Raw genomic sequence first — 113119 nt, 5'->3', positions numbered from 1 at the left:
CCCATTCTGACGATCTGGCCGCGCGCTGTGACCGGATCGTGACCCTGACCGACGGGCGCATCGTATGAGCCTTTCACTTGCGACCCGCTTTGCCCGCCGCGAAATGCGTGGGGGGCTGCGGGGGTTCCGCCTGTTTTTGGCCTGCCTTGCACTGGGTGTCGCCGCAATCGCTGCTGTGGGATCTGTACGATCCGCGATCGAGGGCGGATTGCAGCGCGAAGGTGCTGCCCTGTTGGGCGGCACGGCAGAGCTTGATTTCACCTACCGGTTTGCCACCGAAGAAGAACGCGCCTGGATAGATGCGCAGGCCACGGATGTTTCCGAGATCGTTGAGTTTCGATCCATGGCTGTTGTCGGGGATGGTGCCGCCGCCGACCGCGCGCTAACGCAAATCAAAGGGGTCGATGACCTTTACCCCCTTGTTGGCACGATGGTGCTGGACCCCGAAATGCCTTTGGATCAGGCGCTTGCCGAAACCGATGGGTTGGCTGGCGCGGTGATGGAACGCGCGTTGTCAGACCGGCTGGGCCTGTCCCCCGATGATGTGTTTAAATTGGGCACCAAAGAATTCCGCCTGAACGCCCTGATCATGCGTGAACCCGACAGCGCCGCCAGCGGCTTTGCCCTTGGGCCGCGCACGTTGCTGCGCACCGACAGTCTGGAGGGTGCGGGCCTGCTGTCGGCTGGCACGTTGTTCAATTCGAAATACCGGATGCTTTTGCCGCCGGAAACCGAACTCGACCAATTAAAGGTCGCCGCGCAATCGCGGTTCGAGAACAGCGGTATGCGCTGGACGGACGCGCGCAATGGTGCCCCCGGTGTCTCACGCTTTGTCGAACGGCTGACGGCGTTTCTGGTGCTGGTTGGATTGTCCGGCCTTGCCGTGGGTGGCGTCGGCGTGTCGGCAGCCGTGCGGTCCTATCTGAACGGCAAGACCGAGGTGATCGCGACCCTGCGCGCCCTTGGTGCTGACCGCGCCACGATCTTTCAGACGTATTTTATCCAGATCGGATTGTTGTCCTTGCTGGGCGTCGCCATTGGCGTGATCCTTGGGGCCATCGCGCCACTGGTTTTCGCGCCGCTGATTTCGGCCCGATTGCCAATCCCTGCGGCCTTTTCAATCTATCCAGCCCCGCTGATTGAGGCTGGGATATACGGTCTGCTGACCGCCTTTGCCTTCACCCTTTGGCCGCTTGCCCGCAGCGAAAACATCCGCGCCGCCACGCTTTTCCGCGATGCTTGGGACGGGGCCGCGCGCTTCCCTGCGCCGCGCTATATCGTGGTCATCGCGCTGACCGTCGCGCTTTTGGTCGGGTTGGCAGGATGGTTCAACGGCAGTTGGATGCTGACGCTGTGGACGCTTGGCGGGATCGCCGGTGCCCTGCTCATCCTGGCCTTGGCCGCCGCGATTGTACGTTTTCTTGCGCAGCGCGCGGCCCATTTTGCGCGGGGGTATCCAAAGATACGTTGGGCACTGACCGCCATTGGCGGCAATGGCGAAGGGGCCAGCGCCGTGGTGCTGTCACTTGGTCTTGGCCTGTCGGTTCTGGCAGCGGTCGGGCAGATCGATGGCAACCTGCGGCAGGCCATCTCGGGCAACCTGCCGGACATCGCGCCATCTTATTTCTTTGTCGATATCCAGAAAGACCAGATTGACGGCTATACCAAACGGCTGACCGATGACCCCGCTGTCAGCCGCATCGACAGCGCGCCGATGCTGCGCGGCGTGGTGACACAAATCAACGGCCGCCCCGCCAAAGATGTGGCAGGCGATCACTGGGTTGTGCGCGGTGATCGCGGCGTGACCTACGCCGCCGAACCGGGCAAGGATGCCAATATCACTGCCGGTGAATGGTGGGCGCCCGATTACACCGGCCCGCCCCTGATCAGCTTTGCCGCCGAAGAGGCCGAGGAAATCGGCCTTAGCCTTGGCGATACCCTAACCATCAACGTGCTGGGGCGCGATGTCACCGGCACGATTTCCAGCTTTCAAGAGGTGGATTTTTCCACCGCAGGCATCGGCTTCATCCTGACCATGAACCCCTCCGCGCTCGAAGGGGCACCGCATACATTCATCTCGACCGTCTATGCCGAGCCCGAGGCCGAAGCCGCGATCCTGCGCGATATCGCAACGTCCTATCCCAACATCACCGCCATTCGCGTCCGTGATGCCATTGACCGTGTGGCCGCAGTGCTGGCGGGGCTGGCAGCCGCCACATCGTACGGCGCAGCAGCGACCCTTTTGACGGGGTTTCTGGTTTTGATCGGTGCGGCTGCGGCAGGCGCAGATGCACGACGCTATGAGGCTGCATTGCTGAAAACATTGGGCGCATCCCGCCGCGCCATCGCAACCAGCTTTTTGCTACGCGCCGCGCTTTTGGGTTTGTTTGCCGGGGCTGTTGCCCTGCTTGCCGGTATCTTGGGCGGTTGGGCCGTCAGCCGTTTTGTGATGGAAACGCAGTTCAGCGTCATCTGGCCCTCGGCCATACTGATCATCGTCGGCGGCGCATTGGCGTCCGTCCTTGCCTCGCTGGGGTTTGCCGTCAAAGCGTTGAATGCCCGCCCGGCACAGGTGCTACGCGCCCGAGAGTAGTCCCTGTTTCGTCAAACAGAGGTGCCCTGCGCATGGGATTTCGCCATGCGCAGGTGCGTACTTATTCTGCCGCTTCTGCGTAGTCTTCCATCGGCGGACAGGTGCAGATCAGGTTGCGGTCGCCATGCACGTTGTCCACGCGATTAACCGGCGGCCAGTATTTGTCGACGCGGAATGCGCCGGGGGGGAAACACCCCTGTTCGCGAGTGTAGGGCCGGTCCCAATCGCCCACCAAATCCTCGACCGTATGCGGCGCATTTTTCAGCGCGTTATTCTCGCGCGGCATATCACCGTTTTCAATCGCACGGATTTCTTCGCGGATCGCCAGCATCGCGTCGCAGAAACGGTCCAGCTCGGCTTTGGTCTCGGATTCCGTCGGCTCGACCATCAACGTGCCTGCAACCGGAAAGCTCATCGTGGGGGCGTGGAAACCCGCATCTATCAAACGCTTAGCGACGTCATCGACCGTCACGCCTGCGCTTTCCTCGAACGGGCGGACGTCAAAGATACATTCATGCGCGACCCGACCCGTCGGTCCTTTGTACAGCACGTCATAGGCCCCTTCGAGCCGTTTTGCGATGTAGTTGGCGTTCAGGATCGCAACCCGTGTGGCCTGCGTCAGCCCGTCACCGCCCATCATCAGGCAGTAGGACCACGAGATCGGCAGCAAAGATGGCGATCCGTAAGGTGCCGCTGATACCGCGCCCTCGCCGCCATTCGGATGGCCCGGCACATGCGGGATCAGGTGCGATTTGACGCCAATCGGTCCCATACCGGGACCACCCCCACCATGCGGAATGCAGAAAGTTTTATGCAGGTTCAGGTGGCTGACATCGCCCCCCACATCGCCCGGCCGGGCTAGCCCCACCATCGCGTTCATATTGGCCCCATCAATGTAAACCTGACCGCCATGGTCATGGGTGATGCGGGTGACCTCGGTCACGGTTTCTTCGAACACGCCGTGGGTCGACGGATAGGTGATCATGCAGCCCGCCAGATTTTCGCTGTGCTTCTCAGCCTTTTCGCGGAAGTCGTCCAAATCAATATCACCATTGGCGGCGGTTTTGATCACGACAACCTTCCAGCCCACCATATTGGCGCTGGCGGGGTTGGTGCCATGCGCCGACATCGGGATTAGGCAAATGTTGCGGTGCCCTTCGCCATTGGCGCGATGATAGGATGCGATGGCCAGCAGGCCCGCATACTCCCCCTGCGCGCCCGAGTTGGGCTGCATCGAAATCGCGTCATAGCCGGTGATATCGCACAGCTTGGCCGACAGATCGTCGATCATATGTTTATAGCCAAGCGCCTGATCTTGGGGCACAAACGGGTGAATCATCGAAAACTCGCGCCAGCTGACCGGCATCATTTCCGCAGCTGAATTCAGCTTCATCGTGCACGACCCCAGCGGGATCATCGCACGGTCCAACGCCAGATCGCGGTCCGCAAGACGACGCATATAGCGCATCATCTCGGTCTCGGCGCGGTTCATGTGGAAAATGGGATGCGTCAGATATTGGCTCTCGCGGATCATCTGATCGGGGAACCGGTACTGTGCTTCGAATTTCTCATCCGTGCGCAGGATGCCAAAGGCACGCCAAACCGCCTCGATCGTGGCAGACACGCTACGTTCGTCCAATGTAATCCCAACGCGGGTTTCGCCAACGCGGCGCAGGTTGATACCTTCATCCACGGCCGATTTCATCACTGCCGCCTGCAATGGGCCAACGTCCACGGTGATCGTGTCAAAGAACGCTTGTGGATCGACCTTGAATCCGGCTTCCTCTAGCCCGTTCGCCAGCCGCACCGCTTTACGGTGGATGCGCTGCGCAATGGCTTTCAGCCCCTCGGGCCCGTGGAATACCGCATACATCGACGCCATAACGGCCAGCAACGCCTGCGCGGTACATACGTTCGAGGTCGCCTTTTCGCGGCGGATATGTTGCTCGCGGGTTTGCAGCGACAAGCGGTAGGCGCGGTTGCCATGGGCATCAATCGACACGCCCACAATCCGCCCCGGCATCGCGCGCTTATAGGCGTCTTTGCACGCCATATAGGCCGCATGCGGTCCGCCATACCCTTCGGGCACACCAAACCGCTGGGTGGACCCCACAGCGATATCAGCGCCCATCGCGCCGGGTTCCTTCAACAAGGTCAACGCCATCGGATCAGCAGTGACAACACCCAACGCCCCCGCGTTATGCAACGCTGCAATATGCGATGTGAAATCCCTCACATGTCCATAGGTGCCCGGATACTGGAATAGCGCGCCAAATACCCCGCTTGCGTCCATCTTGTCAGGATCACCGATGATCACTTCGATATCCAACGGGGCCGCGCGGGTCTGGATCACGGCGATGTTCTGCGGATGGCAATCGCGGTCCACGAAAAACGCCTTGGCCTTGGATTTTGCGACCCGCAGCGCCATGGTCATCGCCTCGGCACAGGCCGTGGCCTCGTCCAGCAAGGACGCATTGGCAATCTCAAGCCCGGTCAAATCGCTGATCATAGTTTGGAAATTCAACAGCGCCTCAAGCCGGCCCTGGCTGATCTCGGGCTGATAAGGCGTATAGGCCGTGTACCAGGCGGGGTTCTCAAAGATATTGCGCTGGATCGCTGGGGGTGTGACCGTCCCGTGATAGCCCTGCCCGATCAACGAGGTCAGCACCTTGTTCTTACCCGCCACCACACGCATGTGCTCCAACACTTCGCGCTCTGACATGGGCTTGCCGAAATCCAACGGCTCTTTCTGCCTGATCTTCGCAGGCATTGTATCGTCAATCAGCGCAGCAAGGCTTTGCGCCCCCACGGTCTTGAGCATATCCGACATTTCCGCCGGAGACGGCCCGATATGTCTGCGGTTGGCAAAATCATACGGCAAATATTCGGTTGGCTTGAAAACCATGGCGCAACGCCCCTCATTCCAAATGGTCTAAAATCCCCGCCGGAGGCTCCGACGGGGGCAGATCGGCTTAGCCGATGAATTTTTGATAGGCGGCTTCATCCATGAATTCGTCCATCTGGCTGGGGTCAGACGCTTTCATCTTGAAAAACCATGCCTCGCCCTGCGGGTCATCGTTCACCATGCCCGGATTGTCGGTCAGGGCACCGTTCACTTCGATGATCTCGCCATCAATCGGGGCCAGAATGTCGGATGCCGCTTTGACGGATTCGATCACAACGACCTCGTCATCCTTGCTGACGGTCACCCCTTCGGAGGGCAGTTCCACAAACACCACATCGCCCAGCTGTTCTGCCGCGTGGATCGTGATGCCCACGGTGATTTCGTCGCCTTCAACGCGCAGCCATTCATGTTCTTCAGTAAATATCATCTGTTCGTCCCTTGTTGATTATCGCTTAAAATTCGCCGCCACAAAGGGCAGCTTGGCCACACGCACAGGCAAACGCTTACCGCGCACCTCGCCCCACAGCGCGGTATCCATGCTGGCATATTCACTACCGACATAGCCCATGGCAACAGGTCCACCTACGGTCGGTCCAAAACTACCTGACGTGACGCTGCCCACGAGACGTCCGCCGGTTTCGTCATCATAAAGCTGCGTGCCTTCCCGCATCGGCGCGCGGCCCTCGGGGGCCAGCCCGACGCGCTTGCGCGCCACACCGTCCTCGAAGGCCGCTTGCACCACGTCAGCGCCGGGATAGCCTCCTGCACGGTCGCCACCCGGGCGGCGCAGTTTCTGGATCGCCCAGTTCAGGCTTGCCTCAACCGGGTTGGTTTGCGCGTCGATGTCATTTCCATACAGGCACAACCCCGCCTCAAGCCGCAGTGAATCCCGCGCGCCCAATCCGATGGCCTCGACCCCGTCCAGTGCCAGCAACCGACGCGCAAGCGTTTCGGCATCCGCATCTGGCACCGAAATCTCGAACCCGTCTTCGCCGGTATAACCTGAGCGCGAGGCCCAAACCTCGATCCCGTCCAAGTTCAATGTGCCAAAATCCATAAACCGCATATCCGCCGCCGCAGCATCCAGCGTCGCCACTGCCGCCGCAGCCGTTGGCCCCTGCAGCGCGACCAAGGCGCGGTCGGTTATCGGCGTCACGGTGACCTCAGGCTCAAGCGCCGATTTCATCCGGGCAATATCCGTCGCTTTGCAGGCTGCGTTCACCACCACAAACAGGTCATCACCGCGCCGGGCAAACATCAGATCATCCTCGATCCCGCCCGCGTCATTGGTGAACAACCCATAGCGCTGCCGCCCGTCGGCAAGTCCCAGCACATCCATCGGCACAAGCCGCTCGAATGCGGTCGCCACTGCCTCCCATGATGCGCCGGACAGCATCACCTGCCCCATGTGGCTGACGTCGAACAAACCGGCATGGCTGCGGGTGTGCAGGTGCTCTTTCATCACGCCCATGGGATACTGCACGGGCATGGAATACCCGGCAAAGGGCACCATCTTGCCACCCAGTTCCAGATGCAGATCGTATAGTGGCGTTTGATGCAAATCGCTCATGGTCACAGGCCTTTTCTTTTCAAATCCAGAAGGCCTTTGACCAAACTGGCATTCAGCAGGCCGCACGATGCGACCCACAAAATGCCCCCTCTGTCCTTTCGCCTGAGATCGTTATCCCTTCGGCGGGTGCATGTGGCACCACTCTCCAGAGTGTTTCGGTCACGTAACGGTCCACTTGCCTGAGAGTTTCCGGGGCGGTTGCTCCTTCGGCACTGGGTTCTCCCAGTTCTCCCGTTACGATGGCTATTGCTATGCCGGATCACCGCGCAGCGTCAAGCAAAGTCGCGCCTTCCCATGCAAATGTTTTTCACAATGCCCGCAGTTTTGGCGCGGCACGCAGGGCAGTGGACATCTTTGCAATCATCGGCCAAAACACTGCCATGACACCATATTTCTTCGGCTATGGCAGCCTCGTAAACCGCAACACTCACAGCTATCCCGATGGACGCCCCGCGCAACTTCAGGGCTGGCGGCGGGTTTGGGTACGCACCGCGCAGCGCGACATGGTTTTCCTAAGCGTTGAGCCAGACCCCACAACCACCATCGACGGGCTGATTGCAGCGGTTCCCGGCGCGGATTGGAACGCCCTTGATGCCCGCGAAACCGGCTATGATCGCATCAGCTCAGGCGGCGCAGTGCTGCATGATATCCTGCCCTCCCCCGACATGGCGCATTATTCGATTGCGCCGAAAAACCAAAAGCAAAGTGGCGATAACGCCATCCTACTCAGCTATCTTGATGTGGTGGTTCAGGGGTTCCTGCGCGAATATGGCACTGCTGGCGTCACGCGGTTTTTTGACACCACACGAGGCTGGGATGCCCCTGTGCTGAACGACCGCGCGGCACCGCGCTACCCAAGGCATCAAACCCTGACGCGGCAGGAAATCGCATTGGTTGACGACAATCTGGATCGTCTATCGGCGCAGGTGAAGTAGCGCCATCAAACGCCCTTCGCGACCGAAAACATCGGCCCGTTGTTCTTTGGGGCGGCCACCGCTTGCAATCAACCGCAGCGCCAGCACCCAGGCCAAACCGCCAAACAGCACGCCCGCCGCGGCCTGCCCGATCAGCACCCCCGGTGCCCCGTACAAGACACTGCCAAGCCACACCAGCGGCACCATACCAACAGTGTTACGTCCCCAATTTGTGACCGTCGAATAATAGGGATGGCCCATGTTGTTGAACGCGGCGTTCGACACGAACAACACCCCGTTAAAGAAAAACGCCAGTGACAGCGGGCCACAGAACAAGAATATCAGCGTCATGGTGATACCATCGGCATCAAACAGCGCCGCCAACGGCCCGCGGGTTAAAAACAATCCCGCTGAAATCGTGACAATCACAATGCCTGCAAACAAGATACCCGCATTATAGGTCCGCTTGACCCGCCCCATGTCGCCCGCGCCAAAGTTCTGACCGATGATGGGCCCCACCGCCCCCGACAGGGCAAAAATCACCGCAAAGGCCACCGGCATCATACGGCTGACAATCGCCATCCCCGCGACCGCGTCTTCGCCATAAGCCGCCATGGCGCGTGTCACATAGGCTTGGCCAACCGGCGTTGCGACCTGTGTTAAAATCGCAGGCACCGCTATCGCCAACACCGGGAATAAATCGCGCCACATGCCCGCCAGTCTGGGGCGCGCGATCCCACCATAGTGGCGTACAATCGGCATCAACGCCGTATAGGCAATCACCACCCGCGCCACAAAAGACGCCAGCGCCGCACCGGTCAGATCAAGGTCAAAGCCAAAGATCAGAATCGGATCAAGGATTGCGTTCACAATCCCGCCCGCGATCGTCGCCATCATCGCGCGGCGGGCATCGCCATGGGCACGCAAAATCGCGCTGCCCATCATACCCAACATCAAGAACGGCACCGAAGGCACAACAATCTGCAGAAAATGTACGGCCAGATCCGCCGTCTCTCCCTTTGCACCGACCAGATGCACCAAAGGGTCCAACGCCAGAAACACCAAGATCGCAAACACCACCCCGAAAATCGCGCCGTAACACAGCGCATGGGTCGTCCGCTCGCGCGCCAATTCCATGTCGCCTTGCCCCAAGGCCCGCGCGACCAAGGCCCCCGCAGCAATTCCCAAACCAATCCCAAACGATGTGGTGAAAAACAAGATCGCCCCGGCATAGCCAACCGCCGCCGCCAGTTCAGCCTTGCCCAGCATTGAGATGAAAATCATGTCGACAAAATCGACCAGAAAAACCGCGACCAACCCGACCGACGCCAACAGCGACATCGACGCGACATGGCCAAACAGGTTGCCCGACAAAAACTTGGCGCGCCCGTCAGCCATGACAAGCGCGCCCTATATTCATTTTGCGAAATAAACTCTCGCCGAAGGCTCCCGAACTTTCGTCCAGATGCCCGGCCAAACTCATCCGCGCGCCTTCACAACTTGCATCAGTGGCAACATCGCGGCCATCTCGGGGCCGCGCGCTTGTCCGGTCAGCGCCAGACGCAGTGGCATGAACAGGGTTTTACCCTTGCGGCCCGTCTTCTCTTTGACGGCGGCGGTCCATGTGCTCCAGGTGGTCTCATCAAATGCACCCTCGGGCAACATCGCCATGGCCTCGGCGATGAACTCTTTGTCCTCGTCCGCGATCACGGGCTCGGCCCCTTGGCTGAACATCTCCCACCAGCCCTTGAGGTCGTGCAACGTGGTGATGTTTTCACGCGTGACTTTCCAGAACAGCGCCGCTTTGTCGTCGGGCACACCAATCGCCGCGATATCCTCGGCAACAGCCTCAAGCGGCAATGTCTGCAAATAGCGGGCGGTCATCGGGAACAGGTCCTCGACGTCGAACTTGGTCGGCGCAGAACTGAAATGCCCGATGTCGAACCCTTCGATCAACTCTTCCATGCTTGTGCGCAATTCCACTGGATCGGAAGACCCCAACCGCGCCAAGGTACTCAGCAGGGCAAAGGGTTGCACACCGCGTTCACGCAGATCGCGCAGCGCCAGCACGCCAAGACGTTTGGACAGCGCCTCGCCTTGCGGGCCGGTCAACAGCGAATGGTGCGCGAATGCGGGGACAGTCCCGCCAAGTGCCTGAATGATCTGAATTTGGGTTGCCGTGTTGGTCACGTGGTCCGACCCACGCACCACATTGGTCACACCCATTTCGGTATCATCCACAACCGACGCCAGCGTGTACAAAATCTGGCCATCGGCGCGGATCAAAACCGGGTCCGACACAGACGCGGCATCAATCGAAATATCGCCCAGAATGCCGTCGTTCCATTCGATCCGTTCTTGGTCCAGTTTGAACCGCCAAACACCGGGGCCACGCTCTTCGCGCAGCTTGTTCTTTTCAGCTTCGGTCAGGTTCAACGCGGCGCGGTCATAGACCGGCGGCTTGCCCATGTTCAGTTGTTTCTTACGCTTAAGGTCCAGTTCGGTGGGGGTCTCCCACGCCTCGTAAAAACGGCCCATTTCGCGCAGTTTATCCGCTGCGGCGTGGTATTTATCCAGCCGTTCAGACTGACGCTCAACCCGGTCCCACTCAAGGCCCAGCCATGTCAGGTCTTCTTTCAGCCCTTCAACATATTCTTCCTTGCTGCGCACCTGGTCAGTGTCATCAACCCGAAGGATGAACGTGCCGCCGTTCTTGCGCGCGATCATGTAATTCATCAACGCCGTGCGCAGGTTGCCGACGTGAATATAACCTGTGGGCGATGGGGCAAAACGTGTGATGGTCATTGGGTTCTCCTGTTGGCCGCTGGCTTGTCACAGCGCGGCCTGATTGTCCAGATTATGCGGCGGCGTTCAGCTTGGGTCACGCCACCGGTTCACAATGGGGTAACGGCGATCCAGCCAAAACGCGCCCTTGGTCAAACGCGGGCCGGGGGCGGACTGAAACCGTTTATATTCGCTAATATATATCAGCTGCTCGACCTTCTTTGCCAGATCACGATCAAACCCCGCCGCAACACAATCGGCGACCGATCCGTTCTGATCGACCAGAATTTCCAGCATTGCATCCAGATCGGGATAATCGGGCAGGCTGTCGCTGTCTTTTTGATCTTCGCGCAGTTCGGCTGTTGGCGGCTTGTCGATGATGCGCGGCGTGATCACCTCGCCCTTGGGGCCCATCATCCAGTCGCGGTGATTTTCATTGCGCCAGCGGCAGGTTTCAAAAACGCGGGTTTTATACATATCTTTGATCGGGTTATAGCCGCCCGCCATATCGCCATAGATTGTGGCATAGCCGACCGCGACCTCTGATTTATTGCCTGTGGTCAGCAGCATCTCGCCAAACTTGTTGCTCATCGCCATCAACAGCAGCCCGCGCAAACGCGACTGGATGTTTTCCTCGGTCAGATCAGGCTTTGTGCCCTCGAACAGCGGGGCCAGCGTATCAGTGATTGCCGCGCGGCCTTGCGTGATCGGCACATAGTCATAGCGGCAACCAAGTGCGTTTGCGACGGCCTCGGCATCGTCCAATGACGCTTGGGATGTGTATTCAGACGGCAGCATCACGCAGCGCACATTCTCCGCGCCCAGCGCGTCAACCGCGATTGCGGCCACAATCGCCGAATCGATCCCGCCCGACAGGCCCAGCAGAACTTTCTTGAAGCCTGTCTTGCGCATGTAGTCACGCAGGCCCAACACCATGACGTGATAGTCTTGCTCATACTCGGATGGCAATTGCACCTTGGGTCCATCCGCAATGCGCCACCCGTCGGCGTTCCGCTCAAGGTCTATATGCGCGATTTCAGCGTCAAAGGTCGGCATCTGGAATGCCAGCTTGCCGCTGGGGTTCAAGCCAAAGCTGGCACCGTCAAACACCTGATCGTCCTGACCGCCAACCATGTTGAGATAGATCAGCGGCAGTTCAGTTTCGATCACGCGGGCGACCATATTGTTCAGCCGTGTTTCAAACTTGCCGCGATAATACGGCGATCCGTTCGGCACCAGCAGGAACTCCGCACCGGTTTCGGCCAAGGTTTCGGCAACGTCGGGGTGCCATGCGTCTTCGCAGATCGGGCTGCCAATGCGGGTATTTCCCACAGAGTAAGGGCCACCCAGCGGTCCGCTGTCAAAGATACGGACCTCGTCGAACACAGTCTCGTTCGGCAGTTCGTGCTTTAGAACCCGGCTGGCGATCTTGCCACCCTTAAGGATCAGATAGGCGTTATACAGCTCCGCCCCCTCGACCCAAGGGGCACCGATGGCCAATGCGGGGCCATCGGCACAATCTGCCGCCAGCGCCTCAATATGGGTCATGACATCCAGTTGAAAGGCGCGCTTCATCACCAAATCTTGCGCGTTATAGCCGGTAATGAACATTTCCGGCAGCGCCACCATATCAGCACCCGCCGCTTTGCCCTGCTCCCATGCATCTCGGGCAAGTGCTGCGTTGCCTGCCAAATCCCCAACGGTTGGGTTTAATTGTCCCAGCGTGATGCGAAAACGCGATGTCATGTGGCAGTCCTTCGATAATCTACGCGAAGGATGTAGCAGATCACGCGCCAAGGGAAAGGCCAAGCACCGCCGCCGCCTGCAAAAGACGATTGCCCCCTTGATGGCCATTGCTTAGTCTCGACGCTAACAAAAGCACCGTTGATGATCTGGTGCTCCTTTAGCCGAAAGCTGTGCCATGTCCCGATTACCCCTTACGCCTCTCATCCTGTGTCTCAGCTTGCTGCCGTTTTCAGTGTCGGCTCAAGACGGGTCGGTGCTAAGCAAGCAATATGACGATGGCGGCGTCTATGAGGGAACATTTCGCGGCGGCGTTCAGCACGGCGCAGGGACTTATACGCTCCCCAATGGCTATGAATATTCCGGCGAATGGGTCGATGGCGAAATCAAAGGGGCTGGCACGGCGCGTTTTCCCAACGGGTCAATCTACGAGGGCAGCTTTTCCAAAGGCAAGCCCGACGGCATCGGCAAAATCACCTTTGCCGATGGCGGCACCTATGAGGGCGAATGGCAAGGCGGCGCGATCATGGGTCAGGGCATCGCGATATATGCCAATGGCGTGCGTTACGAGGGCGCGTTTCGCAATGCAAAACACCACGGCAAGGGCGTGATGCAATCCCCCGGCGGCTACGAGTATCAAGGCGACTGGGTCGACGGCGCCAAGCAAGGCATCGGCAAGATCACCTATCCTGATGGCGCGATATATGATGGCGAGATCAAAGACGGTGAACGCCATGGAACGGGCACTCTGACCATGCCCGACGGGCTGGTTTATGTCGGGCTTTGGAAGGACGGACAAATCGACGGTACCGGCACATTGACCCAGCCAAATGGTGACATTTACGAAGGTGATCTGGTCGCCGGGCAACGTCAGGGCATGGGCAAAGTAACCTATGCCAACGGCGACACCTACGAGGGGCAGTTCAAGGATGACCGCCGCGACGGGCAAGGTACGTTCACCGGCACCGACGGCTATGTCTATACCGGCGCATGGGTGGCCGGCCAGATCGAAGGGACAGGTCAGGTCACCTACCCCGACGGGTCTGTATATGCGGGTGATTTCCGTGATGACCTGGCCGATGGGCAGGGCAAGATCACCTATCCGGACGGGTCCAGCTATGACGGTTCGTGGGCCGCAGGCGTGATCGAAGGGCGCGGCACCGCGACATACCCCAACGGCATCGTCTATGAGGGCGATTTCAAGAATGCGCGCAATGACGGCACGGGTACGATGACCTATGCCGATGGCTACCGTTACGAGGGTGACTGGAAAGACGGCCAACGCCATGGCACCGGCAAAGCGACCTATCCCGATGGTACAGTCTACGAGGGTTCATTTGCCAACGGCAAACGCGATGGCACGGGCAAGATTACCATGACCGATGGCTTCACCTATGACGGCGAATGGTCAGACGGCATGATGTCAGGTCAAGGCGTGGCAACCTATGCAAATGGCGATGTCTATGAAGGTACGTTTGAGGACGGCAAACGCCAAGGGTCCGGCACCATGCGCTATGCCACAGGCGAGGAAGCCTCGGGCACTTGGGTTAACGGCGCGCTTTCAGAATGATTGCCGTTATATTCGAAGCGTTCCCCTATGCTGAAAAGCGCAGCGACTATCTTGATATGGCATCCAGAATGCGCGGCCTGGTGGATCAGATCGACGGGTTTATATCGGTCGAACGATTTCAATCGCTCGCCAATCCCGACAAAATACTATCGATATCCATTTTTCGGGACGAAGCTGCCTTAAACGAGTGGCGCGAGAAAACCACCCGGCAAGAAATCCCCAAAGCCGCGCGCGAAGATTACTTTCAGGATTTTCGCATTCGCGTCGCCCACGTGATGCGCGACTACGCCATGTTCTAGCACCGCTCCCCATCACCGGGATGCACAGCTTTCCACTAAACAGAACACCTTGTCCGCCTTCTCTGGCTCTTAAATATCCCCGCGCGGAGCGCATTCAGACTGCAGCCAAAGGCGGGCCGCTCTCTGCGTCACCACGGCACGGGCTTACCGGCCCAGTCAAAGAAGCGCCCGGTGTCTTTCGTTCCCAGCCCATCAAGAACACCCAGTATATTTTCTGCAGCTTCAGACGCCTCCACCGCTGGATGGCGGGCAAGGTATTTCTCGGTGAACGGCGTTTTGACCGTGCCGGGGTGCAGCGCCACGCAAATGCTGTGTTTGTGACTGCGGGCCAACTCTATTGCGCCGGTTCGGATGATTTGGTTCAGGGCGGCTTTGGCACTGCGATAGCTGATCCAGCCGCCGATCTTGTTATCGCCGATTGATCCGACCCGTGCGGACAATACCGCAAACACGCCGCGCCCGTCGCGGGGCAATAAATCATGCGCATAGCGCAACACCAATGCAGGGCCAACTGCATTCAGAGCAAACTGATCCATCATTGCCTTTTGACTGATGAACTTGATCGATTTCTCTGGCACGGCCCCGTCGATCTCAAGCGCGCCGGAAGCCACCAAAACAATGTCAAATGGGCCGTCCAAGCCGCCGATATGCTTCTGCACACTCGCTTCATCGGTCAGGTCCAAACCGTCCTGCGACCGCGATAACCCGGTCACCTGATCACCACGTGACGCATACGCTGCGGCCAGCGCTGATCCGACCCCGCCGGACGCACCTATTATCAAAATCCGTTTCATCAGCATGATGTAGCGGGGGTGCGTCTCTAATCAACAGCGACCCCTCGCACCCGGCTTGCACAGTCCCAAAAAATGCTTCCCATTTGTGTTTGCACCAGTATAACGTGCCCCATGACTTATGCTGATCATACACCGACCCTGCTGCACGTTCCTGCGCTGTCGCTGTGTGCAAACCTACTCCTGCTAATCCGCCTCTGAGCGTGCCATCCGGCGCGCCCGCTCAGAGGGATGTGCAGCGCGCCAAGGATTGAAAAGCAGAATGAAAGAACCCAACACATGACCGATACGACAAAACAAGACCGCGTCTTGATCTTTGACACGACGTTGCGCGATGGCGAACAATCGCCCGGTGCCACCATGACCCACGCCGAAAAGATCGAAATCGCGGGTCTGCTGGACGAAATGGGCGTCGATATCATCGAGGCAGGTTTCCCCATCGCCTCGGAAGGTGACTTTGCCGCCGTGAGCGAAATTGCCCGCCTGTCGAAGAATTCCGTGATCTGCGGGCTGGCGCGCGCGCAGTTCGGCGATATTGACCGCTGCTGGGAGGCCGTGAAACACGCAGCCCAACCGCGCATTCACACCTTTATCGGCACCTCGCCGCTGCACCGCGCCATTCCGAACCTGACCATGGATGAAATGGCCGACCGGATTCACGAAACGGTCACCCATGCGCGCAACCTGTGTGACAATGTGCAATGGTCGCCGATGGATGCCACCCGGACCGAGCTTGATTATCTGTACCGCACTGTCGAAATCGCGATCAAGGCCGGTGCTACCACGATCAACATTCCCGACACCGTCGGCTATACCGCCCCGCGTGAAAGTGCCGATTTGATCCGCAAGCTGCTGGAAAATGTGCCCGGCGCGGACGAGATCATCTTTGCCACCCATTGCCACAACGACCTTGGCATGGCGACCGCCAACAGCCTTGCCGCCGTCGAGGCAGGCGCGCGTCAGATCGAATGTACGATCAACGGTTTGGGCGAACGTGCAGGCAACACCGCGCTGGAAGAAGTCGTGATGGCCATGAAGGTGCGCAACGACATTATGCCGTTCCAAACGCAGGTGGACAGCACCAAGCTGATGAACATCTCGCGCCGCGTGGCGACCGTGTCGGGCTTTGCCGTGCAGTTTAACAAGGCCATCGTCGGCAAGAATGCTTTCGCCCACGAAAGCGGTATCCACCAAGACGGTATGCTGAAAAACGCCGAGACGTTTGAAATCATGCGCCCCGAAGATGTGGGCCTGACCGAAACCAATATTGTCATGGGCAAGCATTCGGGCCGCGCCGCGTTGCGGTCCAAGCTCGAGAACCTTGGCTATGAATTGGGCGACAACCAGCTCAAGGACGTGTTCGTTCGGTTCAAGGAACTGGCTGATCGCAAAAAGGAAATCTACGACGATGACCTGATCGCCTTGATGCGCACGGCAACGGACCCTGAAAGCGACCGGATCAAGCTGAAGTCGATGCATGTGGTTTGCGGCACCGATGGCCCGAACGTGGCCAAGATGACGCTGATCGTGGATGGTGAAGAACACAGCACCGAACAAACCGGCGACGGCCCCGTCGATGCGTCGTTCAAGTGCATCAAGGCGCTGGTGGACCATTCCGCCCGCCTGCAACTGTACCAAGTGCACGCCGTCACCGAAGGCACCGACGCGCAGGCAACCGTGTCCGTCCGGCTTGAGGAAGACGGCCGTATCGTGACCGGGCAAGCCGCCAACACAGATACGGTGGTCAGTTCGGCGCAGGCCTATATTCACGCGCTCAACCGTCTGTTGGTACGCCGCGAAAAAGGCGGCACCGACAAACGCGAGATCAGCTACAAAGACGCTGGTTGATGGGACAAGGCAGGGTTTCGACCCTGCCTTTTTCTTAGGCTACCTTCAGCCCCTTTCCCCCCACCCATGATCTATGGCGCGGGGGTGAGCGAGGCTCAGAAGGATTGCCTGAACCCGCCGCTACTTACGAGCCCTGCTCGCAAAACCGCAGGCGATTGCCGAACGGGTCATGGACTTGCATCTGTAGCCCCCAAGGCAGTTTCTCTAGCTTCGGACGATTGAAGACATAGTTTTTATCTGACAATTCACGATGCAATGCGCGCAGGTTCGTTGTCGGGATAAACGCATTCGATCCCGGGCTGGCATCCCCGTGATGCTCTGACAGATGAAGTTGCAAGCCTTCACGCTCTACCGCCATATAAAGAGGCAGGTCAGCGGTATGCCGATGCTCGAACGCGACCCCAAACCCCAAAAATTCGCAGTAGAATTCTCGGGCCTTTGCCTCGTCAAATATCCGCAGGATTGGACTGCATCCTGTGAATTCAATCTCTTTTGGTGCGGTCACCGATAGTGTCGCGGTCGCGGTGTTCCAATCGGGAAAGCCAAGGCTTTTGGCGATGAGTTCAAGGGCTGTTGCGTGTGAAATATCAGTGTTTTCCACGGCAAGGGCTGCACGCAGTTTTCTGGCCATTGATTTGACCTGATCTGAACTGAACATTGTGTTCTCCATACCAGCGTATCTACAGCGGCGCGCGCGTTACCGACCGTACGCTGGTCGGAAATTGGAGTTTAGACTAAAGCGACTTTCACCGTTCCCGAAGGATGCGCGCGGCAGGTAACACAAAACCACCCCCAACATCGCCAATTTCAGATCGTGGTCAAGATCGGTTGCTTGAATTTTCGCAGAATTGATGGGGCGTCCGCTAGTTCGACAGGGCGGCTTGCGGGCACCCCATTTTCAATCAGTACGGATTTTTAGGCGACCGATCGTCCGACAGGGACCTTTGGGACCGCTCGACGATCGTCACTGTCGCATCCGCTAGATGTTGGCGTTCAATATGGTGATCGCCCCGCGCGACGCGCAATTTATGGGCTTCCAGCATAACCTCGGCATGTGATGATCCGCGTGGCGGGATAAAGGTATAGCAGGCCAGTTCGATCAGAAAACCCAGCGGGTCCTTGAAATAAATCGAGTGCATAAAGCCGCGATCCTTGATGCCGGAATTCCCGATGCCGCGTTCTTTCAGACGCTCAAGCACTTGGTCGAACATGGCGCGGTCCACCTCGAACGCGAGATGATGCACGCAACCTGCATCCGTCGGGGTCCGGCTATGAACGGGTTTGCGGCTCTCGTTGGTGAAAATTGTGATCAAGCGGCCATCCCCGGGATCGAAATACAGATGCCCCTCGTTCGGGTCGTCCAGATTGGGTTGATCAAATATAAAGGGCATGCCCAACAGCCCCTCCCAAAAGTCGATGCTCGTCTGGCGGTCCGCGCCCATCAACGTGATATGGTGAACGCCTAAAACTTGAATCTTTTGCATTTTTTCTTTCCCGATATTGTCCCTTTGCGGAAAATATAGCGTAGTGGCGGCATCATGCCACCAAGAGAGTCAATCCCCCTTTCGTCTGGGGGCACATCATCCTATACAACCATACGGTCGGTCTCTGATCAGAGTTCAGAGGCGTTGGCCCAAAACGATTTTTTGCAAGGTTCTGCTGCTCATGTCGATATTTGATAAATTCCGTGGTTTGTTCTCGTCCGATATGGCCATCGACCTTGGGACGGCAAACACGCTGGTCTATGTCAAAGGTAAGGGCATCGTTTTGTCGGAACCGTCGGTTGTGGCCTATCACGTCAAGGACGGCGTTAAAAAAGTCCTGGCTGTGGGCGAAGACGCCAAGCTGATGCTGGGCCGGACGCCGGGCAGCATCGAAGCGATCCGCCCCATGCGCGAAGGCGTGATTGCCGACTTTGATACCGCTGAGGAAATGATCAAACATTTCATCCGCAAAGTGCATAAACGCTCGACCTTTTCAAAACCCAAGATCATTGTTTGCGTCCCCCATGGTGCGACCCCCGTTGAAAAACGTGCTATCCGTCAGTCGGTTCTGTCGGCTGGTGCGCGCCGCGCTGGTTTGATCGCAGAACCCATCGCCGCCGCCATTGGTGCGGGCATGCCGATCACCGATCCAACCGGCAACATGGTCGTTGATATCGGTGGTGGTACAACCGAAGTTGCGGTCCTGTCGCTAGGCGATATTGTTTACGCGCGCTCCGTGCGCGTCGGTGGTGACCGCATGGACGAAGCGATCATCAGCTATCTGCGGCGTCAGCAAAACCTGCTGGTGGGTGAAACAACGGCTGAACGGATCAAGACATCGATTGGTACCGCACGGATGCCCGATGACGGACGCGGCACATCGATGCAAATCCGCGGGCGCGACCTGTTAAACGGTGTCCCCAAGGAAATCGAAGTCACCCAAGCACAAATCGCCGAAGCCTTGGCCGAACCCGTGCAGCAAATCTGCGAAGCGGTGATGACCGCGCTAGAAACCACCCCGCCTGACCTTGCCGCCGATATCGTGGATCGCGGCGTCATGCTGACAGGTGGCGGCGCGTTGCTGGGCGATCTGGATCTGGCGCTGCGTGAACAGACGGGATTGGCCATTTCCGTGGCAGATGAGCCGCTGAATTGTGTGGCACTGGGCACAGGCAAGGCATTGGAATACGAAAAACAATTGCGCCACGCCATCGACTACGACAGCTAAATCAGGCACACTTTACCAAAGCCCGATCAGCGGCAGGACGGCCCTGCCCTAAAGGCAGGGAACACGTCACGTCATGGCTACAGACAAATCCTCATCCAACGACTTTGGCCGGCCTTTACGGCGGATCATGTTGGCTGTGCTGATGTTGTTGCTTTTGGGTGTGTTCCTTCTGTGGCGCATCGATAGCCCGCGCGTCGAACGGTTTCGCGCGCAAATCACGGATCGCCTCGTTCCCAATCTGGATTGGGCCATGGCCCCCGTGACCGGAACAATAAACCTGCTGCGCGACTATCAAAGCTATCAGCGGCTTACCGTGCAAAATCAGGAACTGCGGTCCGAGCTGCGCAAGATGCAGACATGGAAGGAAGCAGCGCTTCAGCTTGAGCAGGAAAACGCCCGGTTGCTGGACCTGAATAAGGTGCGGCTTGATCCGCGTCTGACCTATATCACCGGCGTTGTACTGGCGGATTCCGGATCGCCGTTTCGGCAATCCGTCTTGCTGAATGTCGGATCAAGAGACGGCATTGTGGAAGGTTGGGCCACCGTGGATGGGATCGGCCTTGTGGGCAGGATTTCCGGCGTCGGCAAAGACACGGCGCGGGTCATTTTGGTCACCGACACGTCCAGCCGCATCCCCGCGACCATCCAGCCCTCGGGCCAGCGCGCGATTATTGCGGGCGATAACTCCTCTGCGCCGCCGATTGATTTTCTGGAAAACCCCGATCTTGTCCGCCCCGGTGACCGTGTGATCAGCTCCGGCGATGGTGGGGTCTTTCCTGCTGGCCTGTTGATCGGTCAGGTCGCCGCAGACCCCGGCGGCCGTCTGCGTGTGCGGCTGGCTGCCGATTTTGAACGGCTGGAATTTCTGCGGGTATTGCGCGGTCACAGCGTCGAAACGGTGACCGAGGGCGCGTCGATCATATTGGACCAAACACCCGCCCCGGCACCAGCTATCCCCGAGGCGCTTGGCGAATAATGGACACGCACTCGCCCCTTCGCCTGTGGATGATGCGCGCGGTGTTTCTGATGCTGGCGATGACGTTGCTGTTTTTCCACCTCTTGCCGATTGAGACACAGCCCGTGGCCCTGTTTCAGGTCGATCTGCTGCCACCGCTGGCCACCATCGACCCTGCAGAGGCGCGATTGCGCAGCCTGCTGAACCAAGGCAATGCACGCTACATGGTCGCGCCTGATCTGCTGATTGCATTCGCCTTTGCATGGTCTGTGCGACGGCCCGAATATGTACCCGCGGTTCTGCTATGCGCGGTGTTTTTGCTAACTGATTTATTGCTTCAACGCCCACCGGGCCTTTGGGCCTTGCTGGCTTTGGTTGCCTGCGAAAACCTGAAGGTACGCGGGCGATCCTTGCGCGACAGCAGTTTCGGGCCTGAATGGTTCGCGGTGACATTATGGCTCGTGGCTATTTTGCTGCTGAACCGCCTTGTGCTAGTATTGGTATTGGTCCCCCGGCCTGATCTCAAGCTCAGCTTGATCGAATTAGGACTGACGATTTTGGTCTATCCCATCGTCGTTTTGATTACCCATCTGCTTATGGGGGTCCGCAAGGCCACACCGGGTGACTTTGACAGTGCCGGCAGCCGCGCATGAGGAGACGGGGATGAGACGCAGCAGGGCTGAAACAGACGCAAGCCAAACCAAGCTAAGCCGCCGTGCCGCCCTGTTGGGTGGCGTACAATTGCTGTTCATGGGCGGTCTTGCCGCGCGCATGAACTATCTGCAGGTGGATCAGGCCGATCAATACCTGCTGTTGGCCGAAGAAAACCGCATCAACATCCGCCTGATCCCCCCCACACGCGGCGAGATTTTTGACCGCAACGGCGTGCAGTTGGCACAAAACATCCCGTCCTACCGCATCGTCATGGTCCGCGAGGAAGCGGGTGATGTCGTAGAGGTCATGCACCGCCTGGCCAAAGTGATCGGCCTTGACCCCGAAGCCCGCGACCGCGCCATTGCCGAAGTAAAAGCCGCCGAACGGTTCTTGCCTGTTACCGTCGCTGACAACGTCACTTGGGATGAACTAAGCCGCGTTTCCGTGAATGCCCCCGCGCTGCCCGGCGTCAGCCCCGAGGTCGGCCTGACACGGGTCTATCCGCGTGGGTCCGACTTTGCCCATATTGTAGGGCGCGTGGGCCGCGTAAGTAAGGCAGATATCGACGCGCAGGAAACCCCGGATGCAGTGCTGCGCATCCCACGTTTCCAAATTGGTCGCATCAATGTCGAGGCCCGCGAGGAAGGGTTGTTGCGCGGTGTCGCTGGCACCAAACAGGTCGAGGTGAATGCAACAGGCCGCGTAATGCGCGAACTGTCCCGCCGCGAGGGGCAATCGGGTGCCGACATTCAACTAACCATCGATTCCAAACTGCAAAATTATGTTCAGGCCCGGCTGGGCACAGAAAGCGCCGCCGTGGTCATCATTGATTGCGAAAATGGTGATTTGATCGCGAACGCGTCCTCGCCCAGCTATGACCCGAACCTGTTCATCGGGGGGATTTCATCGGCGGATTACGATCCGATGTTGGAATCAAAATTCCGCCCCCTGGTCAACAAGACGGTCCAAGGCACCTACCCCCCCGGATCAACCTATAAAATGGTCGTGGCGATGGCCGCCTTGGAAGAAGGCATCGTGGGCCCCGACGACACCGTCTATTGCCCCGGTCATGTCGAGGTTGGCGGGCGCAAGTTCCACTGTTGGAAACGCGCGGGCCACGGCTGGATGGATCTGGAAAACTCGCTCAAGCAATCTTGCGATGTGTATTATTACGACCTTGCCCTCAAAGTCGGGATCGAGAAAATCTCGGCAATGGCAAAACGATTTGGTCTGGGCATCCGCCACGATTTGCCACTGTCGTCGGTCGCGTCCGGTCTGGCCCCGACCAAAGCATGGAAACGCGAAACCCGCGACGCGGAATGGGTGATTGGTGATACGGTCAATGCGTCGATTGGCCAAGGTTTCACGCTCAGCTCGCCGCTGCAATTGGCGGTGATGACGGCACGTTTGGCCACCAACCGCATGGTCACGCCGCGCCTCATCAAATCCATCGACGGGATCGAACAACCCTCGGGCGCGGGCGAACCGTTGGGGGTGAACGAAAACAACCTGCGCAAAATCCGCAAAGGAATGCATGTCGTCGTCAACGATCGACGGGGCACGGGATACCGGTCACGCATCATTGCAGAAGAAATGCGCATGGCAGGCAAAACCGGTACCAGCCAAGTGCGCAGCATCACCACCGCAGAACGCGCGCGTGGTGTCAGCCGCAACGAAGATTTGCCTTGGGAACGGCGCGACCACGCGCTGTTCGTGGCCTTTGCCCCGTCTGACAAGCCGCGCTATGCCGTGTCGGTTCTGGTGGAACATGGCGGCGGTGGCTCAACGGCCGCTGCGCCAATCGCGCGCGACGTGCTTTTGCAGGCGCTTTATGGCGGAGAGCCTCCCCTTGATGCCTATCCAACAGCCGACAGGGACCGCATTGCCGAGCAGCAAAAGCAACTTCGCGACGTCCAACCCCAGGCCACGATCAAAGGTAAAGATCAGGCATGAGTTATCTTGAATATAACGTCAAACACGTCCCCACCGGGTTCAAAAAAATCCTGCATCTGAACTGGCCGCTGACGGTGTTGCTGATTGCTGTATCAGGTGTCGGCTTCCTGATGCTGTATTCCGTCGCGGGGGGCAGTTTTATGCCTTGGGCCGAGCCGCAAATGAAACGCTTTGCCCTTGGGCTGGGGTTGATGATTGCCGTGGGGATGGTGCCGATCTGGCTATGGCGCAACCTTGCTGGTGTCGCCTATCTCGGGACGGTTGTATTGCTGATTGCGGTCGAACTTTTCGGGTCTGTCGGCATGGGCGCGCAGCGCTGGATTGAGCTGGGTTCTTTTCGTCTGCAACCTTCAGAACTTATGAAGATCACTTTGGTGATGATGCTGGCAGCCTATTATGACTGGCTACCCGCCAAGAAAACGTCACGGCCCATCTGGGTGTTGCTGCCCATAACCATGATCCTTGTCCCCACAGCGTTGGTGCTAAAGCAGCCCGACCTTGGCACCGCGCTGTTGCTGATGTGTGCGGGCGGGGGGCTGATGTTTCTGGCTGGCGTGCACTGGGCCTATTTCGCTGTTGTCCTCTCCGCTGGCATCGGGTTGATCACCGCCGTTTTCCAATCGCGCGGCACCCCTTGGCAATTGCTAAAAGACTATCAATTCCGGCGCATCGACACCTTTATTGATCCCAGCACTGATCCCTTGGGCGCTGGCTATCACATCACCCAATCCAAAATCGCCCTTGGATCAGGTGGCTGGACAGGGCGCGGATTTATGCAAGGGACGCAATCGCGCCTGAATTTCCTGCCGGAAAAACACACCGATTTCATCTTTACCACCCTGGCCGAGGAATTCGGTTTTATCGGCGGCGTCTCGCTTCTCGGCCTGTATGCATTGATTATTGTGTTCTGCATTACCGCAGCCGTGATCAACAAGGACCGCTTTTCGTCACTGCTTACGCTTGGCATTGCGCTGAATTTCTTTTTGTTCTTTGCGGTGAATATGTCGATGGTCATGGGCATGGCCCCGGTCGTGGGCGTGCCCTTACCACTTGTCAGCTATGGTGGATCGGCCATGCTGGTTCTTCTGCTGGCTTTCGGGCTGGTTCAATCTGCACATGTTCATCGCCCAAGGTAGGTCTCTATGCCCCTCAATATTCTATTTGCCGCCCGTACCGAACGCTGGGCCAGCTACGAACAACCCCTGCGCAAGGCCCTGCAGGATGCGGGGATTACCGCCAATCTCAGCACCGATATTGCGCCTTCCGAGGTCGATTATATCGTCTATGCCCCCAACAGCCACTTGCAGGATTTCACCCCCTATACCCGTGCCAAAGCCGTGCTGAACCTATGGGCCGGGGTGGAACAGATCACCGGCAACAAAACCCTGAGCATCCCGCTGGCACGTATGGTCGACCCCGGCTTGACCAAGGGAATGGTGGAATGGGTCACCGGACACGTGATGCGCTATCACCTTGGGCTGGACATCGACATTCTGAACACAAACACCGATTGGACACCGCGCACGCCCCCGCTGGCACAAGAGCGTAAGGTCGGTATGCTTGGCATGGGTGCTTTGGGCACCGAGGCGGCAAAAACGCTGGCCAGCCTCGGCTTTGATATGGGGGGCTGGTCGCGTAGTCCCAAAAACGAACCTGGGATAAAATGCTTCGACGGCGAAGACGGCTTGCAGGATATTCTGGCCCGCAGTGAAATACTGGTGCTCCTGCTACCCGACACCCCGGCAACCGAAAACACAATAGACCAAGCGGCACTGTCAAAAATGCCAAGGGGGGCGTATATCATCAACCCCGGCCGCGGGCCGCTGATTGACGATGACGCCCTGATCAGCGCACTTGATAGCGGCCAGATCGCGCATGCCACCCTAGACGTTTTCAGAACCGAACCCTTGCCCGCACAGCACCCCTATTGGGCACATCCCAAGGTCACCGTCACCCCCCACATCGCCGCGGAAACACGCGCTGTGACAGCATCACAAATGATCGTCCAGAACATCCAACGCGGCGAAACTGGCAAGCCCTTTTTGCATCTGGTCGATCGCACCTTAGGCTACTGAACCCACATGCCTTTAGGTCGGAATTTGAGTTTATTTGGCAAAATGAAATCAGCGCGGTTTGCCTGATATTTCATTTTGCCCTTAAACTCTCGCCGAAGGCAAAAAGTTCTTTTCAAGCCGCGATAAGCCCACGCCCTTTCAGCAATGCCTCAACACCGGGCAAGCGCCCTCTGAACGCCTTGTACAATTCCGCCGCGTCCTGACTGCCGCCAGTGGACAGGATATGCGCCTCAAGCGCCTTTGCCTTTTCGGGGTCAAAGGCACCACCTGCCTCTTCGAAGGCCTCAAACGCATCCGCGTCCATGACCTCTGACCACATATAGCTGTAGTATCCGCTGGAGTAGCCATCCCCCGAAAAGACATGGGCAAATTGCGGCGTCGCGTGGCGCATGGTGATCGCAGCGGGCATGCCCAGATCGGCCAGAACCTGCGCTTGTGTGGCCATCGGATCGCTGGGCGCGGGACCATCATGGAATTCCAGATCAACCAGCGCAGACGCCACATATTCGACCGTGGCAAACCCCATGCCAAAGTTGGCAGCGCCCAGGACCTTCTCCAACATCTCTTTCTGCATCGGCTCGCCCGTTTTGGCGTGGGTCGCAAATTCACCCAGCACTTCTGGCACGTCCAACCAATGCTCATATAGCTGGCTTGGCAACTCCACGAAGTCGCGGGCGACCGACGTGCCGCTCACCGATTCATATGTCACATTCGATAACATCTGATGCAAAGCATGGCCAAATTCGTGGAACAACGTCCGCGCATCATCATAGGACAACAAGGCAGGCGAGCCTTTGGCAAAGTTGCAGACATTGATCACAATGGGCGATTGCTCTGCCGGGAACTTGGCCTGCGCCCGCATGGCGGAGCACCACGCACCCGACCGCTTGGACCCACGTGCAAAATAGTCTCCGATGAACACGGCGACATGCTTGCCACCTCGTGTCACCTCCCACGCGCGGCAGTCCGGATGATAAAGCGGCACATCAAGGGGTGCGAATTCGAGAGAGAACAAACGCGTGGCGCAGCTAAAGGCCGCGTCAATCATACGGTCCAGCTGGAAATATGGTTTCAACGCGGCTTCGTCGAGATCATGCTCGGCCATGCGCTGCTTTTCCGCATAGTAGCGCCAATCCCACGGGGCCAGATCGCCGTTCACGCCATCTGCGTGCATCATGTCCGTCAATACCGCGCCGTCGGCCTCGGCCTGCGCTTTGGCGGGCTCCCACACATCCATCAACAGCTGACGAACGGCATCAGGCGTCTTTGCCATTTCAGTTTCCAGCTTGAAGGCTGCAAAATTCTTATACCCCAGAAGCTTAGCGCGTTCTTCACGCAAGGCCAGTGTTTCGGCAGCAATGGCACGGTTATCCGTTTCGCCCTCATTGGCACCGCGCGCCTGCCATCCCAGAAACGCCTTTTCGCGCAGATCGCGGCGGGGCGAGAATTGCAGGAACGGCACAATCAACGATCTGGACAGGGTAATAACCGGGCCGCCTGCGTCTTTTTCCACACCAGCGTTGCGGGCCGCATCAATAACAAACTCAGGCAGCCCCTCAAGGTCGGCTTCCTCAAGCTTCATAAACCATGACCGTTCATCCGCCAAAAGGTTCTGCGTGAATTGCGTGCCTAGAACAGCCAGCCGGCCCTTGATCTCCTTCATACGAGCGTCTTGCGCACCTTCCAAAGCAGCACCAGAACGCACGAACCCGCGATGCGTCAGCATCAGCACGCGGGCTTGCTCTGGCGTTAAATCAAAACTGTCACGTTTCTTCCAAACCTCAGCCACACGGGCGAACAATGCCTTGTTGCTAGATATCTCAGAAAAATGCGCCGCCAAAAGGGGGGAGAACTTGCGCTGTAACTCTTCCCGGGCCGGGTTACTGTCCGCGCCAGCCACCGTGAAAAACACCCCTAACACGCGATCAAGCTGCCGACCTGCCTGCTCCAGCGCCTCAATTGTGTTGCTGAATGTAGGCGCGGTATCGCTGTTGGCAATCGCATCAATCTCCTTGCGATGCGCGGCCAGCGCCTGATCCAGCGCTGGCTCGAAATCATCATCGGAAATTTTGTCGAACGGGGCCAGTTCGAACGGCGTGTTCCAGTCCTGAAGCAAGGGGTTTGTCATGGTGTTCTCCTTTGCCATTACAGGTAAGGTTCACGCCGCGCGGTTGCAATCACCTGTGGGGTATCCGCGTCAAATCAGCGGCTAAAGGCAAGGGTTTCGCCGCGACATCCGCCCCCCATTATCCCTCAAGGCCGGATGTAAGCGAACCCGTCTTCCTGCAATTCGATCAACCGGACAACACCCGATGGCACGACATTTGCCTCGGACAGCAACACCACATCATGGCCGGACTTTTTCTTCATACCGGCCATCGTATTGGCGCAGGCCGAAAAGCTGATGTTGTCCAGCTCGAGCGACATCGCGGAAACCCGCTGGGCCACTGGGCTTTTGTCGGCGATCAACATGTTCAGGCCGGGGCCATAGGTAACCATTTCGATGGTAACAGTATCGCCTTGGCTTTCATAATAGCGGGCAAGGTTGCTGGCATTATTCAGCGCCATATTCATCACCTGAGGGTCGTTTTCATCAACGTGAATGGCAACTTTATGCGCTACGCCTTCGGCGAAGGCCGCCAGCGGAGCCAATGCCAATGCGGCGGCAAGTACGAATCGTTTCATGGGTTTCTCCTCCTTCTAAATTGGGACCAGTCTAGCGCGTTTTTTGAACAACGCGGTATTTATGAGACGTCACCGCAAACCGGACAATCATCGCGCTTGCTGACGCCGATTACACGATTTTCTCCGTAAAGCGCATCATAGATCACCATCTGCCCGCGCAACGGCGCGCCTGCCCCCGTGATGACCTTGATCGCCTCGACCGCCATCATTGACCCAATGACACCGGGCAGCGGGCCGATCACCCCGGCCTGCGCGCAAGACGGGGCCAGATGTGCGGCGGGGGCTTGCGGGAACACACATTGATAACATGGCGCGCCTTTGGCCGGGTCAAAGACACTTAGCTGCCCCTCCCATTGGCTCAGCGCGCCCGAGATCAGCGGAACGCCCACAGCAACACAGGCGCGGTTAACCAAATAGCGCGTTTCGAAATTATCGGTCCCATCCAGAACGATGTCATATTCCGCGATAAGGGTCTCGGCGATCTCTTCGTCCAACCGACGATGATAGGGGCGGATTTTGACAAAGGGGTTCTGTGCCTCAAGCGCCATCTGCGCCGAAAAGACCTTGGCCATGCCAATGTTTTTGTCTGTGTGAATGACCTGGCGTTGCAGGTTTGCATTTTCGACAACGTCATCATCAATCACGCCGATTGTGCCCACCCCCGCCGCCGCTAGATACTGCAAAACAGGCGCGCCCAGACCGCCAGCGCCAACAACCAAAACCTTGGCACTCTTCAATGCTTTTTGGCCGCTGCCGCCCACCTCTCTCAGCACAATGTGGCGGGCGTACCGGTTCAGCTCCGTCTCGGAAAATGTGCCTGCGGGTTGGGATGTCGTCTCCCCAACCGGTGCCGCCCGGTTGCGTAAATATTTCAAACCCCAACCATAGGCAAAGGCCAACACAACAAACCCGGTTAACAACAACCAAGGTGCTGCACTGCCCCCTGTCGCCACCCGCAAGGGGTTCGTCTCTGGCAATAGCAGGTTTATCCCGATCACTGCCCCAAACAACGCGCCTAAAAGCTTCAACCGGGTCTCGCGGGCGCTGCCCATCGCCGCACCGGCACCCCAGATGACCGCCGCAAGGATAACAACCAGCAACATCTATTTCAGCCCTGTCGACCCGAATCCGCCAGCCCCGCGGGTGCTGTTCGACAATGTGTCGACCTCAACAGTGGCGTAACGTTTCACGTCGGCAATCACCGCCTGCGCAATCCTGTCACCATGCTGGATTTCGAAAGGCGCATCGCCAATATAATACAGCCCGACCATCACGACGCCGCGATAATCCTCGTCCACCGTGCCCGGCGCGTTGGGGATCAAAAAACCGTGCTTCAGCGCCAGTCCCGATCTTGGCCTGATCTGCATCTCTGTCTTGCGGGGAAGCTCAACATGAAAGCCGGTCGAAATCAGCTTAATCTCGCCCTTTGTGAAAACCATAGGGCCGTCAGGCAAGAACGCGCGCAAATCCATCCCGGCCGCACCGGCCGTGGCATAATCCGGCAAGGGTAAATCCGCATTCCCCGCCACCCGCTTAAACTTAATCTCAGACATCGTTATCCCTCAAAACATCTGCGCAGCAGCTATTTTCAAATGGTTTTAAATCCTCGCCGAAGGCATAGAAGCTTTTACGTCAACGCCTCGGCAATGCGCGCGGCCAGCTTTTTTGCCACCTGATCCTTGCCCATACGCGGCCAATCTTCTGCGCCAGCGTCACTGATCAAGGTGACAGCGTTTTCACCGCCCCCCATGATTCCGGTGCCCGGTGACACATCGTTCGCGACGATCCAGTCGCAGCCTTTGCGCAGACGTTTGGCGGTGGCGTTCTCGATCACATCATTGGTTTCTGCGGCAAATCCGACAACCAGCTGGGGCCGGCCCGATGCCATGTGGCTGACCGTCTTAAGGATGTCCGGGTTTTCCGCGAACTCAAGCATCGGCAAACCGTCTTTTGACTTTTTCAGCTTGCGGTCGCTTGCCGTGGTGACGCGCCAATCCGCCACGGCGGCGGCAAAAACACCAGCGTCAGCGGGCAACGCCGCATCGACGGCCTCTTGCATCTGCAGGGCGGTTTCGACGGGCACGACCTCTACCCCGCTTGGGGGCGGCACATCGGCAGGGCCCGTGATAAACACCACATCCGCCCCCAACGCAGCAAGGGCACTGGCGATGGCCGTCCCTTGCGCGCCAGAGGACCGGTTCGCGATATAGCGCACCGGATCAATCGGTTCATGGGTCGGGCCAGAGGTTACCAGAATGCGCCGGCCTTTTAGGGGTCCATCGTTCAGCTGCGCTTCAATCGCGGCCACGATTTCCAACGGTTCCGACATGCGCCCCGGTCCAAATTCCCCGCAGGCCATATCGCCGTCATTTGGCCCGACAACCGCGATACCGTCACCGCGCAACGTGGCAAGGTTGCGCTGCGTGGCCGCGTGTTCCCACATGCGCACGTTCATCGCAGGGGCGATCATCACCGGCGTGTCCGTGGCAAGCAATAGGGTCGAGGCAAGATCATTCGCCATGCCGCCCGCCATCTTGGCCATCAAATCAGCTGTCGCGGGCGCAACCACAACCAAATCGGCGACACGGCTAAGCTGGATATGACCCATCTCGGCCTCATCGCCCAAATCGAACAAATCGCGGTACAGCTTTTGCCCCGCCAAGGCCGACACAGACAGGGGCGTCACGAACTCTTCGCCAGCGCGGGTAAGAACCGGTGTCACCGTCGCGCCACGCTCGCGCAGGCGGCGGATCAGATCCAGCGATTTAAACGCCGCGATGCCACCACCGATAATCAGCAGAATATGTTTACCAGCCAGCATGTTCGGCCCTCTTTCACACAGTTAGGGTGAACCATAGGCCGCAAGGCCCCGTTCTGCCAGCCCCATCAGAGTTAGTTAAACGCCAAACAAGGGTCTTCACGCTCTGCCGGAGGAGACTGCAGAACCGCATCGAAACGCCCCTTGGGCACGATGCCATCCTCGCCCTGCCCCACCGTCATTACAGCGACATCGGGCCGAACCTGCGCGAGGGCAACAGGCGCGCCCCAATCAGCACGCGCATGGCCATTTCCGGTAATGACGACAACCGGCCCGCCCGTATCATCCAATGCTTCAATCGCGGCCTGCGCCAACCGCGCATCCCGAAGGCGTTGCACATCCACCATCGCAGGCAACAACTCCGCCGGCAGGGCGTCACAATGGGCCTTCATCTGCATCGCCTCGCGCTCTGCTTGCTGGTCGGGCTCCAACGGCGCGTCCAACCCAAACCCCGCTGCCTGCGCGCCAAATGCCGCGACAAGGCCCTCACCCATCGCCTTGCGCGCTGTCTCTCTCGGCACCGCAGCGCCATAGATTTGGGCATCAGCGCTTGCCGCGAATATCGGATAGTAAATTGCGAAATCAGGCCAGCCACTGTCATTCCAACCAAGCGCCTGCTCTAGCGCCGTTTCATCTTCGACAATCTCGCCATGAACCTGTGCCGCCTGCGCACCGGTGATCATCTCGTACACAACAGCTTTGGGCGCGACCTGTGCCACAATATCTGCTTGGATTTCATGATGGGCGGGATTGTCGTGCGTCTCCCCCAAAAAAATAATTTGCGCCGCATGTAACTGCGCGCGCAAATCATCGTTTAAAGGTTGAGCCGAAGCAAAAACTGGCAGTGCCAGAAAAACAGTAAGGTATCGAATCATATCAAGAAGTGATGGACTTCGGCTGACTGTGTTTCAAGCGTTTTGCGCATTTTTCCAAAGGCCGCTGCCTCGAGCTGGCGCACCCGTTCTTTCGACAAGCTCAGCTCTTCGCCCAAGCTTTCCAAGGTTCTCGGCTGCTCGCGCAGTTTGCGTTCGCGCACGATAAATTGCTCACGTTCATTCAACGCGTGCATCGCACCCAACAACCAATTGCGCAGCGTCGTGATATCGTGGCTTTCCTCGACTTTTTCCGCCGCCTGCGCACTGTCGTCCACCAGCGCGTCAATCCATTCGCGCCCTTCGTCTTCGGCGGATTGCGTGGCGTTCAGCGAATAATCAGAACCTGACAAGCGGCCCTCCATCATCTCGACATCATGCATCGGTACGCCAATTTCGGTCGAGATCATCTGGCGCAGCTGATGCCCGTCCAGCGTTTCACCGGCCACTTGGGCCTCACGCTCGATCCGGGCCTGAACACGGCGCATATTGAAAAACAGCGATTTTTGCGAAGATGTCGATCCGGTGCGCACCATCGACCAGTTACGCATAACGTGATCCTGAATGCTCGCCTTGATCCACCAAACCGCATAGGTCGAAAAACGTACGCCGCGATCGGGGTCAAATTTATCGGCGGCTTTCATCAGCCCCAGACTTGCCTCTTGAATAAGGTCATTCATCGGCGCGCCATAGCGTTTGAATTTACCCGCCATCGACACGGCCAGCCGCATATAGGCAGTGATCAACCGGTGCAGCGCCTCTTCGTCACGCTGGTCCCGCCAGGCATAGGCCAGCCTCAATTCAGTTTCCGCATCCAAAAGCTCTGCTTTCATTGCGGTACGGGTCAACGAAAATTCACGCGCTTGAGATTGTGCCACAGTAATCACCCCCTGATAGAAGAATTTTGGCTCTTTATTTTATGAACTCCAAAACTGGCCGCTTGGTTCAAATATTTTTAATATTTCTGCACCCGACCGCTTGAGGACCGGGTTAACTGCGCTAGTGTCCGCCGCATCATCAGGGGTTTTGGGGGCGGCAAAATGACAACGTGGCATTGGGTTCGACACGGGCCGACGCATGAAAAAGCCTTTGTTGGATGGCGCGATGTTCCGGCTGATTTGTCTGATCACGCCCAGATCGCGCGCCTAAATGCGCATTTGCCACGCGAAGCGATCCTTGTGTCATCCGACCTGATCCGCGCCGCTGCGACGGCAGATGTCTTAGCCCACCCTCAGCGCCAGCGCCTGCCCCATGACGAAAAACTACGAGAGATGGATTTCGGCCTCTGGGATGGCATGCACTTCCGCGACGTGTCTGAACAGCACCCCGAACTTAGTCGGGCCTATTGGACCACACCTGGCGATGTCGCCCCCCCGCAAGGCGAAAGCTGGAACGCTGCCGCCTCTCGCGTTAACGCCGCGGTGGACCGTCTGAATGCCCGTTACCCCGATGAACACATTATCGCAGTCGCCCATTTCGGGGTCATCCTGACGCAAATCCAGCGCGCCCTGAACATCACCGCGACAGAGGCATTTTCCCATAAGATCGACAACCTATCCGCCACGCAAATCACGGTGCGCCAAGCCCAGTGGGCCGTAACCCACATCAATCATTCCCCGTGATAGGGGACGTCACAAAATAGCATTTGCTCAGATCACGCGAGCGTGGCTAGAAATCGCCCATGACATATGATCTTTATATCGGCGACAAAACCTTCTCCAGCTGGTCCCTGCGCGGCTGCCTGATGCTTGAAAAATTCGACATCCCCTACCGAAGCCATATGGTCAGCCTATACGACGGCACCATGGCCCAAGACATGGCAAAGCTGGCACCGGCCAAGCTGGTCCCGACCCTCAAAACCCCACAAGGCGAAGTGATTGGCGAAACTCTTGCCATGGCCGAGACTTTGGCCGAACGGCACCCGGATAAAGCGCTTTGGCCAGCAGACCCTTCCGCACGGGCCCGCGCGCGCTGGCTATGTGCGGCGATGACGGCAGGGTTTTCCACGCTGCGCAGCGAATGTCCCATGGAGCTTCGACACGTGAACAAGGGCCTGCCGGTGTCAGACGCGCTGAAAACAGAGCTCGCGCGCTTGCAAGAGCTGTGGGATTACGCAAACAACGCATCCGACGGCAAAGGCCCGTGGCTTTTCGGCAGCTACAGCTTGGCCGATGTGTTTTACGCCCCCGTCTGCGCACGGATCATCGGGTATGACTTGCCAGTGTCCCAGTCCGCGCGGGACTACTGCCTAGTCACTCTGAACGATCCTGCCTTCAAAACATGGCGCGCAGAAGGCCTCAAGGTAAGCTATGACCCTGTCCCATACGACATCGATTGCGCCACGGCCCCTTGGCCCGTGGCTTGATCCAGCGCCTATTTCATTTTGCAAAATAAACTCAAATTCCGACGCATCCACCGGAGTTAACGCTTCTTAAACTCCCGAGACCTACGCATTAACCATCTTGGCCACCGAAAGGGCCCCTATGGTTTCGCGTGCATATACCGTTGCGTTTCAGGGCGTCGAGGCGCGCATTGTCGAAGTACAATGCGCCGTCTCTGCCGGTTTGCCCGCATTCTCGATTGTGGGGCTGCCCGACAAAGCGGTGTCAGAGGCCCGCGACCGGGTGCGTGCCGCACTTTCGTCGATGGCGATTGCACTGCCCAGCAAACGGATCACCATTAACCTAAGCCCTGCCGATCTGCCCAAAGAAGGCAGCCATTTTGATCTACCCATTGCTCTCGCGCTGCTGTCCGCCATCGACATTTTACCCCAGGATGTCACCCAATCGGTTGTCGCACTGGGCGAGCTGTCGTTGGACGGAGCGTTGATACCAGTGATCGGCGCATTGCCCGCTGCAATGACGGCAGCCGAACACAACCGCAGCCTTCTATGCCCTGAAGCCTCTGGCGCAGAAGCGGCTTGGGTCGGCAATACCCAAGTGATCGCGGCCGGTTCCTTGGGCGCTGTCGTACGTCATTATACCGGACAGGTGCCGATCGCACCCGCCGATCCGGGCGAAGTTTCCGCGCCGCACCAAACCAAAGACCTGCGCGACGTCAAAGGGCAGGAACGCGCGAAACGTGCCTTGGAAATTGCTGCCGCTGGGCGTCACCATCTGATGTTTGTCGGCACGCCGGGGTCGGGAAAATCCATGCTGGCCGCGCGACTTCCGTCGATCTTGCCCCCGCTCACGCCGCGCGAGGCATTGAGCACGTCAATGATCCATTCACTGGCCGGATTACTGGTCGAGGGCGGGATATCACGCACGCGGCCGTTTCGCGAACCGCACCACACTGCATCAATGGCCGCGATCATCGGCGGGGGGCGGCAGGCCAAACCCGGCGAGGTCAGCTTGGCGCATAACGGTGTCCTATTCATGGATGAATTCCCCGAGTTTCCCCGCATGGTGCTTGAGACGCTGCGCCAACCGGTTGAAACCGGCGAGGTCATGATCGCCCGCGCCAATGCGCATGTGCGATATCCGTGTGAATTCATACTTGTCGCCGCCGCAAACCCTTGCAAATGCGGATATCTTAGCGATCCGGCACGCGCTTGCAGCCGCGCCCCCGCCTGCGGCGAAGACTACATGGCCCGCATATCCGGCCCCTTGATGGACAGGTTTGACTTGCGGGTGGATGTGCCCCCTGTCGCTTTTACCGATCTGGATTTGCCCGGCGATAGCGAAGGGTCGGCCGAGGTCGCAGCCCGTGTCGCATCGGCGCGCCAGATCCAAGAGACCCGCTTTGCCGATGCCCCAGATGCGCATTTGAACGCAGATGCCGAGGGCGATTTATTGGAAAGCATTGCAACACCTAATGCCGAGGCCCGCGCGCTGTTGTTGCAGGCAGCGGAGCGGTTTCACCTGTCGGCGCGTGGCTATCATCGCGTGTTGCGTGTCGCGCGCACCATCGCTGATTTGGATCAAGCCGAGACCGTCCAAAAACACCATCTGGCCGAGGCGCTTAGCTTTCGGATACCGGCGTCGGCAGCGCTTTGATCCATCCGGCAAGGTTGCCCAAGGTCTGACGGGCCTCGGGCAAAATGTTGTGAAAAAGCGGCCAAACATGCGGCAGGTCGTGCTCCTCGTGAAAGGAGACGTCGACATCGCAGGACTTTAGATGTTGGTTCAGCGCGCGCGCATCATCGCGCAAGATTTCCGTATCGCCCACACATAACCACACGGGCGGCGCGCCACGAAAATTGGCGCTTAACGTGTTCAGTCGTACATCTGAGCGATCCGCATCGCCCAAATACATATTCAGCAACTCGCCCGCACGATCGGAGGGAAGGACGGCCTCTCGGTCGGCGTTTTCAACCACGCTGGCCCCTTGGCGTGTGTAATCCACAAAGGGCGAAAACCCGAAAACACCACGAGGCGCAGGCAGTTTTTTAGTCAAAATTTCGGACAGCAGACCAAAGGCCAGCCCACCCCCGGCACTGTCACCGCCCACCACGATATTTTGCGCGCTCACACCTGACGCAATCAATGCGCGATAGGCGGCTTCCACGTCATCTGCGGCTGTGGGAAACTTGAACTCAGGTGCCAACCGGTAGCGTGGCATCACAACCCGTGCGCCCACACGCGCCGCCAATTGGCCCAACATCGCCGCGTGGGTTTCGGGGCTGCCAAAGACAAAACCGCCACCGTGGATATAGAAAATAACGATGTCAGAGGTAACATGCTTTGGCGTCACCGTCAGCACATCGACGTCACCCGGTAAGGTCGTCTTCTCAATCGTCGTCCCGCGCGGTGCGTGAAACAGCAGTCGCGCACTAAGCTCAAGGTTCTTGCGCAGTTTCTGCGGCGTCTTGGCACGGCGCATCTTGCGCTTTTCAACCAGCCGCAAATAGGTGTTCAGCGCTGGACGTATCAGGCTCATGCGCGGCGCGCTTCAATCGCTTCCCAGATTTTGGCCGCAATGTTGGTGCCGTCAAAACGCTCAAGCTCTTGGATGCCGGTTGGCGAGGTGACGTTGATTTCGGTCAGGTAATCGCCGATCACATCGATGCCGACAAATATCTGACCTTTTTCCTTAAGCACGGGGCCGATGGCCGCGCAAATCTCAAGATCGCGGTCGGTCAGGCCGACCTTTTCAGGTCTGCCGCCAACATGCATGTTGGACCGTGTTTCGCCCGCTGCGGGGACGCGGTTGATGGCGCCCACGGCCTCCCCGTCCACCAAGATCACACGTTTGTCGCCTTTGGACACCGCTGGCAGGAATTTTTGCACGATCAACGGCTCGCGCGAGAAACCGGTAAACAGCTCGTACAGCGATCCAAGGTTGCGGTCGTTTTCGTCAAGCCGGAACACACCGGCCCCGCCATTGCCGTACAGCGGCTTCAGGATCACATCGCCATGCTTGGCCTTGAACGCCTTGATCGTATCAAGATCACGCGCGATTGTGGTCGGCGGGATCAGATCGGGGAAATCGAGGCACATCAGTTTTTCGGGGTAATTGCGCACCCAAAACGGATCATTCACAACCAGCGTTGTTTCTTTGATCCGGTCCAAAAGATGCGTTGATGTGATGTAATGCATGTCAAACGGCGGGTCTTGGCGCAGCCAGACTACATCGAAATCCGCCAAATCAACCTCGCGCAGCGGGCCAAGCGTCGCGTGATCGCCCTGCACGCGCTGAACCGTCAGATCATGCCCTTTTGCTGTGATCCGACCCTCTTGGAACGCAAGATTGTCAGGCAGGTAATAGAAAAGGGTATGCCCCCGCGCCTGCGCCTCTTCGGCGATGCGAAAGCTGCTGTCGGCGTTAATGTTGACGGCCCCGATCGGGTCCATTTGAAAGGCGATTTTCATACCAGATCTCCGTACTGTTCAACATTAGATGACGCAGCACGGCGCGGGGTGCAATGGGTCAGTCGTGGCCAAACGCGTTTTCGACGATGCGCAGCTGCCCCGTTTGGTCGACCAAGGCGACGTCAAATCGCACATTGGTCAGCGGGCCGTTTGGCTCCCCGGCAAGGAATTCTTCGGCTGATCCCATAATCCTGTCGATCTGGCGGCGTGACACCCGCAAGGCCGCGCGCTCAAAGCTTTGGCTTTTCTTGACCTCAACGAAAATCAAATCGGCATCGCTGCGCATGATCAGGTCAATCTCGCCGCGCTTGCCCCGCCATCTTTCACAAGCGAGGGTATATCCCCGCGAAACGTAATCCCGCGCGACAGCATTTTCAGCGGCCTGACCTGCGTAATAGCTGACCGACCCCTGAATTTGCTTTGCCGCAGACATGATTAACCGTTCCCTTTGCCCTGCTCCAACGCGGCCTGATACACCTGCCGGCGCGGCAGATTATGCGCCTGTGCCACCATATCGACCGCATCACGCATCGACATATTCTCTAACGCCGAAGCCAGATCAGAGGTTAGGTCACTCTGGCTAACAGATTGTGAACGCCCCCGGTCAATGAGAACCACAATCTCGCCCTTGGGGGTTTTGTCGGCATAATGGTCTTGCAGTTCTGCCAATGTGCCCCGGCGGACTTCCTCGAATTTTTTCGTCAATTCGCGGCAAACGGCAGCGGGGCGATCGTCGCCCAACGCATGTGCGGCATCCCGCAACATGGCACCAACACGTTTGGGCGATTCGTAGAATACCAACGTCCCTTGGACGTCTTTCAGCTTTTGAATTGCGGTCAGGCGGGCCGATTTCGCATTTGGCATAAATCCGGCAAAGAAAAATGCGTCGGTCGGCAACCCAGCCAAAGCCAGCGCCGTCAACACCGCAGACGGCCCCGGTGCGCAGGTCACCATCAGCCCGGCTTGCGACACGGCGCGCGACAGCTCGAACCCGGGATCGGCAATAAGCGGCATTCCCGCCTCGGACGCGTAAGCGACGGATTTTCCATCCCGAATAGCAGCTAATAGCTTGTCTTGTACACCTGCGCCCGAATGGTCATGCAGCGCAAGCACCTTGCGCCCGTCAAGCGGAACACCATGAATTTCCATCAACCGGCGCATGCTACGGGTGTCTTCGGCCGCCAGCACATCAGCCGAGGCCAACACATCAAGCGCACGCAAAGTAATGTCGCGGGCGGTTCCAATTGGCACGCCGACAAAGTAAAGCCCCGCTGAGAGCGGTACCTTCTGGTAATTCAAGCTGGACCCGCCTTTCGCACGCACTATGATTAAAGCATCTGTTCACGGGCTATTGCCGCCGACATGCCACCAATGGAGTGACCCCGCTATGTTCGCCGTTTTCGACACCCTTCGCAAGCCACTGCGGCTTTTGATCCTGCCCCTTGTGGCATTTGTTCTAGCGGCATGCGAGCCGGGCGGAATGACCGGTATCGGGTCAAACAATGGCCCCCGCATTGATGCAAGCAAGCCGGTTCCGGTTGCCCTGCTTATTCCGCGCGGCGGTTCTGACAGCGATAACGTGCTGGCGCAAGATCTTGAAAATGCAGCGCTGCTTGCGATCCGCGATCTTTCGGGGGTGCAGATTGATCTGCGCGTCTATGGCACCGGCGGCAACGCGGCCATGGCCGCCCAAGTTGCGGCACAGGCCGTCAACGAAGGGGCGCAAATCATTATCGGACCGCTTTATGGCGAAGCTGCGAACGCCGCGGGCAAGGCCGTTTCTGGCAAGGGTGTCAATGTTCTGGCCTTCTCAAACAACCCCAGCATTGCGGGGGGCAACGTCTTTGTAATGGGCCAAGGGTTCGGTGACACCGCAGACCGTCTGGTCGGCTATGCCAAGGCCAGGGGGAAAGACAAAATCCTGATCCTGCACGGCGATGACGTGGCAGGGCAACTGGGCCGCAACGCGATCCAGAAAGCCATCGCAGCAAACGGTGCTACATCTGCGGGCGTTGTCGATTACGCGCTAAGCCAGGAAGCCGTTATTGCAGCGGTCCCCCGCGTCAAGGCAGCGGTCACCGCAAATGGTGCCAACGCGATTTTCCTGACCACATCATCGGCCAGCGCGCTGCCACTGTTTACACAGCTGCTGCCCGAAGCAGGCCTACCCGTCGCGACAACCCAATACATCGGCCTGACCCGCTGGGATATTCCAGCCCAAACGCTGTCACTGCCGGGCGTTCAGGGCGGCTGGTTTGCACTGCCTGACCCATCGGCATCGACTGCATTCTCGCAACGCTACACCCAGGCCTATGGCGCGTTGCCAAACCCGATTGCGGGCCTGGCTTTTGATGGCATCGCCGCTGTCGGTGCATTGGTCAAATCCGGCCATTCGGATGCGTTGTCTGCTGCCCGCCTGACCCAAGGCGCAGGCTTTCGCGGGGCCAGCGGTGTGTTCCGTTTCAAAGCAGACGGCACAACCGAACACGGTCTGGCGGTTGCAACCGTGCGCAACAATTCCGTCGTGATCATTGACCCCGCCCCCAAGGCTTTCGGCGGGGCCGGTTTCTAAAGGACACTAAGTGGTAAAACCATTAGTTGCACAGGCTGAATCAGGTGAGGCAACAGCGCTTCACCTGATCAGCGCACCCGAATTGATATTCGACGAAGATGCGGTTTCAGACGCCCTGACGGCCGCATTCGAAGGCGTCACAGACAGCAGCGAGGTGCGCGCCGCCGCCGTGCGCATTCTGGGCGACGCACAAAAAGCAGGCCGGGCCGAGATCGCGCGCGCCTTTGCGGCGACCCCTTTCGATGCCCGTGCGATGACATCCGCCTATTGTTTTCTGACCGACCAACTGGTGCGCGCCACGTTGCAAATCGCTGTTCAACGCCTGCATCCCAAACCCAACCCCACATCCGGCGAACGGTTGGCCGTGATTGGCGTTGGCGGGTATGGCCGGGGTGAAATGGCCCCGTTTTCCGACGTCGATCTGCTGTTTTTGATCCCCTACAAGGCGACCGCCTGGACAGAAAGCGTCATTGAATCCATGCTTTATATGCTGTGGGATCTAAAGCTAAAGGTAGGCCATTCCACCCGCACCATACGCGACTGCATCCGTTTGGGCACCGAAGACTACACGATCCAGACCGCCCTGCTTGAACACCGCTTTATCGCCGGGAACCTTGATCTGACCGCCGACTTGGACGAAGCGCTGAAAACCGATCTTTTCTCGGGCTCGGGGCGCAGCTTTATTGAGGCCAAGCTGCAAGAACGCGGGTTGCGCCATCGCAAGCAAGGTCTGCGCTATCAGGTTGAGCCGAACGTTAAGGAAGCAAAGGGCGGCCTGCGCGATCTGCAATCGTTGTTCTGGATCGCCAAACGTATTTATAGCGTCGAAACAGCCGCTGATCTGGTGGATCGTGGCATCTTTCTAGAAGAAGAGTTCAAAACATTTGTCGCCGCCGAAAACTTTCTGTGGGCGGTGCGCGGCCATCTGCATTTGCTGTCAGGGCGCGCGACAGAGCAGTTGACCTTTGACATGCAAGTCGCCGTCGCCGAAGCGATGGGATATGCGGATACTGGTGGCAGGCGCGGCGTCGAAGTGTTCATGCAGAACTATTTCCGCCATGCCACCCAAGTGGGCGAGTTGACGCGCATTTTTCTGACCAAGTTGGAAAGTATCCACATCAAGGCCGAACCCCTGCTGGAGCGTATCTTTCGCCGTCGCCCCAGAATGCGCAACGGCTATCACGTCGTCGGCGGCCGGTTGGCCATTGTGGATGACGCCGCCTTTATCGCCGACAAGCTGAACCTGTTGCGCATCTTTGAAGAGGCGTTGCGGACCGGCATGCTGATCCATCCTGATGCCATGCGTCTGGTAAAGCTGAACCTGAACTTGATCGACGACGATATGCGCAACAATGCCGAAGCGCAGCGCATTTTCCTTGATCTGATGCTCAAGCATGGCAACCCCGAACGCGGGCTGCGCCGCATGAACGAATTGGGCGTTCTATCCGCCTTTATCCCCGAATTTGAGAACATCGTCGCGATGATGCAGTTCAATATGTATCACAGCTATACGGTGGACGAACATACGATCCAGTGCATCACCAACCTTGCGCTGATCGAAAAGGGCGAGCTGGAAGAAGACCTGCCTGTTGCCTCAAACATCCTAAAGCGCGGGGTGAACCGCAAAGTCATCTATGTGGCACTGCTGCTGCATGACATCGCAAAAGGCCGCCCCGAAGACCATTCGATCCTTGGCGCACAAATGGCCCGCAAGATCGCCCCACGGCTGGGCCTGAACAAGGCCGAAGTCGACACGGTTGAATGGCTGGTCCGTTATCACCTGTTGATGTCCGACATGGCGCAGAAACGTGACATTGCCGACCCCCGTACCGTGCGTGATTTCGCCAAGGCCGTGCAAACGGTCAAGCGGCTTGATCTGCTATGCGTCCTGACCGTTTGCGACATCCGCGGCGTGGGGCCGAACACGTGGAACAACTGGAAGGCCGTGCTGATCCGTGGCCTGTACCGCCAGACAAAACGCGCCCTTGAAACCGGGCTCGAAGACCTCAATCGCGCAAATCGCGGGAACGAGGCGAAAAAGACCCTGCGCGCCGCGCTTGCCGATTGGCCGCGCAAGGATTTGCAGATCGAAACCGCGCGTCACTATCCGCCCTATTGGCAGGGTCTGCACGTCACGGCCCATGTGGTGTTCGCCCAGCAGCTGCGCGACATTAAAGACGGCGAAATTCGGATCGACCTGCACCCTGACGACGACCGCGATGCCACGCGTGCGTGTTTTGTCATGGCCGATCATCCCGGCATTTTCGCACGGCTTGCCGGTGCCTTGGCGCTGGTTGGTGCAAATGTGGTTGATGCCCGCAGTTACACAACCAAAGACGGCTACGTGACCGATGCATTCTGGATTCAGGACGCGGATGGCAACCCCTATGACGCCGCCCGCCTGCCGCGCCTACGGCAGATGATCTCGAAAACGCTCAAGGGTGAAATCCTTGCCCGCGAGGAACTAAAATCCCGCGACAAGGTCAAGAAACGCGAGCGCGCGTTCAGGGTTCCGACGCATATCACCTTTGATAACGATGGTTCCGAAATCTATACCATCATCGAGGTCGACACCCGCGACCGCCCGGGGCTGCTCTATGATCTGACGCGCAGCTTGGCCGAGGCGAACGTATATATCGCAAACGCGGTTATCGCGACCTACGGCGAACAGGTGGTTGATACCTTCTATGTCAAAGACATGTTCGGCCTGAAATACCACTCGGAAAGCAAGCAAAAAGGCCTTGAGAAACGCCTGCGCCTCGCCATCGCAGAAGGGATCGAGCGCGCGCAGGACGAGTGATATTCAGCGTGCCTGAGGGATCAATCTGGGTCGGCGGTTTTCCGTTTGCGGCCTAGCGCGCCCTCATATCAACAATTGCGCAATGCGACGCTAAACGATACGCCATTTGCATCGCAGTCACAGGGCACGCATTCAAATGAAACCAATCCGACTGATGTCTGGCTTTTTCACAGTCGGTATCTGGACCTTTCTAAGCCGCATTATGGGTTTCATCCGCGACATGATGGTTGCGGCATATCTTGGCTCGGGCCCCGCCGCCGAAGCGTTCTTGGTCGCCTTTTCCCTGCCCAACATGTTTCGCCGTTTCTTTGCCGAGGGCGCGTTCAACATGGCCTTTGTGCCAATGTTCGCGAAAAAGCTAGAAAGTGGTGACGGCGCAGAAGAATTTGCCCAAGACGCTTTTGTCGGAATGGCGTTTATCCTGACCATCTTCACCGTCATTGGCATTGTTGCGATGCCCGGTTTGGTGCTGCTGATGGCGTCGGGTTTTGCAGGCGACACTCGGTTTGATCTGGCCGTTGAATATGGGCGGCTTGCCTTTCCCTATATTCTCTTCATCTCGCTCGCCGCACTTGTGTCGGGCGTTCTGAACGCCACAGGCCGATTTATGGCAGCCGCCGCCGCTCCGGTGGTTCTGAATATCGTTTTCATCATTGCGGTCCTGATCGGTGCCGCCCTTGGCCGTGAAGGCTCCGACGTATTGGGCGTTGGCATCGACAAAGCCCTTGGCATTCAAATCGGTGATACGCTGGCCTTGTCTGTCCCCCTTGCTGGCATCGCGCAACTGGCGTTGGTCTGGTGGGCGGCCAAACGCGCGGGCTTCACCCTCGGCTTCAGCCGCAGGCCGCGTATGACGCCTGAACTCAAACGTCTGGCCATCATTGCGGCCCCGGCCGCCCTTGCAGGCGGTGTGATGCAGATCAATCTGCTGGTCGGTCGCCAAGTGGCCAGCTTTTATGAAGGGGCCGTTGCCTGGCTCAACTACGCTGATCGGCTGTACCAACTCCCGCTGGGCGTCGTCGGTATTGCCGTTGGCGTGGTCTTGCTGCCTGACCTGTCTCGCCGCCTCAAGGCTGGGGATGAACAGGGCTCTCACACCCAAATCAGCCGCGCTGCCGAAGTATCACTCGCCCTGACAATCCCGTCAGCGGTGGCCTTGATGGTCATCCCCTTCACACTGGCCTCTGTGCTTTTCCAACGGGGCGCGACAACCGTTGATGATGCCGCTGCCATTGCAATGGCAGTGGCCATCTACGGCCTTGGCCTGCCCGCTTTCGTTCTGCAGAAAATCCTGCAACCGCTCTATTACGCCCGCGAAGACACCAAACGCCCGTTCTACTTTGCCGTCGTGGCGATGGTCGTGAATGTGGTGCTGGCCGTCGGCCTCAGCCCCGTTATCGGCTGGATCGCCCCTGCCATCGCCACCACACTTGCAGGGTGGGCCATGTTCGGCCTGCTCGCCTTTGGCGCACGTGGCTTTGGTCTTGCGGCAAAATTCGATGCCCGCTTCCATAAACGCATTTGGCGCATTCTCGCAGCCTCCGCCGTTATGGGTGTTACGATCTGGTTTGCAAATGTCGCGCTACAAACATTGCTTGGCCAGCCATGGTGGCGCGGCATTGGGCTGGTGATTTTGGTCGCTCTTGGCAACCTTGTCTATTTTGGCACGGGCCAGTTGATCGGTGCCTTCAAATTAAGTGAATTCAAAAGCGCATTAAAACGCGGCTAATCCCCGTTTTCCAAATGGTCTAAAATCCCGGGGGGTCAGGGGGGCTGGCCCCCCTGCCTCGCGTGAAAAATCAACGATGCCTTACACGCGCCCGCAATTTCGCCCATTCACCGGGTGCCAACACGAAACACAGACCAAAGCCGACAAAGAACCCAAACAGGTCCGCCAGCCACTGTGTTCCCGCCTCAAAAAACACGCCCCACAAAAGCTGTATGCCCATCAAAAGCGCGATCAGAAGAAATGCGCGGTATTGCGGTTCGCCAAGGTTCGCCAACTTGCGCCACATGACAAAAGAATAGGCCCCGATCAGCCCATAGACATTGGGGTATGCCCCCACCAGCCAGATCGGATCATCCAGCACCAGCGCGTATAAAATCGCCCCCATGATACCGGCTGCAAAAAAGATCAGCACAACCGCCGTTTGGCCCATCGCCTCGGCCACCATTTTGCCAAGCGCCAGCAAAAGAACCATGGCAAAAACCGCATGGGTGAACCCCAGATGGACAAAGGAATAGCTTACGACGCGCACAACCTCGGACGCGGGGAACCGCCGGTTCGCGATCATCCAGTCAAACACCTCGTTTGAAAACCCGTAGTCGCGCACCAACGCCAAGCGCCAGCCGACCGCGCCGGGGCCACCGATGATACCGGCCTCGGCCAAAGACAGGCCTGCCTCAATCCCGGCGATCGCCAGAAAAAGCAGCGTCACGGCAGCGGGCATCGGATTGACGGGCGGTTGAAAATCAGGATCAGTCATGGGGCCTCCTTGACGGGGTTGGTGCGCATGGGTAAGCCCATCGTGCCGTCTTTTCCAGCCTTATCGGAGCGTTGCCATGACCGACACCCAATTTACCCCGCGCGTGTTCTCGGGCATTCAACCGTCCGGTGGTCTGACGCTCGGCAACTATCTGGGCGCGATGAAGCGTTTCGTGGATATGCAAGACGAAGGGTCATACCAGACCGTCTATTGCATGGTGGACCTGCACGCGATCACTGCGAAATTCCAAGACCCCGCCACCTTACGCCACAATACGCGTGAACTGGCCGCTGGTTTTATCGCGGCCGGGATCGATCCGGCCAAATCCATCCTGATCAACCAATCCCAAGTGCCCGAACACGCGCAGCTTGCGTGGATCTTTAATTGCGTGGCGCGCATGGGCTGGATGGGGCGCATGACCCAGTGGAAAGACAAGGCCGGCAAAAACGCCGAGACGGCGTCGCTGGGCCTGTTCGCCTATCCTGCATTGATGGCCGCCGATATTCTGATTTACCACGCCACCCATGTGCCGGTGGGCGAGGACCAGAAACAGCATCTTGAGCTGACCCGCGACATCGCGGCCAAGTTCAACCATGACTACGGCGTTGATTTCTTTCCACTGACGGAACCTGTGATCGAAGGGGCGGCGACGCGCGTGATGTCCTTGCGCGATGGCTCCAAGAAGATGTCAAAATCTGACCCGTCCGACGCCAGCCGTATCAACCTGACCGACGATGCCGACGCGATTGCCAAGAAAATCCGCAAGGCCAAAACGGACCCTGATGCACTGCCCTCCGAGGTCGAAGGCCTCAAGGACCGGCCAGAGGCACGGAACCTTGTAAACATCTATGCCGCGTTGAACGACCAAACGGTTGAACAGGTGCTAGCCGATGTGGGTGGGCAGCAGTTCGGCAGCTTCAAACCGCTGCTGGCCGAGCTTGCCGTCGCCAAGATGTCACCGATCAGCACACGTATGGCCGAACTGATGGCCGACACTGCCGAGATTGACCGCATCCTTGCCCATGGCGCGACGCAAGCACGAGAAATCACCGCGCCGATCCTCAAGAAAACTTACGAGATCGTCGGGATGGTCGGCTAAACATATTAGGATAGAGAAGCACGGATTTACGCTTGTCCTGATTGGGGCACGCAAGTCATCCGCTGGCTTGGTGCCCCTATCGGGCGCTCAAGACCAGGCATAAACTCTCGAAAACTTTGCGCGGTACGCTGGTACTGGCCGCCGAAGCTACCTATCTAGTGACCCATGTCCCGTTCTGTGGCCACGCCACCATTGCAGCCTATGCAGTCCGTGATACCATCGTGCCAGATCCGCATGCGGAGAATATTCAAAACCGCCAGCCCAGCCCAAAAATTTGACGCCGTCCTGCGCGATGCCATTGATGCAATGGCGCAAGATCTGAACTGATAAGAGAGACTTCCATGCCAACACCAAACCCAGACGCGCTGCACTTTCTGCAAACCCGCCGGTCCCGCCCGGCCAAGACGCTGACCACCCCTGTACCAGATCGGGATACGTTGCTGCCCCTGCTGACAGCCGCCGCGCGCACCCCTGATCATGGCAAGCTTGAACCATGGCGCTTTATCGTGATCGACAAACCTGCAATGGGCCGTCTGGCAGATATCGCGCAGGCCCGTGGTGAGGCCCTGAACCTTGACCCAATGCAAGTCATGAAAGGGCGCGGCCAGTTCGATCAGGGCCATCTTGCCGTGGTCGTGGTCGAGGTGCAGAAACCATCGCCAAAGGTGCCCCCGCTTGAGCAAACCTATTCCGCCGGTGCCGTATGCCTTGCGCTGACAAACGCGGCGCTTGCTGCGGGTTGGGGTGCGAACTGGCTCAGCGGCTGGATCAGCCACGATCGCGTCTTTATGCAACAGGGCTTTGGCTTGGCTGAAAACGAACGCATCGCCGGGATCATCCATATCGGGACCGAAACCGCTGCCCCGCCCGAACGCCCACGCCCCGACGTTTCCGCAATAACCACATGGCTATAGCGCAGATTTTTCAGGCGGTTGGCCTTGCCCTTGGCCAACTAACCGACCCGCGGTTTCGCAAGGTTTTCGTCAAAGGCATCGGACTGGCCCTGCTATTGCTGATCGGCATCGCCGCAGCCTTTGTCTGGTTTGTCGGATGGCTGACCGGCGACATGACGTCGATCCCATTGCTGGGCGAGGTTACATGGCTGGATGATCTATTCAGCTGGGGGGCCGGGTTGCTACTGATGGGGCTGTCGGTCTTTTTGATGATCCCCGTCGCATCGGCGATAACGTCATTGTTTCTGGATGACGTGGCCGATGCCGTCGAGGCAGAACATTACCCGCACCTGCCCCCCGCAAACCAGGTGTCCCTTGGCGATGCGCTGCGTGATACGGTGAATTTCATGGGGGTGTTGATTGGCGTGAACGTCATCGCGCTGATCTTTTACATCCTTTTTGCCCCGCTTGCGCCGCTGATCTTTTGGGCGGTGAACGGGTTTTTGCTGGGCCGTGAATATTTCACGCTGGCCGCCATCCGCCGTGTGGGCCGTGCCCAGGCAAAACTGCTCAGACGCAAACATATGGCAACAATCTGGGCCGCAGGGGTGTTGATGGCGATGCCGCTGTCTGTTCCCCTGCTGAACCTTGTCATCCCGGTCTTAGGCGCGGCGACCTTTACCCATCTGTTCCACCAATTGGTGTCAGATCCCCATGCAGCCAATATTCAATATCCGCCACGGTGACGATGCCGGACAGGATGAACCAGACAGTGAATGTCCAAAGCGCCAGCGTGATCCCCGTCGTCCACCACGCCTTTTTCTTGAGGTGGTGATGTTCCGGCGCGCCTGCATGCGTGCCCTCTACGATCTCGCCCAAATCGCCTTGGGTTTTCACGCGGATCGGCAGCGCAATCATAAAGATCATGGACCATATAACGGCAAACAGTACGAGGGCTGATGTAACACCCATGGTTACACCTGCTCCAGCTCGACCAGAGCGCCGTTAAAATCTTTGGGGTGCAGGAAAATCACGGGTTTTCCGTGGGCACCGATCTTGGGCTCTCCGTTCCCCAGAACGCGCGCGCCGGTTGCTTTCAGATGGTCACGGGCCGCGATGATATCATCAACCTCGTAACAGATGTGATGAATGCCACCGGCCGGGTTCTTTTCCAGAAACCCATTGATCGGGCTGTCGTCACCCAACGGGTACAGCAATTCGATCTTGGTGTTTGGCAGCTCGATAAAGATGACGGTCACGCCATGGTCGGGTTCATCTTGGGCGGGACCCACATTGGCACCAAGCGCATTGCGGTACTGGTCTGCAGCGGCTTCCAAATCTGGCACGGCAATTGCTACGTGGTTGAGACGGCCGATCATCTTACTTCTCCTGCTTTCTTAAAGGTTAACAGTTTATGGGCCGGGTTGGGGCCGAGAGCAATGCGTCACGTTAACGCCCTATTAGCCAAGCAAGCCTAACCATAGTGCCATCAGGGTCGTGGGACAGTAAGGAGAATGATGAAATGGACAAATTGGGCCTTCAGACAGACACCCTTCCCACCCCCACGGTAGAACGGCCCTTGCTGGGGCTAACGGTTCTGGTGATCGAAGACAGCCGTTATGCGTGCGAAGCGATGCGCCTGTTGTGCCTGCGTTCCGGCGCACGGATTAGACGGGCCGATTGCATCCGCGCCGCGCGCCGCCATCTACAGGTCTATCGCCCTTCGGTGGTGATCGCCGATCTGGGCCTGCCCGACGGTAACGGCATTGACTTGATCCAGGAACTTTCGCGCGCCCAAAACCGGGTCGATGCGATCCTTGCCATTTCCGGTGATACGCATTTGGCCCCCGACGCGATTGCAGCAGGGGCCGACGGGTTTATTGAAAAGCCGCTGACGTCATTGGCGCAGTTCCAGCAAAGTGTTCTATCGGTCCTGCCCCCTGACCGGCAGCCCAAAGGCGTGCGCGCCGTGGTCGATGAAACCGTCGAACCGGACGAAATCGCCTATCAGGATGACATGGCCCATATTGCGGACGTGCTGGATGACAGCGGCGATTCAGTGACGCTGGATTATGTCGCACAATTTCTGGGCGGGGTGGCGCGCAGCGCATCTGACACCGCGCTGGAACAGGCAGCCCTTGCCTTGGCCAAAAAACGTGCATTGGGGCAACCGGCGGAAACCGAACGAGCCACCATTGCAGGATTGGTTCAGAACCGGCTATCGCAGCGTATCGCCATCTAAATTTGACAGCCTTAGATGGCCGGGTCGCTTGCCACGCGCACCAACCGGGTCAGGTCCGACAGGCTTTCGCGTTGTTGGCCATCTGCGTCAAAATTGCTGGGCGCAAGCCATGTGCCAAAGGCCTCTTTCAGGCCGGGCCATTCCGTATCGATGGCCGCAAACCACGCCGTGTCCCGGTTGCGCCCTTTCACGACAGCCGCTTGGCGAAAGATGCCTTCGTAGCTAAAGCCCAACCGTTGCGCGGCCCGGCGCGATGGCATGTTCAGCGCATTACACTTCCATTCATAGCGCCGATATCCCGCGTTGAACGCCCATTCCATCATCAGATACATCGCCTCGGTCGCGGCGCGCGTGCGTTGCAACGCGGTGCTAAAGGTGATTGATCCAACCTCGATCGATCCTGCGGCCGGGGCGATGCGCAGGTAACTCGCAACGCCTTCCCAACGTCCAGTCTCAAGGTTTTTGATCGCATAAAAGAACGGGTCATCGCGTGTTTCAGTATCGCGCACCCAGCGGTGAAACTGGGACGAGGATGAAAACGGACCATCGTACATGTAATGCCACAAATGATCCTGCCCTTCGAACGCGTTGAACAGAACCGCCGCATGATCACGGGCGGTAAGTGGTTCGAGTTTTACGTATTTCCCCAACATCCCTTCGCGCGACGGTAAAGGGGGCGCAACAAAACTCGGCACAGGAAAGCCGAGCGGCGAAGAGTTGGGGGCATTATCATTCATAAGCATCACGTTAGGGCCAAGCGATACGAAGGCCAAGCCTGTAAAATTAGCGCGTCTTGTCAGGCGCAGCCCTTAGTCTCACCAAAGTTTGGACACAAAAACCCAGCACCATTGACCCCACTGAACCCGCTTGGCGTTAAAGGAGCCCGACATATGCTGGTCAATGTCAAAGCGGCGTGCCGGGCGTACCGCGAAGAAACGCGCATGGACTGGGTGGTTTTGGCAGCCGATCTGGTGGGGATGGCCCTTGTTGCGCTGGCATTTATCCACGCCCGCATCACAGACCATGCGACTGAGGATACGCTCCAGATCGCCACGGCGCTATTCTAAACGCCCCTCGTATTTTCAGCCTCGGAATAAACAAAAAAGCCCGCCATCGGCAATCCGGTGGCGGGCTTTTTCCAATCTATACTGTCCGCTTAGTCTTGCGGGATCACCCGCAGGCCAAGCTCCATCAATTGATCGGGCATCGGGTCGTTTGGCGCGTTCATCATCAGGTCTTCCGCGCGTTGGTTCATCGGGAACAGGATGACCTCGCGAATGTTCGCCTCTTCCGCCAGCAGCATCACGATGCGGTCGATACCAGCGGCACAGCCACCGTGGGGCGGGGCACCGTATTGGAACGCGTTAACCATACCGCCAAACCGTTTTTCGACTTCATCCTTGCCGTAGCCTGCGATTTCAAACGCCTTGAACATGATCTCTGGCTTGTGGTTCCGGATCGCGCCCGACACCAGTTCATACCCGTTACAGGCCAAGTCATATTGATAGCCAAGCACCTCAAGCGGGTCGCCCATCAACGCGTCCATGCCGCCTTGAGGCATCGAGAACGGGTTGTGTTCAAAGTCGATTTTGCCGGACTCTTCGTCTTTTTCGTAGATTGGGAAATCAACGATCCATGCAAAGGCAAAGCGGTTTTCATCGGTCAGACCCAGTTCGGAACCGATCACATTGCGCGCACGCCCTGCGACACCTTCGAACGCCTTGGGCTTGCCACCAAGGAAGAATGCCGCATCGCCAACCGTCAGGCCCAGCTGCTGGCGGATCGCTTCGGTACGTTCTGGTCCGATGTTCTTGGCCAGCGGGCCTGCCGCTTCCATGCCGCCTTCGACTTCGCCGGATTTCAGCTTGGCTTGGGCTTCCTTCACTGGAATACCCAGCTCTTGCGCGACGCTGTCGGCGGTTTTCTCGCGCCAGAAGATATAGCCCATGCCGGGCAGCCCTTCTTTTTGCGCGAAGGCATTCATACGGTCACAGAATTTACGCGAGCCACCGGTCGGGGCCGGAATTGCACGGATTTGCGTGCCTTCCTGCTCAAGCAGTTTGGCAAAGATGGCAAAGCCGGAGCCCGCGAAATGCTCGGATACAACCTGCATCTTGATCGGGTTGCGCAGGTCAGGTTTGTCGGACCCATACCACAGCGCCGCGTCCTTATAGGAAATTTGCGGCCATTCCTGATCGACGGCCTTGCCACCACCGAATTCTTCGAAAATGCCGGTCAGGACGGGCTGGATCGTGTCAAACACGTCTTGCTGTTCGACGAACGACATCTCGAGGTCGAGTTGATAGAAATCTGTGGGCGACCGGTCGGCGCGCGGGTCTTCGTCGCGGAAACACGGGGCGATCTGGAAATACTTGTCAAAGCCCGACACCATCAACAGCTGTTTGAACTGCTGCGGCGCTTGGGGCAGCGCGTAGAATTTGCCGGGGTGCAAGCGGGATGGTACCAAGAAATCGCGCGCGCCTTCGGGGGATGACGCGGTGATGATCGGCGTTTGGAATTCCTTAAAGTTCTGATCCCACATCCGCTTGCGGATTGACGAAACCACATCGGAACGCAGAATCATATTGTTCTGCATCTTTTCGCGGCGCAGATCGAGGTAGCGATAGCGCAGACGTGTTTCCTCGGGGTATTCCTGATCGCCAAACACCTGCAAAGGCAGTTCCTTGGACGCGCCCAAAACTTCGATCTCACGCACGAAAACTTCGATCTCGCCTGTCGGGATTTTGGAGTTCACCAGATCATCTGCACGCGCTTTGACTTCGCCGTCGATGCGAATGCACCATTCGGAACGTACTTTTTCCACGTCGGCAAAAGCAGCTGAATCAGGGTCGCACAACACTTGGGTCATGCCGTAGTGGTCGCGCAAATCGATAAACAGGATGCCGCCGTGATCGCGCACGCGGTGTACCCAACCTGACAGGCGCACCTTGTCGCCCACGTTTGATTTGTCCAGATCGGCGCATGTATGGCTGCGATATGCGTGCATGACGGGTCCCTTCCTAGGGCTGAAATTGTTCGTGGCAGGTACACCGTTTGGGGCCGGGGAAGTCAAGACTTTCCAGTAAAATAGCGCCATTCTTGCGGCTATCGCCCGCCTAAAAACAATGAGACCGCCTGCTCCTCCCAAAGCAGGCGGTCCTTCCCGCGCGACGTTTTGCGTTCTTTACAGAACCAACACATCAAGCGGCGGAAATCCATTAAAGCCGACCGAGCTGTAGGAGCTGGTATAGGCACCACAATTCTTGATCATGATTTTGTCACCATCGCGAAGTTCAAGCGGCAAATCAACAGGGTTCTTTTCATAAAGAATATCCGCAGAATCGCAAGACGGCCCCGCCAACACGCAAGGACCCACAGCGCCGCCATCATGCGCCGTGACAAATTCATAGCGGATAGCCTCGCCTTCGGTTTCGGCCAAACCGGAAAAACGGCCGATGTCCAGATACACCCAACGGCGCAATGCCTCGGTCGATTTGCGCGACACCAGCATGACTTCGGCGGCGATATGACCCGCCTCGGCAACCATGCCGCGGCCCGGTTCAGCCATAACATATGGGATGTCGCCAAAGCGTTCTTTGACAGCCTTCATAACAGCGGCGGCATAGCCGCGTGGCGCATCGACCGGATCACCATGATAGGCGGGGAAACCACCACCGATGTTCAGCAGTTGCAGATCGTGGCCGGCGGCCTTGGCTGCGTGCCATAGCGGCGCAACCTGATCCAGAACCGGATTCCAGTATTCGGCTTTGCGGGTTTGTGACCCAACATGAAACGACAGGCCATACGGCACCAAGCCTAAGGATTTCGCATAGTCCAGCAGGGATGGCAGCAGCGTGTCCGCGCAGCCAAACTTGCGGGTTAACGGCCAGTCAGCCAGTGAATTTTCCACGATCAGGCGGATATAAACCCGTGCGCCGGGGGCATGGGTTGCGATTTTGTCCAGCTCGGCCTCGCAATCGGCGGCGAAAAGCGTCACGCCGATGGAATGGGCAAAGGCGATATCAACGCCGCGTTTGATGGTATTCCCGAACGAGATTTTGGCGGGATCCGCCCCTTGGGACAGGCACAGCTCGATTTCCTGACGCGATGCCGCATCAAATCCGGATCCCCGTTCAACCAACAAGCGGATGATTTCCGGTGCCGGGTTCGCTTTGACGGCATAGTGGATGTTTGCAGTGCCAAGGCCCCCGTTTAACGCATCATATTGTTCGCCAACGCGCGCGCGGCTGACCACAAGGGTCGGCCTGTCAAAGCTGTTGTTCCAGATATAATCCGCGGCTTCGTCAAAATTGGACGGTGCGGGCATGGATAGGGCGGCAGTGGTGGAAGCGGTCATGGTCATCTCCAAAGAGCAAGGCGGGGCGGGAGCACCCCAAACTGTCGTTTTAAGAGACGTTACCGTCGCTGCATAAACGCGGGACAATCAGAAAACCTGATGAGCCAGCTGCGCGTGCGTTGGCGTCTGTGAACGCGCATCTAGCGTGTTTTAAGATTCGTGCAAGAACCAAATTATCGCCAGTGAATATTAGTCACTTCACAGGGTCGCGCGGTCACATTCTCTTGGTGTTCGGCTTAATCGTTTTCCCAATCCGTGCCGATCGCCTCTCTGTCTTTTTGACGTTCTTCTTCTACGATCTCTTTGACGTCCTCCCGTTCTTCGGCGTCACTTGGCTCGGGTGTTGAATTCGCCTTTTTGGTGCCGGTCAAAGCGAGCGAAAACAAGATCGGAAAGTGATCAGACCCGATGTGGCGCAACCGATCCATGCGGATCAGGCGAAATTCGGAACTGTGGAACAGATGATCAAGCGGCCAACGTAAAAGCGGGATGCCTGCATGAAACGTGTTGTAAAACCCCCGACCCACACGTGGGTCCAGCAGGCCTGACAACCTTTGAAAGCGGCGCGTCGGCGCGGACCATGCAACGTCGTTCAAATCGCCTGTGACAACCACAGGCAGGTCATCTTTGCCCGCCTCGATCCCCGTCATCGCGATCTCGCCATCGCGGCCTTTGGTATCATGGTTCGGCACGGGTGGTTCTGGGTGAATGATGTACAAGCGCCAGTTTTGACCCGATTTCGTCTGAACCTGCGTGCGGATCGACGGCACTTCGTCCACCAGCAGTTCGCGCACTTGCGTCTGGGACAGCGGCAATCTGGACATCAAAACCATGCCGTATGAATTGCTCTTGGGGACTTTGACCCAATGCTCGTAGTCGTCTTTCAGCCCATCATAAAGCGCATCCACCCAGTCCTGATCCACCTCAAGAGCGGTGGCAATATCCGGCTGTTCTTCTTTGATCAGATCGACAAGCTGGTGATAGTCACGGTTTGATTGCTTCACATTTGCGGCAATCAGCGTGACATGGGAATCTGTATCTGCCAGCTCGGCTTGGCTCGCACCTACCGATTGCTTGGTCCAGATCGGCGTGAATTTCACGATATACCCGACGTGGATCGCGGCGACGACACCCAACGCGCAAATCGCCCACACCCTAGGCTGCGGTTCCAGCACAAAAAACGACAACAGGATCATCGCCAAGCTCAGAACGAAAAACTGCTCTCGGGGGAAGGCGATACCGCGCACGGCCCCGTGGGCGATTTTGCTAAAGGGCAGAATGCTGGACAGAAAAAGAAAGGCGACACCAAACCAGAATAGCGTTGTTAACAAGAGCATCTGACTTGGTCCTTTTCTGACCTATTAGAACATCATTGGGCGGAAGGGATAACCCAACCGCCCAATACCCAACCTCTCGTTGGTCGTTTTGTTCCACTTTGCCCCGATTGCGACAAAGCGGGTTGTGTCTACCGACTTACTTGCTGTCGTCCTCGGCGTCGCCCTCGGGCAACTTAAAGAAGCTGTCGGCGTCGGAATAATCACCGCGATCACGATCATCATCCTCGGCCGGATTGCCAGACAGGGTAAATGTCTCAAGACCCTCGATGGCCGACGGGATTTTGGATTCCGGATCCATGCCCAGCGACTGTTCTGTGCTCACCAGACGGCGACGCTCGTCATCGCTCATCAATCCGCCTTCGGCTGCTTTCTTGGCTGCCGCTTTTTGAACGGCTGCGTCCAGCTCGGACTGTTTGCACAGGCCAAGGGCGACAGGGTCAATCGGCTGAATATTTGCGATGTTCCAATGGGTCCGCTCGCGGATCGCCTGAATGGTCGGCTTGGTTGTCCCCACCAGCTTGCTGATCTGACCGTCAGACAATTCGGGGTGGAACTTGACCAGCCAATAGATCGACGCAGGCCGATCCTGACGCTTGGACAAGGGCGTATAACGCGGGCCGCGGCGCTTCTCTTCGCCTTGGGCTGCGGCATTAAATTTCAGCGCCAGCTTGTGCATCGGGTTGGCCTGGGCTTTCTCGATTTCTTCCTCGGTCAGCTGGTTGTTGGCAACCGGATCAAACCCTTTGACCCCTTGGGCCACATCGCCATCCGCAATGCCTTGAACTTCCAGCTCGTGCATCTCAACGAAATCCGCGATCTGCTTAAAGCTAAGGGTCGTGTTGTCCACCAGCCAAACGGCAGTCGCGCGGGCCATAATTGGTTTTGCCATGTCGGTCTCTCCTTAAAACACACCTTCCCCGTCGCCTGAAACTGGCTGTCCTGCCGGGGCAGAACGGTTTCCATTGTGGGGGAACTTTCAGCCTATATAATGATCCGCACTGAATAAGGAAAGACCCCAATGCGTTTGCTGATCCTGTGCCTTCTAACACTTGTAGCGCTTGCCCCCCGCGATGGGATGGCAAAAGGCGAAATAGCAGGGCGGTTCGACTATTATGTGCTGGCGCTCAGTTGGTCGCCAAACTGGTGCGCGCTCGAAGGCGATGCGCGCAGATCCCCCCAATGCGATAGCCGCGAAGACCACGGTTGGATTATGCACGGGCTGTGGCCGCAATTCCATCGCGGATATCCATCCTATTGCCACACCGTACAGCGCCCCCCATCGCGCGGCATGACCGCCGAGATGGCCGATGTTATGGGTACATCCGGCCTTGCGTGGCATCAGTGGAAAAAACACGGCAGCTGTACGGGGCTTTCGGCGACCGATTACTACGCGACCTCGCGCGCGGCCTATGACGTGATTACCCGTCCTGTCGTCTTTAGAAAGCTTACCAAGGATATTACCCTGCCTGCGTCGGTGGTTGAGGCGGCTTTTTTGAAAGCCAACCCAAGCCTTTCACCGAACGGCGTCACGGTCACTTGCAAAAGCGGCTACATCCAAGAGGTCCGGATATGTCTGTCCAAGACACTGGCCCCGGTCCCCTGCGGGCGCGACGTGATCAAAGACTGCACGCTAGATGACGCGCTATTCACGCCAATCAGATAGAAATATCGCTCTTTGAGCGATTGCCTCCGGCGGGGATATTTAAGAGCCAGAGAAGACAAGCGGTCCTACTCTTCTCTGGCTTTTTCAATATCCCCGCCGGAGGCAGCGGCGCGTAAGCGGCGCTTACTTAGCCGTTCACCTTCAGCACGATTTTGCCGATGTGACCGCTGGTTTCCATCCGCGCATGGGCATCGCTGGCCTGTTCGAACGCATACTCGCTGTCCATCACGGGCGATATTTTGCCGGCATCCAGCAGCGGCCAGACTTGTTCGCGCAGTTGGTCTGCAATGCGGGCTTTTGCAAGGTCGCTTTGCGGGCGCAGGGTGCTGCCTGTCATGGTCAGCCGGCGGGTCATCAAAGTGGCAAAGTTCACCTCGACCTTAGGGCCGCTCAGGAATGCGATCTGAACCAAGCGGCCATCTTCCGCCAAAGCCTGCAGATTGCGCGGGATGTAATCGCCACCCACCATATCAAGGATCAGGTCGGCCCCGCCTTCGGCTTTCAGCACGTCCACAAAATCAGTATCTCGATAGTTAATCGCGGCCTCGGCCCCCAGTTTTGCACAGGCGTCGCATTTACTGTCGGTTCCGGCTGTTGCAAACACACGCGCACCAAATTCACGGGCCAACTGGATCGCTGTCGTGCCGATCCCCGACGATCCGCCGTGGACCAAGAAACGTTCGCCCGCCTTTAGGCCGCCACGCATGAATACGTTGGACCACACGGTAAAGAATGTCTCGGGCAGGCATGCGGCTTCCTTCATCCCCATGCCTTTGGGCACCGGCAGGCAATGCGCCGCAGGCGTGGCCACATATTCGGCATAGCCACCGCCGGGCAGCAATGCGCAGACTTTATCACCGACGGACAGGCCCGTCACACCTTCGCCGATTGCGGAAATCTCGCCCGAGGCTTCAAGACCCGGCAGGTCGCTGGCTGTTGGGGGTGGGGCGTACATGCCTGCGCGCTGCAACGCGTCGGGGCGGTTCACACCGGCATAGGCAACCTTGATCACGACCTGCCCATGGGCGGGCTGTGGGATCGGGCGTTCGACCGGCTGCAAGACTTCGGGTCCGCCGGGTTTGGTGATTTCAATTGCGCGCATGGTGTCTGACATGATGTGGGGCCTCCTCTGGGGTCTGTGTTGCGCATAACATAAGCCAACAGGTGAGGACGTACAGCGCGAACTGATGTTTGTCAGGAAACTAGTTAGAGGCCGCCACGGGCGCGCAGAGCCTCGGCCACATGTTCGGCATCATCCAGCGCAAGCACTGCAAAGGGGATGATCGTCCGCCAGCCCAACCGCTTGGCGGACCGTGCCCGCCAAGACTGTGCCAGCATCTGACCTTTTTCCACCAGAACCGGGATAAACCGGATCACCAATGCGATGCCCAATTCAAGGCTGCGGGTCTGCAACCCGAGTTTGCGCAGAGGGGTCGTCAGCCATGTCACCACATCCACCATCTGCGACAGCTTGGTGGTCATCGTGACCAGATTGGCGATGGCCACCGCGCAGACCATCCGCAATGCAATCACCGCGCCGTTTTCCAGATCATTCGTGGCGACGTGCCAGATCAGGATCAGCGCCATAAAGGGCCACAAAATCCGCAGCCGGGCCATCCCCGTCTTGAAAAATTTCCATCCGGGAAGGGCGTATAAGATCAGTGTCGCCGCCAGCATCGCCAATTGGAACCAAAGCGCTGTGAAGCTGAACAATATCAGCGTGGCCGCACATAGGCCCGCTAGTTTGGCCCCCGCGGGCCATCCATGTGCGCGCGTTTTAACCGGAGAGGTGAGTGAAATCATCTCGCTCTCCCAGTTGCTGCATGCGGGTTACGAATGCTTTGGTGATCGTTGCGGCCGGTCCATCCTGGGCGATCCGCCCGTCGTCGATCCAAATCACGCGGTCGTAATCCGACAGATATTGCGGGTCGTGGGTGATGTGCACCAAATGCGCATCAAGCTGCGACAACACACGGCCAAGGTGCAGCGTCGTCGGGATATCAAGACCAGCAAAGGGTTCGTCCAGAATAATCAGCCGGGGCTGCATCGCAAGGATCGACATCAGGCAGACCAACTGCCGTTGTCCCTGAGACAATTGGTGAATTGCCGCTTTCGCCCAATGGCTCCGGTCGAACTGCGCCAATATCGTATCCGTGTTATGCGCGGCCTCGACCTTGGACTGGCCAAGCTGGGTCAAGCCAAAGCTGATTTCTTCCTCGACCGTGGGAAAGATAATCTGGTGGTCGGGGTTCTGAAACAGGATGCCCATATTGCGCAGCGCGGCCTTGCGGTCTTTTGCGACATCAATACCGGCGATGCGCGCCTGCCCGGATGTTGGGGCCACCAGCCCGGCCAAGATGCGTGCCAGCGACGTCTTACCCGACCCGTTGCGCCCCACGACACCGATCCGCCGCTCGTTTGCCTGCAAGGAAACATCATGCAAAACCGCCGCCCCATTTGGGGTAAAAGACACGGCATTCAGGTCAATCAATGGATCGGACATCGTATTCAGCACCAACGTTTCAGGCCCGCGAAGATTGCGGCCCGTCGGTGGCTAGCAGGTCTGAATGTCAGAGTGAAGCCAACCTAGCGGCGGGGGCTGGTCCAACTGCCGGGCAAATCCATCTTTGGCACGCGCGATGGCGCTTTGACATGGGACAGCAACCAGTTCGGGCCGGTCAGCAGCTTGCTTAGGGTCGGGCTGTTCCTGACCTGCGCCTTTACCTTTTCGATCTGCATCACGTTATCGATGCGCCGGTCCAGAAACTCCCACGTGGCTTGATGCCCGTCGCTTGTGTCGCCCAACCAGTACAAAACGGTCGAGGAATACACCGCGCTGAGCGTTGCGCGCTTGGTGTACCAGTTCACATCATCGGATGTATCGCCCAAGGCATCCCAGATCGTATCACAGGTGCCCCAAACCAGTTTGGCCCCGTCGGATGCATGTTGCGGCAGGGCAAACAAGGTTGTCCCACGGCGCACCACTTCTTTGTCGGTCACGGCTTCAAGGCGAAACCGCACCATAGCGGCGATCTTGTCGCGATACTTCATCTCGCTCAGGTCTTCGGCGTTCATCCGGTCAATCATCAGGGCATCGCCCCGCTTGTGGTAGGCAACCGCCAAATCAACCGATCCACGGGGGCACACGGCACGGGCGACCGTCGAATCGATGCCTGTATCGGCAATGGCCGCTTGAAATGTGGTTTCTGACCACCCATCAAAGGGGACATGCATCAATGCGGCGTCCAGCAGTTCTTCTTTGGGGTTTTGGCTGATTTCGGTCATGGCGGGCCTCCTGTGCGGTCAATGGCTTGGCACTAGACAATATAGGTCGTGCTTGCTATATGGCCACTTCCTGCAAATCCTTGCAACTTCAAACTAGAAAGGTGGTGAAAACCACATGCAGGTTAGTGTTCGCGATAACAACGTCGATCAAGCGCTGCGCGCCCTGAAGAAGAAACTTCAGCGCGAGGGTGTGTTTCGTGAAATGAAGCTTAAGCAGCATTTCGAGAAACCTTCCGAGAAAAAAGCACGCGAGAAAGCCGAAGCGATCCGCCGTTCCCGGAAACTGGCGCGGAAAAAATTGCAACGCGAAGGCATGATGTAAATCATACCAAGCGACGCATAAGAATACGAACCCCCGATACCCTTAGGTGCCGGGGGTTTTATTTTGTCTAACGCGGTTCAGTCAGCGGTGATCCACGCCTGCGCCGCCTCGAAATCGTTCTTGTCGAAATACCGCGCGTCTTTGCCGATCAGGCGTTTGACGATCTGAACGACCATCGCTTCCCATTTGGAATCGCCCACCACAGCGGCACGGTCCAATTGGCCAACGTGGTCCCGTACCAGCCGGAAATGCGCAGCCATCGCGCTTAGCCCTTGCCAGCCATCAAAACGTCTGATGTCCAACAGTAGGCGAAAGCGGTCGCTCTTGCGGATAAAGGCGTTCAGGTCTTCGGTCTCGGACGCATATACATCCGCATCGATTTTGCCCAGCAGTTCGACATGCAGCGCACCGCCGCCCAAGTCGGTCTGGTGAATGGCACCCAGCGATTCGAACAGCCACAGGCGGGCGTCGTCCTCGTGCCATTTGCCAAATACCGCCACGGGGCATGGCATCAAAATTGAAAAAGCGCGCACCAGACGTGTCATCGCGGTGTTCGCGGTCACGATGGCAATTCTTTCAAAGCCGCTCCAATTGCCGATGCCCATTTTCGCATCATCCCAAAGCGCGCCCATGGTAAAGTCGGTCAGGTCAGCGTTCATCACGACCAACATCTTCAGCTTTTCGCCTTTTGCCAGCGCGGCATCCATCGCTGGCATCAAAACGTCACTATAATCTTTATCGGTAATCGGTGCCTTCATATGCACCTCTAGCAGGTTTTCCTGCGTTCCAGATTGGACCTCGATCATTGCTTTTCTCCCTTAGAGTACGTCGTCTTTTTAAGGGAACGCGTGACGCCGGGCGTTGATCCAGATCAACGCGGCTTATTCACACGGGCAACGCAGTGGTATTGCAGACCGTGCGCAACGCAAAGCTGGATTGCATCTGCCCGACGCCGGGCAAGCGGGCCAGAAACTGACGGTGGATGCGCGCGAAATCTTCGGTGTTTTCAGCAACCACCTTAAGCAGGTAATCGGCAGACCCCGCCATCAGGTGACATTCAAGCACAGCAGGTATCCGCGCCACCGCCTTTTCAAAGGCATCCAACACCTCGTCCGCCTGCCCTTGTAGGGTGATTTCAACGAACACGGTGGTCGGCACCCCCATCATGCGGGCGTTCAGCAGGGCGACATAGCCTTGGATGTACCCTTCGCTTTCCAAGCTTTGAACGCGCCGGTGACAGGCCGACGGCGACAGGTGAACCTGCTCGGATAGATCCGAGTTCGACATCCGGCCCTTGCGTTGCAGGGCGGTCAGAATACGGCGATCGATGTCATCAAGGCTCATGCGCGCAATACTTTCTCACTTTATCCAAATTTTGCGACAGATTATTCTAATTTATGCCCCCAAGGCGACCCATAATTGGTGCCTAATTTCACTTTAACGGGCGTATTTTGGCGCATAGACTCACCCACACAGGACAAAACCCATGAAAATCGGTTGCCCGAAAGAGATCAAGCCACAGGAATTTCGCGTTGGCATGACGCCAAATGCCGCGTTCGAGGCCGTGAAGAATGGCCACGAGGTTATCATCGAAACTGGCGCAGGCGTTGGTGCCGGATTTGAAGATGCCGATTACATCGAGGCAGGCGCCAAGATCATCGCCACCGCCGCCGAGGTTTTCGCAGACGCTGATATGATCGTGAAAGTCAAAGAGCCCCAAGCGGTCGAGCGCAAGATGCTGCGCGAGGGGCAAATTCTGTTCACCTATCTACACCTTGCCCCCGACCCCGATCAGACCAAGGACCTACTCGCCTCTGGTGCGACCTGCATCGCCTATGAGACGGTCACAGACCGTAGCGGCGGCCTGCCCTTGCTGGCCCCCATGTCCGAAGTTGCGGGCCGTTTGGCACCGCAAGTTGGCGCATGGACCCTGCAAAAGGCCAATGGCGGTCGCGGCGTTTTGATGGGCGGCGTTCCGGGCGTTGGCCCCGCGCGCGTTGTTGTCATCGGCGGCGGCGTTGTTGGCACCCATGCGGCGCGGATTGCGGCGGGCATGGGCGCGGATGTCACCGTGCTTGACCGGTCCCTGCCCCGCTTGCGGTATCTGGATGATGTCTATGGTGGTACGTTCAAGACGTCATATGCATCGGCGGGCAATACGATTGAACTGGCCCGAGAGGCGGACATGATTATCGGTGCCGTCCTGATCCCCGGTGCCGCCGCGCCGAAACTGATCAGCCGCGCCCAACTGTCCGAGCTTAAGCCCGGTGCCGTGCTGGTTGACGTGGCCATCGACCAAGGGGGGTGTTTTGAGACCTCCAAAGCGACCACACACCATGACCCTATTTATGTGGTCGACGGCATCATGCACTACTGCGTGGCCAACATGCCGGGTGCCGTTGCACGGACATCAACGATTGCCCTTGGCAACGCGACGATGCCGTTCATGCTGGCACTGGCAAATAAGGGCTGGAAAAAAGCCTGCGCAGACGATCCGCACCTTAAGGCGGGGCTGAACGTTCACGCGGGTCAATTGACCTATGCGGCCGTCGCCGAAGCGCTTGGGATGGACAGCATTAACGCTGACGAAGCCATAGCAGGGTAACTGATACCCTCTTTAATGCAAAAGGCCCGCAGGTGACTGCGGGCCTTTCTTGGTTCAATGGGTAAGACAGAATTACTTCTTGGTCTTGGCCAGCGAGTCGCGGATTTGCAGCAGCACGTCCAGCTCGGATGGGCCGGTGTCGACTTCTGGTGCAACATCGTCTGGTGCCTCGGCGGAGGCTTTCATTTTGTTGACAGCTTTGACAAGCATGAACACAACAAAGGCGATGATTACAAAGTTGATGCATGCAGTGATGAACGCACCATAGGCAAAGATCGCTGCGCCTGTTTCGCGTGCGGCATCAAGGCCGACGCCTGCAGGTACGTCACCCGACAAAACAGTATAAAGGCTGGTGAAGTCTGCACCGCCCAAAACCAGACCGATGATCGGGTTGATCAAGTCGCTTACCAGCGACCCTACGATCGCGGTGAATGCGGCACCGATGATGATACCAACGGCCAGATCCATCACATTGCCCTTGGCAATGAAGTCCTTGAATTCTTGAAGCATAGTATGTCCCTCATGTTATTTTAAGCGTAAGCTTTTACGTGTGTTAACCACGCGTGGCAGCCCGTTAGCACAGGTTGCACCAATTACGAGCATTTATTTTCGAAAAACACGCAAAATCGCGTAATTTATACGCTTACTGGCAATTTCACCCCACTTAAGGGCTTAATTGGGGAGTTTTCCGGTTAACACGTACTGCAAGATCTGAACAACTTGCGCGGGTTCCTGGACAACTGCCAAGGCCGCGGCGTCCACCTCTTTCAGGGCGTGGGCGTGATCTGGGCCATGCAAGATGACCAATGATTTACCCAAGGCCGCAGCATATCCCGCATCAAATGCCGCGTTCCACTGCTTGTATTGATCCCCGAACCGCACAACGACCACGTCGGCCATTTCAATGCCCTTGCGCGTGCGGATCGCGTTCAGCTGCGCGCCCTTGCGATCATGCCAGAACTTGTCTGCTTCGGCACCCATGATGGCAACGCCGCAATCATCGCTGGCCGCGTGATCCGTCACCGGGCTGTCAAAGCTGACATCGAGATCGGCCGCACCTTTGATAATCTGGTCGCGCCAATCGGTGTGAATTTCACCGGATAGATATACAGTTAAGGTCATATCAAGTCTCCCCAGTTATCCGCGCAACACGCCGCCGGTGGCTTTGGTAACCTTCTCGACCACCTTGGCACCGACCGCTTCGATATCGGCGTCTTTCAAGGTGTGTTCGACCGGCTGCATACGCACCGTCAACGCAAGGGATTTCTTGCCCTCGCCCAACGCCCCGCCGATGAATTCATCGAATACGCGCACGTCGTCGATCAGCGCCTTATCCGCGCCCATCGCAGCATTTACCAATGTCATCGCATCGACATCGGCATCCACCACAAAGGCAAAATCGCGTTCAACGGCTTGCAATGTGCTGGTTTTCAGCGCCGGACGTGTCGCACCTGATTTGCGTGGCATAGGCACCTCGGCGGGCCAGATTGTAAAGCCCATTGCGGGGCCTTTCACATCCAAAGCGGCCAACACGCGGGGGTGGATTTCACCAAACACGCCCAAAACCTTTTTCGGGCCAAGACAGATTTGCCCGTGGCGCCCCGGATGCCACCATTCGGCACCGTTGCGGTTGATCTGAACCTTGGCAGGCGCGCCGATGGCCGACAGCACGGCCTCGACATCAGCTTTGACGTCAAACAGATCGACGGACCGGGACGCGCCGTGCACGTCCTTGGGGCCAGTGCGCCCGATCAGAACACCGCTGACCTGCATGTGTTGCTCGCCAGGTTCGCCACCTGTGAACACCGGGCCAACCTCGAACAGCGCCATATCCGGGAAACCGCGTGCCTGATTGCGCGCAGCGGCCTGCAACAGCGCGGGCAGCAAGGCCGGGCGCATGTGGCTCATGTCATTGCTAATCGGGTTCTCAAGACGGGTTTCATCCGTACCACCACCAAAAAGCGCGGCAGAGGGTTGATCGATAAAGCTGTAGGATACGCATTCGTTATAGCCCAACGCGGCACAGGCACGGCGGGCCGCAGCCTCGCGGCGCTGCATCGGCGACAAGATCGGTTTCGGGATGCCTGTCGTCAAACGCGGCAAGGGGCGACCTTCAAGCTTGGTCAGCGACGCAATGCGCGCGACTTCCTCGACCAGATCAGCCTCGCCTTGAACATCGGGGCGCCAGCTTGGTACGTGGGCCATGTTCCCTTCCAGCCGGAAGCCAAGCGACGTCAGCGTCTTGCGTTGATCGGCCTCGGAAATGGTCATGCCCACCAGCGACTGAACCCGTGCGGCATCCAGCTTATAGGCACGCGAGAAGTCAGGCACTTTGCCTGCCACCACAACCTCTGACGCTTCACCGCCCGCGATATCAAGGATCATCCGCGTGGCATGTTCGATCCCGTAGGGTGTCCATTCAGGGTCGATCCCGCGCTCAAACCGGTACCGCGCGTCCGAGTTGATCTTGAGCGCGCGGCCCGTATAGGCGGTGCGCACCGGATCGAAATAGGCCGCCTCAACAAACACATTCACGGTATCCATGGAACAGCCGGTTTCGGCACCGCCCATGACACCGCCAATGCTTTCGACCTTTTCAGCGTCAGAAATCAGCGTCATGCCTTCGGCAAATGTGTACTCTTTGTCATCCAGCCCCATCAAAGTCTCGCCACCCTTGGCACGGTGAACGCGCAGCGTGTTGCCGGCGATTTTATCAGCGTCAAAGACGTGCAAAGGCCGGTTGCGGTCATAGGTGAAAAAGTTGGTCACATCGACAAGGAACGATATCGGGCGCAGCCCAATGGCGCGCAATGCGTCTTGCAACCATTCAGGCGACGGGCCGTTCTTAACACCACGGATCACACGACCGTAAAAGACGGGGCATTGGTCCAACGTATCTTCGTCGATGGACACCGTAACCGGGCAGGGAAAGGTCCCCTCGACCGCGGGGGTGTCGCGTTTTTTCAGCGTGCCCAAACCACGGGCCGCCAGATCGCGTGCAATGCCACGCACGCCCAAGGCATCAGGGCGGTTGGGGGTAATCGCGATCTCGATCACGGGATCAACCTTGGCCGGGTCATTTTCGGCCAGCCAGTCAACAAAGCGATCACCGACATTGCCCGATGGCAATTCGATAATGCCGTCATGTTCTTCGGACAGTTCCAGCTCGCGCTCGGACGCCATCATGCCAAAGCTTTCGATGCCACGGATTTTGCCCACGCCAATCGTGGTGTCGATGCCCGGCACATACACGCCCGGCTTGGCCACAACCACAGTGATGCCTTCGCGGGCGTTGGGGGCGCCGCAAATGATCTGCTGAACGCCCTCGTCGGTTTCAACCTGACACACGCGCAGACGGTCGGCATCGGGATGCTTTTCCGCTGACTTCACATAGCCCAAGGTAAAATCAGCCAGCTTGGCACCACGATCTTCGACGCCTTCAACTTCAAGGCCCAGATCGGTCAGCGCATAGGTGATTTCATCAACCGACGCCGTGGTGTCGAGATGATCCTTTAGCCAAGAGAGTGTGAATTTCATCGGTCAATCCTCGTGCAAATGCTTGGGCTAGGGCGTACCGCTTAATCTGCGCGGGTTCAATGCGGTTAGCGCGTCATTCACGCGCCATCAGATCATCCAATTGCGTGCCCAGCCAGTGTTCAGGAATAAAATGCCCGCCCGTATGCACATCCAGCGCCACCTTGCGGCCCTGACTGCACTGGTCCCAGACGATGTTCGTCGCTTCGGTATTGGCTCGGATCAGCCAATGTTGCGTGATCCGGCCCTGCCCGCAGCGAAAGGTTTTGCGCCACAGGGCAACCGCGTTGGTGGCATCATGGCCGGGACCGCGCGGCAGGCTCATCCAAATGTCTTTCAACCCGTGCACATGGCGCACTTGATCGGGCGGGTTCGGGCAAGGGGTCGCCTGCGGGATTGTCCCTGACATGGTCATCAAACCGGCAATCCGGTCACCCCGCGCACAGGCATAACGCCACGCCATCGCCGCACCAAACGAAAACCCCGAGATATAAATCTGGCTTTGGTCCACCGGATAGCGCGCCGCCACATCGGCCAACACGGCATCGGCAAAGTCGATGTCGGCAGGATCATCCTGCCAGAACCGCCACGCCCGGTTTTGCGCGGTGGGCGCGATCAGCATCACGCCACGCGGTTTCGTCTCAATACCGATACGCGGGTGGTTCACCACAGTCTTGCCGCGCCGTAGGAAGGCGTGGAAATGCATCATCACCGGAAGGGGGGAGGTGCCGTCCCAATCATCGGGCAGCAGGATATTATATTCGCGATTGCCGATCTTGCAGGGAATGTCACCGCCGCAGGTTTGGGCAGCGGCGGGGGCAGCAAGGAGAACATTGAAGCAAAACAGAAGTATAAAGAATTTCACCAGCGCAACTCACGGAAGGAATTTAAAAGTAGCGCGTTATTAGGCCAGCCCAGCGAGGGCGAAGATGGTCTCATCAATCCACGCAGTGGTGTCGAGATAGTCCTTGAGCCAGAAGAGTGTGAATTTCATACCAAAGCTCCTTGCGGCGTCGGTTTAGTTCAAGATGGTGAGTTCAATTACGAATTGCAAAACATAAGCCACACCGAGTATGAGCAGTAAAATTACAACGCGGTTCACCCAATCAGGAAGCCTCCTCACAGTCCAAAAGTTGACAGATTTTCCCACGCTTTCTTCGCATCTTACAGACGCGATAAAAGCGGCCCTCTGATTAAGATAAATACAATCAACAGTGATCAATTCGTGAGCAGCAATATACGGCACCAAAATTTGGCAATGACCGTTTTCGACATTCTTCACACTCCAATCACACGGCGGGTTTATGGCGATGTTCCTTGGAAAGTGACTAAGGACAATCTCAACACTAGCAGCCGCACGGCGCCCCTCATTAGAAACGAAGAACTGTTCATTGTAGATTTCCAGTTGGTCAACTGGTTCGTCTTGACCCGCTAGGTTAAGGACATGACGGCTGCTATGAGGTCGCCCATAGATCAATTTTGGGCGAAGCCTAACTATATAGAATATAAGTGCCGCCAATAGCGAAAATATGAGACCGAGAGCACCATCAACTATACCATCCAGGTATGGTAGAAGATCACCTATCCAATCGATCACCGGCTCAAACCACCATGCAAGTTCGGCTGATCCAAGCTGGCGAAGCCGTAGTGGCGCAGCCAGCGGAGGTCTGAATCAAAGAACGCGCGCAGGTCGGGGATGCCGTATTTCAGCATCGCGATGCGGTCGATGCCCATGCCAAAGGCAAAGCCCTGCCATTCAGCCGGATCGATCCCGCCTGCTTGCAGCACCTTGGGATGGACCATGCCGGAGCCCAGAACTTCCATCCAGTCGTCACCTTCGCCAATGCGCAGCTGACCGTCGACCCATGAACACTGGATGTCGACCTCGGCCGATGGTTCGGTGAACGGAAAGTGCGAGGCGCGGAAACGGGTTTTGATGCCGTCGACCTCAAAGAACGCGGCAAAGAATTCTTCCAGCGTCCATTTCAGGTTCGCCATCGAGATGTCTTTGTCGATTGCCAGACCTTCGACCTGATGGAACATCGGCGTGTGGGTCTGGTCGTAATCGGCGCGATACACACCACCGGGGCAGATGATGCGCAGGGGCGCGCCTTGGGCCTCCATTGTGCGGATTTGCACGGGGCTGGTATGGGTGCGCAGCACATGCGGCGGGCGGTCATCGCCCTCGGCGCGGGCCATATAGAATGTGTCCATCTCGGCGCGGGCAGGGTGGTGGCCGGGGATGTTCAGCGCGTCAAAGTTATACCAATCGGTATCGATGCGCGGCCCTTCGGCCACCGAGAAACCCAAATTAGCAAAGATCGCGGTCACTTCTTCCGTCACCTGACTGACGGGGTGGATCGTGCCCTGACGCGTGCCACGGCTGGGCAATGTCACGTCCAGCCATTCACTGCGCAGACGTTCATCCAGCGCGGCATCACCCAAGGCGGCCTTCTTGGCAGCAAGGGCCGAGTTAATCTCGTCTTTGAGGGCATTCAGCGCGGGGCCAACGGTCTGGCGCTCTTCCGGGGTCATTTTGCCCAGTTCGCGCATTTTCAACGCGACTTCGCCTTTTTTACCCACAGCGGCCAGACGGATGTCTTCCAGCCCTGCTTCGTCGGCGGCACCAGCGATCTGGCCCAGATATTTCGCTTTCAGGTCGTCCATATCGGCCTCATGTCTTATGTTCGAGCTGGTGCTACCAGAATTGCGCCCGAATACAAGGCGGCGCGGCAAAAACCGCAGCCCCCACAACGTAAAACGCCGCCCCGAGACCGGAGCGGCGTTTTGGTATTCTTAAGAGGCGAAAGGCGCTTACGCGGCCAGTGCGTCTTGTGCTTGCTTAACAATTGCACCGAACGCGTCTGGTTCATTCACGGCCAGATCGGCCAGAACCTTACGGTCTACTTCGACGCCTGCAAGGGACAGACCATTGATAAAGCGGCTGTATGTCAGCGCTTCGTCATAGCTGCGCACAGCAGCGTTGATCCGTTGGATCCACAATGCGCGGAAGTTGCGCTTGCGGTTCTTACGGTCGCGGGTTGCATATTGATTTGCTTTGTCGACGGCTTGACGCGCGACCTTAAAGGTATTCTTGCGGCGGCCATAGTAACCTTTGGCTGCTTTAATTACCTTTTTGTGACGGGCGTGGGTGACGACACCACCTTTTGTACGGGACATATCGGCTCTCCTATCTTAGCGGTCGTAGGGCATGAAGCCCTTGATGATCTTTGCATCTGGCGCAGACAATGCTGTCGTGCCACGTGCGTTGCGCAGGAACTTGTTGCTCCGCTTGATCATGCCGTGCTGTTTGCCGGCCTGACTGCCGATGACCTTACCGGTCGCCGATACTTTAAAGCGCTTCTTAGCGCTCGACTTGGTCTTCATCTTGGGCATTTCCGTCTCCTTGACTTGAGTTCGGTAGATGCGCGACTCGGCATGCCACGTGGGCCGGACGCGCGGAACGAAGCTGGCGTATAGGTCGGACCGGGAAATATGGCAAGCAGAAAAGCGTTACCAGAATTTATACCGGGCGATCACGTTCACGATCGCATTGGGGATATCGCGCAGGCTGTACCCGTCGGAGTGGGCAAGGAAAGCGTATATAACCAAACCGGCCGCGATGACCACCGTTACGATCGAAACGCGCGGCGGACGGCTGTCGGCAAACGCCGATACGATGGATGGGATCGACAGCACAGCAAGGGCAAGACCCAGAACCAAAGCAAGATCGGTGTCCATGGAATAGTTGCCCTTACCGAATTCGTTTCACCTGATGGCGCAGATTAGTCCGGATCAGCGCTGAAAATCAAACTTTCATCGCAAGGCGCGACGCGCAGGATGTTTGTACTGCCCTCAACGTTGAATGGCACGCCCGCCACCACAACCACCATATCTTCCGGCTTGGCATAGCCCTCGTCACGGGCGGCACGCACGGCGCTGACAACAGCCTTTTTGAACCGGTCGAGCCGTTCGGTAACGATACAATTGGTGCCCCAGCTGAGCGTGAGCCGCCCCGCGGTCTTGGCCAGCGGCGTCAGCGCAATGATCGGTACCCGTGGGCGTTCGCGGGCAATCAGCAGGGCAGTTGTGCCGCTTTGGGTAAAGCAGCAGATCGCCTTGATGTTTGTGGTTTCGGCAATCTCGCGGGCGGCGGCAACAATCCCGTCCGCGACGGTCATCCGGTCAGCAGCACGCGATGCCTCGATAATTTGCGTGTATGTCGGGTCAAGCTCTACCTCGGTGGCGACATTGTCCATCGTCCGAACCGCTTCAATTGGATATGATCCTGCCGCGGATTCCGCCGACAACATGACCGCATCAGCCCCTTCATAAATCGCGGTCGCCACGTCCGACACTTCGGCGCGGGTTGGCATCGGGCTTTCGATCATCGATTCCAACATCTGCGTCGCAACGATCACCGGCTTTGCAGCGGCGCGACATTTGCGAACCAGACGTTTCTGGATCGGTGGCACGTTCTGGATCGGCAGCTCGACCCCCAGATCACCGCGCGCGACCATAATGCCGTCGCTGACCTCAAGAATATCCTCAAAACGGGCAACGGCAGATGGCTTTTCGATTTTTGACAACAGCGCCGCCCGCCCCTTGGCCAGATCACGCGCCTCAAGAACGTCTTCGGGGCGCTGCACAAAGCTAAGCGCAAGCCAGTCGACACCCAGATCGCAGACAAACTCAAGATCGGCCCGGTCTTTGTCGGAAAGCGCGGCAAGGGGCAGCACCACATCTGGCACGTTCACACCTTTGCGGTTCGAAATCACACCGCCGATCACCACTTCGCAGTTGGCGAAATCGGGACCGCAGTCTTTGACCTTAAGACGGATTTTACCGTCATTAACCAAAAGGCTCGCGCCGGGTTCCAGCGCCGCGAAAATCTCGGGGTGGGGCAGGCATACGCGGCTTGCATTGCCTTCGGCCTCGTCCAGATCCAACCGGAAGGGCGCGCCTTCGACCAACAACTCACTGTCGCCTGCAAACACACCAACGCGCAGCTTTGGGCCCTGAAGGTCGGCAAGAATACCGATGGTCGATCCGGTTTCCTTTTCGATCTGGCGGATAATGTCGTGCTTGACCCGAATTTCATCATGGCTGCCATGGCTCATGTTCAGGCGAAACACATCCGCACCCGCCGCATGCAAAGCCGAGATCATCTCGTGGGTATCAGAGGCAGGCCCCAAAGTAGCGACTACTTTTACATTGCGTGTGCGTTTCATACTCTACGTCTTCCTTCGTCAGTTGGGCCGGTCATCGGCCCCAAATTCATCCAAGCTTACCCCTCTTTAGCACGGGTGTCGCTCAGAGTGGATAGTAAATGCGTTAGCGATAACATCAATCGCGCAACGCGGGCCGGAATACCCTGCGCCCGATCCATACCCGGAATTATACGGCAAATGGTTTCAGCAATATGACCGGCATCGCCTTTTCCAGCGAACTGCGCCATGATCTGTCCGCCGGTGCCGCAGGGACGTGTCCTTGACACCATGCTGGTCCGAACCCAAATTTGATCTCAAACAGGAGAGACATCATGCCCACGCAAACCGAGATCGAACTGCAAGCCGCCGCCTTTCGCCGCCTGCAACAACACCTGATGCAAGACCGCACCGATGTGCAGAACATCGACATGATGAACCTCGCCGGTTTTTGCCGGAACTGCCTGTCGCGCTGGTACCAAGAAGCCGCAAATGAACGCGGCATCGAGATGGGCAAAGAAGAAGCCCGCGAGCTGTTTTACGGCATGACGATGGATGAGTGGAAAGCCAACTACCAGACAGACGCCAAGGCTGAGCAGCAAGAAGCGTTCAAGGTCGCGTTCGAAGAGAATGTTGGGAAGGGTTAGAGGTACTCACGAGCACCGGTTTAGCGTAACCTCGCCTCGGACACTGCCAATCAGCACGCTTTGGTAAAATGCCGCAATGCCCACCTATGCAGGGCCATTGCGGCATCTATATACGTAACATCTCGTTCGCCGACCCGAAATTCCCGTCGCCCATAACGCCTTATTTCATCTGCATGTCATAAACCATTTTCATCACCATACGACGCGGCAAAAGTGGAACGAGCCAGTTCAACATGAACCGCATTTTCCGATCATTAATCACCCGCAGTTTACCTTTCAGCATGGCGTCATAGCCGAACTTGGCGACATTTTCAGGCGCTGCCGGATTATCCTGTGTCATCGACAGCTGATCCATCGCGGCCGACTGTGCAAACTCCGTATCAACGAATCCGGGTTCTAGCGTCGTGACGGTCACCCCGTAGGGACGCCACTCAAAATCAAGCGCGGGGGAAAGAGTGCTCACAAAAGCTTTGGTCGCAAAATACGTCGCCTGCAATGGTCCGGGTTGATACGCCCCGGTCGAACTGACGTTCAGAACCTTGCCACTGCCGCGCGCGACCATATCCTTGCCAACCAAGTGACACAGTTGCACCAACGCCGCGACGTTGAGATCAAGCATTGTCATGTCGGCCTCAAGCCCCCGATCCAAGAATGTACCATGCCCCCCGAAACCAGCATTATTGATCAAGATATCGATCTGCGCACCCTGTGTGGCGTCGTAAAGCGCCTTGGCAGCCCCGGACGCCCCTAAATCAAGCGGTATCGTTTTCACCTTAATGCCGTGTTTGCTCTCAAGCTCGCCTTTGAGTTCGTCCAGCTTGTTCCCGCGACGTGCGGTGATGATCAAGTCACCGCCCTTTGCTGCATGATACCGTGCAAATTCGCGACCAATGCCAGAAGATGCGCCTGTGATAAGTGCTGTGTTGGACATGTGTTTTCCCCATAAGTCAACAATCGTTGACAATCAGGTAGGGGCGCACGCGCCTCATGTCAACACTTGTTGACAAATGTTGAGCAACCTATAAAAAACCATGAGCAAGTCAGAACATACACGCAGCGCGCTTTTGCAATCCGCCACTCGGCAGTTTGGGGAGTTCGGCTATTCCAATGCGTCCTTACGACAAATCGCCGGGCAGGCCGGTGTCGATGTCGCACTGATTTCGCGCTACTTCGGCGGCAAGTTGGGTCTGTTTGATGCGAGCCTCAAAGAATGCCTTAATTGGCCGGAGCTGCTTGACCCTGCCAATGACCCAATTGAAACGGCGATTGAAAAATTCACGGATCCTACCTCGGAGGATCACAAATTCTCCACGACCCGGATGATTATCCTAAACGCGGATGACCCCATTGTCGGCGAACGCGTGCGCACCGCCCTGTTCGATAAATTGATTAACCCGCTTGAGGCCCGAATGGGCGGCACCCACATCAAAGAGCGTCTGGCCATGTTCATCGCTGTCATCGTGGGGGCATCCATCACCCGATACTCACTACAGGTGCCGGGAATGGCCGATGCCGACGCAAAGATTCACAGTCGCCAATTGCGGCACCTGATTGATGCCGCATTAAGCTTTAAATGCTGATTTGAGGGTCAAAGCGGGCGCGCAGTGCTCAGCGCATTATACGCCCCGTTTCGTCGTTCCCGCCTAAACAGCCGCCTTGCGCATCTCGTCCAGATAAATCTCGCGCAGGCGTGGCGCGATGCGGCCCGGCGTGCCGTCGCCCAGCATAACGCCGTCAATCTCGACCACGGGCATCACAAACGCGCTGGCGGATGTGGTGAACGCCTCGTCGGCACCCTTCGCTTCGTCGATGGTAAAGTTGCGTTCTTCCACTTCCATCTGCGCCTCTTTGGCGAAACGCAGAACGGCGGCGCGGGTGATACCGTGCAAAATATCGTTGCTCAGCGCGCGGGTGATGATCTTGTTGCCCTTAACGATATAGGCGTTGTTGCTGGTGCCTTCGGTGACGAAACCATCCTCGACCATCCACGCATCATCGCAACCGGCCTTCTTGGCCATCATCTTGCCCATCGACGGGTACAGTAATTGCACCGTTTTGATGTCGCGGCGACCCCAGCGGATGTCTTCGATGCTGATGATCTTGGCACCTTTTTTGGCGGCAGGGCTGTCGGCCAAACCGGGCTTGGACTGCGTGAACAGAACAATCGTCGGTTCGGTCGTTTCCGGGTCAGGAAAGGCAAAGTCGCGGTCGCCGTCAGACCCGCGCGTAACCTGCAAATAGATCAGCCCCTCGTCAATCTCGTTCAGGCGCACCAACTCGCGGTGAACCTCAAGCAGGTCATCTTTCGAGATCGGGTTGCGCATTTCCAATTCGTTCAGCGAACGGCTTAGGCGGATGGCGTGGCCTTCGAAATCAATCAACTTGCCATCCAGAACCGAGGTTACCTCGTACACCCCGTCTGCCATCAGAAACCCGCGATCAAAGATCGAAATCTTGGCTTCATCCTCAGGCAGGTATTCGCCGTTCACGTAAACAGTCCGCATGTCTTATCCCCAAAGCTTGGCCGTGGGCGGATGCACCCCGGCTGCGTCAAATATCAAAGCGTCCTCGCGGTCTTCGGCCAGAAGAAGCGGGCCGTCAAGATCAACAACCTTCGCACCCTGCGCCACCAGGGTGGCCGGGGCCATGGCCAAAGACGATCCAACCATGCAGCCAACCATCACGCCATAGCCCTCGGCCAGCGCCGCATCGCGCAGGGCCAGCGCCTCTGTCAGCCCACCGGTCTTGTCCAGCTTGATGTTCACGACGTCATACTTACCCTTCAACTTGGGCAGGCTGGCCCGATCATGGCAGCTTTCGTCGGCACAGACAGGCACGGGGCGGTCCATCCCGATCAGCGCATCATCTTCGCCGGCCGGCAATGGCTGCTCGACCAGCGATACGCCCAGCCGGACCAGATGCGGGGCCAGATCGGCATACACCTGCGCCGACCAACCCTCGTTCGCATCAATGATAATCTGCGCATCAGGGGCACCCGCGCGCACGGCCTCAAGCCGGGGCATATCGTCGGGCGTGCCGAGCTTGATCTTCAGCAAGGGCCGATGCGCGTGCAGCGCCGCCTGCGCCTGCATCTTTTCAGGGGTATCCAACGAAAGCGTATAGGCTGTGATCTCTGGCCCCGGCGCTGGCAAGCCGGCCAATTCCCAAACCCGCTTGCCGCGCTGCTTGGCCTCAAGGTCCCACAACGCACAATCGACTGCATTGCGCGCAGCACCCGCTGGCAAAAGATCATACAGATCCGCCCGCGTGAACGAAGACGGCAACCCCTCGATATCGGCGGTCACACTCTCAAGCGTCTCGTCATAACGCGCATAGGGCACACATTCGCCCCAGCCCGTCACGCCACCGTCTGACACCCGCACGGTCAACACCTGCGCCTCGGTGCGCGACCCGCGCGAAATCGTGAAGACCTGCGCCAGCCGAAACACATCACGGCTTACCTCAATACGCATACCCGTTCCTTCATTTTGCCAAATAAACTCTCCCCGAAGGGCCGGTCAGAGAGCTGCCAAAGCGTCTGCCAATCTATCGCCCCCTTGGCGGAAGGGATCAACAGCGGGCAAACCAAGCCGTGCTTCCACCTCGGCGAGATATGCCTCAGCTTCCGCTTCCGACATGTGTTGCGTGTTGATCGAAATGCCCACGACCTTGCAGCCTGCGTTCGCCACCTTTGCCAGCGCCAACGCTGTATCGTGGACCGCTTCCAGGCTGGGCAATGTGTAGTCAGGCAACCCGCGCATGGTTTTGCGCGTCGGCTCGTGGCACAAGATCAACGCATCAGGCTGACCGCCATGGATCAAGGCAAGGGTCACACCCGAGAACGACACGTGGAACAGGCTGCCCTGCCCTTCGATCACGTCCCAGTGGTCATCGTCATTATCCGGCGTCAGATGCTCGATCGATCCGGCCATAAAGTCGGCGACAACAGCGTCCAAGGGCACACCTTCGCCCGTGATCAAGATGCCGGTCTGTCCGGTGGCACGAAAGGTGCTTTTCATACCCTTCTTCTGCATCGCCGCGTCTAGTGCCAAGGCGGTATACATCTTGCCGACAGAGCAATCCGTCCCGACCGCCAGCACCCGCTTGCCGCCGCGCTTTACGCCCGTTGCAATGGGATATGGTTCGGAAGCAATACGCACGTCATGCAAGGCGCGGCCGTTCTTTTCCGCCGCACTGGCCAGATCGGCCTCGTCACGCAGAAGGTTGTGCAATCCAGATGCCAGATCAAAGCCCATATCCAGCGCCTCAAGCAGCACTGATTTCCACGCCGCACTGATCACGCCGCCGCGGTTGGCCACACCGATTACCAAGGTCTTTGCGCCAGCCTCTTTGGCCTCGGCCAAGGTCATATCGGTCAGCCCCAGATCGGCTTTGCATCCGTCCATGCGGAACTGAGCCACAGCATTATCCGGGCGCCAGTCCTTGATCCCTTGCGCGACTTTAACAGCCAGTTGGTCAGGCGCGTCGCCCAGGAAAAGAAGATATGGTGTTTCAATCATCGCTACGTGCTCCAGCAAAATAGGTTTGCGTCATTTTCGCTGTTTCTAGTGACAAGGGGATTGCAAGTCTGCCCCCATGACAAGTTATTGCGAGAGATTAATGTGCATATTCATCTTTTCGTCGAATATTTGTGCAAGACGCCACGGGAGCCAATGCTGCACCTGCGAAATCTGGCTTGCGACCCGCTGTGTAATTTAATACCAACTCAAGCAACCCACTTGCAACATTATTACCCAAGGAAACCCGATCATGAGCTTTCGCATTCAGCCAACGCCGCCCGCACGCCCCAACCGCTGCCAGCTGTTTGGGCCCGGGTCCCGCCCTGCCTTGTTTGAAAAAATGGCCAGCTCGGCCGCTGATGTGATCAACCTTGATCTAGAGGATAGCGTCGCACCATCAGACAAGGACACCGCCCGCGCCAACATCATCGGGGCCATCAATGATATTGATTGGGGCAACAAGACATTATCCGTGCGGATCAACGGGCTCGACACCCCCTATTGGTATCGCGACGTGGTTGATTTGCTGGAACAAGCTGGCGACCGCCTGGACCAGATCATGATCCCGAAAGTCGGCTGCGCTGCAGATGTCTATGCTGTCGATGCGCTGGTGACTGCGATCGAAACAGCCAAAGGCCGGTCAAAGCCCATCGCGTTCGAAGTAATCATCGAATCAGCGGCAGGCATCGCCCATGTCGAAGAGATCGCAGCATCCAGCCCGCGCCTTGAGGCGATGAGCCTTGGTGCCGCAGATTTCGCAGCCTCCATGGGCATGCAAACCACCGGAATCGGCGGAACGCAGGAAAACTATTACATGCTTCATGATGGCGTGAAACATTGGTCTGATCCGTGGCACTGGGCGCAAACAGCCATTGTGGCCGCCTGCCGCACCCATGGTGTGTTGCCGGTCGATGGCCCATTCGGCGACTTTTCAGATGACGACGGTTTCCGTGCGCAGGCGCGTCGCTCCGCCACTTTGGGCATGGTCGGCAAATGGGCGATCCACCCCAAGCAGATCGCCGTCGCGAACGAGGTCTTTACCCCCTCTGAGGAAGCCGTTGCCGAAGCGCGCGAAATTCTGGCCGCTATGGAGACCGCGAAGGCAAATGGTGAGGGTGCCACCGTTTACAAAGGCCGCTTGGTCGATATTGCCAGCATCAAACAGGCCGAAGTTATCGTCCGTCAGTCGGAAATGATCGCGGCGCGTTAATTTAACCATACCACGCGGGGGGCCAGCCCCCCGCACCCCCCGGGATATTTGCAAGCCAGAGAAAAGGGGGGCTTGGCGCGGGTGCCGAGTTCGGGCATCAGTTGGGGATGACTTTTGATCTACTCTCGGCCCTTGCGCTATTTGTCTTTATTACATCCATCACACCGGGGCCGAACAACCTGATGCTGATGGCATCGGGGGCAAATTACGGTTTTGCCAGAACTGTCCCGCATATGCTGGGGGTCACGATTGGCTTTATGATCATGCTGTTGCTGGTCGGGCTTGGGTTGATCCGCGTCTTTAATGCGTTTCCGGTGATCTATATCATCCTCAAGGTATTGAGCGTTATTTACCTGCTTTACCTTGCCTATAAGATAGCAACCGCGGGCCCTGCCCAGCAAACAGCGGCAGCGGGTCGCCCGATGAGCTTTCTTCAGGCGGCCGGGTTTCAGTGGGTTAACCCCAAGGCCTGGGCTTTTGGCTTAAGTATCATCACGATTTACGTGCCCGCAGCGGATTTTGGCCCATTGCTGATTACGGCTTGTGTCGTGGCGCTGACGGCGTTTCCGTCGGTGACACTATGGACCGTGATGGGCAAGGAAATGGCGCGTTTCTTGACCAACCCCCGGCGTTTGCGGGTATTTAACTGGACGATGGCAATTTTGCTGGTTGCATCCTTGCTGCCGGTGCTTTGGCCAGCGGGCTAAAAGGCCCGCGTTGCAAAGGCTGCAAATCAACGCCATATAGCGGATAACCTAACGCGGAGCATGTGATGACACAGTATCTGGATTTTGAAAAACCACTCGCCGAGATTGAGGGCAAAGCAGAAGAATTGCGCGCCCTCGCACGGTCTTCGGAAGGAATGGACGTCAGCGCCGAAGCAAAAGCGCTGGATCAAAAAGCCCACCAGATGTTAGACGATTTGTACAAGTCCCTGACCCCGTGGCGGAAATGCCAAGTGGCGCGGCACCCCAACCGCCCGCATTGCAAAGACTATATCGAGGCGTTGTTCACCGATTACACGCCGCTGGCCGGCGATCGCAATTTTGCGGATGATTTGGCGGTGATGGGTGGGCTTGCCCGATTTAATGACATGCCTGTCGTGGTGATCGGCCATGAAAAGGGCAACGACACCAAATCCCGGATTGAACGGAATTTCGGCATGGCGCGCCCCGAGGGATACCGCAAAGCCGTGCGGTTGATGGATCTGGCCGGTAAATTCGGCTTGCCCGTGATCACCTTGGTCGACACCCCCGGTGCCTATCCCGGCAAAGGGGCCGAAGAGCGTGGCCAATCCGAAGCCATCGCCCGCGCCACCGAAAAATGCCTGCAAATCGGCGTGCCACTGGTATCGGTTGTTATTGGCGAAGGTGGCTCTGGCGGGGCTGTGGCATTTGCCACGGCGAACCGGCTCGCGATGCTTGAGCATTCGGTTTATTCAGTGATTTCCCCCGAAGGCTGCGCATCGATCCTGTGGAAAGATGCGGAAAAAATGCGCGAGGCCGCTGAGGCGTTGCGCCTGACGGCTCAAGATTTGAAACAGCTTGGGGTGAACGACCGTATCATCCCCGAGCCACGCGGCGGGGCACATCGCGATCCTGCCAGCGCCATCAAATCTGTTGGTAAAGCGATTGAAGGCATGCTCAAGGATTTGAGCGGTAAGAACAGCAAGGCGCTGATCGCTGACCGGCGGGCCAAGTTCATGGATTTGGGGTCAAAAGGTCTGGCGGCGTAATCTGAGGCGGGTATCGTTTTCTGAGCAAGAAAACGGGTCGTTCTTTTTTTGACGTCCAGGCTCAGGTCGCGAGCATGCGCAAGCCTTGGGTAACGTCGGTTCTGACAGCAAGGCGCAGGCCCGGCTCATCCCCTGCACGCAACGCTGCAATAATCAGCCGATGGAAATGTGGTGGTTCAGTCCGGCGCAAACGGCCATATAGCGCCCGCATGGTGGGGCCCATCTGCAGCCAAACGGTTTCTGCCATTGCCAGCATCGCAGGGGCCTGCGCGCGCAAATATAGCGTGCGGTGAAACTCTAGATTGGTGCGAATGTAGCTAACGGCATCGCGGTGGGCGACGGCTTCGGACACCGCGTTGTTTATGGTCTGAAGCCGGTCGATCAGTGCGAAATGCGCACGCGGCAACGCACGGCTGGCCAGTTCGACCTCGATCAAGGCGCGCAATGCCGCAAGCTCCTCGATCCGCTCGTTGCTGAGTTCGGGTGTAGAGATGCGACCCGAGGCTGACATCGTCAGCGCCCCTTCGGCGACCAGACGGCGCACGGCCTCGCGGGCGGGGGTCATGGAAACTTCGTATTCCTTACCGATCCCCCGCAAAGTCAGGGCATGGCCCGGCGGCAAATCGCCATGCATAATACGGCTGCGCAATTGCCGATACACTCGGTCATGGGCAAGCGGATTTGCATCTAGAGGGCGAGGGTTCAGGTTCATAGGGTCGTTGTGATCACAAAGCTGTGCCGCGTCAACGTCAAGCTTGATCGGGTGTGACAGGTCTATCGCCAATCAACTGGCTGAACCGAAGCAGATAGCCGTCCTGATCTTGTACCAAAAACTCGATCACGCCCCGTTCGACCGTGCCGATGCGGTACCACGCTGTTTCTGGGTCCCGAAACAGCGGGATCTCGGATGCAGTAAGACTGCTCAATAAGTGGCTGCAGGTCTGGAACCACAATCTGGAAATTGATGCCGCGCCCGTATGGCTGCTGCAATGATCCCGTGTCCCAATTCCCATTTGATTGCTCAAGCATAATTTGTGCCTGCCCGAGCGCTACAAAGGCGAAACCTCGCTCGGGCCGCTCGAATAGCAGCTCGAACCCAAGGACCGAGGTGTAGAAGTTCAGGCTCTGCTTGAAATCACTACACGAAAGTTCGGGAACCAAGGCGACGATGTTAGGCGGTGTCATGAGCAGCTCCGATAAGTTAGGTTCTAGTTAAATCGGTAACGGTGCAGATCGCTGCCGTTTTGGCGCAGCCAGCGGCGTGCGTCTTTGTAGGGGCCATAGATTCGTTCGACCTCGGCCCAGAAGGCGGGCGAATGATTCATCTGCGCCAGATGGGCGACCTCGTGGGCGGCGACATAATCCAGCACCTCGGGCGGGGTCAGTATCAAGCGCCAGGAAAACATCAGCCCGCCATCGGATGTGCACGACCCCCACCGGGACCGCGTGTCGCGCAGGGTCAGCTTGCTATAGGGGCGGCCCAAAGCGGCGGCGTAATCATCGCAAGCTCCTGCGAGACGGCCCCGCGCAAGCTCCTTTAAATGCGCGGCCAGCCGTGCCGGCACACGGTCTTCGCGCCCGGGCACGGCGATTGTGTCGTCACCTAGTTGAACGCGGCGCCCCTGCCCCTGAACGACCTGCACCATGCGCCCGCCCAAGGGGAACTCCGCACCGATGCCAATGGGTATATCCGCGCCCCGCGCCTCCAGATGCTTGCGAATCCATTCTTCCTTTTCACGCGCGAATGCGATGCCCTCGGCCTCTTTCAGGCGTTTGGGCAGGGTCAGGGTGACGCGGCCATCCAGCTGCGAAATGCGCAAAGATATACGCTTGGCCTGCGCTGAACGGCGCAGGATTAGCGGGATTGGCGGATTGCCGGGCAGGAACGGATCGGGCATTTCGGGCTTTCGGGCGAATACAGGGTGGCGATTGCCTTTGACAGTTCCTATCTCATATGGCACTTGGCCTGAATCATCTATACGCAACAACACTTTCAAAAAGGGGACTTCGATGCCCAATGAAGAATGGGGAACCAAGCGCCTGTGCCCCACAACGGGCAAGCGGTTCTACGACCTGAACAAAAACCCGATCATCAGCCCGTACAGCGGTGAGGTTGTCGAGGTCGACAACTCCAAATCCCGTATGATCGCCGCCGATGCCGAAGATGCCGTCACAGCAAAAGCCAAAAAAGGTGATGTTGAGGACGACGTATTGGTAGATGACGACGACGTTGATGTGGATCTGGATGACGATATTCTGGACGATGACGACGACGATGAAGATACAGTTCCGCTGGAAGAAATCGCGGACGTAGCGGCCAACGACGACGACTGATTGAAGTTTCGAAGGCGGGAGTGGATTTTCCCCTTGATCCCGCCTTCGCTTGCGCCTATTCAGCGGCGCAGCAGCCATCCCGGGTTGCGACGACGACCGGATCATTGATCCACGATGGGGCCTTAGCTCAGCTGGGAGAGCGCCTGCATGGCATGCAGGAGGTCAGCGGTTCGATCCCGCTAGGCTCCACCAAACCACCCCCCTTTTCCCCAGCACCGCCCAAGCGCCAAGTTACTTGGCCGTCGCGCCTGCGCTTTCCTTCCGTCTCTGAACCGTACCGCAAGTATCGCCGGTACGTTTCTCGGTAAACTATTTCGCGACCGGGCACTAGACGACTGGTCTATTACTTCCTATCTACCCCTCATGACAGAGCAAAAGAAATCAGACCTGACACGTCAAAAAATTCTGCAAGCAGGGCGTAGCCTTGTCAGCCAGCATGGCTTTGGCGCAGTGGGCTTGGCGCGCATCCTTAAGGAAAGCGACGTTCCCAAGGGATCGTTCTACTACTACTTCCCGTCAAAGGAGGCCTTTGGCCAAGCACTGCTGGCGGATTACGTCACCGACTATCTTGGCCGGGTCGACGCCCTTTCAAATGGTCCGGGGTCTGCCCATGATAAACTGATCGCCTTCTGGTCGGCTTGGCTGACACATGCAGAGGCCGAAGGCATTGCCAGCCAATGTCTGGTCGTCAAGCTGGGCGCAGAAGTGGCCGACCTGTCAGAAGACATGCGCCAAGTGCTTGATGCTGGCGTGGGCGCGCTGGTCGACCGTATCGCAGCACTGCTTGTGCAAGGGGCCAAGGATGGCTCGGTCGTGGCAATCGACGATCCGCAGGCCACGGCACAGATGCTCTATGCGAAATGGTTAGGTGCGGCAATTCTGTCGAAACTCGCACGCAATGAAACCCCGCTTAGGCAGGCCCTTTCCGAAACAAAGAAAACCCTTTCAACACCATAACCCAAAGAAGAGAATACAAATGAAAGCTGCAATTCACGATACATTCGGCGAACCCATCGACGTTTTGAACGCTGTTGAGATCGACAAACCCACCGCTGGTGCGGGCGAAGTGCTGGTCAAGATGACCCTGTCCCCGATCCACAACCACGATCTGTGGACCATCCGTGGCAACTATGGCTACAAGCCCGAATTGCCCGGCGCGATTGGCGGGTCAGAGGCGTTGGGCACGGTTGAGGCCGTCGGCGAAGGCGTTGACGACGCAATGATCGGTAAACGCGTCTCTATCGCAGGTGTTCACGGCACGTGGGCCGAATATTTCGTGGCCCCAGCCGCAGGCGTGCTGCCCCTGCCCGACATGATTTCCGACGTTGCAGGTGCGCAGTTGATCGCGATGCCGTTCAGCGCCATTTCACTGCTGGAAACGCTTAAGGCGAAAAAGGGCGATTGGATCATCCAAACTGCCGCCAACGGTGCCGTGGGCAAGATCATGGTGACACTGGCCAAGGCGCGCGGCATCAATCTGCTGAACCTCGTACGCCGCGATGAAGCGGTGAAAGAGTTGACGGACATGGGCATCGAAAACGTGCTGTCCACATCCGATGCCGATTGGGTGCAAAAGGCCCGCGATATCGTTGGTGAGGCCGGTGCCGCATCGGCAATCGATTCTGTGGGCGGCGACGTATCCGCCGATCTGGTTGAATTGCTGGGCTTGGACGGCGAACTGGTTGTCTTCGGCACCGCGACAGGCGCGCCGATGCCGCTGTCTTCGGGTGCGCTGATCATGAAGCACATCACCGTAAAAGGCTTCTGGGGCTCGCGCGTCAGCGCAGATATGGACCCCGAAGAGCGTAAGCGCCTGATCACCGAACTGGTGACATTGGTCGCCAAGGGCGAACTGGTGCTGGAAGACGGCGGCGTCTTTGCATTGGATGACGTTGCCAAAGCGATGAAAGCGGCACTGACGCCGGGCCGCTCGGGCAAAGTCATGATCCGCGGCTAATAAGCCGCCCCAAAAAGATGCAAAGCCCGGCCCTTGAGTTCATCAAAGGCCGGGTTTTTTCATAAAGATCGCCTCATGTCTAAAGAGGCAGACCGATGTAGTTTTCCGCCAAATCGCGTCGTGCTGTTTCGCTTTGTGACAGATGTCTAAGGGTGGCCTTGCGCATCTGCGCGGCAAAGCTGTCTTCGCCGTCAAACTGGTGCAGCATGGTGGTCATCTGCCAGCTAAACCGCATGGCCTTCCAGATACGCGCCAAAGCCCGATCCGCATAGCTATTAACGCCAGCGTGATCCCCCTTTTTCAGCGCCGCTATCAGCGCGTCATGCAGATAATAAACGTCTGACACAGCAAGGTTCAGCCCCTTGGCCCCGGTCGGCGGCACGATATGGGCGGAATCGCCGACCAAAAACAGACGTCCCCACCGCAAGGGTTCACTGACAAAGGACCGCAACGGCGCGATCGATTTTTCAATCGACGGGCCGGTCACCAAGGCATCGGCGGTTTCTTTGGGCAGGCGCATCTTCAAGGCCTCCCAAAAGCGGTCATCGCTCCAATCCTTAACCTTGTCGGTCAGCGGGGCCTGCACATAATAGCGCGACAGGTTTTCATTGCGCATCGACGCCAGTGCAAAGCCGTGGCGCGAATTGGCATAGATCAGCTCGTGATTGGCCGGCGCCGTACGCGACAGAATGCCGAGCCAGCCAAAGGGGTACACCCGCTCGAACTCCTCGCGTTTATCGGCGGGTATCGTCTGGCGGCTGACACCGTGAAACCCGTCGCACCCGGCCACAAACTGGCAGTCAATGCGCTGGCGTTCGCCATCGACCGTGTATTCCACATAGGGCGCATCTGTTGTGACATCATTGATCACCACATCTTCGACGCCGTGGATGATGCGCGTCCCCATGGCGTCTTGGGCGTCATACAGATCGGCTGTCACTTCGGTCTGGCCATAAACCATGACCTTTTTGCCGGTTAGCTCGTGAAAGTTGATCCGCACCATCAGATCATCATCGGTCAGGTAACAGCCTTCGTGGGGGATACCCTCGCGGTCCATGCGGTCCCCGACCCCGGCCTCGCGCAGCAACTGCACGGTGCCGCTCTCCAGCACGCCTGCCCGGATGCGGTCCAACACGCGCTTGCGCGATGTCCGTTCCAGAATGACAGTATCGACGCCCGCGCGGTTCAGCAGTTGCGACAACAGCAAACCCGAAGGACCACCCCCGATGATGACGACTTCGGTTTTCATAACGCGCTTAATTCCCTTCGTAATGTTGATGGGAAACTAGGAGGCTTAGGGCATTGCGTGAATGGACCGGCAGCGCATTCGCTGGTACTATGCGTGCATGACGCATCTATCCCCCATCCCTGATTACATGCTATATGGCGAAACAGACGCCTTTCCCGATGTGGTACATTGCGAACATATCAAGGACCGCGCACCCGATCATGGCTGGCGTATCGCCCCGCATCGGCATGCCCAACTGGCGCAGGTGTTCTTTATCCAAACGGGCCATGCGACGTCAGTCGTTGACGGGCAGGAATTCGAGCTTGCCGATAACCAGCTGTTCTATGTGCCTGCGCAAGCCGTTCACAGCTTTGCTTTTGCCCCGAACACCCAGGGGATGGTGCAATCCTTTCCCCTCTCTGTGCTGCGCAGCATTGCGCCCGCTACTGATGATGTTGCGCGCGCGCTGTCGCTGCCATTTGTCACGACGCCTGACCAAAAATTGCTGACGTTGATGGCAATGCTGGATGCCGCATTGGAGGATGGCAACCCCTACCGAACGCAAACCGCCCTGGGCCTGGCGCATACTGTTCTGTCAATGACCGCCACCCTGAACCCCAATCCCCAAGGGGGCACCGGCACGAAACGGGATCGCAGGCTTACGCGCCTTGATCGGCTGATCAGCGATCCGCAAACCGCCGGATGGCGCGTACAGGAATATGCCGCAGAAATGGGGCTGAGCACGGGACACCTTAGCCGTCTGTGCCGCGCCGCAAACGGGTTGTCCGCCTCGGCCTATATTGAGGCACATATCATCCAAGAGGCATGCCGCCTGCTGGCCTTTACCCAGCTGTCCGTGGCCGAGGTGGGATATAGACTGGGTTTTGCCGACCCATCCTATTTCTCGCGGCGGTTTCGGGCGGTCCAACAAGAAACACCGTCCGTCTATCGCCAGCGATTTGTCACCCAGTCATAGCTCGCCTTCCTGCTTAAAAATTGGGCATAAGGCAGAAATTCAGCCTGATATTTGCCCGAAACGGGCCGTTTGCCATCGCTCCGGCCGCGAATCCCGCTATCCATGTTCAGGCTTTTAGCGCCACGACGGGAGGGGCCCATTAACATCGCGACACATATCGACCTTGTGCCAACTGCACCGTCACAGCCCCGCGCCTTGGGCGATCTGTCCGTGACCAGCAAGACATATGGTGATGCGTCGGTGCTGGGCGACTTGTATCAATCCGGATGCCTCAAAGCGCTATTCCCGCGCGCCAACGCGGCGGGTCTCACGGGCGTCTTTCTGAATACATCAGGCGGGATGACAGGCGGCGACCGCTTGACGATCCACGCTGATGCCGGGCCGAACAGTCGGCTAACCCTGACCTCCCAAGCGGCGGAGCGTGTGTACCTTGCCCAACCCGGCCCCCCCGCGCAATTGACCACAACGCTGCGCGTGGCAGACGCGGCGCGTATTGACTGGCTGCCCCAAGAAACGATCCTGTTCAACGGTGCCGCCCTGAAGCGCCGGCTTGAGGTTGATCTGGCCCCCGATGCCACATTCTTTGCCGTTGAACCGCTCGTGTTCGGGCGCGTGTCGATGGGCGAGACCCTGACCAAGGGCAGCTTTGCCGACAACATCACCATCCGCCGCGATGGCGTCCCGATCTTTGCCGATGCCGTACGCCTCTCCGGCGACATCGCCGCGCAAATGTCCGGCCCCGCCACCGCAGCGGGACAGTTCGCCATGGCCAGCGTGATCTATGCCGCAGCGGATGCCGATGCATTGCTGAAACCGCTCCGCGCCCTGTTACCCGCGACCGCCGGTGCGAGCCTAATCCGGCCCGGCGTGCTTTATGCGCGCATTCTCGCCCCCGACAGCTACATCCTGCGCCAGTCACTGGTGCCTATTATTGCCCGCCTGCACGGCGCGGCCCCACCTAAAACATGGATGCTTTGACATGCAGCTAACCCCCCGTGAAAAAGACAAACTGCTGATCGCCATGGCGGCCGAGGTCGCGCGCAAGCGCCTTGCCCGTGGCGTAAAGCTGAACCACCCCGAAGCGATCGCCCTGATCACCGATACCGTGGTCGAAGGCGCGCGCGATGGCCGCAGCGTTGCCGACATGATGCAAGCCGGTGCCCAAGTCATCACCCGCGACGACTGTATGGAAGGCATCCCCGAGATGATCCACGACGTTCAAGTCGAAGCCACATTTCCCGACGGCACCAAGCTGGTCACCGTCCACAATCCTATCCGCTAGAAAGGCCCCGATATGAAGAAACTGATGATCCTGCCCGCTTTGCTTTTGGCCTCTCCCGCGGTGGCGCATCCGGGGTTACACATCGCACCGCACGGCGCTGAATGGATGCCCGTATTCATGGGACTGGCCGTAATCGGCACCGCCGCCGCACTCGCCCTGCGCGCCCGCGTCAAAGCCAAAGCGGCGGCCCGCAAATGATCCCCGGCGAAGTTTTCTGCGCCGAGGGGGACATCACCCTGAACGACGGGCGCGACGCAATCACCCTGATGGTAGCCAACACGGGCGACCGCCCCGTGCAAGTCGGCAGCCACTACCATTTTGCTGAAACCAACCCCGCGCTGGATTTCGACCGCACCGCCGCCCACGGCTGCCGTTTGGACATCGCCGCAGGCACCGCTGTGCGATTTGAGCCCGGCCAGCGCCGCGAGGTGAACCTGATCCCGCTCGCAGGCGACCGCAAAGTTTTCGGTTTCAACGCCGCTGTGATGGGCGCGCTTTAACGCGCAACAAGGAAAGAGATCGACCATGACCACCAAACTGCCCCGCTCTGAATATGCTGCCATGTATGGCCCCACCACGGGCGACCGTCTGCGGCTTGCCGATACCGATCTGATCATCGAGGTCGAGCGCGACCTGACGACCTATGGCGAAGAGGTTAAATTCGGCGGCGGCAAGGTGATCCGCGACGGGATGGGGCAATCTCAGGTCACGCGGGCGAATGGGGCGGTCGACACCGTGATTACCAACGCGCTGATCGTGGATCATTCGGGCATCTACAAGGCGGATGTCGCGCTGAAAGACGGGCGCATCGCGGGGATCGGCAAGGCCGGCAACCCTGACACCCAGCCCAATGTCGATATTATCATCGGACCGGGGACCGAGATTATCGCGGGCGAGGGCCGCATTCTGACCGCAGGAGGCTTCGACAGCCACATCCACTTTATCGCGCCCCAGCAGATGGAGGATTCGCTGCATTCCGGCGTGACCACCTGTTTCGGCGGCGGCACCGGTCCGGCACATGGCACGCTGGCCACCACTTGTACCCCCGGTCCGTGGCACATCGGGCGCATGTTACAGGCGATGGACGGTGTGGTGATGAACATCGGGTTGTCGGGCAAGGGCAACGCCAGCCAGCCCGGCGCGCTGGTCGAGATGGTGAACGGCGGGGCCTGTTCGCTGAAACTGCACGAGGATTGGGGCACCACCCCTGCCGCGATTGATTGCTGCCTAAGTGTCGCCGATGACATGGATGTGCAGGTAATGATCCACACCGATACGCTGAACGAATCCGGTTTTGTCGAACACACATTGGCCGCCATGAAAGGCCGGACCATCCACGCCTTCCACACCGAGGGCGCAGGCGGTGGTCACGCGCCAGACATCATCAAGATTTGTGGTGAAGAGCACGTCTTGCCATCGTCCACCAACCCGACGCGTCCCTTCACGGTGAACACATTGGAAGAGCATCTCGATATGCTCATGGTCTGTCACCACCTTGATAAATCCATCCCCGAAGATGTCGCCTTTGCCGAAAGCCGCATCCGCCGCGAAACGATCGCGGCCGAAGATATCTTGCATGACATCGGCGCGTTCTCGATCATCGCATCCGACAGTCAGGCGATGGGCCGTGTGGGCGAGGTGTTGATCCGGACATGGCAAACCGCCGACAAGATGCGCAAACAACGCGGACGTCTGCCCGAGGAAACCGGCGACAACGACAACTTCCGCGTCAAACGCTATATCGCAAAATACACGATAAACCCCGCGATTGCCCATGGCGTCAGCCGCGAGATCGGGTCGATTGAGGTCGGAAAAAAGGCTGATCTGGTGTTGTGGAACCCTGCCTTCTTTGGTGTGAAACCCGAGATGGTGTTGATGTCGGGCATGATCGTCGTGGCGCAAATGGGCGATCCGAATGCGTCGATCCCGACGCCGCAACCCGTGTACACGCGCCCCATGTTCGGGGCCTACGGCAGCGCGCTTCAACACTGCGCAGTCACGTTCATTTCCGAAGCCGCGCAATCAAACGGGCTGCGTGACAGCCTTGGCCTGTCCAAGCAAACCATCGCCGTCAAAAACACCCGCAACATCGGCAAATCTGATCTGATCCACAACTCTGCCACCCCCAAGGTCGAGGTGAACCCAGAAACCTACGAGGTGCGCGCGGATGGCGAATTGCTAACCTGCGAACCCGCCGAAACCCTGCCGATGGCACAACGCTATTTCATGTTTTAAGGCCTAGATATGACCGATCTTTCCCCCGCCCATACCATCAAACGCAGCGGCCACTGGGACGACGCAGATGACAGTTGCGTTCTAACCTATGACGACCGGTTCTTGCGCCGCAAGCGCCTGACGACCACCCGTGATCAAGGGTTCCTCGTTGATCTGCCTCACACGGAATCCCTGAACCACGGGGATGCGTTTCTATTGGAAGACGGCAAACTGGTCGAAGTCATCGCGGCCGAGGAAGCGCTGCTGGAAATCACCGGTGACGATCTGGTGCGGCTGGCGTGGCATATTGGTAACCGGCACTGCCCCTGTCAGGTCGAACCGACACGGCTATTGATCCAGAACGATCACGTGATCCGCGACATGCTGGGCAAGCTGGGCGCGACCCTGCGCGATGTGTCCGAACCCTTCCTTCCCGAAGGCGGTGCCTATGGCCACGGGCGCACCCATAGCCACGCCCATTAATGCAGACCCAAGACATCATCACGTTGGCCCAATGGCTGTCGCCCAGTTTCCCAATTGGCGCGTTCAGCTATAGCCACGGGCTTGAGATGGCCGTGCATGATGGCACCATCCATGACGCCGCTTCGCTGCAAGCGTGGCTGGGCGATATCATCGCCCACGGTGCTGGCCGGACCGATGCGATCCTTCTAAACGCTGGCTTTGCTGGTGAGGGGTTGACCGAGGTGGATGCGCTGGCGCGGGCCCTTGCCCCATCGTCAGAGCGGCTATCCGAGACCACACAACAAGGCGCTGCATTTGTGAGGGTGGTGAATGACGTCTGGGGCCATGACCTGCCGGACCTCACGCTGCCCGTCGCCTTCGGCGCGGCCTGCGCAGCGCAGGGGTTACCCGTACGCGACGCCGCGCAGATGTTCCTACACGCTTTTATCAGCGCGCTAGTCTCTGCCGCAATCCGTGCCGTGCCTTTGGGCCAGACCGATGGGCAACGCGTGATCACGGCCCTTGCCCCCCTGTGCCAGCAAACGGTCGAAACGGCCCTGACCCAAACCATCGACGACATCGGCAGCGCCTGCTTTCTGGCCGACATTGCGTCGATGCAACATGAAACGCTTTACTCAAGGATGTTCCAAACATGACCTCACCCCATGGCCCTCTGCGGATCGGAATTGGTGGACCTGTGGGCGCAGGAAAAACCACGCTGACGGCAGCGCTGTGCCGTGCCATGCGCGACCGCTGGTCAATCGGCGTGATCACCAATGACATCTACACCCAAGAAGACGCCGAAGCCCTGATGCGGATGCAGGTGCTGCCCCAAGACAGAATCATCGGCGTCGAAACCGGCGGCTGCCCGCATACCGCCATTCGCGAGGATGCGTCGATCAATCTGGCGGCTGTGGCGCGGATGCAGGAACGCCATCCCGATCTGGACTGCATCTTGATTGAATCGGGCGGCGACAACCTGTCTGCGACCTTCAGCCCCGAACTGGCAGATATCACCTTGTATGTGATCGACGTCGCCGCAGGCGAAGAAATCCCCCGCAAGGGCGGCCCGGCAATCACGAAATCCGACATTCTGATCATCAACAAAACCGACCTCGCGCCCTATGTGGGTGCGTCGCTCGAGGTGATGGACCGCGATGCAAAACGGATGCGCGGCGCACGCCCCTTTGTCTTTGCCGCGATGAAAACGGATCAAGGCATTACCGAGGTTTTAGATTTGATCATTCAAATTGGTGGGTTACAGCCGGTTCCCGTTGATTGACAATTTGTAATAAAACTGGCGGATTTCTGCCGTTGGTTAACACAGCGCTTTGATTTCTACCTCAAATCGTCAAAGCTCCCCCTGCGTCGCCGGGACAGTGACGCTAAGTCTTAGACAACCATTGAGGGCAGCAAAAAATGAGCGTGAAACACGCCTTATCGAAAAAACTCGGCATTCCATTTCTATGTTTGGGCCTGCTCTTTGCAGCTGGCTGTGCGCAATCGCCCTCGGGGCTGCGCACAATTTCATCGGCGGGCATTAACCCCGAGCTTCACGCCATTGCGATTCGCGAAGTGCGTACATTGCAATCGCAAGGGCAGCGCGTTTGGTGCGTTCCTTTCGCCCGCAACGCCAGCGGTGTGAATATCCGCGGCAATGCAAATACCTGGTGGACCAAGGCCAAGGGGCAATATACCCGGGGCAAAGACCCCTCGACCGGTGCTGTCATGGCGTTCAAGGCAACCCGCCGGAACCCGATGGGCCATGTCGCCGTGGTTTCCAAGGTGGTGTCACCGCGCGAGGTTCTGGTCGACCACGCAAACTGGAAGCGCAATAAAATCTCCCTTCAGATGAGCGTCATAGACGTATCGCCGCGCAACGACTGGTCCGCTGTACGGTTGGAAAGCCAAACGGATTCATATGGCCGGGTCTATCCGGTCAATGGCTTCATCTACCCCGACGACAATCTTCACCCGGATACGCGTGCGGCGGCCAAACCGGTCTTTGCACTGATGGCGCGCGGCAGCTAACTGCCCCCCTAAAGATCGTGATGCGCTGGTACAATCGGGGCATCACGAAGACCCTGCTTGGCTTCATCCAACTAAAAAAGCGGCGTCACGCCTAGAATTCACCGCTTTTGACAAAGTCATGTACATTCCAGACACAAGCGATTAGGGACGGCGGCAACACTCGGCTGGCGTGCGCGCCATTGCCGTGCCGCGCGCATTTTTGCCGCCCTTTTTATTCAGTCAGGACTTACCGTTGATCCAAACCATCGCAGACGCGCTTGCCAAACAAGGCTATGAGACACTTACACCCGTACAACAGGCGGTCACCGATCCGGCCCTTGCCGACGCTGACCTCTTGGTATCGGCACAAACCGGATCAGGCAAGACCGTTGGTTTTGGTCTGGCCATCGCGCCAACCTTGCTTGGCGGCTCCGAAAAATTTGGCCATGCTGGCGCACCCCTTGCGCTGATCATTGCCCCCACCCGTGAACTCGCCATGCAGGTCAGCCGCGAATTGACATGGCTTTATGGCCCTGCCGGCGCTGTCGTCACCACCTGTGTGGGCGGCATGGACACGCGCACCGAACGCCGTGCACTGGACCGTGGTGCACATGTCGTTGTCGCCACGCCGGGCCGCCTGTGCGACCACATCAAACGCAATAACATCAACCTGTCGGACATCCGCGCCGTGGTGCTGGACGAAGCCGACGAAATGCTGGACCTCGGCTTTCGCGACGAGCTTGAGTTCATTCTGTCGGAAGCCCCCGAAGAACGCCGCACCTTGCTGTTCTCGGCGACGGTCCCTTCGGCGATTGCCAAGCTGGCGAAATCGTATCAACGCAATGCACAGCGTGTTGAAACCATCGGCGAGGCCAAGCAGCACACCGATATCGAATACCGCGCCCTGACCGTGCACCCGCGCGACACGGAAAACGCGATTATCAACGTGCTGCGGTTCTACGAGGCGAAAAATGCCATCGTGTTCTGTAACACCCGCGCAGCCGTTGCGCGTCTGACCACACGCTTTACCAACCGGGGATTCTCGGTGGTGGCGCTGTCGGGCGAGCTGTCGCAATCTGAGCGTACCAACGCGTTGCAAGCGCTGCGCGATGGCCGCGCCCGTGTCTGTATCGCGACAGATGTTGCGGCACGCGGTATCGATTTGCCAAACCTCGAACTGGTGATCCACGCAGATCTGCCGTCAAACTCTGACACGTTGCTGCACCGTTCTGGCCGGACCGGCCGCGCGGGACGCAAAGGTGTGTCAGCACTGATCGTTCCTGCGAAACTGCGCAGCAAAGCCAACCGCCTGATCGGTGGTGCCAAGCTGAAAGTCGAATGGGCCAACCCGCCCTCGGCCGAAGAAGTAAATGCCGAAGACGAAAAGCGTTTGCTGGCCGATTCCGCATGGTCTGATCCGATCCCTGATGATGCGGCTGGTTTCGTTGCCAATCTGGTTGAACAGTTCAGCGCCGAACAATTGGCGACAGCGTTTGTGAACCTTTACCGCGCGCGTCAATCGGCACCCGAACAATTGGCCGAACCCGGAACACCTGCCGATGAAAAACCGCGTGGCGACTTTGGTCCGTCTGTGTGGTTCTCGATCTCGGTCGGGCGCAACCAGGACGCCGAACCACGCACCATCCTGCCGATGATTTGCCGTATGGGCGATCTGACCAAGGATGACGTGGGCGCGATCCGCGTACAGCCCAGCCATACATTCGTGGAGATCCTCGCAAAGTCCGAGGCGAAATTCACCAATGCGCTTGGCCCCGACATGAAAGTCGAAGACGACGCGATTGTCACCAAACTGGACAAGGCACCTGACCTGTCGCGCGGCCCGAAACCCGGCGGCCGCAGGCCCAAGCCTGATCGTGGTCCACGGCCAGATCGCGGCCCTCGTCCTGAACGCGCACCGCGTCCGGCCTATGATCCCGATGCACCGAGAGAACCGCGTAAACCCCGCGCCGAGAACACTGAAGCGCCTGTTGCCTACAGTGAAAAGCCACGCGGCGACAAACCAAAGTTCGACAAACCGCGCGCGCCCAAAGGCGAACGTCCGCCAAAGTCGCACAAGACTGAACGCAGCCCGATGAAGCCCGGTGCCGCGCCCAAACCAAAGTCGAACCCGAAGCCTGACGCCTTTGACAAACCAGCAGGTAAGCCAAAATCAAAAGCCGTTTGGAAAAAAGAGAAATCCGACGCCCCGCGCGGTGATGCGAAACCAGCGGCAGATAAGCCGTTCAAGGCACGCGCCTCTGATCCGTCGAAACGTTTTGTGCCACCAAACAAGCTGGGCCAAGCGGGCGGCAAGCCAAAAGGCGGCAAACCCGCTGGCCGTCCAAAAGGCGGCGAAGGTGCACCAAAACGCGCCAAAAGCAGCTTCCGTCCTAAATAAGATGCAGTTGAGCACGCGGGTTTTATCCGCGTGCTCAAATAACGCCCAAACCTCGCGAAACCATCCGGAATTTTTGAAAAATTCCGGCCCGTTTTCTTACAAAGAAAACGCCATCGCATAGCTGTTATTAGCGGTAATTCGATGCACGACCTGCCATGTGGACCTAAAGATAGGTACCGACTGGCCCTACAGCACAGCTTCCATTTACGATGATGTCATATCAAACAGGGCTGTATACCTACGCCCTTATTCTCCTCATGTTCGAAAGGTCAGCCAATGGACGGTACATTCAATGAGAACGATATCTCTCGTATTGTAGAGGTTGACCGCGCCCATATCTGGCACCACCTAAGCCAGCATAAACCCTATGAAACCACCGATCCCCGCATCATTGTCGAGGGCAAAGGCATGCGGGTCTGGGATCAAAAAGGCAAAGAGCATCTGGATGCCGTGTCGGGCGGCGTGTGGACCGTTAACGTCGGCTATGGCCGCGAAAGCATTGCCAACGCCGTGCGCGACCAGCTGATCAAGCTGAACTATTTTGCGGGTTCTGCCGGGTCGATCCCGGGGTCGATCTTTGCCGAAAAGCTGATCGAGAAAATGCCGGGGATGAGCCGCGTTTACTATTGCAACTCGGGCTCCGAAGCAAACGAAAAGGGCTTTAAGATGGTCCGCCAGATCGCGCACAAGCGCTATGGCGGCAAAAAGCACAAGATCCTGTACCGCGACCGCGACTATCATGGCACGACAATCGCGTGTCTGTCGGCGGGCGGGCAGGACGAACGCAATGCGCAATACGGCCCCTTCACCGATGGCTTTGTGCGCGTGCCCCATTGCCTTGAATATCGCAAATTCGAACAAGAAGGCGCGCCCGATGAAAACTATGGCGTTTGGGCTGCTGATCAGATCGAAAAGGTCATCCTTGCCGAAGGGCCAGATACCGTTGGTGGGCTATGCCTTGAACCCGTAACAGCTGGCGGCGGCGTGATCACCCCGCCTGATGGTTATTGGGAGCGCGTGCAGGAGATTTGCCGCAAATATGATATCCTGCTGCATATTGACGAGGTCGTCTGCGGCGTGGGCCGCACCGGCGAATGGTTCGGCTATCAGCACTACGGCATTAAGCCAGATATGGTGACGATGGCCAAAGGCGTCGCCTCGGGCTATGCCGCCATCGCCTGTCTTGTGACCACCGAAGAGGTGTTCAACATGTTCAAGGATGATGCCGCCGACCCGATGAACTATTTCCGCGATATTTCGACCTTTGGCGGCTGTACGGCTGGCCCCACTGCGGGCATCGAAAACATGGCGATCATTGAACGCGAAAACCTGCTGCAAAACACCACCGATATGGGCCACTATATGCTTGAGCAGCTGGAAGAGCTGTCCGACAAATACCCGGCCATCGGCCAAGTCCGCGGCAAAGGTTTGTTCCTGGGCGCAGAGCTGGTCGAAGACCGCAACACCCGTGCGCCGGTCGCTGAAAAACTCGTACAGGCCGTCGTTGCCGATTGTATGGCGCAAGGGGTGATTATCGGGGCGACCAACCGGTCCTTGCCGGGCAAGAACAACACGCTGTGTTTCAGCCCAGCATTAATCGCCAAGAAAGATGATATCGACGAAATCATCACAGCGGTTGATAACGCAATGGGCCGCGTGTTCGGCTAAGGGCACCTTGTGATGTGATGCGCCCACAAACGGGGCGCATCATGCTTGCTCAGCCATTTATTGCCGATGCTAAAAATACGCTGGAACTATTTCTGCCATGCTGCGTTTAACCTATGAACCTAACTTGGAGAATATCATGAAAAAGTTTCTGTTGATTCTGCCACTGCTCGGCGCAGTTGCCGCCTGTGACACACAAAACCAATCCGCTTTGACCGGTGCCGCCGCGGGTGCTGCCTTGGGTGCCGTCGTTTCCAACGACAGCGACCGCGCAAAAGGCGCTGTTTTGGGTGGCTTGGCTGGTGCAGCTGCTGGCGCATATGTTGGCCGTGGCGCGAATGGTCAGTGCGTTTACCAAAACTCTGCCGGTCAGCGTTACACGGCCGCTTGCCCATAAGCATTTTTGCTTAGCAAACCGACATTTAATCAGGCCTCGGCATGCGCCGGGGCCTTTTTCGTTGCCCCATCGGGTAATGCCAGATTGCGCCGCGCCTAAGTCCAGCTTAGGTTGATGCCATGGCGCTTCCCGTTGAAACATTCTTTCTGCATCCCGATGCACAGGGCACCCTGCAGCAGCAGATACAGCAAATGATCGCCCAAGGGATTTTGACCGGGCGCTTTGGCACGGGTGAAAAACTACCCTCCACCCGCAGCTTGGCGCGCCATCTTGGGATCAGCCGCATTACGGTGACGATTGCCTATACTGAACTGCTGGCAAATGATTATCTGACCTCCAAGGGGCGGTCAGGCTATTACGTTTCTGAAAACGCGCCCGCCCCACCACAATTCACCCCTGCCGCAGATACGCCCGACGCCGTCGATTGGGCGCGCGCAATCGGCCAGCGGTTCAGCGGCGGCGTCACGCCGGTCAAACCGCAAGACTGGGGAAAGTATCGCTATCCCTTTATCTACGGCCAAGCGGACCCAACGCTATTTGATCACGCAAATTGGCGGCTTTGCGCGCTGCAGGCCTTGGGACAACGCGATTTCACAGCGCTCACCACCGATTACTATGATCAAGACGACCCCAAGCTGATCGAATTCATCGCGCGCCATTCCCTGCCCCGGCGCGGCATCTCGGCGCGGCCTGAACAGATATTGATCACGCTTGGCGCGCAGAATGCGCTGTGGCTGACGGCCCAAGTTTTGCTGACACAGCGGCGCCGCGCCGCGCTTGAAGACCCCTGTTACCCTGCGCTTCGCGATATCCTGACGCAATCGCGCTGCCATGTGTCCCCCGTGCAGGTGGACCACGAAGGGTTAATTCCCGACGCGATCCCTGATGATACCGATGTGATTTTCACCACCCCCAGCCACCAATGCCCGACGACAGCGACCATGCCGATGGCACGGCGGCGGGCCTTGCTGGAAAGGGCCAGCGCATTGGACGCGTTGATTGTCGAAGATGATTACGAGTTCGAGATGTCGTTTCTGAAATCGCCCTCGCCGTCGCTCAAGTCGCTCGATCAGGACGGGCGTGTGATCTATGTGGGCAGCTTTTCCAAATCGCTGTTCCCCGGCCTGCGCCTTGGATACCTAGTCGGGTCCGAGCCGTTTATTCGCGAGGCACGCGCCCTGCGTGCCTCTGTGCTGCGCCACCCGCCGGGGCACATCCAACGCACTGCCGCCTATTTCCTATCGCTTGGCCACTATGACGCGCTGGTTCGCCGGATGAGCAATACCTTGCACGACCGCCGCACGGTGATGGAGGACGCGATCAAGGCCAATGATCTGCAAATCGCGGGGCGCGGTGCCTATGGCGGATCTTCCTTTTGGATGCGTGCGCCCGACCATCTCCGCACCGATGATCTGGCCATGCGGCTGCGGGCAAAATCCGTGCTGATCGAACCCGGCGCGCCGTTTTTTAATGGCGACGCCCCGCCGCAAAATTATTACCGGCTGGCCTATTCGTCGATCCCGTCCGCCCAGATCGCGGCTGGCATTGCCCATGTTGCCCAAGAAATTCGCGACATGGGCTAAACTGGCCTTATCCAGCACCCCTTGCTGGCCCTAACCCGTACCTGCCCCAACCCCTACTGTGCAGACAACTCAAAATCACCGCCAAGGATGCCCCCAGACATGAAGATGACCACCGAAGAAGCTTTTGTGAAAACCCTTCAGATGCATGGCATCGACAACGCGTTTGGGATTATCGGGTCCGCGATGATGCCGATCTCTGACATTTTCCCCGATGCGGGTATTACGTTCTGGGATTGCGCCCACGAGGGCAGCGCCGGCATGATGGCCGACGGCTTTACCCGCGCGACCGGCAAGATGTCGATGATGATCGCGCAAAACGGTCCGGGCATCACCAATTTCGTGACGGCTGTGAAAACCGCCTATTGGAACCACACGCCCTGCCTTTTGGTGACACCCCAAGCCGCGAACAAGACCATCGGCCAAGGTGGCTTTCAAGAGATGGAACAGATGAACCTGTTCGCCGATTGCGTCGCCTATCAAGAAGAAGTCCGCGACCCGTCGCGCATCGCTGAGACGCTGAACCGCGTGATCATGCAGGCCAAACGTGCGTCAGCCCCGGCGCAGATCAACGTGCCGCGTGATTTCTGGACCCAAGTCATCGACATCGATCTGCCCGCGATTGTCGCGTTTGAACGCCCTTCAGGCGGCGAAGTGGCCATCGCCAAAGCGGCAAAGCTGCTGTCGAATGCCAAATTCCCCGTGATCCTGAACGGCGCTGGCGTGGTGCTGGCGCAAGGCGGGATCGAGGCGAGCAAGCTGCTGGCCGAACGCCTGTCCGCACCTGTTTGCGTCGGCTATCAACATAACGATGCTTTCCCGGGCGGGCACCCCCTGTTCGCGGGCCCCTTGGGCTATAACGGGTCCAAAGCAGGGATGGAGCTGATCGCGAAAGCCGATGTCGTGCTGGCCCTTGGCACCCGGTTGAACCCGTTTTCGACGCTGCCCGGCTATGGCATGGACTACTGGCCAGCCGATGCGAAAATCATTCAGGTCGACATCAACCCAGACCGCATCGGCCTGACCAAAAAGGTCAGCGTCGGTATTGTCGGCGATGCAACCAAAGTCGCGACTGCGCTGCTGGAAAACCTGTCCGGCACCGCTGGCGACGAAGGGCGCGAGGATCGCAAAGCCACCATTGGCGCGACCAAATCGAAATGGGCACAACAACTGTCCGGCATGGACCACGAAGACGACGATCCCGGCACCAGCTGGAACGAACGCGCGCGTGCGGATAAACCCGACTGGATGAGCCCCCGCATGGCGTGGCGTGCGATCCAATCGGCGCTGCCTGCCAATGCCATCATCTCGTCCGACATCGGTAACAACTGCGCCATCGGCAATGCCTATCCGTCGTTTGACGAGGGCCGCAAATACCTTGCCCCCGGCCTGTTCGGCCCTTGCGGTTATGGATTGCCTGCTATCGTGGGGGCCAAGATCGGCTGTCGTGATGTCCCTGTCGTGGGGTTCGCCGGTGATGGTGCATTCGGCATTTCGGTTAACGAGCTGACGGCGATCGGTCGCGGGGAGTGGCCCGCGGTAACCCAAGTGGTTTTCCGCAACTATCAATGGGGCGCGGAAAAGCGCAATTCGACCCTGTGGTTCGATGACAACTTTGTCGGGACCGAGCTGGACGAAGATGTATCCTATGCCGGGATCGCGCAGTCTTGTGGCCTGCAAGGTGTCATCGCCCGCAATATGGACGAACTAACCGCCGCACTGAACAAGGCGATCGATGATCAGATGCACCACGGCAAAACCACCCTGATCGAGGCGATGATCAACCAAGAGCTGGGTGAACCCTTCCGCCGCGATGCGATGAAGAAACCTGTGTCGGTTGCGGGTATCAGCAAAGATGACATGCGCCCGCAGACGGTCTAGCACGTGCCTGACAGCCATATCCTTGTGATGAATGCAGGGTCGTCGTCGATCAAGACGGCCCTGTTTGACGATAACCTGAACGAAATCCTGCGGGTCGAGGCCACGGGCATCGGCGTCACAGGTGCCGTCAAAATCGGGTCGGCGGCTGCACCCGCCGACCTGCCCGACAATGCCGCAGCGCTTGCCGCGATTTTTGCCGCGTTGACGCAACAAGGCATCTCTCTCACCTCGTTACGTGCTGTCGCGCACCGCGTGGTCCATGGCGGCACCACGCTGACCGCAGCCAGCCGCATCACGCCGCAGGTTCGCCAAGCCATCGCGGACTGCGTCCCGCTTGCCCCGCTGCACAACCCGCATCATCTCGCAGCGATTGACGCGGTCGCGGCCCTTGCGCCCGACCTGCCGCAATGCGCCAGTTTCGACACGGCGTTTCATGCCACGATCCCCGACGTCGCCCGCCGCTATGCCTTGCCTGACCGGCCCGACCTGCAGGGTCTGCAACGCTACGGTTTTCACGGCACCAGCTATGCCGCCCTTGTGCGCGCCCTGCCCCAGCAAAGCGGCACACTGCCGAAACGATTGCTGGCCTGCCACCTGGGCAACGGCGCGTCGCTTTGCGCGATCCTTGACGGGCAAAGCGTGGCAACAACGATGGGTTACTCTCCGTTGTCCGGCCTAACCATGGGCACGCGGGTCGGCGAGATTGACGCAGGTGCCGTACTACGCCTTGTCGGGCAGTTAGGGCTGGATGAGACTGATACCTTGCTACAACATCAATCCGGCCTGCTCGGCCTGTCTGGCCTTAGCTCAGACATGCGCAAGCTGGAAAACAGCGACAGCCCGAAAGCGGCCTTTGCCATCGATCATTTCTGCTATTGGGCCGGGCGACAGGCCGGGTCCATGATTGCGGCCATGGGTGGGCTGGATGCTGTGGCCTTTACCGGTGGCATCGGTGAAAATTCGGCCCGCATTCGGAACGGCATTCTTGACAAGCTTTCATGGATGGGAAACTTTCCCAGCTATACCGTTGAGGCGCAGGAAGAAATTCAGATCGCTCGCGACGCCCGCACCCTTCTGAACGCTGATCAAAGAGAGCAAGAATGATGCATAAGCAACCCGTTCTTGACCTTAGCCCACCCGTTTCGGACGAAATTAGCAAGACGACTTGCTATATGTGCGCCTGCCGCTGCGGCATCAACGTGCATATGAAAACCAACGCTGATGGCGACATGAAGGTCGCCTATATCGAGGGCAACCGCGACCACCCCATCAACAAGGGCGTGCTGTGTGCCAAGGGCAGCGCGGGCATCATGCAACACAACGCGCCCGCCCGACTGCGCAAACCACTAAAGCGTGTAGGCGAACGCGGGTCAGGTGAATTCGAGGAAATCGAATGGGACGAGGCGTTGCAGATCGCGACCGATTGGCTTGCGCCCTTGCGCGCCAAAGCACCTGAAAAGCTGGCGTTCTTTACGGGCCGCGATCAATCGCAAAGCTTCACCTCGTTCTGGGCACAGAATTTCGGCACACCAAACTATGCAGCGCACGGCGGCTTCTGCTCCGTCAATATGGCAGCGGCTGGTATCTACACCATGGGCGGCGCGTTCTGGGAATTTGGCCAACCCGATTGGGACCACACCAAGCTGTTTATGCTATTCGGCGTGGCCGAAGATCACGACAGTAACCCCATCAAAATGGGCATCGGCAAGATCAAAGCGCGCGGCGCGCGGGTCATCGGCGTGAACCCGATCCGAACGGGATATAACGCCGTGGCGGATGATTGGGTCGGCATTACGCCGGGCACGGACGGGCTGTTTATCCTGTCGATGGTGCATTGCCTGATGAAGGCGGGGCGCATGGATCTGGACTACCTCGCTCGGTTCACCGATGCGCCGGTGCTGGTCAATGGCGATCCCACGTCGGACCAGCACGGACTATTCCTGCGCGATGTTGATGGCAAACAACAGGTGATCTGCCGCAACACGGGCAAGCTGACCGCCTTTGACAAACCCGGTGTGCGCCCCGATTTATCCGCGACCCATGTCGTCAATGGCGTCACCCATCGCCCCGTTTTCCACCACATGGCCGAAAAATACCTAAGCGACGATCACGCCCCCGAAGCGGTCGCCGACCGCTGCGGCATTCCCGCGCCCCGCATCCGCGCCATCGCCGCCGAAATCGCCCGCGTCGCCTTTGAAGAGGCATTCGAGCTGGACCATGAATGGACCGACTTCCGTGGTGATGTGCACAAGACCATGACTGGCCGGCCCGTGTCGTTCCACGCCATGCGCGGGATTTCCGCCCATGCCAATGGTTTTCAGACCTGCCGCGCGCTGCATATGTTGCAAATCATCCTCGGCACGGTCGAGGTCCCCGGCGGCTTTCGTTTCAAACCACCCTACCCCAAACCCGCCACGGCCCATCCCAAACCCCATTGCGGCGTGACGCCCGACCAACCGCTCGACGGCCCGCATCTGGGCTTTGTCCAAGGCCCCGACGATCTGGCGCTAAAGGATGACGGCAGCCCCGTGCGCATCGACAAAGCCTTCACTTGGGAAAACCCGATGAGCGCCCACGGCTTGATGCATATGGTGATCTCGAACGCCCATGCGGGTGACCCGTATAAAATCGATACGCTGTTCATGTATATGGCCAACATGTCGTGGAATTCGTCGATGAACACCGGCGGCGTCATGAAAATGCTGACCGACAAAGATGACAACGGCGACTATGTCATCCCGCGCATCATCTACTCCGACGCCTATTCCTCCGAAATGGTGGCCTTTGCCGATCTGATCCTGCCAGATACGACCTATCTGGAACGTCACGATTGTATCAGCCTGCTGGACCGCCCGATTTGCGAGGCTGACGCCGCAGCCGATGCAATCCGCTGGCCGGTTGTCGAACCCGACCGCGACGTGCGCGGCTTTCAATCGGTGCTCTGTGATCTTGGCGCGCGGCTTGGCCTGCCCGGTTTTATCACCGAAACGGGCGCGCAAAAATATGCGGATTACGCCGATTATATCGTTAACCACGAACGCCGCCCCGGCATCGGCCCGCTCGCCGGTTTTCGCGGAACGGATGGCACCCAAGTCGGGCGCGGCGCTCCGAACCCCGACCAGCTGGACCGCTATATCCAGAACGGCGGCTTCTTCACCCACCACATTCCCGATGGCGCGCAGTACTATAAACCTTGGAACAACGCCTACCAAGATTGGGCCGTGGAAACCGGCCTTTTTGATGCGCCCCAACCCTATCTGTTTTCGCTTTATGTCGAACCCTTGCGCCGCTTTCAGCTGGCCGCCGAAGGCCACGGCGATCGCCAGCCCCCAGACCACTTGCGCGACCAGATCAAACAGACGATGTCACCGCTGCCGATCTGGTACGAGACCGACCAACAGGGCAACGAGGGTTTCACCATCACCGCCCTTACCCAACGGCCCATGGCGATGTACCACAGCTGGGGCAGTCAAAACGCATGGCTGCGCCAGATCCACGGCCACAACCCGCTGTACCTGCCAACCAAACTGATGCGCGAAAACGGCTTGCAAGACGGCGACTGGGCCTGTGTGACATCCCCACATGGACAGATCACCGTGCCAGTCCTCGAAATGGCCGCGCTGAACGAAAACACCGTCTGGACATGGAACGCCATCGGCAAACGCAAAGGCGCTTGGGCCCTCGACGATGCCGCACCCGAAGCAACCAAAGGCTTCCTACTGAACCACCTGATCCATGAGCTCCTGCCGCCCAAGGGCGACGGCCTGCGCTGGTCCAACTCGGACCCGATCACAGGCCAGGCCGCTTGGTTCGACCTCAAAGTCAAGATCGAGAAAACCACCGCCCCGACCGAATCCAAACCCGTCACTCCCAGACAAAAATCACCCGTCCCAGCCGCACCGAAAAACATCGCGTGGAAATCCAGATAACCCCTTCTCTGGCTCTTAAATATCCCGGGGGCATGGGGGCTGGCCCCCACTCCGCCACCAGCAAAGCAAACCGCACATGACCGAACTGCCAAAAACAACACAGAAAAAACTCGGCCTCGTGATCGATCTGGATACCTGTGTCGGCTGCCACGCCTGCGTGATCTCGTGCAAAGGGTGGAACACAGAAAACTATGGCGCGCCGCTGTCTGACCAAGACGCCTATGGCGCGGCCCCCTCGGGCACTTTCCTGAACCGCGTGCACAGTTACGAGGTCCAGCCCGACACTGGCCCCGCGCAGCTGGTCCATTTCCCCAAATCCTGCCTGCATTGCGAGGACGCGCCTTGCGTCACTGTCTGCCCCACCGGGGCCAGCTACAAGCGCAGTGAAGACGGGATCGTGCTGGTCAATGAAAGCGATTGCATCGGTTGCGGGTTATGCGCGTGGGCCTGTCCCTACGGCGCGCGCGAGTTGGACCAAGCCGCTGGCGTGATGAAGAAATGTACCCTCTGCGTTGACCGCATCTATAACGACAACCTGCCCGAGGAAGACCGCATTCCCGCCTGTGTGCGCACTTGCCCGTCGGGCGCACGACATTTTGGGGACTTAGGCGACCCAGATAGCGACGTCAGCCAGTTGGTCGCGGAGCGCGGCGGCGTTGATCTGATGCCCGAACAAGGCACCAAGCCGGTCAACAAATACCTGCCCCCCCGGCCCAAAGATCAAATGCCTGAAATTGATGTGCTTGCCCCCTTCCTCGCCCCGATAGACCAAGAACCCAAAGGGTTCCTTGGCTGGCTTGACCGTACTTTGGATAGGCTCTGATGCACCCTGCACCTTCCGTCATATTTTTCAGCGTATTTTCCGGGCTTGGGTTCGGGCTGTTGTTTTGGCTGGGACTGGGCTGGCCCTCGCCGACCGGCGTTGTGGCTTTCGTCTTTTTCGCCATCGCCTATCTGCTCGCCGTTGGTGGGCTGATCGCGTCCACCTTCCATCTGGGCCGCCCCGAACGCGCGCTCAAGGCGTTCAGCCAGTGGAAAACCAGCTGGCTCAGCCGCGAGGCGATCTGCGCCGTGGCAGCGTTGCTGCTGATGGCGGTTTACGGGGGCGGGGCCGTGTTCCTAGACCAGCACTGGCGCGTTATCGGCGTTCTGGGGGGCGTGCTGTCACTTGGCACCGTCTTCACCACCTCGATGATTTACACGCAGCTCAAGACGATCCCACGTTGGCACAGCCCCCTGACCCCGTTGAATTTTCTGTCGCTTTCCATTGCGGGCGGCGCATTGCTGGCAGGGCAAGTCACTTGGGCGCTGTGGCTGATCGTCATCGCGGGCGGCATTCAACTGGCGACGTGGATCATCGGCGACACACGCTTTGCGGCCTCGGGCACCACCCTCGCTACGGCGACGCAATTGGGTCAGATCGGCACCGTACGCGCGTTCGAGCCGCCGCACACCGGCACCAATTATCTATTGCGAGAATTTGTCTATGTGATCGGGCGCAAACATGCTTTCAAGCTGCGCGTTATTGCCTTGCTGCTGATGACCATATTGCCGGTCATCCTGCTGCTGATCCCGTTTTCACATGCCGCTGGTGGGTTAGCGGTTCTTGCGCATGTGGCAGGCGTGTTAACCGCCCGCTGGCTGTTCTTTGCCCAAGCGGAACATGTGGTCGGATTGTATTACGGCAAACGTTAAAATGGCGGCGCAGGGTGAGATTACACCTCGCGCCGCCATAGTCTAAAAACTGCGTGTATTAGTTCATCAATCCGGCGTGACGCAGACCGGCATTTACCAATGCCTTGGTTCCATCCGTCAGGGGCACCAGCGGCAAACGCACCTCGTCCGAACACAAACCCAGCTGGGCCATCGCGTATTTCACACCGACCAAGCCCGGCTCGGTAAAGATCGCCTTGTGCAATGGCATCAAAGCATCCTGAATTTTCAACGCAGCGGCATAATCACCCGCAAGGCAATGCGCCTGCATCTGGCTGATTAGCTTGGGCGCGACATTCGCCGTTACCGAAATACATCCAACGCCGCCTTGGGCGTTGAACCCGTGTGCTGTGGCATCTTCGCCCGAAAGCTGGATGAAATCAGGCCCGCACAGCATCCGTTGGTCACAGACCCGCGCCAGATCACCGGTCGCATCCTTGACACCGATGATGCGCGACAACTTGGCCAGCTCGGCCATGGTCGCGGGCATCATGTCCACAACCGAACGGCCGGGAATGTTATAGATGATGATCGGCAAACCGCAGGCTTCGTGGATCGCGGTGAAATGCGCGATCAGCCCCGCTTGGGTCGGCTTGTTATAGTATGGCGTCACCACCAGCACCGCATCAGCCCCGACGCTTTCGGCGTGCTTGGCCAAACGAATGCTTTCAATTGTGTTATTCGATCCCGCGCCTGCGACAACAGGGATACGCCCGGCAGCGGCCTTAACCACTTCGGCGACGACGGTTTCATGTTCGGCATGGGTCAGCGTGGGCGATTCACCGGTGGTACCAACAGGCACCAGCCCGTTCGATCCCTCGGCGATGTGCCACTCAACCAGTTTCTTGAGCGTGTCCAAATCCAGCGCGCCGTTCATGAACGGCGTGACGAGTGCAGGCAGAGAACCTTGTAACATATGCACGCTCCTTTTCTTGCGTTGCTGGGCAGGCGCCCGGTTGCTGATTGGCGGCAACGTGAGTTGAAACCCACCCGCCTTACAGTATGCTGCATGGCTGTAGCCTTTGATCACTAGGAAATGCAAGAGATGACACGCGCCGCCCTGACGCTGATACTGCTATTCACCCTTGCGTTCCCGGCACTGGCGGAGCGCCCGCGCCCGCTGGGATGGGCGATGGACGCTGTCCGGGCGGGCAATTGGGACAATGCAGCGCGTATTGCACAGCGTGATGGTGCAGTGGCCAAAGATATCGTCGAATGGCACCGCCTGCGCGCCGGTCTGGGGACTTACGAAGATGTCATGGCCTTTCTAAAGCGTCGCCCAGACTGGCCGGGAGAGCCTTATCTGCGCATGAAATCCGAAGATGCCGTGGTCGCCCATGGTGACGCGGCTGTGCTTGCGTTCTTTGCAGGTCGGCCCCCGCAAACGCCCATCGGGGTGCTTGGCCATGCAACCGCCCTTAGGAACGCGGGGCGTTCGGGTGAGGCGGATGCACGGCTTGTTCTTGCGTGGCGCACAATGCCGATGGACGCGGTTTCACAAGCCTTGTTTATCACTGCCCATGAACCTTTGCTAAAACCCCATCATGCTGCCCGTCTGGATGAACTGCTTTGGCAGGGCGATCACGCAGGCGCGCGGCAAATGTTTGATCTGGTGGGTGGCGCTGATCGCTCACTGGCTGAAACCCGCATTGCCCTGCAAAACCGCCAGGACGACGTGAATAAACTGATCAATGCCCTGCCCGCCCGCATGGGTGGTGACCCGGGCCTGCAAAAAGACCGATTTGAATGGCGTATCCGCAAAGGGTTCGAAGACAGCGCCAAAGATTTGTTGCTGTACCAATCCATCAGCGCCGACGCCCTTGGTCAGCCAGAGGCGTGGGCAAACCGTCGCCGTGCACTGGCACGCGATGACATGCGCAATGGCAACCCCAAGCGCGCCTACCAAATGGCATCGCAGCATTTTCTTGAGAGCGGATCAAATTTCGCCGATCTTGAATGGCTGTCTGGCTATATCGCACTGCGGTTCCTTAACGATCCCAGGCGCGCTTTGACCCATTTCAAGGCGCATGACGGTGCCGTAGAATCCCCAATCAGCCAAGGGCGCGCAGGTTATTGGCAAGGACGCGCCCTGCAGGCCATGGGCGATGCGGAAGGGGCCGCCAAGGCCTATGCCCAAGGGGCGAAATTTCAGTCGTCGTTCTATGGATTACTGGCAGCAGAACGGGGCGGATTGCCCTTTGATCAAACATTGGCGGGGGAAAAACCAACGCAGGATTGGCGCAGCTCCGCTTTGGCCCGCGCGCCGTTGTTTCAAGCGGGAATGTTGTTGCAAGCGTCTGGAGAGTTGAGCCTGGCAGAGCGGTTTTGGACCCATCTGGCAGAGCAGTTGATCGAAGATGATGCCGCCCTGCTGGGTCAGGCCGCGATTGATATGAAACAACCGCATCTGGCAGTGATGATCGGCAAGCGGGTTGCACAGCGTGGCATTACGATTGCCGCGCCCTATTACCCGCTGCACCCCGCAATCAAGCTGGACCTGAACATGGCCCCAGAAATGGTGCTGGCCATTGCCCGGCGCGAAAGCGAATTTGACCCCGTCGTGCAAAGCCATGTGGGGGCCCGTGGATTGATGCAATTAATGCCGGGCACCGCAGATGATGTGGCGCGGGATCTGGGGATCAGCGATTTACACACCACGGACCGGCTGACCGCCGACCCAGATCATAATGCGCGACTGGGGTCGGAATACCTGTCACAAATGGCGAAACGGTTTAACGGCAACGTCGTTATGATGTCTGCCGCCTATAACGCCGGCCCAACCCGCCCCGCACGCTGGATGGATACCTATGGCGATCCGCGCGAAGGCGACATTGATATCGTCGACTGGATCGAGATGATCCCGTTTCGCGAAACCCAGAACTATGTCATGCGCGTCACCGAAAGCTTGCCCGTCTATCGCGCGCGGCTTGGCAAAGACCCCTTGCCGCGCCCCTTTACCGAGGAGCTGATCGGCTCAACGCTGCTGTCTTTCACGCCAAAAGGTGAATAGCCCTGCCGCCACAATCAACGCCGCACCAACGGCCACATTGGTGCGCACGTCCTCGCCAAAGATGCTGATGCCGATGATGCTGGCAAAGACCAGTTGCAGATAGGCAAAGGGTTGAACCGCGCTAGCCTCGGCGACCTCGTAACAGCGGATCAGCAACCAATGACCGGTCACCCCAGTGATGCACAGGCAGCCCATGAATATCCAGTCGGTGGCGATCATCGGTTCCCAGAACCAGATCCCCGCCGCTGTCATCGCGATTGATCCCGTGACCCCCGTCCAGAAAAAGCTGGTTGCGGTTTTGTCCTTGCGGCCCACATAGCGGGTCAGCAGGCCGTAAACCGCAAACATGGCCGCCGCGATCAGCGGGATGATTGCAGCTGGGTTAAAGACATTCATGCCCGGTTGCAGAATGATCAAAACGCCGATGAACCCCACACCAATCGCCGACCACCGCCGCCAGCCGACGCTTTCGCCCAGAACGGGGCCAGACAGCGCCGCGACCAACAGCGGATAACAGGTAAAGACCGCATGGCTTTCCACCAGTCCAAGGATGGTAAAGGCAACAATCATCACGCAAATCTCGGCTGCCAGCAGCAGCCCGCGGATGGCTTGTAGAACCGGCTGGCTGGTCTTGGCCGCAGCGCGCAGACCGCCCGCATGCCGCTTGGCAATGGCGATCACAAAGGCGGCAAAGAACCAATAACGAATCATCACCACCATCATCACGTTGTATTCCGACGCCAAATGCCGCGACAGTCCGTCTTGGACCGCAAAGACAAAGGTCGTCAGCACCATCAAGGTGATGCCAAGCGGGATGTTGTTCGATTGGGCCAATGCGGCCGCTTTGTTGGTGGCGCGGCTCATGTGCGCACCGCCTGTGTCATGTGGCGTTTACGGCCATACCCTTGGGTGCGTTGCACCGCGAAACCCGCCGCCTCCAGCGCCCGTCGGACTGCCCCCGCCGCCGTATAGGTCGCCGCCGTTCCGAACGGCCCCGTGTGCCGGTATATGTCATGCAGCAAGTCAGGCTCCCATAGCTCGGGGTTTTTGGCAGGCGAAAACCCATCAAGGAACCACGCATCGGCCAAGCCGTGCCAGCGCGGCACGGTTTGGCGCGCGTCACCAATGATCACATTCACCTCAAGCCCAGGAAATGACATTTCGCCACCCTCTGGCCTCCAGGCGTTCAGCAAAGCGTCGCGCCTGCCATCAAAATCGGGAAAGGTTTGGTGCGCCTGCGCCATGTCTTCACGCGACATCGGATAGGCCTCGAACGAGGTGAAGCTGAGCGTGCCGCGCTGACCCGACTGCACCCAAGCGTCCCAGACCACCAGCAAATTCAGGCCCGTGCCAAACCCCAATTCACCAATGCGAAACCCGTCGCGGAACCTGCGGGGCAGGTCATTGCCTTGCAAAAACACATGGCGGGTTTCCGCGACACCGTCCTCGAGACTGAAATAGGGATCATCAAATTTGGTCGACACCGGAACGCCGTTTTCTTTCCATTCGATATCAGCTGTCTGGTTCTCCATGCGGCGGCCTTGTGCTATCGGAAGTTTTGAAAACACTGCGCAAAAACGGCAAGGATTAGCAATGGTCGAAATCACGATACGCGGCGCAGGAATTTTTGGCCTGTCGGTGGCCTGGGCCTGCGTCAAACGTGGCGCGACCGTTCAGATCATCGATCCGTTTGGCCCCGCCTCCGGTGCCAGTGGCGGAATCGTCGGCGCATTGGCCCCGCATGTGCCCGAGAAATGGAGCGCTAAGAAAGCGTTTCAGCTGGACAGTCTTTTGATGGCTGAAACCTTCTGGCGCGAGATTGAGGCGATAGGCGGCACCCCTTCCGGATATGCGCGCAAGGGCCGCTTGCAGCCGATCATGAACGACCGTGGCGTAGAACTGGCACAGCGCCGTGCGAAAGCGGCCCATGAATTCTGGCATGACAACGCAGTTTGGCACGTCGTGCAGGCCACGGGTGCCGATTGGGAGCCGACAAGCCCGACCGGCTGGTTGATATACGACAGCCTAAGCGCGCTGATACACCCCCGCCATGCTTGCAATGCTTTGGTAAAGGCTTTGGCGGCAAAGGGCATAACGGTAAAAGCCGAAGGCGACGATCAGGGGCAGGTTTTATGGGCGACCGGCGTCGCTGGATTGACCGAGATGTCGGCCACATACGACCGCGTTGTCGGTGCGGGAGAAAAGGGGCAAGCCGCGTTGCTGGCCCATGACGCGCGTGGATTGCCGCAACTGTTTGCCGATGGTGTGCACATCATTCCGCACAGCGATGGCACCGTCGCCATCGGATCAACGACCGAGCGGTATTTCGACGCCCCCGATCAAACCGATGCGCTGTTGGATGACGTCATCACACGCGCCCGCGTTGCGGTGCCAGCATTGGCAGATGCGCCGGTCATCGACCGCTGGGCCGGATTGCGCCCGCGTAGCCATAGCCGCGCGCCGATGCTGGGGGCGTGGCCTGACAAACCCGGACAGTTTATCGCCAATGGTGGTTTTAAAATCGGTTTCGGCATGGCCCCAAAGATCGCCGAGGTCATGGCCGATTTGCTGCTGGACGGGCGCGATGTGATCCCCGATGGGTTTCGGGTGTTAGACAATTTTTAGCTGTCTCTGAAAACCTACTTGCGATCAATCTCGGCTCGCAGCGATAACATCAATTGCGTTAACTCTTTTACATAAATCTCGCCCGTCAAACGCCCGTTCTCGTCAAACGCGTTAGAGCTGTTGGCCAGATGGATTTCAGGGCCCTGCAAAATGCGCGGGCGAAACGGCACCATGAAACTGCGCAAAATCAACTGCGCGCGTTCGCCGCCGGCACGACCCGCCGCAGCGGACATAACGGCCAGTGGCTTGCCATCCCAAGGCTTGCTTCCCACCCGACTGATCCAGTCCAGCGCGTTTTTCAAAACACCCGAGGGGCCTTTGTTATATTCAACGGTCGAGATCAGGATCGCATCAGCACCCGCGATCTGATCTGCGGCTTTCTGCACCACGGCCGGAACACCAGTCGCCGCTTCATCATCAGCGTCATAAAGCGGAAAGCGGATATCCACTTCGGCATAATCGCAAGGGCCGAAAAGACGGGCAGCCTCGGCCAACAGCATCGAATTTGTAGACCCTTTACGTAGTGATCCAGAAAATCCGATAAGTTTCAAATTGGCCATTCCAGCAATCCTTTGGGTAAAAACACTTTCACATAAAGTGTTCCATTACCCCGAAAAAGCAAGAGGCCCCGGTGGTTACCGAGGCCTCTCTTACTTAAATCTCAGGCGATCTTAGGACGCGTTGGGCAGAATGACGATCTCAACCCGGCGGTTCTGTGCTTTGCCGCTTGCGTTCAGATTGCTTGCAACTGGCTGGCTTTCGCCCCGGCCAATCGCGCGAAGACGGCTGCTTGGGACGCCTTTGTTGATCAGCACGTTCGCCACAGCGCGCGCACGGCCTTCGGACAGTTGTTGGTTATAGGACGCATCGCCATCGCTATCGGTGTGCCCGATAATTTGCAGCGTCGAGTTGCTGTAAACGTTCACGTTACGCGCCAATGCGGCCAGATCATTCTGCATGCCAGCCTGCACGGTTGTGCTGTCTGTGGCGAACAAGATGTCTTGGGGCAGGGTCACGATCAGGCGGTCACCTGTGTTCGTGATGATCACGTTGCTGTCCAACTGGCGACGCAAATCCGCCTCTTGCTTGTCCAGTGAATAGCCAACGCCAGCACCGATGGCACCACCGGCCAACGCACCGACCAAAGCTCCATCAGCGCGGTTACCGTCGCCTTTGGACAGGGCACCGATGACGGCACCAGCGCCTGCGCCGATCAAGGCACCGTTGCGGGTTTTAGCGTTTGGATCATTGGGGTTACCGCCGATTGGACCCGGTTCACAAGCACTAAGGGCAAGCACACTGGTCAGGGCGACGGCGATTGTGGTTTTGGAAAATGTCATAGTCTCTTTCTGCCTTTGTTGGGGCCCCGTTCGGGCGAGGCATATCACCC

Annotated in this window: 111 protein-coding genes, 1 tRNA gene, 1 pseudogene and 1 riboswitch (1 of these 114 running past the window's edge); of the genes and pseudogenes, 56 read left to right on the top strand and 57 right to left on the bottom strand. The window is 58.2% G+C overall.

The window, feature by feature from the left end; translation table 11 throughout:
- Positions 1–68 carry the 3' portion of an ABC transporter ATP-binding protein gene (locus WNY39_RS11765; RefSeq protein WP_342845721.1) on the top strand. 601 nt of this gene lie to the left of the window's left edge, so the window shows 68 of its 669 coding nt (coding positions 602–669); the start codon falls outside the window, past its left edge; its stop codon occupies positions 66–68.
- Positions 65–2593 carry an FtsX-like permease family protein gene (locus WNY39_RS11760; RefSeq protein ID WP_342845720.1) on the top strand — a complete coding sequence of 843 codons (2529 nt, stop codon included), beginning with the start codon at positions 65–67 and terminating at the stop codon, positions 2591–2593. The genes WNY39_RS11765 and WNY39_RS11760 overlap by 4 nt, the downstream gene beginning before the upstream one ends.
- A 61-nt stretch (positions 2594–2654) precedes the next feature.
- Here the strand turns inward: WNY39_RS11760 and gcvP are convergent, their stop codons facing one another.
- The 3 genes from gcvP to gcvT form a co-directional block, all read right to left on the bottom strand.
- Entirely contained in the window at positions 2655–5498 is a 2844-nt protein-coding gene (gene gcvP / locus WNY39_RS11755) for an aminomethyl-transferring glycine dehydrogenase (RefSeq protein WP_342845719.1), read from the bottom strand.
- A gap of 67 nt (positions 5499–5565) precedes the next feature.
- On the bottom strand, positions 5566–5925 hold the full coding sequence (gene gcvH, locus WNY39_RS11750; RefSeq protein ID WP_341233261.1) for a glycine cleavage system protein GcvH: 360 nt from the start codon (positions 5923–5925) through the stop codon (positions 5566–5568).
- Positions 5926–5943: 18 nt separating this feature from the next.
- Positions 5944–7068, bottom strand: a complete 1125-nt coding sequence (gcvT, locus tag WNY39_RS11745) for a glycine cleavage system aminomethyltransferase GcvT (RefSeq protein WP_342845718.1) — start codon at positions 7066–7068, stop codon at positions 5944–5946.
- Between the two features lie 157 nt (positions 7069–7225).
- Positions 7226–7312, bottom strand: a riboswitch (glycine riboswitch).
- A gap of 136 nt (positions 7313–7448) precedes the next feature.
- On the opposite strand from gcvT, the gene WNY39_RS11740 reads away from it, so the two are divergent.
- The gene (locus WNY39_RS11740; RefSeq protein WP_342845842.1) at positions 7449–8003 is read left to right on the top strand and encodes a gamma-glutamylcyclotransferase family protein; all 555 of its coding nucleotides are present in this window, start codon (positions 7449–7451) and stop codon (positions 8001–8003) included.
- On the opposite strand, the gene WNY39_RS11735 is transcribed toward WNY39_RS11740, so the two are convergent.
- From WNY39_RS11735 to WNY39_RS11725, 3 genes are all read right to left on the bottom strand, one after another.
- Positions 7983–9380, bottom strand: a complete 1398-nt coding sequence (locus WNY39_RS11735) for an MATE family efflux transporter (RefSeq protein WP_342845717.1) — start codon at positions 9378–9380, stop codon at positions 7983–7985. The two genes, WNY39_RS11740 and WNY39_RS11735, sit on opposite strands and share 21 nt — an antisense overlap.
- A gap of 81 nt (positions 9381–9461) precedes the next feature.
- Complete coding sequence (gene gltX, locus WNY39_RS11730) at positions 9462–10787, bottom strand: glutamate--tRNA ligase (RefSeq protein ID WP_342845716.1); 1326 nt, start codon at positions 10785–10787, stop codon at positions 9462–9464.
- Between the two features lie 66 nt (positions 10788–10853).
- On the bottom strand, positions 10854–12512 hold the full coding sequence (locus WNY39_RS11725; RefSeq protein ID WP_342845715.1) for an NAD+ synthase: 1659 nt from the start codon (positions 12510–12512) through the stop codon (positions 10854–10856).
- A 175-nt stretch (positions 12513–12687) separates the two neighbouring features.
- Between WNY39_RS11725 and WNY39_RS11720 the strand changes: the two genes are divergently transcribed.
- A complete protein-coding gene (locus tag WNY39_RS11720) occupies positions 12688–14079 on the top strand; it encodes a 2-isopropylmalate synthase (protein ID WP_342845714.1) in 1392 nt (463 codons plus the stop codon).
- Positions 14076–14378, top strand: coding sequence for an antibiotic biosynthesis monooxygenase (locus tag WNY39_RS11715; protein ID WP_342845713.1), 303 nt, complete (start codon positions 14076–14078; stop codon positions 14376–14378). Before WNY39_RS11720 ends, WNY39_RS11715 begins: the two co-directional genes overlap by 4 nt.
- 128 nt (positions 14379–14506) lie before the next feature.
- On the opposite strand, the gene WNY39_RS11710 is transcribed toward WNY39_RS11715, so the two are convergent.
- On the bottom strand, positions 14507–15172 hold the full coding sequence (locus WNY39_RS11710) for an SDR family NAD(P)-dependent oxidoreductase (RefSeq protein ID WP_342845712.1): 666 nt from the start codon (positions 15170–15172) through the stop codon (positions 14507–14509).
- Between the two features lie 276 nt (positions 15173–15448).
- On the opposite strand from WNY39_RS11710, the gene WNY39_RS11705 reads away from it, so the two are divergent.
- A complete protein-coding gene (locus tag WNY39_RS11705) occupies positions 15449–17017 on the top strand; it encodes a 2-isopropylmalate synthase (protein WP_342845711.1) in 1569 nt (522 codons plus the stop codon).
- Positions 17018–17141: 124 nt separating this feature from the next.
- Here the strand turns inward: WNY39_RS11705 and WNY39_RS11700 are convergent, their stop codons facing one another.
- Both WNY39_RS11700 and WNY39_RS11695 read right to left on the bottom strand, forming a co-directional pair.
- Positions 17142–17675: a glyoxalase superfamily protein gene (locus WNY39_RS11700; RefSeq protein ID WP_342845710.1), complete on the bottom strand. Its 534-nt coding sequence runs from the start codon at positions 17673–17675 to the stop codon at positions 17142–17144.
- A 244-nt stretch (positions 17676–17919) separates the two neighbouring features.
- On the bottom strand, positions 17920–18501 hold the full coding sequence (locus tag WNY39_RS11695) for a VOC family protein (protein ID WP_342845709.1): 582 nt from the start codon (positions 18499–18501) through the stop codon (positions 17920–17922).
- Between the two features lie 181 nt (positions 18502–18682).
- Here WNY39_RS11695 and WNY39_RS11690 point away from each other — a divergent pair, with 181 nt between their 5' ends.
- From WNY39_RS11690 to WNY39_RS11665, 6 genes are all read left to right on the top strand, one after another.
- Positions 18683–19729: a rod shape-determining protein gene (locus tag WNY39_RS11690; RefSeq protein ID WP_257884210.1), complete on the top strand. Its 1047-nt coding sequence runs from the start codon at positions 18683–18685 to the stop codon at positions 19727–19729.
- A gap of 73 nt (positions 19730–19802) precedes the next feature.
- Positions 19803–20705 carry a rod shape-determining protein MreC gene (mreC, locus tag WNY39_RS11685; RefSeq protein ID WP_342845708.1) on the top strand — a complete coding sequence of 301 codons (903 nt, stop codon included), beginning with the start codon at positions 19803–19805 and terminating at the stop codon, positions 20703–20705.
- Entirely contained in the window at positions 20705–21337 is a 633-nt protein-coding gene (locus WNY39_RS11680; RefSeq protein WP_342845707.1) for a rod shape-determining protein MreD, read from the top strand. The genes mreC and WNY39_RS11680 overlap by 1 nt, the downstream gene beginning before the upstream one ends.
- 10 nt (positions 21338–21347) lie before the next feature.
- Positions 21348–23291 (top strand): penicillin-binding protein 2, encoded by a 1944-nt coding sequence (mrdA, locus tag WNY39_RS11675; RefSeq protein ID WP_342845706.1) that lies wholly within the window; start codon positions 21348–21350, stop codon positions 23289–23291.
- Complete coding sequence (rodA, locus tag WNY39_RS11670) at positions 23288–24427, top strand: rod shape-determining protein RodA (RefSeq protein WP_341233248.1); 1140 nt, start codon at positions 23288–23290, stop codon at positions 24425–24427. The genes mrdA and rodA overlap by 4 nt, the downstream gene beginning before the upstream one ends.
- Before the next feature lie 6 nt (positions 24428–24433).
- The gene (locus WNY39_RS11665; protein WP_342845705.1) at positions 24434–25366 is read left to right on the top strand and encodes a glyoxylate/hydroxypyruvate reductase A; all 933 of its coding nucleotides are present in this window, start codon (positions 24434–24436) and stop codon (positions 25364–25366) included.
- Between the two features lie 112 nt (positions 25367–25478).
- Here the strand turns inward: WNY39_RS11665 and WNY39_RS11660 are convergent, their stop codons facing one another.
- From WNY39_RS11660 to WNY39_RS11630, 7 genes are all read right to left on the bottom strand, one after another.
- On the bottom strand, positions 25479–27494 hold the full coding sequence (locus WNY39_RS11660; RefSeq protein WP_342845704.1) for a M3 family metallopeptidase: 2016 nt from the start codon (positions 27492–27494) through the stop codon (positions 25479–25481).
- A gap of 125 nt (positions 27495–27619) precedes the next feature.
- Positions 27620–28051, bottom strand: coding sequence for a DsrE family protein (locus WNY39_RS11655; protein WP_341233245.1), 432 nt, complete (start codon positions 28049–28051; stop codon positions 27620–27622).
- Between the two features lie 59 nt (positions 28052–28110).
- Entirely contained in the window at positions 28111–29154 is a 1044-nt protein-coding gene (gene moeB, locus WNY39_RS11650) for a molybdopterin-synthase adenylyltransferase MoeB (RefSeq protein WP_342845703.1), read from the bottom strand.
- Positions 29155–29604, bottom strand: a complete 450-nt coding sequence (gene dut / locus WNY39_RS11645) for a dUTP diphosphatase (RefSeq protein WP_342845702.1) — start codon at positions 29602–29604, stop codon at positions 29155–29157.
- Positions 29605–29678: 74 nt separating this feature from the next.
- Positions 29679–30872 (bottom strand): bifunctional phosphopantothenoylcysteine decarboxylase/phosphopantothenate--cysteine ligase CoaBC, encoded by a 1194-nt coding sequence (coaBC, locus tag WNY39_RS11640; protein WP_342845701.1) that lies wholly within the window; start codon positions 30870–30872, stop codon positions 29679–29681.
- A 71-nt stretch (positions 30873–30943) separates the two neighbouring features.
- Entirely contained in the window at positions 30944–31744 is an 801-nt protein-coding gene (locus WNY39_RS11635; protein WP_342845700.1) for a ChaN family lipoprotein, read from the bottom strand.
- On the bottom strand, positions 31741–32619 hold the full coding sequence (locus WNY39_RS11630) for an RNA polymerase factor sigma-32 (RefSeq protein ID WP_342845699.1): 879 nt from the start codon (positions 32617–32619) through the stop codon (positions 31741–31743). The genes WNY39_RS11635 and WNY39_RS11630 overlap by 4 nt, the downstream gene beginning before the upstream one ends.
- Positions 32620–32781: 162 nt before the next feature.
- On the opposite strand from WNY39_RS11630, the gene WNY39_RS11625 reads away from it, so the two are divergent.
- The 3 genes from WNY39_RS11625 (at position 32782) to WNY39_RS11615 (ending at position 35739) form a co-directional block, all read left to right on the top strand.
- A complete protein-coding gene (locus tag WNY39_RS11625; protein ID WP_342845698.1) occupies positions 32782–33363 on the top strand; it encodes a histidine phosphatase family protein in 582 nt (193 codons plus the stop codon).
- Positions 33364–33422: 59 nt separating this feature from the next.
- On the top strand, positions 33423–34106 hold the full coding sequence (locus WNY39_RS11620) for a glutathione S-transferase (protein ID WP_342845697.1): 684 nt from the start codon (positions 33423–33425) through the stop codon (positions 34104–34106).
- A 118-nt stretch (positions 34107–34224) separates the two neighbouring features.
- Positions 34225–35739: a YifB family Mg chelatase-like AAA ATPase gene (locus WNY39_RS11615; protein WP_342845696.1), complete on the top strand. Its 1515-nt coding sequence runs from the start codon at positions 34225–34227 to the stop codon at positions 35737–35739.
- Here WNY39_RS11615 and WNY39_RS11610 read toward each other — a convergent pair.
- From WNY39_RS11610 to rsmI, 4 genes are read right to left on the bottom strand one after another with little or no spacing between them, the layout of a single operon-like run.
- Complete coding sequence (locus WNY39_RS11610; protein WP_342845695.1) at positions 35705–36622, bottom strand: alpha/beta hydrolase; 918 nt, start codon at positions 36620–36622, stop codon at positions 35705–35707. The genes WNY39_RS11615 and WNY39_RS11610 overlap by 35 nt on opposite strands.
- Positions 36619–37554: a glutathione synthase gene (gene gshB, locus WNY39_RS11605; RefSeq protein WP_342845694.1), complete on the bottom strand. Its 936-nt coding sequence runs from the start codon at positions 37552–37554 to the stop codon at positions 36619–36621. The genes WNY39_RS11610 and gshB overlap by 4 nt, the downstream gene beginning before the upstream one ends.
- Positions 37555–37612: 58 nt before the next feature.
- Positions 37613–37969 (bottom strand): YraN family protein, encoded by a 357-nt coding sequence (locus WNY39_RS11600; protein WP_342845841.1) that lies wholly within the window; start codon positions 37967–37969, stop codon positions 37613–37615.
- Between the two features lie 20 nt (positions 37970–37989).
- The gene (rsmI, locus tag WNY39_RS11595; protein WP_342845693.1) at positions 37990–38853 is read right to left on the bottom strand and encodes a 16S rRNA (cytidine(1402)-2'-O)-methyltransferase; all 864 of its coding nucleotides are present in this window, start codon (positions 38851–38853) and stop codon (positions 37990–37992) included.
- Between the two features lie 88 nt (positions 38854–38941).
- Between rsmI and WNY39_RS11590 the strand changes: the two genes are divergently transcribed.
- The 3 genes from WNY39_RS11590 to murJ all read left to right on the top strand — a co-directional run bounded on the left by WNY39_RS11590 (position 38942) and on the right by murJ (position 44655).
- The gene (locus WNY39_RS11590) at positions 38942–40126 is read left to right on the top strand and encodes a penicillin-binding protein activator (protein ID WP_342845692.1); all 1185 of its coding nucleotides are present in this window, start codon (positions 38942–38944) and stop codon (positions 40124–40126) included.
- A 10-nt stretch (positions 40127–40136) separates the two neighbouring features.
- Positions 40137–42926: a [protein-PII] uridylyltransferase gene (locus WNY39_RS11585; protein WP_342845691.1), complete on the top strand. Its 2790-nt coding sequence runs from the start codon at positions 40137–40139 to the stop codon at positions 42924–42926.
- A 136-nt stretch (positions 42927–43062) separates the two neighbouring features.
- Complete coding sequence (gene murJ / locus WNY39_RS11580; protein WP_342845690.1) at positions 43063–44655, top strand: murein biosynthesis integral membrane protein MurJ; 1593 nt, start codon at positions 43063–43065, stop codon at positions 44653–44655.
- Between the two features lie 70 nt (positions 44656–44725).
- On the opposite strand, the gene WNY39_RS11575 is transcribed toward murJ, so the two are convergent.
- Positions 44726–45412 (bottom strand): rhomboid family intramembrane serine protease, encoded by a 687-nt coding sequence (locus WNY39_RS11575; RefSeq protein ID WP_342845689.1) that lies wholly within the window; start codon positions 45410–45412, stop codon positions 44726–44728.
- Positions 45413–45488: 76 nt separating this feature from the next.
- On the opposite strand from WNY39_RS11575, the gene trpS reads away from it, so the two are divergent.
- The 3 genes from trpS to WNY39_RS11560 all read left to right on the top strand — a co-directional run bounded on the left by trpS (position 45489) and on the right by WNY39_RS11560 (position 48150).
- Positions 45489–46511, top strand: a complete 1023-nt coding sequence (gene trpS, locus WNY39_RS11570; protein WP_341233230.1) for a tryptophan--tRNA ligase — start codon at positions 45489–45491, stop codon at positions 46509–46511.
- Positions 46512–46852: 341 nt separating this feature from the next.
- On the top strand, positions 46853–47425 hold the full coding sequence (locus tag WNY39_RS11565) for a nitroreductase (protein ID WP_342845688.1): 573 nt from the start codon (positions 46853–46855) through the stop codon (positions 47423–47425).
- Positions 47416–48150, top strand: a complete 735-nt coding sequence (locus WNY39_RS11560; protein WP_342845687.1) for an EI24 domain-containing protein — start codon at positions 47416–47418, stop codon at positions 48148–48150. The genes WNY39_RS11565 and WNY39_RS11560 overlap by 10 nt, the downstream gene beginning before the upstream one ends.
- Here WNY39_RS11560 and WNY39_RS11555 read toward each other — a convergent pair.
- Both WNY39_RS11555 and mce read right to left on the bottom strand, forming a co-directional pair.
- Complete coding sequence (locus WNY39_RS11555) at positions 48083–48376, bottom strand: DUF1467 family protein (protein WP_341233226.1); 294 nt, start codon at positions 48374–48376, stop codon at positions 48083–48085. The two genes, WNY39_RS11560 and WNY39_RS11555, sit on opposite strands and share 68 nt — an antisense overlap.
- A gap of 2 nt (positions 48377–48378) precedes the next feature.
- Complete coding sequence (gene mce, locus WNY39_RS11550) at positions 48379–48783, bottom strand: methylmalonyl-CoA epimerase (RefSeq protein ID WP_093916674.1); 405 nt, start codon at positions 48781–48783, stop codon at positions 48379–48381.
- Positions 48784–48926: 143 nt separating this feature from the next.
- On the opposite strand from mce, the gene WNY39_RS11545 reads away from it, so the two are divergent.
- Positions 48927–49646 carry a response regulator gene (locus WNY39_RS11545; protein ID WP_342845686.1) on the top strand — a complete coding sequence of 240 codons (720 nt, stop codon included), beginning with the start codon at positions 48927–48929 and terminating at the stop codon, positions 49644–49646.
- Between the two features lie 11 nt (positions 49647–49657).
- Here the strand turns inward: WNY39_RS11545 and WNY39_RS11540 are convergent, their stop codons facing one another.
- Positions 49658–50383: a GNAT family protein gene (locus tag WNY39_RS11540; RefSeq protein ID WP_342845685.1), complete on the bottom strand. Its 726-nt coding sequence runs from the start codon at positions 50381–50383 to the stop codon at positions 49658–49660.
- Between the two features lie 153 nt (positions 50384–50536).
- Between WNY39_RS11540 and WNY39_RS11535 the strand changes: the two genes are divergently transcribed.
- Entirely contained in the window at positions 50537–50713 is a 177-nt protein-coding gene (locus WNY39_RS11535; RefSeq protein WP_342845684.1) for a hypothetical protein, read from the top strand.
- Between the two features lie 89 nt (positions 50714–50802).
- On the opposite strand, the gene aspS is transcribed toward WNY39_RS11535, so the two are convergent.
- From aspS to WNY39_RS11515, 4 genes are all read right to left on the bottom strand, one after another.
- On the bottom strand, positions 50803–52653 hold the full coding sequence (aspS, locus tag WNY39_RS11530; protein ID WP_341233222.1) for an aspartate--tRNA ligase: 1851 nt from the start codon (positions 52651–52653) through the stop codon (positions 50803–50805).
- A 177-nt stretch (positions 52654–52830) separates the two neighbouring features.
- Positions 52831–54009, bottom strand: coding sequence for a type III PLP-dependent enzyme (locus WNY39_RS11525; RefSeq protein ID WP_342845683.1), 1179 nt, complete (start codon positions 54007–54009; stop codon positions 52831–52833).
- Between the two features lie 230 nt (positions 54010–54239).
- A complete protein-coding gene (locus WNY39_RS11520; protein WP_342845682.1) occupies positions 54240–55340 on the bottom strand; it encodes an endonuclease/exonuclease/phosphatase family protein in 1101 nt (366 codons plus the stop codon).
- Positions 55341–55476: 136 nt separating this feature from the next.
- Positions 55477–56229 (bottom strand): DUF1013 domain-containing protein, encoded by a 753-nt coding sequence (locus WNY39_RS11515; protein WP_342845681.1) that lies wholly within the window; start codon positions 56227–56229, stop codon positions 55477–55479.
- 129 nt (positions 56230–56358) lie between these two features.
- Between WNY39_RS11515 and WNY39_RS11510 the strand changes: the two genes are divergently transcribed.
- Complete coding sequence (locus WNY39_RS11510; RefSeq protein WP_342845680.1) at positions 56359–57003, top strand: ribonuclease T2; 645 nt, start codon at positions 56359–56361, stop codon at positions 57001–57003.
- Positions 57004–57130: 127 nt separating this feature from the next.
- Here WNY39_RS11510 and WNY39_RS11505 read toward each other — a convergent pair whose 3' ends face one another.
- The 4 genes from WNY39_RS11505 to WNY39_RS11490 form a co-directional block, all read right to left on the bottom strand.
- Entirely contained in the window at positions 57131–58117 is a 987-nt protein-coding gene (locus WNY39_RS11505; RefSeq protein ID WP_342845679.1) for an NAD(P)H-quinone oxidoreductase, read from the bottom strand.
- A 92-nt stretch (positions 58118–58209) separates the two neighbouring features.
- On the bottom strand, positions 58210–58806 hold the full coding sequence (locus WNY39_RS11500) for an energy-coupling factor transporter transmembrane component T (protein WP_342845678.1): 597 nt from the start codon (positions 58804–58806) through the stop codon (positions 58210–58212).
- Complete coding sequence (locus tag WNY39_RS11495; protein ID WP_342845677.1) at positions 58781–59506, bottom strand: ABC transporter ATP-binding protein; 726 nt, start codon at positions 59504–59506, stop codon at positions 58781–58783. Before WNY39_RS11495 ends, WNY39_RS11500 begins: the two co-directional genes overlap by 26 nt.
- Before the next feature lie 83 nt (positions 59507–59589).
- A complete protein-coding gene (locus tag WNY39_RS11490) occupies positions 59590–60288 on the bottom strand; it encodes a COQ9 family protein (protein ID WP_342845676.1) in 699 nt (232 codons plus the stop codon).
- A gap of 115 nt (positions 60289–60403) precedes the next feature.
- Here WNY39_RS11490 and rpsU point away from each other — a divergent pair, with 115 nt between their 5' ends.
- The gene (gene rpsU / locus WNY39_RS11485; RefSeq protein ID WP_005851231.1) at positions 60404–60610 is read left to right on the top strand and encodes a 30S ribosomal protein S21; all 207 of its coding nucleotides are present in this window, start codon (positions 60404–60406) and stop codon (positions 60608–60610) included.
- Between the two features lie 77 nt (positions 60611–60687).
- On the opposite strand, the gene WNY39_RS11480 is transcribed toward rpsU, so the two are convergent.
- Both WNY39_RS11480 and WNY39_RS11475 read right to left on the bottom strand, forming a co-directional pair.
- The gene (locus tag WNY39_RS11480) at positions 60688–61416 is read right to left on the bottom strand and encodes an STAS/SEC14 domain-containing protein (protein WP_093916663.1); all 729 of its coding nucleotides are present in this window, start codon (positions 61414–61416) and stop codon (positions 60688–60690) included.
- 79 nt (positions 61417–61495) lie between these two features.
- A complete protein-coding gene (locus tag WNY39_RS11475; protein WP_342845675.1) occupies positions 61496–61954 on the bottom strand; it encodes an Lrp/AsnC family transcriptional regulator in 459 nt (152 codons plus the stop codon).
- Positions 61955–62096: 142 nt separating this feature from the next.
- Between WNY39_RS11475 and ald the strand changes: the two genes are divergently transcribed.
- Positions 62097–63215, top strand: coding sequence for an alanine dehydrogenase (gene ald / locus WNY39_RS11470; protein WP_342845674.1), 1119 nt, complete (start codon positions 62097–62099; stop codon positions 63213–63215).
- Between the two features lie 72 nt (positions 63216–63287).
- On the opposite strand, the gene mscL is transcribed toward ald, so the two are convergent.
- The 9 genes from mscL to pyk form a co-directional block, all read right to left on the bottom strand.
- Positions 63288–63725 (bottom strand): large conductance mechanosensitive channel protein MscL, encoded by a 438-nt coding sequence (gene mscL, locus WNY39_RS11465; RefSeq protein WP_342845673.1) that lies wholly within the window; start codon positions 63723–63725, stop codon positions 63288–63290.
- Between the two features lie 162 nt (positions 63726–63887).
- A complete protein-coding gene (locus WNY39_RS11460; RefSeq protein WP_341233211.1) occupies positions 63888–64337 on the bottom strand; it encodes a YtoQ family protein in 450 nt (149 codons plus the stop codon).
- A gap of 15 nt (positions 64338–64352) precedes the next feature.
- Complete coding sequence (gene pheT / locus WNY39_RS11455; protein WP_342845672.1) at positions 64353–66752, bottom strand: phenylalanine--tRNA ligase subunit beta; 2400 nt, start codon at positions 66750–66752, stop codon at positions 64353–64355.
- A 73-nt stretch (positions 66753–66825) separates the two neighbouring features.
- Positions 66826–67614 carry a polyhydroxybutyrate depolymerase gene (locus WNY39_RS11450; protein WP_342845671.1) on the bottom strand — a complete coding sequence of 263 codons (789 nt, stop codon included), beginning with the start codon at positions 67612–67614 and terminating at the stop codon, positions 66826–66828.
- Positions 67615–68342: 728 nt separating this feature from the next.
- Positions 68343–69416 carry a phenylalanine--tRNA ligase subunit alpha gene (pheS, locus tag WNY39_RS11445; RefSeq protein WP_342845670.1) on the bottom strand — a complete coding sequence of 358 codons (1074 nt, stop codon included), beginning with the start codon at positions 69414–69416 and terminating at the stop codon, positions 68343–68345.
- Positions 69417–69563: 147 nt separating this feature from the next.
- Positions 69564–69929 carry a 50S ribosomal protein L20 gene (gene rplT, locus WNY39_RS11440; RefSeq protein ID WP_093916655.1) on the bottom strand — a complete coding sequence of 122 codons (366 nt, stop codon included), beginning with the start codon at positions 69927–69929 and terminating at the stop codon, positions 69564–69566.
- Positions 69930–69944: 15 nt separating this feature from the next.
- Positions 69945–70145: a 50S ribosomal protein L35 gene (rpmI, locus tag WNY39_RS11435; protein WP_008228149.1), complete on the bottom strand. Its 201-nt coding sequence runs from the start codon at positions 70143–70145 to the stop codon at positions 69945–69947.
- Between the two features lie 117 nt (positions 70146–70262).
- Positions 70263–70490 carry a hypothetical protein gene (locus WNY39_RS11430; protein ID WP_342845669.1) on the bottom strand — a complete coding sequence of 76 codons (228 nt, stop codon included), beginning with the start codon at positions 70488–70490 and terminating at the stop codon, positions 70263–70265.
- Positions 70491–70534: 44 nt separating this feature from the next.
- The gene (gene pyk, locus WNY39_RS11425) at positions 70535–71980 is read right to left on the bottom strand and encodes a pyruvate kinase (protein WP_342845668.1); all 1446 of its coding nucleotides are present in this window, start codon (positions 71978–71980) and stop codon (positions 70535–70537) included.
- A 311-nt stretch (positions 71981–72291) separates the two neighbouring features.
- On the opposite strand from pyk, the gene WNY39_RS11420 reads away from it, so the two are divergent.
- Positions 72292–72603: a DUF1244 domain-containing protein gene (locus tag WNY39_RS11420; protein ID WP_342845667.1), complete on the top strand. Its 312-nt coding sequence runs from the start codon at positions 72292–72294 to the stop codon at positions 72601–72603.
- Between the two features lie 160 nt (positions 72604–72763).
- On the opposite strand, the gene WNY39_RS11415 is transcribed toward WNY39_RS11420, so the two are convergent.
- Positions 72764–73534 (bottom strand): SDR family oxidoreductase, encoded by a 771-nt coding sequence (locus WNY39_RS11415; RefSeq protein ID WP_342845666.1) that lies wholly within the window; start codon positions 73532–73534, stop codon positions 72764–72766.
- A gap of 100 nt (positions 73535–73634) precedes the next feature.
- On the opposite strand from WNY39_RS11415, the gene WNY39_RS11410 reads away from it, so the two are divergent.
- The gene (locus WNY39_RS11410) at positions 73635–74183 is read left to right on the top strand and encodes a TetR family transcriptional regulator (protein WP_342845665.1); all 549 of its coding nucleotides are present in this window, start codon (positions 73635–73637) and stop codon (positions 74181–74183) included.
- A 63-nt stretch (positions 74184–74246) separates the two neighbouring features.
- Here the strand turns inward: WNY39_RS11410 and WNY39_RS11405 are convergent, their stop codons facing one another.
- The 3 genes from WNY39_RS11405 to dgcN are packed head-to-tail and all read right to left on the bottom strand — an operon-like array spanning position 74247 to position 77123.
- A complete protein-coding gene (locus WNY39_RS11405; RefSeq protein ID WP_342845664.1) occupies positions 74247–75107 on the bottom strand; it encodes a D-amino-acid transaminase in 861 nt (286 codons plus the stop codon).
- A gap of 3 nt (positions 75108–75110) precedes the next feature.
- Positions 75111–76076, bottom strand: coding sequence for an N-acetyl-D-Glu racemase DgcA (gene dgcA, locus WNY39_RS11400; protein ID WP_342845663.1), 966 nt, complete (start codon positions 76074–76076; stop codon positions 75111–75113).
- 45 nt (positions 76077–76121) lie between these two features.
- Positions 76122–77123: an N-acetyltransferase DgcN gene (dgcN, locus tag WNY39_RS11395; RefSeq protein ID WP_342845662.1), complete on the bottom strand. Its 1002-nt coding sequence runs from the start codon at positions 77121–77123 to the stop codon at positions 76122–76124.
- A gap of 250 nt (positions 77124–77373) precedes the next feature.
- Here dgcN and WNY39_RS11390 point away from each other — a divergent pair, with 250 nt between their 5' ends.
- The 3 genes from WNY39_RS11390 (at position 77374) to WNY39_RS11380 (ending at position 80068) form a co-directional block, all read left to right on the top strand.
- On the top strand, positions 77374–78333 hold the full coding sequence (locus tag WNY39_RS11390; protein ID WP_341233198.1) for an L-malyl-CoA/beta-methylmalyl-CoA lyase: 960 nt from the start codon (positions 77374–77376) through the stop codon (positions 78331–78333).
- A 107-nt stretch (positions 78334–78440) separates the two neighbouring features.
- Positions 78441–79040, top strand: a complete 600-nt coding sequence (locus WNY39_RS11385) for a LysE family translocator (RefSeq protein WP_341233197.1) — start codon at positions 78441–78443, stop codon at positions 79038–79040.
- Positions 79041–79105: 65 nt separating this feature from the next.
- Positions 79106–80068 carry an acetyl-CoA carboxylase carboxyltransferase subunit alpha gene (locus tag WNY39_RS11380; RefSeq protein ID WP_342845661.1) on the top strand — a complete coding sequence of 321 codons (963 nt, stop codon included), beginning with the start codon at positions 79106–79108 and terminating at the stop codon, positions 80066–80068.
- Between the two features lie 61 nt (positions 80069–80129).
- Here WNY39_RS11380 and WNY39_RS11375 read toward each other — a convergent pair whose 3' ends face one another.
- From WNY39_RS11375 to WNY39_RS11360, 4 genes and pseudogenes are all read right to left on the bottom strand, one after another.
- On the bottom strand, positions 80130–80780 hold the full coding sequence (locus WNY39_RS11375) for a GntR family transcriptional regulator (protein ID WP_341233659.1): 651 nt from the start codon (positions 80778–80780) through the stop codon (positions 80130–80132).
- 37 nt (positions 80781–80817) lie between these two features.
- Positions 80818–80994, bottom strand: coding sequence for a hypothetical protein (locus WNY39_RS11370; RefSeq protein WP_342845853.1), 177 nt, complete (start codon positions 80992–80994; stop codon positions 80818–80820).
- Between the two features lie 124 nt (positions 80995–81118).
- Positions 81119–81253 (bottom strand): annotated as a pseudogene (locus WNY39_RS11365) (VOC family protein); the annotation flags it as partial.
- Positions 81254–81276: 23 nt separating this feature from the next.
- Entirely contained in the window at positions 81277–81966 is a 690-nt protein-coding gene (locus WNY39_RS11360) for a SprT family zinc-dependent metalloprotease (RefSeq protein ID WP_342845660.1), read from the bottom strand.
- Positions 81967–82078: 112 nt separating this feature from the next.
- Between WNY39_RS11360 and WNY39_RS11355 the strand changes: the two genes are divergently transcribed.
- From WNY39_RS11355 to WNY39_RS11340, 4 genes are all read left to right on the top strand, one after another.
- Positions 82079–82402, top strand: a complete 324-nt coding sequence (locus tag WNY39_RS11355; protein ID WP_341233194.1) for a TIGR02300 family protein — start codon at positions 82079–82081, stop codon at positions 82400–82402.
- Positions 82403–82518: 116 nt separating this feature from the next.
- A tRNA-Ala gene (locus WNY39_RS11350) sits at positions 82519–82594 on the top strand.
- 171 nt (positions 82595–82765) lie between these two features.
- Entirely contained in the window at positions 82766–83359 is a 594-nt protein-coding gene (locus WNY39_RS11345) for a TetR/AcrR family transcriptional regulator (RefSeq protein ID WP_342845659.1), read from the top strand.
- A gap of 19 nt (positions 83360–83378) precedes the next feature.
- On the top strand, positions 83379–84359 hold the full coding sequence (locus WNY39_RS11340; protein ID WP_342845658.1) for a zinc-binding dehydrogenase: 981 nt from the start codon (positions 83379–83381) through the stop codon (positions 84357–84359).
- Positions 84360–84438: 79 nt separating this feature from the next.
- Here WNY39_RS11340 and pobA read toward each other — a convergent pair whose 3' ends face one another.
- Complete coding sequence (gene pobA, locus WNY39_RS11335; RefSeq protein ID WP_342845657.1) at positions 84439–85608, bottom strand: 4-hydroxybenzoate 3-monooxygenase; 1170 nt, start codon at positions 85606–85608, stop codon at positions 84439–84441.
- 61 nt (positions 85609–85669) lie between these two features.
- On the opposite strand from pobA, the gene WNY39_RS11330 reads away from it, so the two are divergent.
- The 19 genes from WNY39_RS11330 to WNY39_RS11240 all read left to right on the top strand — a co-directional run bounded on the left by WNY39_RS11330 (position 85670) and on the right by WNY39_RS11240 (position 106076).
- Positions 85670–86563, top strand: coding sequence for a helix-turn-helix domain-containing protein (locus WNY39_RS11330; protein ID WP_342845656.1), 894 nt, complete (start codon positions 85670–85672; stop codon positions 86561–86563).
- Between the two features lie 195 nt (positions 86564–86758).
- On the top strand, positions 86759–87541 hold the full coding sequence (locus WNY39_RS11325; RefSeq protein WP_342845840.1) for an urease accessory protein UreD: 783 nt from the start codon (positions 86759–86761) through the stop codon (positions 87539–87541).
- A 1-nt stretch (position 87542) separates the two neighbouring features.
- Complete coding sequence (locus WNY39_RS11320) at positions 87543–87845, top strand: urease subunit gamma (RefSeq protein WP_341233188.1); 303 nt, start codon at positions 87543–87545, stop codon at positions 87843–87845.
- A gap of 12 nt (positions 87846–87857) precedes the next feature.
- Positions 87858–88043: a hypothetical protein gene (locus tag WNY39_RS11315; RefSeq protein ID WP_342845655.1), complete on the top strand. Its 186-nt coding sequence runs from the start codon at positions 87858–87860 to the stop codon at positions 88041–88043.
- The gene (locus tag WNY39_RS11310; RefSeq protein ID WP_341233186.1) at positions 88040–88345 is read left to right on the top strand and encodes an urease subunit beta; all 306 of its coding nucleotides are present in this window, start codon (positions 88040–88042) and stop codon (positions 88343–88345) included. The genes WNY39_RS11315 and WNY39_RS11310 overlap by 4 nt, the downstream gene beginning before the upstream one ends.
- 25 nt (positions 88346–88370) lie before the next feature.
- Positions 88371–90080: an urease subunit alpha gene (gene ureC / locus WNY39_RS11305; RefSeq protein WP_342845654.1), complete on the top strand. Its 1710-nt coding sequence runs from the start codon at positions 88371–88373 to the stop codon at positions 90078–90080.
- A 9-nt stretch (positions 90081–90089) separates the two neighbouring features.
- Entirely contained in the window at positions 90090–90542 is a 453-nt protein-coding gene (locus WNY39_RS11300; RefSeq protein WP_342845653.1) for an urease accessory protein UreE, read from the top strand.
- Positions 90542–91177, top strand: a complete 636-nt coding sequence (locus WNY39_RS11295) for an urease accessory protein UreF (protein ID WP_342845652.1) — start codon at positions 90542–90544, stop codon at positions 91175–91177. Before WNY39_RS11300 ends, WNY39_RS11295 begins: the two co-directional genes overlap by 1 nt.
- Positions 91174–91803, top strand: a complete 630-nt coding sequence (ureG, locus tag WNY39_RS11290; protein WP_342845651.1) for an urease accessory protein UreG — start codon at positions 91174–91176, stop codon at positions 91801–91803. Before WNY39_RS11295 ends, ureG begins: the two co-directional genes overlap by 4 nt.
- A 137-nt stretch (positions 91804–91940) precedes the next feature.
- Positions 91941–92552 (top strand): CHAP domain-containing protein, encoded by a 612-nt coding sequence (locus WNY39_RS11285; protein ID WP_342845650.1) that lies wholly within the window; start codon positions 91941–91943, stop codon positions 92550–92552.
- A 232-nt stretch (positions 92553–92784) separates the two neighbouring features.
- Complete coding sequence (locus WNY39_RS11280; protein ID WP_342845649.1) at positions 92785–94929, top strand: DEAD/DEAH box helicase; 2145 nt, start codon at positions 92785–92787, stop codon at positions 94927–94929.
- 276 nt (positions 94930–95205) lie between these two features.
- Positions 95206–96597: an aminotransferase class III-fold pyridoxal phosphate-dependent enzyme gene (locus tag WNY39_RS11275; protein WP_342845648.1), complete on the top strand. Its 1392-nt coding sequence runs from the start codon at positions 95206–95208 to the stop codon at positions 96595–96597.
- Between the two features lie 136 nt (positions 96598–96733).
- The gene (locus WNY39_RS11270; protein ID WP_341233178.1) at positions 96734–96991 is read left to right on the top strand and encodes a glycine zipper 2TM domain-containing protein; all 258 of its coding nucleotides are present in this window, start codon (positions 96734–96736) and stop codon (positions 96989–96991) included.
- Between the two features lie 119 nt (positions 96992–97110).
- The gene (locus WNY39_RS11265; protein ID WP_342845647.1) at positions 97111–98574 is read left to right on the top strand and encodes a PLP-dependent aminotransferase family protein; all 1464 of its coding nucleotides are present in this window, start codon (positions 97111–97113) and stop codon (positions 98572–98574) included.
- Between the two features lie 99 nt (positions 98575–98673).
- Complete coding sequence (gene xsc / locus WNY39_RS11260; protein ID WP_342845646.1) at positions 98674–100452, top strand: sulfoacetaldehyde acetyltransferase; 1779 nt, start codon at positions 98674–98676, stop codon at positions 100450–100452.
- Positions 100453–100455: 3 nt separating this feature from the next.
- Positions 100456–101556, top strand: a complete 1101-nt coding sequence (locus tag WNY39_RS11255) for an acetate/propionate family kinase (RefSeq protein ID WP_342845645.1) — start codon at positions 100456–100458, stop codon at positions 101554–101556.
- A complete protein-coding gene (locus WNY39_RS11250; RefSeq protein ID WP_342845644.1) occupies positions 101553–104381 on the top strand; it encodes a molybdopterin oxidoreductase family protein in 2829 nt (942 codons plus the stop codon). The genes WNY39_RS11255 and WNY39_RS11250 overlap by 4 nt, the downstream gene beginning before the upstream one ends.
- Positions 104382–104457: 76 nt before the next feature.
- On the top strand, positions 104458–105204 hold the full coding sequence (locus tag WNY39_RS11245; RefSeq protein ID WP_342845643.1) for a 4Fe-4S dicluster domain-containing protein: 747 nt from the start codon (positions 104458–104460) through the stop codon (positions 105202–105204).
- Positions 105204–106076 carry a DmsC/YnfH family molybdoenzyme membrane anchor subunit gene (locus tag WNY39_RS11240; RefSeq protein ID WP_342845642.1) on the top strand — a complete coding sequence of 291 codons (873 nt, stop codon included), beginning with the start codon at positions 105204–105206 and terminating at the stop codon, positions 106074–106076. Before WNY39_RS11245 ends, WNY39_RS11240 begins: the two co-directional genes overlap by 1 nt.
- 58 nt (positions 106077–106134) lie before the next feature.
- On the opposite strand, the gene dapA is transcribed toward WNY39_RS11240, so the two are convergent.
- Positions 106135–107010, bottom strand: a complete 876-nt coding sequence (gene dapA / locus WNY39_RS11235) for a 4-hydroxy-tetrahydrodipicolinate synthase (RefSeq protein ID WP_342845641.1) — start codon at positions 107008–107010, stop codon at positions 106135–106137.
- A 120-nt stretch (positions 107011–107130) separates the two neighbouring features.
- Between dapA and WNY39_RS11230 the strand changes: the two genes are divergently transcribed.
- Positions 107131–109104: a transglycosylase SLT domain-containing protein gene (locus WNY39_RS11230; RefSeq protein ID WP_342845640.1), complete on the top strand. Its 1974-nt coding sequence runs from the start codon at positions 107131–107133 to the stop codon at positions 109102–109104.
- Here the strand turns inward: WNY39_RS11230 and WNY39_RS11225 are convergent.
- Both WNY39_RS11225 and mnmD read right to left on the bottom strand, forming a co-directional pair.
- A complete protein-coding gene (locus tag WNY39_RS11225; protein WP_342845639.1) occupies positions 109069–109968 on the bottom strand; it encodes a DMT family transporter in 900 nt (299 codons plus the stop codon). The two genes, WNY39_RS11230 and WNY39_RS11225, sit on opposite strands and share 36 nt — an antisense overlap.
- Positions 109965–110636 (bottom strand): tRNA (5-methylaminomethyl-2-thiouridine)(34)-methyltransferase MnmD, encoded by a 672-nt coding sequence (mnmD, locus tag WNY39_RS11220; RefSeq protein WP_342845638.1) that lies wholly within the window; start codon positions 110634–110636, stop codon positions 109965–109967. The genes WNY39_RS11225 and mnmD overlap by 4 nt, the downstream gene beginning before the upstream one ends.
- Positions 110637–110697: 61 nt before the next feature.
- On the opposite strand from mnmD, the gene WNY39_RS11215 reads away from it, so the two are divergent.
- Positions 110698–111729: an FAD-binding oxidoreductase gene (locus tag WNY39_RS11215; protein WP_342845637.1), complete on the top strand. Its 1032-nt coding sequence runs from the start codon at positions 110698–110700 to the stop codon at positions 111727–111729.
- 14 nt (positions 111730–111743) lie between these two features.
- On the opposite strand, the gene WNY39_RS11210 is transcribed toward WNY39_RS11215, so the two are convergent.
- Together WNY39_RS11210 and WNY39_RS11205 are read right to left on the bottom strand one after the other, a co-directional pair.
- A complete protein-coding gene (locus WNY39_RS11210) occupies positions 111744–112289 on the bottom strand; it encodes an NADPH-dependent FMN reductase (protein ID WP_342845636.1) in 546 nt (181 codons plus the stop codon).
- 111 nt (positions 112290–112400) lie between these two features.
- Entirely contained in the window at positions 112401–113069 is a 669-nt protein-coding gene (locus tag WNY39_RS11205; RefSeq protein WP_342845635.1) for an OmpA family protein, read from the bottom strand.
- Between the last annotated feature and the right edge of the window lie 50 nt (positions 113070–113119).

Origin of the sequence: Sulfitobacter sp. AS59 (assembly GCF_038899995.1) — a bacterium.
Classification (GTDB): Bacteria; Pseudomonadota; Alphaproteobacteria; order Rhodobacterales; family Rhodobacteraceae; genus Sulfitobacter.
The sequence above is the reverse complement of the archived record's forward strand: the minus strand, read 5'-3'. Positions and strand labels throughout refer to the sequence as shown.

Excerpts from the sequence above, each read along its gene's own strand:
- WNY39_RS11760 (WP_342845720.1), top strand. The coding sequence starts at position 65 with ATGAGCCTTTCACTTGCGACCCGCTTTGCCCGCCGCGAAATGCGTGGG.
- gcvP (WP_342845719.1), bottom strand. The coding sequence starts at position 5,498 with ATGGTTTTCAAGCCAACCGAATATTTGCCGTATGATTTTGCCAACCGC.
- gcvH (WP_341233261.1), bottom strand. The coding sequence starts at position 5,925 with ATGATATTTACTGAAGAACATGAATGGCTGCGCGTTGAAGGCGACGAA.
- gcvT (WP_342845718.1), bottom strand. The coding sequence starts at position 7,068 with ATGAGCGATTTGCATCAAACGCCACTATACGATCTGCATCTGGAACTG.
- WNY39_RS11740 (WP_342845842.1), top strand. The coding sequence starts at position 7,449 with ATGACACCATATTTCTTCGGCTATGGCAGCCTCGTAAACCGCAACACT.
- WNY39_RS11735 (WP_342845717.1), bottom strand. The coding sequence starts at position 9,380 with ATGGCTGACGGGCGCGCCAAGTTTTTGTCGGGCAACCTGTTTGGCCAT.
- gltX (WP_342845716.1), bottom strand. The coding sequence starts at position 10,787 with ATGACCATCACACGTTTTGCCCCATCGCCCACAGGTTATATTCACGTC.
- WNY39_RS11725 (WP_342845715.1), bottom strand. The coding sequence starts at position 12,512 with ATGACATCGCGTTTTCGCATCACGCTGGGACAATTAAACCCAACCGTT.
- WNY39_RS11720 (WP_342845714.1), top strand. The coding sequence starts at position 12,688 with ATGTCCCGATTACCCCTTACGCCTCTCATCCTGTGTCTCAGCTTGCTG.
- WNY39_RS11715 (WP_342845713.1), top strand. The coding sequence starts at position 14,076 with ATGATTGCCGTTATATTCGAAGCGTTCCCCTATGCTGAAAAGCGCAGC.
- WNY39_RS11710 (WP_342845712.1), bottom strand. The coding sequence starts at position 15,172 with ATGAAACGGATTTTGATAATAGGTGCGTCCGGCGGGGTCGGATCAGCG.
- WNY39_RS11705 (WP_342845711.1), top strand. The coding sequence starts at position 15,449 with ATGACCGATACGACAAAACAAGACCGCGTCTTGATCTTTGACACGACG.
- WNY39_RS11700 (WP_342845710.1), bottom strand. The coding sequence starts at position 17,675 with ATGTTCAGTTCAGATCAGGTCAAATCAATGGCCAGAAAACTGCGTGCA.
- WNY39_RS11695 (WP_342845709.1), bottom strand. The coding sequence starts at position 18,501 with ATGCAAAAGATTCAAGTTTTAGGCGTTCACCATATCACGTTGATGGGC.
- WNY39_RS11690 (WP_257884210.1), top strand. The coding sequence starts at position 18,683 with ATGTCGATATTTGATAAATTCCGTGGTTTGTTCTCGTCCGATATGGCC.
- mreC (WP_342845708.1), top strand. The coding sequence starts at position 19,803 with ATGGCTACAGACAAATCCTCATCCAACGACTTTGGCCGGCCTTTACGG.
- WNY39_RS11680 (WP_342845707.1), top strand. The coding sequence starts at position 20,705 with ATGGACACGCACTCGCCCCTTCGCCTGTGGATGATGCGCGCGGTGTTT.
- mrdA (WP_342845706.1), top strand. The coding sequence starts at position 21,348 with ATGAGACGCAGCAGGGCTGAAACAGACGCAAGCCAAACCAAGCTAAGC.
- rodA (WP_341233248.1), top strand. The coding sequence starts at position 23,288 with ATGAGTTATCTTGAATATAACGTCAAACACGTCCCCACCGGGTTCAAA.
- WNY39_RS11665 (WP_342845705.1), top strand. The coding sequence starts at position 24,434 with ATGCCCCTCAATATTCTATTTGCCGCCCGTACCGAACGCTGGGCCAGC.
- WNY39_RS11660 (WP_342845704.1), bottom strand. The coding sequence starts at position 27,494 with ATGACAAACCCCTTGCTTCAGGACTGGAACACGCCGTTCGAACTGGCC.
- WNY39_RS11655 (WP_341233245.1), bottom strand. The coding sequence starts at position 28,051 with ATGAAACGATTCGTACTTGCCGCCGCATTGGCATTGGCTCCGCTGGCG.
- moeB (WP_342845703.1), bottom strand. The coding sequence starts at position 29,154 with ATGTTGCTGGTTGTTATCCTTGCGGCGGTCATCTGGGGTGCCGGTGCG.
- dut (WP_342845702.1), bottom strand. The coding sequence starts at position 29,604 with ATGTCTGAGATTAAGTTTAAGCGGGTGGCGGGGAATGCGGATTTACCC.
- coaBC (WP_342845701.1), bottom strand. The coding sequence starts at position 30,872 with ATGCTGGCTGGTAAACATATTCTGCTGATTATCGGTGGTGGCATCGCG.
- WNY39_RS11635 (WP_342845700.1), bottom strand. The coding sequence starts at position 31,744 with ATGATTCGATACCTTACTGTTTTTCTGGCACTGCCAGTTTTTGCTTCG.
- WNY39_RS11625 (WP_342845698.1), top strand. The coding sequence starts at position 32,782 with ATGACAACGTGGCATTGGGTTCGACACGGGCCGACGCATGAAAAAGCC.
- WNY39_RS11620 (WP_342845697.1), top strand. The coding sequence starts at position 33,423 with ATGACATATGATCTTTATATCGGCGACAAAACCTTCTCCAGCTGGTCC.
- WNY39_RS11615 (WP_342845696.1), top strand. The coding sequence starts at position 34,225 with ATGGTTTCGCGTGCATATACCGTTGCGTTTCAGGGCGTCGAGGCGCGC.
- WNY39_RS11610 (WP_342845695.1), bottom strand. The coding sequence starts at position 36,622 with ATGAGCCTGATACGTCCAGCGCTGAACACCTATTTGCGGCTGGTTGAA.
- gshB (WP_342845694.1), bottom strand. The coding sequence starts at position 37,554 with ATGAAAATCGCCTTTCAAATGGACCCGATCGGGGCCGTCAACATTAAC.
- WNY39_RS11590 (WP_342845692.1), top strand. The coding sequence starts at position 38,942 with ATGTTCGCCGTTTTCGACACCCTTCGCAAGCCACTGCGGCTTTTGATC.
- murJ (WP_342845690.1), top strand. The coding sequence starts at position 43,063 with ATGAAACCAATCCGACTGATGTCTGGCTTTTTCACAGTCGGTATCTGG.
- WNY39_RS11575 (WP_342845689.1), bottom strand. The coding sequence starts at position 45,412 with ATGACTGATCCTGATTTTCAACCGCCCGTCAATCCGATGCCCGCTGCC.
- trpS (WP_341233230.1), top strand. The coding sequence starts at position 45,489 with ATGACCGACACCCAATTTACCCCGCGCGTGTTCTCGGGCATTCAACCG.
- WNY39_RS11565 (WP_342845688.1), top strand. The coding sequence starts at position 46,853 with ATGCCAACACCAAACCCAGACGCGCTGCACTTTCTGCAAACCCGCCGG.
- WNY39_RS11560 (WP_342845687.1), top strand. The coding sequence starts at position 47,416 with ATGGCTATAGCGCAGATTTTTCAGGCGGTTGGCCTTGCCCTTGGCCAA.
- WNY39_RS11555 (WP_341233226.1), bottom strand. The coding sequence starts at position 48,376 with ATGGGTGTTACATCAGCCCTCGTACTGTTTGCCGTTATATGGTCCATG.
- mce (WP_093916674.1), bottom strand. The coding sequence starts at position 48,783 with ATGATCGGCCGTCTCAACCACGTAGCAATTGCCGTGCCAGATTTGGAA.
- WNY39_RS11545 (WP_342845686.1), top strand. The coding sequence starts at position 48,927 with ATGGACAAATTGGGCCTTCAGACAGACACCCTTCCCACCCCCACGGTA.
- WNY39_RS11540 (WP_342845685.1), bottom strand. The coding sequence starts at position 50,383 with ATGAATGATAATGCCCCCAACTCTTCGCCGCTCGGCTTTCCTGTGCCG.
- WNY39_RS11535 (WP_342845684.1), top strand. The coding sequence starts at position 50,537 with ATGCTGGTCAATGTCAAAGCGGCGTGCCGGGCGTACCGCGAAGAAACG.
- aspS (WP_341233222.1), bottom strand. The coding sequence starts at position 52,653 with ATGCACGCATATCGCAGCCATACATGCGCCGATCTGGACAAATCAAAC.
- WNY39_RS11525 (WP_342845683.1), bottom strand. The coding sequence starts at position 54,009 with ATGACCATGACCGCTTCCACCACTGCCGCCCTATCCATGCCCGCACCG.
- WNY39_RS11520 (WP_342845682.1), bottom strand. The coding sequence starts at position 55,340 with ATGCTCTTGTTAACAACGCTATTCTGGTTTGGTGTCGCCTTTCTTTTT.
- WNY39_RS11515 (WP_342845681.1), bottom strand. The coding sequence starts at position 56,229 with ATGGCAAAACCAATTATGGCCCGCGCGACTGCCGTTTGGCTGGTGGAC.
- WNY39_RS11510 (WP_342845680.1), top strand. The coding sequence starts at position 56,359 with ATGCGTTTGCTGATCCTGTGCCTTCTAACACTTGTAGCGCTTGCCCCC.
- WNY39_RS11505 (WP_342845679.1), bottom strand. The coding sequence starts at position 58,117 with ATGTCAGACACCATGCGCGCAATTGAAATCACCAAACCCGGCGGACCC.
- WNY39_RS11500 (WP_342845678.1), bottom strand. The coding sequence starts at position 58,806 with ATGATTTCACTCACCTCTCCGGTTAAAACGCGCGCACATGGATGGCCC.
- WNY39_RS11495 (WP_342845677.1), bottom strand. The coding sequence starts at position 59,506 with ATGTCCGATCCATTGATTGACCTGAATGCCGTGTCTTTTACCCCAAAT.
- WNY39_RS11490 (WP_342845676.1), bottom strand. The coding sequence starts at position 60,288 with ATGACCGAAATCAGCCAAAACCCCAAAGAAGAACTGCTGGACGCCGCA.
- rpsU (WP_005851231.1), top strand. The coding sequence starts at position 60,404 with ATGCAGGTTAGTGTTCGCGATAACAACGTCGATCAAGCGCTGCGCGCC.
- WNY39_RS11480 (WP_093916663.1), bottom strand. The coding sequence starts at position 61,416 with ATGATCGAGGTCCAATCTGGAACGCAGGAAAACCTGCTAGAGGTGCAT.
- WNY39_RS11475 (WP_342845675.1), bottom strand. The coding sequence starts at position 61,954 with ATGAGCCTTGATGACATCGATCGCCGTATTCTGACCGCCCTGCAACGC.
- ald (WP_342845674.1), top strand. The coding sequence starts at position 62,097 with ATGAAAATCGGTTGCCCGAAAGAGATCAAGCCACAGGAATTTCGCGTT.
- mscL (WP_342845673.1), bottom strand. The coding sequence starts at position 63,725 with ATGCTTCAAGAATTCAAGGACTTCATTGCCAAGGGCAATGTGATGGAT.
- WNY39_RS11460 (WP_341233211.1), bottom strand. The coding sequence starts at position 64,337 with ATGACCTTAACTGTATATCTATCCGGTGAAATTCACACCGATTGGCGC.
- pheT (WP_342845672.1), bottom strand. The coding sequence starts at position 66,752 with ATGAAATTCACACTCTCTTGGCTAAAGGATCATCTCGACACCACGGCG.
- pheS (WP_342845670.1), bottom strand. The coding sequence starts at position 69,416 with ATGGACGACCTGAAAGCGAAATATCTGGGCCAGATCGCTGGTGCCGCC.
- rplT (WP_093916655.1), bottom strand. The coding sequence starts at position 69,929 with ATGTCCCGTACAAAAGGTGGTGTCGTCACCCACGCCCGTCACAAAAAG.
- rpmI (WP_008228149.1), bottom strand. The coding sequence starts at position 70,145 with ATGCCCAAGATGAAGACCAAGTCGAGCGCTAAGAAGCGCTTTAAAGTA.
- WNY39_RS11430 (WP_342845669.1), bottom strand. The coding sequence starts at position 70,490 with ATGGACACCGATCTTGCTTTGGTTCTGGGTCTTGCCCTTGCTGTGCTG.
- pyk (WP_342845668.1), bottom strand. The coding sequence starts at position 71,980 with ATGAAACGCACACGCAATGTAAAAGTAGTCGCTACTTTGGGGCCTGCC.
- WNY39_RS11420 (WP_342845667.1), top strand. The coding sequence starts at position 72,292 with ATGCCCACGCAAACCGAGATCGAACTGCAAGCCGCCGCCTTTCGCCGC.
- WNY39_RS11415 (WP_342845666.1), bottom strand. The coding sequence starts at position 73,534 with ATGTCCAACACAGCACTTATCACAGGCGCATCTTCTGGCATTGGTCGC.
- WNY39_RS11410 (WP_342845665.1), top strand. The coding sequence starts at position 73,635 with ATGAGCAAGTCAGAACATACACGCAGCGCGCTTTTGCAATCCGCCACT.
- WNY39_RS11405 (WP_342845664.1), bottom strand. The coding sequence starts at position 75,107 with ATGCGGACTGTTTACGTGAACGGCGAATACCTGCCTGAGGATGAAGCC.
- dgcA (WP_342845663.1), bottom strand. The coding sequence starts at position 76,076 with ATGCGTATTGAGGTAAGCCGTGATGTGTTTCGGCTGGCGCAGGTCTTC.
- dgcN (WP_342845662.1), bottom strand. The coding sequence starts at position 77,123 with ATGATTGAAACACCATATCTTCTTTTCCTGGGCGACGCGCCTGACCAA.
- WNY39_RS11390 (WP_341233198.1), top strand. The coding sequence starts at position 77,374 with ATGAGCTTTCGCATTCAGCCAACGCCGCCCGCACGCCCCAACCGCTGC.
- WNY39_RS11385 (WP_341233197.1), top strand. The coding sequence starts at position 78,441 with ATGACTTTTGATCTACTCTCGGCCCTTGCGCTATTTGTCTTTATTACA.
- WNY39_RS11380 (WP_342845661.1), top strand. The coding sequence starts at position 79,106 with ATGACACAGTATCTGGATTTTGAAAAACCACTCGCCGAGATTGAGGGC.
- WNY39_RS11375 (WP_341233659.1), bottom strand. The coding sequence starts at position 80,780 with ATGAACCTGAACCCTCGCCCTCTAGATGCAAATCCGCTTGCCCATGAC.
- WNY39_RS11360 (WP_342845660.1), bottom strand. The coding sequence starts at position 81,966 with ATGCCCGATCCGTTCCTGCCCGGCAATCCGCCAATCCCGCTAATCCTG.
- WNY39_RS11355 (WP_341233194.1), top strand. The coding sequence starts at position 82,079 with ATGCCCAATGAAGAATGGGGAACCAAGCGCCTGTGCCCCACAACGGGC.
- WNY39_RS11345 (WP_342845659.1), top strand. The coding sequence starts at position 82,766 with ATGACAGAGCAAAAGAAATCAGACCTGACACGTCAAAAAATTCTGCAA.
- WNY39_RS11340 (WP_342845658.1), top strand. The coding sequence starts at position 83,379 with ATGAAAGCTGCAATTCACGATACATTCGGCGAACCCATCGACGTTTTG.
- pobA (WP_342845657.1), bottom strand. The coding sequence starts at position 85,608 with ATGAAAACCGAAGTCGTCATCATCGGGGGTGGTCCTTCGGGTTTGCTG.
- WNY39_RS11330 (WP_342845656.1), top strand. The coding sequence starts at position 85,670 with ATGGACCGGCAGCGCATTCGCTGGTACTATGCGTGCATGACGCATCTA.
- WNY39_RS11320 (WP_341233188.1), top strand. The coding sequence starts at position 87,543 with ATGCAGCTAACCCCCCGTGAAAAAGACAAACTGCTGATCGCCATGGCG.
- WNY39_RS11315 (WP_342845655.1), top strand. The coding sequence starts at position 87,858 with ATGAAGAAACTGATGATCCTGCCCGCTTTGCTTTTGGCCTCTCCCGCG.
- WNY39_RS11310 (WP_341233186.1), top strand. The coding sequence starts at position 88,040 with ATGATCCCCGGCGAAGTTTTCTGCGCCGAGGGGGACATCACCCTGAAC.
- ureC (WP_342845654.1), top strand. The coding sequence starts at position 88,371 with ATGACCACCAAACTGCCCCGCTCTGAATATGCTGCCATGTATGGCCCC.
- WNY39_RS11300 (WP_342845653.1), top strand. The coding sequence starts at position 90,090 with ATGACCGATCTTTCCCCCGCCCATACCATCAAACGCAGCGGCCACTGG.
- WNY39_RS11295 (WP_342845652.1), top strand. The coding sequence starts at position 90,542 with ATGCAGACCCAAGACATCATCACGTTGGCCCAATGGCTGTCGCCCAGT.
- ureG (WP_342845651.1), top strand. The coding sequence starts at position 91,174 with ATGACCTCACCCCATGGCCCTCTGCGGATCGGAATTGGTGGACCTGTG.
- WNY39_RS11285 (WP_342845650.1), top strand. The coding sequence starts at position 91,941 with ATGAGCGTGAAACACGCCTTATCGAAAAAACTCGGCATTCCATTTCTA.
- WNY39_RS11275 (WP_342845648.1), top strand. The coding sequence starts at position 95,206 with ATGGACGGTACATTCAATGAGAACGATATCTCTCGTATTGTAGAGGTT.
- WNY39_RS11270 (WP_341233178.1), top strand. The coding sequence starts at position 96,734 with ATGAAAAAGTTTCTGTTGATTCTGCCACTGCTCGGCGCAGTTGCCGCC.
- WNY39_RS11265 (WP_342845647.1), top strand. The coding sequence starts at position 97,111 with ATGGCGCTTCCCGTTGAAACATTCTTTCTGCATCCCGATGCACAGGGC.
- xsc (WP_342845646.1), top strand. The coding sequence starts at position 98,674 with ATGAAGATGACCACCGAAGAAGCTTTTGTGAAAACCCTTCAGATGCAT.
- WNY39_RS11250 (WP_342845644.1), top strand. The coding sequence starts at position 101,553 with ATGATGCATAAGCAACCCGTTCTTGACCTTAGCCCACCCGTTTCGGAC.
- WNY39_RS11245 (WP_342845643.1), top strand. The coding sequence starts at position 104,458 with ATGACCGAACTGCCAAAAACAACACAGAAAAAACTCGGCCTCGTGATC.
- WNY39_RS11240 (WP_342845642.1), top strand. The coding sequence starts at position 105,204 with ATGCACCCTGCACCTTCCGTCATATTTTTCAGCGTATTTTCCGGGCTT.
- dapA (WP_342845641.1), bottom strand. The coding sequence starts at position 107,010 with ATGTTACAAGGTTCTCTGCCTGCACTCGTCACGCCGTTCATGAACGGC.
- WNY39_RS11230 (WP_342845640.1), top strand. The coding sequence starts at position 107,131 with ATGCAAGAGATGACACGCGCCGCCCTGACGCTGATACTGCTATTCACC.
- WNY39_RS11225 (WP_342845639.1), bottom strand. The coding sequence starts at position 109,968 with ATGAGCCGCGCCACCAACAAAGCGGCCGCATTGGCCCAATCGAACAAC.
- mnmD (WP_342845638.1), bottom strand. The coding sequence starts at position 110,636 with ATGGAGAACCAGACAGCTGATATCGAATGGAAAGAAAACGGCGTTCCG.
- WNY39_RS11215 (WP_342845637.1), top strand. The coding sequence starts at position 110,698 with ATGGTCGAAATCACGATACGCGGCGCAGGAATTTTTGGCCTGTCGGTG.
- WNY39_RS11210 (WP_342845636.1), bottom strand. The coding sequence starts at position 112,289 with ATGGCCAATTTGAAACTTATCGGATTTTCTGGATCACTACGTAAAGGG.
- WNY39_RS11205 (WP_342845635.1), bottom strand. The coding sequence starts at position 113,069 with ATGACATTTTCCAAAACCACAATCGCCGTCGCCCTGACCAGTGTGCTT.